Origin of the sequence: Rosettibacter firmus (assembly GCF_036860695.1) — a bacterium.
GTDB classification, from domain to species: domain Bacteria; phylum Bacteroidota; class Ignavibacteria; order Ignavibacteriales; family Melioribacteraceae; genus Rosettibacter; species Rosettibacter firmus.
The window spans coordinates 1,211,100-1,326,442 of the sequence record NZ_JAYKGJ010000001.1 but is presented as its reverse complement, the minus strand read 5'-3'; the positions used below and the strand labels follow the sequence as shown (position 1 = coordinate 1,326,442).

Genomic DNA, 115,343 nt, shown 5'->3' with positions numbered 1-115,343 from the left:
AATGACATTTTGCGTTTGAAAGAACATACATTATCACAACGAGAAGAAGAAATACTTGCAAGTGCTGGATTAATTACTTCTACACCAAGCGAAGTTTATGGAATCTTTGATAATGCAGAAAAACCAAATCCAAAAGTTAAATTATCTACAGGAGAAGAAGTTGAATTAACTTCTGCAGCTTATACAAAATATCGAACAGTTCAAAATCGTGCTGATAGAGAACTTGTAATGAAATCTACTTTTGAAAACTATAAAAGATTTCAAAATACAATTGGTGCAAATTTAGTTGGTAAATTAAGAGCAGATTATTTCTATGCAAAGAATAGAAAATATAAAACCGTTCTCGAAAGTGCATTAAATGTAAATAATATTCCTGTTACAGTTTACGAGAATTTAATAGAACAGATTAATAAAAACCTTTCAACATTACACCGATTTCTGAAACTTAAAACAAAAATGCTTGGAGTAGATCAACTTCATTACTACGATCTTTATACTCCATTAGTAAAATCAGTTGAATTTAAGTTCACAATTGAAGAAGGTCAAAAATTTTTACTTGAAGCATTTAAGCCTATGGGCGAAGAATATGTAAACACAGTCAAAAAAGCTTTTGAAGAACGATGGATTGATTATATTCCAACTGCAGGAAAAAGAAGTGGTGCATATTCTTCTGGAGCTGCTTATGATTATCATCCATTTATTTTGATGAACTGGACAGATGATTATGAATCTGTTTCAACACTTGCTCACGAACTTGGTCACACAATGCATAGCTATTTTTCAAATAAACATCAACCTTTTGTTAATTCACAATATTCTATATTTGTTGCAGAAATTGCTTCTACAATTAACGAAAATTTACTTAATAATTATATGGTTAATAATGTAAAATCAGACGAAGAAAAATTGTATTTACTGGGATCATATCTCGATTTACTCAGAACAACAATTTTCAGACAAACTTCTTTTGCAGAATTCGAATGGGAAATTCATAAACGGATTGAAAACGGCGAACCACTCACGGGAGAAGACCTGAGTAAAATTTATTATGACATTGTAAAAAAATATTATGGTCACGATAATGGAATTTGTGTCGTCGATGATTATATTGCTTATGAGTGGGCTTACATACCACATTTTGTAAATTATACTTATTATGTTTATCAGTATGCTACTTCACTAATTTATGCCACTGCTTTTGCAGAAAAAATCTTAAAAGAAGGACAACCAGCAGTTGATAAATTTTATTACATATTAAAAGGTGGTAGTTCAGAATATCCAATTGACCTGATTAAAAAAGCTGGTATCGATCCACTTTCTTCTGAAGCATTTGATTTAACGATGTCGAAAATGAATAAAGTTATGGATATGATTGAAGAAATCTTGAATAAAAAATAAAAGTTATTGCTCGATTAAATTTATTTATAATTATTGGAAGATTATGTGCGATAATCTGAAAGTATAAAATTGTGGCTCGGGATTAGCAAATCCTATAATAAAAGTTCTTAATTCAATTTTAATTTTCTTAGTGCTAATCCTATTGCTGTTTCTATGGAGTATTTTTCGTCGAGATATTCAATTACAAGTCGATAAAATTCTTTAATGTACTTCTTGGGAACCAATATTCCATAGAAAGCTAATGCTATTTCTAAAATCTTATTCATTAGAAAAGGCTCCTTTTCTATTTTTATTATCGAACTTTTCAGAAATTAATTTAGGTTTATTATGACACTCGAAGAAGTCCGAAATCTATTTCCCCATTTAAGAATGAATAAAATATATTTTAATCATGCTTCAATTGGTCCCTGGTGTGAATATGCTTTGAAAAGGATCGATGAATATACAAAACAGAGAAGTGGCGAAGTTATAGAAAACTACAACTATTTTCTTAAATGGAGTGCAAGTGCCAAGAAAAAACTTGCATTACTATTGAGAACTACTCCAGAAAGAATAGCCTGGATCGATAATGTATCGAATGGATTGAATATTTTGGCTCAGGGACTTAACTGGAAAGATGGCGATAGAATAATTCTTAATGATTTAGAATTTCCTTCGAATGTGTATCCATTTCTGAATCTTAAAAAATATGGTGTGGAAATAGATTTTGTAAAAAGTAAAAATGGAATAATTGATATAAATGATATCGAAAAAGCGATTACATCAAAAACAAAATTATTATCAATCAGTCATGTTCAATTTTTAACTGGATATCGTGCAGATATTGATGCGATAGGTGAATTATGTAAAAAACATAATATAATTTTTTGTGTGGATGCAATTCAATCTGCTGGAGTAATTGAAATAGATGTTAATAAATCTCAGATCGATTTTCTTGCAGGTGGAACACAAAAATGGTTTATGTCTTCCGAAGGTCTGGCGTATATTTATTTAAATGAGAGTCTTCAGGAAAGAATAGAACAAAAGTTTGTGGGATGGACTTCTGTAAAAAATGCATGGAATCTTCTTGATTACAAATTGGTACTTAAAAACTCAGCTGATCGATTTCAAAATGGCACTTTGAATTCACTTGGTATAGCTATCTTCGATTCTGTATTAGATCTTTTTGTTGATTTTGGCATGAGTAATATTGAAAGGAATATTATAAATAATACAAATTATTTTATAGAAAAATTATTGGAAATTGGTTTAAATCCAGTTTTAGCAAATGTACCTTCGGGAAATCGTGCGGGAATTGTTACAATTAAATTAAGTGAAGCAGAACAGATTTTTGATAAACTTGAAGCTAATAATATTCATTGTGCAGTTCGAGAAGGGATGCTTCGATTTTCACCCCATTTTTATAATACTAAAAATGAAATTGATAGAGTTATTGAGATTTTAAAGAACATAATTGAATAAGCAATTTCGATATTTTTATACTAAAACTTGTTTATTAACTTGCTGAATTTATTTCGAGTACAAATTTTCTTTTAGATTAACATACAGAATATCATTAGCAGATTATTCATTGGGATTATATGTTAATTCTATTTTTACATGAAAATCTGCACCACTGAATAATGTATATTTGACTTCACTTATAGTACATTTATAATCTTCACCAACAAGTTCACTTACAACTTTAGCAATTGCATTTTCGAGTGTGTTGATACTAACATTTTTTAATTTATTTTTTAAGAGTTTATCAACATCAAAAGTTTTTTCCTGCTCAGACATTTTTAATCTCCTTATATTTGCTTGTTTAGACGTTTATAAGAATTTATAGTTGTTAACTGCGTATAAAATTTAATAATTCTTCTGTTTTTTCTCGCATAAGTTTTTCATTACCTTTCGATTCAACATTCAATCTTAGAAGTGGTTCGGTATTACTCATACGAACATTGAATCTCCAATCAGGATATTCGACGCTTACACCATCTATTTCATCAATTTTACCATCTGAATATTTTTCTTTAATAGCAGCAAGTTTAGCAGCTGGATTTTCAATTGTTGAGTTTATTTCTCCCGAGCAGGGATATGCTTTTATCATTTCATCAACAAGTTCAGAAAGTTTTGCATCTTCTTCTGAAAGCAATTGTAATACAAGAAGAAATGGAATTAATCCACTATCTGAAAAAGAGTTATCTCTAAAATAATGGTGAGCAGACATTTCACCACCATAGATTGCATTTACTTCTCGCATTTTCTGTTTTATGAATGCGTGACCACTTTTTGAAATTACTGGAATTCCGCCAGCTTTAGTTACAACATCAATTGTATTCCATGTTAATCTTGGATCGTATACAATTTTTTCACCAGGATTATTTTTAAGTATTGATTTTGCGAGTAGTGCTACAATATAGTAACCTTCAATAAAGTTGCCATTTTCATCAAAGAAAAAACAACGATCATAATCACCATCCCAGGCAACACCAAGATCGGCTTTGTGTTCTTTAATTGCATCAATTGTTGATTTTCTATTTTCAGGAAGTAATGGATTCGGAACACCATTTGGAAAATCTGGATCTGGATCAAAGAAAACTTTTATCATTTTTATTGGCAAAAATTTTTCAAGTTCGTTTAATGCAGGTCCAGCACATCCATTGCCAGCATTAACAACAACTTTGAAAGGTTTTATTTTTTTAGGATCATAAAATTTACCAAGATGACTAATAAAGTCATTCATAATATTTTTTTGAATAACTTTTCCTTTTTCTTTTACTTGAATATCAAGTTCATCCTTCAATATCATTTTTTCAATTTCATTTAAGCCAGAATCGTAACCGAGAGGCACAGAATTTCTTTTGACAAACTTGAGTCCATTATATTGTGGAGGATTGTGACTTGCAGTAATCATTACACCCCCATCGGCATTTAAAAATGGTGTTGCAAAGTAGATCATTTCTGTTCCACATAATCCAATATCTATAACATCACAACCAGCATCACTAAGACCATTCGCTAAAGCATTTGACAATTCAGGTGAAGATTTTCTAATGTCTTTACCAATTACAATTGATTTTGCCCCGAGGTATTTTGCGAGAGCTTTTCCGATTTTATATACAAGATTTTGATTTAATTCGTCAGGTACTATTCCCCTTATATCATAAGCTTTGAAAGAAGTTATTCTTTCCATTCAACATCTCCATTTTTTATATGATAAAGATAGTAAATAAATTTTATTTGAACACTCATCAAAAATGTATTAATTAATTTTAGTTGTGACTTGATGGCATAAATAGAAAAAGCTCTGAAAAATTTTCCTGTTACTTTGGTCCTGCTTTGATTATTTCTTCTGATGCGTAACTTTCAAAATTCTTAAAGTTTTCTTTAAACATACCTACTAATTTTTTAGCTGTATCATCATATTTATTTTTATCAATCCAGGTATTGCGAGGATTAAGAATTTCGGATGGGATTCCATTTATTTGTTTAGGAACTCTTAATCCAAAAAAGTTTTCTTCATAAATTTCTGTATTGTCTAATTCGCCATTTAATGCTGCATTAAGCATAGCTCTTGTATATTCTATTTTCACTCTGTGTCCTTCACCATATGGACCACCAGTCCATCCAGTATTAATAAGCCAGCATTTAACATTATGCTGTTTAATTTTATCGCCAAGTAATTTAGCATAAACAGATGGATGCAGAGCCATGAATGGGGCACCAAAACATGTACTGAAAGTAGCTTTGGGTTCGGTTACACCTTTTTCTGTACCAGCAACTTTTGCTGTATATCCCGATAAAAAGTGATATACTGCTTGTTCTGTAGTTAGTTTTGCAATAGGAGGTAAAACTCCAAATGCATCGGCGGTTAACATAATGATATTATCTGGATGACCACCAACACCAGAAATTTCTATATTTGGAATATAATCGATAGGATAAGCAGCTCGTGTATTTTCAGTTAGAGAATCGTCATCGAGATCAAGTGTTCTTGTAAAAACATCCATTGCAACATTTTCTAATATAGTTCCAAAACGACGTGTTGTTTCATAAATATAAGGTTCTGATTCTTTAGAAAGACGTATTACTTTTGCATAACATCCACCTTCGTAATTAAAAATTCCTTCTGAACTCCAGCCGTGTTCATCATCTCCTATTAATTTTCTTTTTGGATCTGCCGATAGTGTTGTTTTACCTGTTCCAGAAAGACCAAACATAATAGCAACATCTCCCTTTTCTCCTATATTCGCAGAGCAATGCATTGACATTACACCTTTTAGAGGCATTAAATAATTCATCACTGTAAAAATTGATTTCTTTATTTCACCCGCATAACTTGTTCCACCAATTAAAATTAATTTTTTACCGAAGTTAATAATAATGAATACTCCTGAATTGGTTCCATTATTCTCTGGATCTGCTTGAAAATAAGGGAGATTAATTAGTGTATATTCAGGATTGTGATCTTTTAGTTCGTCTGAATTTGCTCTTATAAACATATTTCTTGCAAAAAGACTGTGCCATGCAGTTTCTGTAATTACTCGTATTGGTATTCGAAATTTGGGGTCGGCACCAACATAACAATCCTGCACATATAAATCTTTATTTTGCATGTACGATAACATATGATTATAAATAATTTCAAAATATTTTTCTTCTATTGGTTTATTTACTTTGCCCCACCAGATGTTTTTTTCACTTGTTGGTTCTTTAACAATAAACTTATCGTTAGGACTTCTTCCAGTATGTTGACCTGTTCTTACTACAAGTGGACCCATATGAGCTATCATAGCTTCTCTTCTTCTTACTGCTTGTTCATATAAAGCTGGAGTTGTAAGATTATAGAACAAGTTATTAATATTATGAATTCCCTGTTCATTTAATTGTTGCCATACTTCTAATTTTGATTTCATTATATCTCTCTTTTTATTGCCTGTATTACAAAGGTATTAAATGAAATAATTTTTATCAACTAAGGTTATATAAACAACAATCCTAAATAATAACGGCAATATTAGAGATGTGAATAAATTTCTTTTATTATGCTTTCTGTGGCTCCAATATTATTTTTTACATAATTAATACAAATTAAACCAATACTTTTACGGTAGGATTCATCTGAGAAGAGTTTGCGAAGTGTTTTATAAGCTTCTTTTTTATTCTGAATTACTATTCCACCACCAATTTCTTTTAATTTAATTGCTTCCTGACTGTTTTCGTATTTCGGTCCATAAATGACTGGTATGCCATAAACAGCTGGTTCCAGAACATTATGAATTTGTTTGAAACTTCCGCCAACATAAGCTACATCGGCATATTTGTAAAGTGTTAATAAAATTCCGATTGAATCAACTATGATTATATTTTCATCATTGTAATTATTCATCAGTGAAAATCGAATTGTTCTTTGCTTTTCAGAAAAATAATTTTCAATCTTTTCGAGATGAATCTCAGTAGGTTCGTGCGGTACAATTATTACTATAATATCTTTATTGTACTTTAATAATTTATTAATAGCAGGGAATAAAACTTCTTCATCACTTTCCCATGTGCTTCCCAGTATTAGTACTTTCTTGTTTTTAAATATTTCTTCTTTAAATAAATTTTTTTCTTTTGCTTGAAGACTTTTTTGATAAACTCTATCGTAGCGAGTATCACCTACAGCTTTTACTATGTTTTTATTTATTCCAAATGATAGAAAGTTTTTTGCATCATTTTCTGATACTGTAAGTATTTTTGCTGCAGATTGATATAATTGCTTGTGGAAATTCTTAATAATAGGCAAAGTTCTTTTGCTGTTGCTTCTCATTGTGGCATCTACAATGAAATATGGAATATTTTTTTGTTCGAGTTGCCAGATCATATTTGGCCAGATGTCATATCTCATAAATATTGCAATTGAAGGTTTCAATATATCAAGGAATTTTTTTGTTAAGCTAAGTTTATCGAATGGTAAATATGTAATGATATCTGCATGTGGATAGTTGAGTGAATTACGATAACCTGAAGGAGAAAAAAAACTTACAACAATGTTTACATCTTTTTCTGATTTTATTTTTTCGATAATTGGTTTTGCCTGTTCAAATTCTCCCATCGATGAAGAATGAAACCAGATAAGTTTCTTACTTCTATCTATTTTTGCTAATGATTGAATTAGTCTGGGAAATAAATATTTTCTATCTCTAATGCTGGATTTAATTTTTTCATTTAATAATGGTGATATTAAAATTATTAAGTATAATGCTGGATAAAAAATAATGTTATAAAGTAAGTGCCAGAATAATTTCATAATGAGTTCATTAGTTTTTTTAAAGTTTGATATACTAAATCTGGAGTTAAGTCTTTCATACATTTAAAATGTTTTTCAGGACATTTTTCTTTACCAATGTGACTGCATGGTCTGCAGGAAAGAGAATTATTTTCGAGTATGATATTTTTTACTTTGTATGGTGTAAATCCAAATTCCTTTACACTTGATCCGAATAGAACCAGAACGGGAAGACCAATTGCAGATGCAGTATGCATTAATCCAGAATCGTTTGTAACAATTGCTTTACATTTTTTCATATAAACAGCTGTTTTTAATATTTCATCATCATTTTGAAGATTTATACTATTCTGGATTTTTTTTGATATCTCAGCACAAATTTCTTTATCGTTTTTTCCACCCAGAATGAAAATTTGATAACCATCTTCTGCTAATTTATTTCCAAGTTCAACAAAGTATTCTGATGGCCATCTTTTTGTGAAATGTCTTGAACCTGGACAAAAGCCTATAACCTGTGCATTAGAAAAATTCGTGTCGATTTCATTTTCTATTTCTGAAGGAATAAATAGATCAAGACCATTCTCATCAAGCTTAATTTGTGGATATGTTTCAGCATATCGCTCTGGAATTGTTTTTGTTTTATTGAATAAATTTATTTTGAATTTTACCAGAAGAAATTTTTTTAATGATAGTTTTTTAAAATGATATGCAGGAGATTTAAGCTGAAATGTAATTAATCTACTTCTGAAATTATTTTGCAGGTCAATAATTAACTCGTACTCATTTTGTTTTAATTGTGTAATTAACACTTTTAAGTTGCTGGAATTGTATTCATAAATTTTATTTAAATATGGATTGTATTTAATTACATCTGAATATTGTGATTTAACAAGAAAATCAATACTGGATTCGGGATATTTCTTTTTTAATGCTCGAATTACAGGTGTAGTGAGTAATATATCTCCAAGTGAACTTAACCTGATTATAAGGATTTTTTTAAAGATATCTTTCATAAAGAAATTAAAGAAATTATAATTCAAAAATTAGATAATTAAAAATATCATTCAAAACGCAGGTTGGAACTAAATCTTTACTTATTTATTTTTCGAATGAAAAAATAAGAGATTGTAAGATGACAACTTTACCACCACCTGGAATAAAATATTTTCCAGAAGATTCAATTGAAAAAAAATGTTATAACATAGCAGAATCGTTGAAAGAATACATACCAATTATGAATGAAAGATACAGACTTGGATTTAATCTTTACAGGTATATGAAAGGGGAAGGAGATCCACCAGAAGTATTTATAAAGACAGCAAGAATCAGATACGAAAATATTAGCGAGAAAGAGTTAATCGAAAAAATTAATAGTGCAATCAATTCATTAAAAAATTCATAACGAATACTACTGCAACTCAAAAATTAGCTACAAAGTTATTTAATTTTCTGCACCCCGAAATTGAATTCGAGGTGCAGAGTTTTGAAGTGGGAATTACTTCATCAAAATCATTTTCTTACTGATGTTAACATTATTTCCAATTAATCTATAAATGTAAACTCCTGAACTTAAATTGCTTCCGTTAAACATTGTTTTTTGTATTCCTGCATTCATTTCATCGTCGAACAATGTAGCAACTTCCTGACCAAGTATATCATATACTTTAAGTGTGTATCTACCTTTTTCTGGCACTGCAAATTTAATTGTTGTTACTGGATTGAAAGGATTTGGATAATTCTGACTTAATTCGAATTTAGTTGGAATTTCTTCAGATTCAACAGAAGTTACACCAGCAACTCGTTTACTTAAATAAATCTTTCCTTCTTTAGTGCCGACATAAACATTATCATTATTTCTTGAAACAATCAGAGCACTTACACCAAATCCACCCATTCCAAGTGAATTCCAGGTATTACCATTATCTGTAGATTCAAATACTCCACTTGTCCACGATGCAACATAAATTTTACCACTTAAATTTACTGCTATTGAATAAATGAAAGGAGCATTCAGGTTAGATACTTTTGTCCATGTATTACCATTATCTGTTGAACGATATAATCCATCTCCATAAGTTCCAGCATATAAGCCATTTGAATTTGATGTGATTGTCCAGACGAAATCGTAGCCAACATTTAATTTTGTCCATAATGAATTTTCGTACTTGAATACTCCACCACCATAACTTGCAGCGTATAATGTATTTGAATGAATTGTAAGAGCATTTATAACTAAATTAAATCCAAGACCATTATTCATTTCGCTCCATGTTGAACCATTATCGTTCGAAACATAAACTCCAAGTCCCCAAGTACCAGCATACAATGAGTTACCATCTGAAGCAAGAGCATGAACATCGATATTTGATAACGAAGTTAAAGTCCAGTTAAATCCATCGAATTTGAATACACCCTGTTCAGTTGCGGCAAATATAAATCCATTATGAATATTTAATGACCAGATAAATCCAACATTCATATTGTTATTTATCTTTGACCATGATTGTCCGCCATTACTTGATTTATAGATATTACCGCCCCATGTACCTGCATAAATATTTCCAGATTCATCATAAGCCATTGCATAAACAATTTCGCCATTAGAAAATCCATTTAAATATTGCCAGTTATTTTGATTATCTGAGTTATCACCATTATTGGTTTCATCTAAAGTTGAAACTGTAATTGTTGCACTTGAAGAATTATTATCTGGATTCGGATCGGTTGTTAACACAGCAGTTATTGATGCAATATTTGTTATTTCTTTTTCAAATGGAATATTGCCAATGAATGGTGCTAAATTCATCTGACCCATTCCAGTTAATGATTTACAAATCATCTGACCATTAATTACACCACTTGCGAAATTGATATCTGCAGTTGGAGCCAGTAAAGAACCACGTATGTCAATTCCTTGAATTGTTAATTGTGAAGCTTCGTAAAAGTTATATAAAACATTTGTAATGCTTGTACCATTGACTGTTAAACCACCTGTCCAAGATACATTTGTTCCATTTATATTAACCAGAACTACCGAGCCATTAGGTGCATTAATTGTAACATTATTAGCAATTGAAAGATCCGAACCATTTACTTTGAATACATTCAGGAATGGATCGGTTCCAGTCAATGTTAATCCACCATATTGAAAATCTACTGTACCATTTACAGTATAATTAGAAAGATTAGTTGATAGATTTTCGAGATAAGTTTTTGCTGCTGCAAAATTAATTGGACTATCCTGACGTAAAGTACCATTAATGCTTACAGAAGGTTGAGGCAGATTTGTTGAATTTCCATAAACTACATTTCCATTAACATGACCACTTGTGAAGATAAGATCTCGTCCTACAATTAAAACATCTCCACTATTTTGTGGGAGTTGATCACCTATACTATAATTAGCAAAATGTGCATCTCTACCAACAGCAACTTTTCCCTGTGTATCAGAAGATGGTTGGTCAACATCATAGATTACAAATAAATTATAATCTTTAGCTGGTCCTAAATCGAATATTGAATTATATAACTGATCGCAATCTACAACTGCATTGATTGTTAGAGTTGCAAAAGTTTGGGAATTCAGATCACCAACAATCCAAATTCCCGTATTTGAATCATATACCCCCTGTGAAGTGGAACTGGAATTATAATTCAAACCCTGGGGTAATAAATCAGTTACTTGAATGCCTTTAGCTTTGTTTGGGCCATCATTTGTAACTTTTATTGTATATGTAATTTGTTCGCCACAATTTGGATTTTGATTGTCAACAGACTTTTCAATTCTTACTTCTGCAGGTTCTTCCTGTGGAGGTGGGCATACCCATGGATACCAGTACAAATCTCTGCCTATTCCATTTTTAATTGGATTTCCATTGCAGTCAAGTACATTTACTCCATAATGAATTTCAACGATTTGATCTTCTGGACGAATTCCTGGCCATTGTGCTGTAATAGAAAATGTGGTATCCTTAGTAATTAAAATTGTTTGGTAATGAGTTGAATTATCAACACTACCATCATTTGGATAAACTATTCTCCAGGATAATTGCAAATATGCTTTGCCTGGATTTGGTGTTATATGAACAGTTCCATTAATTGTAATTGGTTTTGCATCATATTCGCATATTGCTGAATCTGGACCCAACACTGCAGTCCAATCAGTTACACAGGATAATTCACAATCAATTTGTACAGTTGTGAAAGCTTCATCTTCAACTATAGCAGAACCATCAACTGGATGACCAACTGCTTTAACTGTATTGATTAATTCACCACAATCATTCTGTGTAACTGTATAAGTTTTTGTAAATGATTTAGTTTCTCCTGGTAAAACTGGAGTGATATTTTTGATTTTATGATCTCCATCTGGATTGATTAATGCATCATAAAAATCAACTCCACCACTTAATGTAATATCACCACAGTTCTCTACAGTAAATGTATATGTAATTACATCACCAGGCTTAGCTGTTTGTTTATCTGCAGTCTTGTATACACTAACGCAGGTTTTATAAAATCCGAAATCTATACTAATGTCATCCGAGCAATTTATATTTACTGTTACAGATTCATTAATGTTTGCATCGCTATCTTTACTATCGTTATTACCCTGATCTTTCTTTGTAGAATACCATTTTGTTTTTGCATTGCTTTCAAGAACACCACCACTTGCAAAATTTGATGCAGCTAATTTTATCTGATAAGTTCCATTTAAGAGATTGTCAAATTCATACTTGCCATTAGAATTTGTTGTTGCAGTGGCAATTAGTTGATTATTCTGCCATAATTCAATTACAACACCTTCAATACCTGGTTCACCTGAATCTTGTATTCCATTTACATTTTTATCGTGCCATACAAAATCACCAATTTTATTCTGGCAAACAGTTTCTTCATAAAGACCTGCATCCCACGATAAATCATTCTCACCAGAAGTTAGTGTAGTGCATATTGTTTTTCCTGTATTAATATTAGCATCAGAATCTTTATTATCATCGTTTCCCGAATCCTGATTTGTGAATACATAACCCTGTGGATTAATGAATTGTACATAATAGCTACCAGGAGTAAGATTTGAGAATAAGTAATAACCCTGTGAATTTGTAGTAGTTGTAGAAATTAAATTATCGTTACAATCAAATAATTTGACAGTTACATTTTCTAAACCTGGTTCACCATCATCCTGGATACCATTTTTGTTAAGGTCTTTCCAGACTCTATCTCCCAACGAAGCCTTTTGCAAACAAATTAAATAACCTCTGTCAACTGTTCCGTTATCAAAATTTTCATTGATGGCTGTTGCAGCATCATTAATTTGAGAAAGAGTAAAACCATTGGTATCTCCTCCGCCTAAAACCTGTTCAGCAAAGGATAGAAATTGATTTACTGTATATCCTGCAAAAGGTCCATTGTTAATTACAAGATTTCCTAATGGGATTGGATTTGTACCCAGATAACCCGCTGCACTATAATATACATTTAATTTTAATGCTGTAATCTGTCCAGCTAATACACTAATATCAGTGGTAGGATTTAAATAATTTTGTGTAAGTACAGCAGGAGTTCCACCATCTGGCAAATAATTTTTAATTGCACTCGCAGAAGTAAATGTAATCTTATAGTTCCCGCCAACAGTCATTCCATTCGGGAAAACAGTATTAAAATATAGATCTCTAATTTTTCCAGGTGTGCTATTAGAAGAGCTACCCCAACCACCCTGTGTAAATGTTACATATCCTCTTAAATCGCACTCAGATGGGGAATACCATTCTATACTGGCATTCTCTTCTTTTTCATCGAACGAAGGGGTTGCTAAAACTAATTTTTGTTTATCATTTGGTTTTGTCTTATGAACATATTTTGTTCCCTGCGGAATATCAACTTTTGCTTTTACTTTAATTACTGCTGTGCCTACTCCATTATAAGTAATAGTTACAGGTCCAAAATGACCATTATTATCAGTAGTTCCAGAGCTTGAACTTAATGTTCCAATAGATGAAGAAATTTGTAGTGAAACTCCTTCGACAGGATTACCATTAATATCATATGCATAAATATCAAATTGAGCAGGTGTATTCTGCAAAAGAGATTGATTGGCTGGAAGAATTAATAAAGTTTGTAATGGTGCATAATTGTTATGGTTTGCATTTGCATCGGATATTATAGCAAGTGTTCTGGATTTAATAGTATTATTCGTAATTGTATTGGGGTTTACTCCATCACTAAAATGCCAGATAGCCATCTGAATGGCTGCAGCTTCTTTGTTGATGTCACTTAATTGTCCAGAGTAATTGTTTTTGTAAGGATAATAGTTGTTTAGAATGTAAGTAATTTCGGATGAAGTATAATCTTCGTCCCAATAATCTTGATTGTAAACTAATCCATGTTGTAAGTCTATGCAATAAAACTTAACAGAATTAGAATTAAGAGTACCTTTAAAAGTACCTGCAAAATTACTTACACTTTGATTTGTATATGGGTTTATATAAGAAACTGACACCCCCTCAGCAGTTCCACTAATTTTTGCTATGCTGGTATAGTTTGTTGTTTGCTTAATTCCTTTTAATTGAGCAAACAAGTTATTGGTAAAACCAACTAAGATGAAGAATAAAATCAGTAATCTTAAGTATGGTTTTAATTGATATGTAGACACTTTTTCTCCTAAAATTATATTAATGCTTGTATTTGTTATGTCAATAGAAATGCCACAAAAAAATTGCGATTTCAACGCAAAATCGAAGAAAAATTAATTATTAATAATTACAGGTTGTTTCAGAATGAGAAAGCATTTTAGTATGATTCAGTGTGGGATGTTATAATTTTTATAGAATTGCCTGATGTAAAGAATTTATTGTTTCATGATTTTGTCTGTCAAATAAGAATCTAACTTCTACGTAATAATCCTATAATTGATACTCCAGACCGATATTTTTACAATAAAATTATTTGCATAATTATGCATATTTGTGTATAATTATAACCATTAATTTGAAAGTTACTATGATAAATGTAGGAATAATTGGAGCTACAGGATATTCTGGCTATGAATTGGTTAGACTTTTATTAAACCATCCTGAAGTGAATATAAAGAGATTGTTTGGTCAATCTACTGCTGGATTACGTATAGATGAGATTCATACTTCGTTAAGAAAATTAATTTCATTAACAGTAGATAGTTTTTCAGAAGAGTTATTGAATGGATTGGATTTATTGTTTGTTGCACTTCCTTCTGGTCAGGCTTTTGAATTTGTAAAAGCTGCTTACAATAAAAATATTAAAGTGATTGATATAGGTGGCGACTTCAGACTGAAAAACATTGATGACTATAAAAAATATTATAAGCATGAACATTTAGCTATTGAGCTTCTTGATAAAGCTGTTTATGGACTCAGTGAATGGAACGAAGATGCAATTTCAAAAGCAGAAATTATATCGAATCCTGGATGTTATCCAACAAGTATTTTACTGGCAATTTTACCTTTACTGAAGAATAATGTTATTGAAAATTCTGATGTGAATATAGTATCATACAGCGGTACTTCAGGAGCTGGAAAATCTGCTGTTCAAAACATGATTTTTAGCGAAGTAAATGAAAATGTTCGAGCTTATAAAGTTGGAGTTCATCAACATATTCCTGAAATAAAATATTATCTGGAATTTTTTGGAGAACGTTCAATAAAATTTTCTTTTGTTCCACATCTTTTACCAGCAACAAGAGGAATTTATACAACAATCAATGCTAAATTAAAAGATGGTATTAATGAAAATAATGTTAGAGATATTTTTTTCAGTACTTATGAAACAAAACCATTTATTCGAGTATTAAACGATAGTGTTCCCGAAATGAAAGATGTTACATATACAAATTTTTGTGATATTGGTTTTAAAGTAATTGAAGATAATTCAATAATAATTTTTTCAACTATAGATAATTTAATTAAAGGTGCTGCAGGACAGGCAATTCAAAACATGAATATATTATTTGGTTTTCCACAAGAAACAGGATTAATAAAATGGAACAAACTTGCGAAATAGCAATCGATATGAAAACTGGTGTAATAGCCCCAAAAGGGTTTAAAGCTGCTGGAATTCATTGCGGAATTAAGCGTTTTAAAAAAGATTTAGCTTTAATAGTTTCTGATGTACCTGCAACCGCTGCAGGTGTTTTTACTCAGAACAAAGTTCAAGCAGCTCCTGTATTATTATGCAAAAAGTATCTTCAGGAAAATGAAAAATTTAGAGCAATAATAATAAACAGTGGAAATGCTAATGCATGTACAGGAGAACAGGGCTATAAAGATGCTGTTATGATGTCTGTATTAACAGCAGAAGAATTGAATATCAAACCAGAAGAAGTTTTTGTTTCTTCTACAGGTGTTATTGGTGAACTGCTACCGATGGATAAAATTTCTGCTGGAATAAAAAAAATTGTACATCATTTGAATAATGATGATTATAAATCTCCTGCAGAAGCTATTTTAACTACAGATACATTTATAAAAACTGCTTCGGTTAGCTTTCAAATTGATGGTAAAGAAGTAACTATTGGAGGTATAGCTAAAGGTTCTGGAATGATTCATCCAAATATGGCAACTATGCTGGCTTTTGTTACAACCGATGCAGCAATTGAAAAAAATACTTTTCAAACAATGCTGAAAGAAATTACTGATAAAACTTTTAATAGAATTGTTGTTGATGGTGATACAAGCACAAACGATATGGTAATTGCACTGGCTAATGGTATGTCAGGTATAGAAACAATTTTTGCTGATACCGAGGCTTATAGAATTTTTTATGAAAATCTTTATGAAATTCTTAAAAAACTTTCAATTGATATAGTGAAAGATGGCGAAGGTGCAACTAAATTGGTGGAAATAAATGTTGAAGGGGCTTTAAATGACGAACAAGCCTTAAAAGCTGCAAAAACAGTTGCATTGTCTCCACTTGTTAAAACAGCCATTCACGGAGAAGATGCAAATTGGGGAAGAATTATTGCAGCTGTTGGATATTCAGGTGTTGAATTCGATCCAGCTAAGTTTGAAATTATAATCAATGGACAACCAGTATTAATGCAAAATTATAAAGTTGCTCTTACGGCAAAAGAAGCTAATAAATTGCTAAAACCAGATGAGATAAATCTTTTATTGAAATTAAATCTTGGAAATGGAACGGCTACATGCTGGACGTGTGATTTTTCTGAAGAATATGTAAAAATTAATGGGAGTTATAGAACTTGACACAACCAAACTACAGAAAAGAAGATGTTCTGGTAGAAGCTCTGCCATATATTCAACAATTTGAAAATGCAATTTTTGTGATTAAGTATGGTGGAGCAGTAATGCATGATGAATCATTAAAACAAATGGTTGCTCAGGATGTTACTTTGCTCAGAAAAATTGGTATTAATGTCATTGTTGTACACGGAGGTGGAAAAGAAATTACAGCACTATCAGAAAAATTAAATTTAAAAACTACTTTCGTTAATGGTCAACGCTATACAGATGAACAAACTCGAGATGTTGTTCAGATGGTTCTTGCAGGTTTAATAAATAAAGATATTGTTAGAAGAATTAATATTTACGGTGGTCGAGCAGTAGGAATAAGCGGAATAGATGCTGGTCTGGTTAATGTTAAGAAATATAACAAAGAAGATCTTGGACTTGTTGGTGAAATTACAAGCATTAATGAATCATTCATAAAAAACTTATTGAGAGATGGATATCTACCTGTAATAGCTCCTATTGGTGTTGATGCAGATGGAACTATTTATAATGTGAATGCAGACATAGCTGCCAGTAGCATTGCTGGAGCTTTACATGCAACAAAGCTGGTTTATATGACAGATATTGAAGGTGTTAAAGCTGGTAATAATTTAATTTCGCACCTTACAAAAAGTGATGCAGAAAAGTATATTTCTGATGGAACAATTAGTGGTGGAATGATTCCTAAAGTAACTTCTGCTATTTCAGCACTTAATTCGGGCGTTCAAAAAGTTCATATAATTGATGGAAGAATTCAACATGCTCTTTTACTGGAAATATTTACAACCGAAGGTGTAGGAACTGAAATAGTATCAGAATAAATTAAAAAATATTAATGGTGATTTATGAGTAGAAAATTAGAAGATATTCAAAAACGTCATGCTTTAATTAAAACACTTATTTCTTCACAAAATATTTATAATCAAACACAACTTGTAAAAATACTTAAACAGAAAGGTATTAAAGTTACTCAGGCAACATTATCAAGAGATTTATCTGAACTTGGAGTGGTGCGTGTTCCTACTTCTGAAGGACTTGTTTATAAATTAGGTTCAGAAGGTGGTGATGGAGCAATTCGTACACATATAGCAGAAGAAATTATTTCTATTGAATCTAATGAATGTGTTGTTCTTGTTAAAACTTTTCTTGGAAGAGCTTCTGGTGTTGCTGTTTATATTGATAAACAAAACGATCCTGAAATTCTTGGTACAATTGCTGGCGATGATACTATTATCGTTGTTCCTAAAACAATTAAAAATATAAAAAAAGTAACTGAGCAATTAAAAACAATATTAGGGATTAAGTAATATGAGCAAGCAAAAAATAGTTGTTGCATACTCAGGTGGACTCGATACTTCGGTTATGGTTCACTGGCTTAAAAAGAATTATGATGCCGAGATAATTACTTTTACTGGCAATCTTGGCCAATCAAAAGAATTAGAAGGCCTTGAAGAAAAAGCACTTAAATCTGGTGCTTCGAAAGTATATATTGAAGATTTAACCAGAGAATTTCTTGAAGAATATGCTTTCCCTGCTCTTAAAGCTGGTGCACTATATGAAGGTGCTTATCCAATGGCAACTTCGTTAGGCAGACCATTACTTGCAAAAGCTCTTGTTGAAATTGCAAGAAAAGAAAATGCTACTATGGTAGCTCATGGTTGTACAGGAAAAGGAAACGATCAGGTTCGCTTTGAAGTTTCTGTAGGTGCTTTAGCTCCAGATATAAAATGTATTGCTCCTTTAAGAACATGGGAATTTAAATCAAGAGAAGAAGAAATTGACTACGCAATCGCAAATAATATTCCTGTTGCTGCCACAAAAAGTAATCCTTATTCTATTGACGATAATATATGGGGAACAGCAATTGAATGTGGTGTGCTGGAAGATCCAATGGTAGAACCACCAGAAGATGCTTTCATTCATACAGTATCGCCAGAAAATGCACCAGATCAACCAGAACTTGTTACTATTGAATTTGAATCTGGAATACCAAAAAGTGTAAATGGTAAAGAAATGGATTCGATTTCTCTTGTTCAATTATTAAATGAAATTGGTGGAAGAAATGCTATCGGAAGAATCGATATGATTGAAAATAGATTGGTTGGAATTAAATCAAGAGAAGTTTATGAAGCTCCTGCTGCAACAATTCTTCATTTTGCACATAAGGAATTAGAAAGAATTACACTTGAAAAATCTGTTATGCATTTTAAAACATTAATATCGCAGGAATATGCTAACTTAGTTTATAATGGATTATGGTTTACTCCACTACGAGAAGCACTTCAGGCATTTGTTGATAAAACACAGGAAAAAGTAACTGGTCTGGTAAAACTTAAACTTTATAAAGGAACAATAAAAATTTCTGGTAGAACTTCTCCATATTCATTATACGATCCAGCATTAGCAACTTATACTGCAGAAGATCAATTCGATCATTCTGCTTCGGAAGGATTTATCAAAATTTATGGTCTACCTTATAAAACAATAAATAGAGTAATGCAAAAAGTAGAAGTAGAAAGTAAGCTTTCGGTCTAAAATGGCACTGTGGAATAGTAGATTTAAAAAACAACTTGCAGAATCGGCATTAAAATTTTCTTCTTCAATCGATATTGATCAAAAATTATTTAATGAAGATATTGATGGAAGTATTGCTCATGTTAGAATGCTTTCAAAACAAAAAATAATTAGTCCTGCTGAAGAAAAGAAAATTATCGATTCACTTGAAGAAATAAGAAATGAAATTCTAAATAATAAATTAAAGCTTGACTGGAAAAAAGAAGATATTCATTCTGTAATCGAAGAAAGACTTGTAGAAAAAATTGGTGAGACTGGTAAAAAACTTCATACTGCCAGAAGTCGAAATGATCAAATTGCATTAGATGAAAGATTATATATCAAAAAAGAAATTGGAGTTCTGGAGAAATTAATATCATCATTTCAAAAGGTATTACTAAAAATAGCTGATAAGCATAAAGATACAATTATACCAGGCTATACACATCTTCAAAGAGCACAACCAATTTTATTTGCACATCATTTACTGGCATATATCGAGATGTTGCAAAGAGACAAAGAAAGATTAAGTGATTTATTAAAAAGAGTAAATCTATCTCCACTTGGTGCTGCTGCTTTTGCAGGCACTTCAATTTTAATTGATAGATATTATTCTGCTAAATTATTAAAGATGAATGGAATAATTGAAAACAGTATCGATGCTGTAAGTGATCGTGATGTTTTAATAGAATTAATTTCTGCCTGTTCAATAATTATGATGCATCTCAGTCGTTTAAGCGAAGAACTTATTTTATGGAGTTCACAGGAATTTTCTTTTGCTTCTTTTGATGATGAATATGCTACAGGTAGCAGTTTAATGCCACAGAAAAAAAATCCAGACTTTGCAGAATTAATTAGGGCTAAAACGGGAAGAGTATATGGTTCACTTATTGGATTGCTTACTGTTATGAAAGCACTTCCTCTGGCTTACAATCGTGATATGCAAGAAGATAAATATCACCTTTTTAATGCAGTAGATACAACGAAAGATTGTTTGAATATAATTACAGAATTGTTAATGCATACTAACTTTAATAAAAATAGATTTGTTGATGAATTAAAAGGCGATTTATCTCTTGCAACCGATCTGGTTGATTATCTGGTTAGAAAAAATGTTCCATTCAGGAAAGCTCATAATTTAGTTGGGAAAGTTGTTTCGAAATGTGTAGAAGAAAATTTGAAACTTCATCAGCTTTCCATCAGTGATTATAAAAAAATATCAACAAAGTTTGATGATGATATTTATGAGCTTTTTAATCCTGGTGTAAGTATTAAAAACAAAAAATCTGAAGGAAGCACATCATATAAAGAAGTTGAAAAGCAAATTCAGAAGTGGAAGAAAATATTGAAATAAGTTATTTCTAATTTTTTGGTTTATTAAAAAAATGAAATGCCCGCAATTAGCAGCGGGCATTAAAATTAAATGATGATTACGCTGAATATTTTACTTACTGTTACCATTGTCAAGAAGATTTTCAAGATAAAGTTCATAAGCTCCCAGATCTAAAAATCCGTGACCGGATAAATTGAACAAAATAGTTTTTGCTTCACCGGTTTCTTTACATCTTAAAGCCTGTTCAATAACTTCTTTTACAGCATGAGAGCTTTCTGGAGCTGGCACAATTCCTTCACATTGAGCAAAAAGTTGTGCTGCTTTGAATACTTCGAGCTGACCATATGCTTTTGCATTAATTGCTCCTATATTATAAAGCAATGAAATTGTAGGAGCCATTCCATGATAACGTAAACCACCTGCATGAATTTTAGGTGGAATAAAATCATGGCCAAGTGTATACATTTTAATTAAAGGAGTTAATCCTGCTTCGTCTCCAAAATCATAATCAAATTTTCCTTTTGTGAGAGATGGACACGAAGAAGGTTCAACAGCAATTACTTCAAGATTTTTCTTTGTGCCATTTAGTTTATCACGCAGAAATGGAAAAGCAATACCAGCAAAATTACTTCCACCGCCCACACAACCAATTACAACATCTGGATATTCATCGAGCATTTCCATTTGAAGACGTGCTTCTTCGCCAATTATTGTTTGATGTAATAATACATGATTTAATACACTTCCAAGACTATAATTTGTATCATCTCTTTGAACTGCAACTTCAATTGCTTCGCTAATTGCAATACCCAGTGATCCCGGTGAATCTGGATCTTTTTCTAAAACTTTTCTTCCTGCATTTGTTAAATTTGTTGGACTTGCATGAACTGTAGCACCAAATAATCTCATAAATGTTTTTCGATAAGGTTTTTGATTATAACTTACTTTTACCATAAATATTTCACATTCTAATCCAAAATGTTTACAGGCCATTGCTAGTGCACTTCCCCATTGACCAGCTCCTGTTTCTGTTACAAGTTTTTTTATTCCAGCTTTTTTATTGTAATATGCCTGTGCATAAGAAGTATTTGTCTTGTGACTTCCTGTTGGATTGGCTCCCTCGTACTTAAAATAAATTTTTGCTGGAGTTTGTAATTCGGCTTCTAAATTTGCTGCTCGAATTAATGGTGTTGGTCTACTTAACCTGTATAAATCTCTTACTTCATCTGGAATTTCAATAAATCTTTCCTGCGTTACTTCTTGCATAATTAAATCCATTGGAAATATTGCAGCAAGTTCCTGGGGTGTTGCTGGTTGTTTTGTTGCTGGATTTAATGGTGGATCAAGTGGTTTGGGCAAGTCTGCTAAAATGTTGTAATAATGAGTGGGCATTTTCGTTTGCTCAAGAAAAACGATTTTGTTTTCTGACATTTTAACCTCCTGTGTTTGTATGTCTTCTCAATTTCAAATTACTTTAAAACAAAAAAGCCGTGAATGGTTCTACCATCCACGGCTCTTTCATAAAATATATAGACCTAGGACGGTAGAGAAATTATTCTCCACCACCAGTTATTTACAATATTAATTGATTTTAAATTCATGGTTCAAAGGTAAATTTTGAAGTTAGATTTGTCAAGAAATTTTTATTAATTAAATTATTTTTTTCAATTCTCTAATAGCATCGCGAGCTATCCATTTAGCACTAGAATCCATTTTCAAAATTTCTTCTGATAATTGTAAAGCTTTGTTTTTTAGATACTCGTTTCTCTTACCAATCTGCCTTAATGCCCAGTTAACTGCTTTTTTTACATAGTTACGTTCATCAAGAGCTTGCTTTTTTATTAATGTGAAAAATTTAATAAACTCTTTGTTATTCATATTCTTATCATGTGCAAGACAGGCAATCAATGTAAAAGCTGCTCTCTTTACAAATTCTTTTTTGCTATTTGACCACTTAAATATTTTTTCTTTAGCAAAAGGACTTTTACTAAAAAGATTCATACATACCTGGTCACATAAATCCCATGAATTAAATTCTTTTGCCCATTTATCCATTTGCAATTTTGAAACTAATTCTGGTTCATCAATCATCGAAGCTAAAATTCTTGCTTCGTGATATTTTGTTTCCCAGAGTTGTAGTGCGAGATTATGATTTTTACCAATTTTCTTTGCAAGTGCTCTCAGAAAAGGAATTGATATTCCAAAAGCTTTTTCAACATTAATTCCGAAACGAGCCATCCCTGCAAGATTATTTTTGTTTTTATGTTTCTTAAGTTCTTTTATTATTTCTTCTACTGTCATTGCAGTGCTCATAAATAATTTCAATACAATAAAATTTTATTCTTTATTAGAATCTATAAATTATTTATGAAACTTCATCGTAAACAAAAAAGATCTTGTTTTATTATAGTATGTGAAAGGAAGGTTAGTAGAGAGATTATTATTTAATTAGAATAAATTTTTTTGTAATTGAAGATGTAGCTGATTGTAATCTATAAAAGTAAACTCCTTCCGATAAATTTAATTTATCTGCCGAAAAAGTTATTTGATAATCACCAGCTTTTTGAAATTCATTTAAAAGGGTTGCAACTTCTTTTCCAAGTAAATCATAAATTTTTATTACAACTGGTGTAGACTCAGAAAGATGATATTTTATTATGGTTTCAGAATTAAATGGATTGGGATAATTTTGGAATAAAATAGTTATGTTGTTTTGAGTTTTGTTTTCTTCAATATCTGTTAAGGTTGAAGTAAAAATAAATTTTGGTGAAATGGTAACAACCTGATTTTTTTTCCAGCCCAGACCATAAACAGTAAATTCTCCATAATCAAATAAGGTAATATTTACAATATCATTTTCTAAGGAGATTTTTAGATTAGAATTATTTGTTACAAAAGTAATAGAATCAATGTTGTGTGTAGAATTAATAAAATAATTTTTATCGAAGATATATTTTGTAGTAGTTCCGTTAAATTTAATTTCAATATTATCATTTATCTCATTCCAGTCAACATAAGAAAATTCAGAAGGAATATTTTTATTAAGCCATTCTAATCTTTGTTTAATCCAATTTTTAAGATAATTAATTTCTTCTTCGTAAGAAGTAAATTTATTTTTATTAGGCCAGATGTAGGTAATTCCATCAAAACATTGTTTCCATTTTGTAAAGTTTCTTTCTTTTGCTTCCGAAATTTTTGTTACACATTCATCAATGAAATTAGAAATGTATTCGTAACTTAAAATATTATCTTTAAGTTCATTCCATCTTTTTGCAAATTTGTTTTTGAAAATAGGATCGTCATAAAGTTTAGAAACCCAGAAAGGATTTTGCCAGAAGTCATTTCCAAGATATACTTTATATTGCCATCCTTCGGGTTTGTATCCTTCGTAGTAATCTGCAAGACCAAAAGATAAATCAAAATCCCAGAGTGGGCCTGCGCATAGTTTTTTATTTCTGTCTTTATGAAAGTATGTGCTTAGACGATAAGCATCAACACTTTTTGAAAATTCAAACATCAAGAACACATCTACGAAAGAATCAACATCTATATAATTTTGATAACCATAAAAAGGATCGTTATAATTAGAAACACTCATTACCTTTTCAAAATCTGTAACATAGTTTTTTATATATTCGGCTTGAGCCGAGTCAATTTCATCGGACTTTGGATAATAATAAATATATTCTATTCTTTGGTAAGCACCAGGGAAAGGTGGATATGGCGATTTCCATGTTTTATCACCTGCATCTGCTTTATCAATTTTAATGATATATCCACCCGTAATAGCTTCTCCTTCAATATCTGTAGGTTCTAATTTAGTTATGTTAACTCTTTTTTTATCTCTTTTGATTTTTTCCTGAAGTATATAAACTCCACGATATTCATTATTAATTATTAGTTCACAAAATTTTGTACGCGAAGAATATCTGCCCATATCATTAAAAAGTTTGAATGCAAGAACATTTCTCAATAGTGATTTATCGATATAAGAAGCATTTAATACCCAGTCACTTTCTTTTGGTAATCCAAGCAGAGAAACATCAAGGTCGTTTCCAAGTGAATCGATGGTTTCAAATCCATGCTGTTTTTTATCAAATTGTTGTGAACTATGACCTCGTATTTCAATAGCTATTTTTCCATTGTATGCATTAAATGGGTCTGTAATATGATTAATATTTCCTTCTCCATTATCAATTATGCCCATGTGAGCTTCAATTTTAGATTTGTCTAAAATTGTTTTGCCTTGCGTATCAATTACAATAATTGGAAGGTTTGATGAAGTAAAGTTGATCTGTGATAAAGAAATTTGTACAACGATAAAGAAAATTATGAGCGAGTATTTGATATTTATAAAATTCATTCGATCTTTTTGTAAACTCTTACATATTCAATTTCCATTTTTTGTGGAAATATAGAATTATCAATTCCTTGAGCACCGCCCCAATCACCACCAATTGCAATGTTTAATATTAAGTGGAAATCTTTAAAGAATGGCCAGTATTCCCAGCCTTTATTTTCATTTTTGAATGTGAAATAGTGTTTATCATCGACAAAAATTTTTATTTCGTCTTTGTTCCATTCTAAAATGTAATTATGAAAATTATCAGTACAATCAGGAATTTTTATTGTAGCTGTTTTTTGTGTTCCAATTCTCCAGTAATATTTATTACAATGAATTGATCCATGAATTACACCGGGATCGTAACCTACGTGTTCCATTATATCAATTTCACCATTGTCTGGCCAGCTTCCATTTCCCAGATTCCACACTGTAGGAAGCATCCATATTGCAGGCCATGTACCTCTTCCTTTTGGAAGTTTGGCTCTAATTTCAAAACGGCCATATGTCCAATCTCCTTTTCCTCGTGTAACAAGACGAGCAGATGTATATTCTTTTCCATTCCAGAAATCTCTTCGTGCTTCAATGATTAATTTGCCATTTTCTACGCGTGCATTTTCAAGTCGTGCTGAGTAATATTGTTTTTCGTTATTTCCCCATCCACTATCTCCAATATCGTAACCCCATTTTTGTGGATTGGGATAACCTTCGTAATTAAATTCATCTGACCAAACAAGTTCCCATCCAGGTATTGCTGTTGTATCTTTATCATCTGGCTCTGTAGTACTTGATTTACAACTACAAAATGTAAGTGTTAGAATTAGTGATAACTGAAGAATGATTATTGCTTTCATTGTAAACCCGAGCATTAATTAATTCTTTTATTATAACTTATCATTATTTTTTGAAATAATCAGCAGAAATTAAAGTAAAGTTTGCTGGATAAGTAGAAATTAATTTTTAAGCTGGAAAGTCATTCCTATTTCATCGAGAGCAATTTTTAGTGGATATTTAGGGGCTGAACTTCTCAACCACTCAATTGGTTCATTAATTGGCTCGATACCAAGTTTAAATGTTTTTGTGTGAATGGGGATGAAATATTTTGCTTTTAATTCTGTTGCCATTTTTAATGCTTCTTCTGGATTGCAATGATTTCTTTTCCATGGATTGTATGCACCAATTGGCATAATGGCAATATCAATATTTTCTTCTTTTGATTTTTTTAATTTATCTGTAAATGCAGTATCTCCTCCAAATAAAATTTTTTTACCATTCAATTCGATAATGTAAGCATTAAAACTTCTTCCATCTTTGAAAAATCCTCTCGACCTATCTTTTTCCCATGGAAATCGCCATCCAAAATGTTTTACTTCGAGTGCTTTGAAGCGAATTCCATGAAGAATTTTTTCTTCGTTCCAGTCTAACACATTGATTGAATGCCAGTCTAAATTTTTAATTACATCTTTTGTATTGTATGCAGTTATGACATCAATTTTATGAGGAAATTTTTTTGAGAGATATTTTAATGTTGGATAATCCATATGATCCATGTGTGCATGTGAAAGTAAAATAATATCGGGTTGTGGAATTTCATCGATGTCTAATGCTGGGGGAGAAATTCTTGTGGGTCCATAACTTGTTCCAAGTAAATAAATTCCCACTCGTTCAAACAAAACCGGGTCGGTTAAAATCCATTTGCCAAATAAATTTATTAATATAGTCGAATGTCCAATCCATGAAAGTGTAATTGAATCATTCTGCCATTGCTGTGGTTGAGGCTTATATTTTAGTTTTAATTCTGGTTTAGCATTAATTTTAGAATTGAAAAAGAAAGGGAAAAGTAATGAGCCACTGAATGACATCAATAAATTTCTTAAAAATTTTTTTCTTGTGATTTTCATAAAGTGGGTAATAATTTTTACTGAAATAATAACATCTCTTTCAGTAAAAAAATTCAATTGGTTTAATCGAGGACAATTTTATTTGAAAGTTCATTTGTGTCATCTGGCTTAATTGGAAAATATTTGCTCAAAATCTCACCTGCTTTTTCTATACAATGTAAAATTCCCTCCGAAAATTTTCCTTCCATAAAAATTAATTGAATTTCGTCTCTAAGTTTATCCCATGTATCCTGCTCAACTTTTGAATTGATTCCTTCATCTGCCAGGATATAAAATTTTCTCTCGCCAAGAAGAAGATAAAATAGGATTCCTGTTTTATCTCTTGTATTGTGCATATTTAGTTTATAAAATTCTTTTTCTGCTAATGCACGAAGATCTTTTTTTCTTTCATTAAATTTTCGGAACTCTTTTATGCAGATACGAATTTCACCCGATGTGTATTTTTCCACCTCTTTAATTTTTCTTGAAAATCTTAGAAAATCATCATCGGTAAAAAAATTATAGATAATACTTTTGGATTTCATTTAAAATATTCCTAAAATTCTATATAAAGATAAGTTAAGAAGAGATTAAAATAAACAGAATGCAATAGAATTTTATATATTTGCTATTGATTTTTTAAAAATCTATGGAGATAAAATGCACAAATTAGTTTTATTAAGACATGGCGAAAGTGAATGGAACAAATTAAATCTTTTTACTGGATGGACAGATGTTGACCTTTCTGAAAAAGGAATTGAAGAAGCACATCAAGCTGGTAAAGTTCTAAAAGAAGAAGGTTATACGTTTGATATTGCTTTTACTTCAGTTCTAAAAAGAGCAATTAAAACTCTTTACATTGCTCTCGAAGAGATGGATTTAATGTGGATTCCAGTTATTAAATCGTGGAGATTAAATGAAAGACATTATGGTGCACTGCAGGGATTAAATAAAGCAGAGACAGCTGAAAAATATGGAATGGAGAAAGTTAAACTATGGCGAAGAAGTTATGATGTTCCACCACCACCACTCGATGAAAATGATGATAGATATCCAGGAAAAGATCCCCGCTATAAAGATCTTGATAAAAAAGATATTCCTCTTACAGAAAGTTTGAAGCTAACAGTTGAAAGATTTTTACCTTACTGGCACGAAACAATTGCACCAACAATTAAAAGTGGTAAAAAAGTAATAATAGCTGCTCATGGAAATAGTTTAAGAGCTCTTGTGAAATATCTTGATAATATTTCAGATGAAGATATTGTTGAATTAAATATTCCAACAGGAATTCCACTTGTTTATGAACTTGATGATGATTTAAAACCAATTAAACATTATTATCTTGGTGATCAGGAAGCAATCAATGCAGCAATTAATGCTGTAGCCAAACAAACCGAGAAAAAGTAATTAATGTGATTTATTTTCAAAGCAAATAAAAAGGAGAAAGAACAGAATTATTTCTACATTGTCTAAAAGGGGACTAAGTTATGAGAAAAATTATTTTTATATTGTTCTTTCTCCTCCCTGCATTAATTTATTCCCAGACGGTAATAGGTAAGTATGCTGGAGAATTTTTATCCATTGGTGTTGGTGGTAGAGCTCTTGCAATGGGAGGTTCGCAGGTTGCTATTGTTAATGATATAACCAGTGGATACTGGAATCCTGCAGGATTGGCTTACTTAGATTATCCTCAAATTAGTTTAATGCACGAAGAACATTTTGGAAATCTTGTAAATTATAACTACGGCGCAATTGCAATTCCATACGAAAATGATATGAGTTTTGGTTTGAGTATTATAAGATTAAGTATTGATGGTATACCCGATACGCGTAATGCAATTTATGATGCCAATGGAGATGGAATTCTTGATATTCACGATGATATGCCAGATTATTCAAAAATTACTGAATTTAATAATTCTGATTGGGCTTTTATATTATCCTTTGCTAAACGATATAACGAAAATTTTTTCTGGGGTGCAAATGTAAAAATTATTAGAAGAGAAATAGCTGAATTTAGTGCAACAGGAATTGGTTTTGATATTGGAGCATTGTATACACCAGTTGATAATCTATTTTTAGGTCTAAACTTTCAGGATGTAACTACAACATTAATAAGCTGGAACACTGGAAGAAACGAACTTATTACCCCAACTTTAAAATTAGGAACAGCCTATTCCTTAAATATTTTAGGGGGAAATTTTTTACCCGCATTGGATTTTGATATTAGATTTGAAAACAGAAAATATGCTTCTAATTTTAATATCGGTCCAGTTAGTTTTGATTTACATACAGGAATAGAATATAATTATAAAAATATTCTTTCAATAAGAGCTGGATATAGTGATTTAAAACAGATAACATTGGGGGCAGGTATAAAACTTCCCAAACTTACAATTGACTATTCATTTGCACGAGTTTCAGAATCGGAAATAGAAAGATTGCCAGACACACATCGAATTTCATTAATACTTAGACTTGAAGAACCTGAATTTATGAGGGAGAAAAAATAATTTTTGTAAACACATTATTAATTTGAGTTCTTTATTGATTTATATTGAATGAATAAAAAAACCATGCTGCACAGTTGAAACTTAATACAGCATGGTTATAAGGAGGTACACCATGAAGAGGATCTTATTTTTTTATTTTCAATTTTTTCATGACTTCTAAATTTTTTTTGATTAATTCAACTCTTTGCTGAACACAAACTGCACTTCTTAATCCATCTTCGGGAGTATTAAGAACATAATCTAATAATTTATCAATAGTAGAAACAGCAACGTGCATTCTTGTATCGGATGAGCCATAATAAATCAGAACCTCACCATTTTTTCTTGCAACCCAGCCATTGCTGAATACAACATTAGAAACATCTCCAATTCTTTCTTCACCTTCCGGGGCAAGGAAATATCCACCCGGTTTTGCAATTACTTTGTAAGGTTCATTAAGATCTGTCAAAAACATATAAAGAACATAACGTAAACCAGCTGCTGTATTTCTTACTCCGTGAGCTAATTGTAACCATCCTTTTTCGGTTTTAATTGGTGCTGGTCCCAGACCATTTTTTACTTCTTTAATTGTATGATAAATTTTTTCATCAATAATAATTTCATCTTCGATAACTGGATTTTCAATCGAATCAACTAATCCCCATCCAATTCCACCGCCACTTCCTGTTTCAATAAATCCATCCTGGGGACGTGTATAAAAAGCATATTTGCCGTTGACAAATTCAGGGTGAAGAACAACATTTCTTTGTTGTGGAGATTTAGTTTTTAGATCTGGTAATCTTTCCCAGTTAATTAAATCTTTTGTTCTTACAATACCTGCCTGAGCAATTGCTGAAGATGTATCCGTAGAAGGAGCAGCTGGATCTTTTCTTTCTGTGCAGAAGATTCCATAAATCCAGCCGTCTTCATGTTTAACCAGTCTCATATCATAAACATTTGTATCTGGATTATCTGTTTCTGGAATAATTATAGGATAATCCCAGAATTTAAAATTATCAATTCCATTTGGCGATTCTGCAATTGCAAAAAAAGATTTTCTATCAACACCTTCAACTCGTACAGCTAAAACAATTTTGCCATTAAATTCCATTGCACCCGAGTTAAATGTTGCATTTATTCCCATTCTTTCCATTAGATAAGGATTGGTTTCATAATTTAAATCGTAACGCCAGAAAATTGGTGTGTGTTCTGCAGTTAACACAGGATATTTGTAACGATAAAAGATCCCATTGCTTTTTGGTAGTTTTACATTTTTACGTTTTATTAATTTATTGTGTTCTTCAAGTAAAGCTTTCAAACGTTCATTAAATTGTTTTTTAGTCATTTATAAAAACTCCCTTTAATGTTTTATCATATTATCATATAAATTAAATTTTATCTGCAAGCTCTTGATAGAATTTCTCTGTTTTTTCACCTGCAATTTCTTCTAATTTATTCCACCATGTAAATTTTAGAATTATTGATGTAATCAAAGTGATGGAAAGTGTTATAACCAAGCAAGTATATTCTTTGATTACAAGATACATTGGTGCAGCAAGGAGTGTTGTTTGCCATATTATTCCAATAACTACATTAAAAAGATCTCTTTTCGGATTGGCATCACATTTAAATTCAGGGAATCGCTGTTCAACTTTCTTTTTAATTGGATTCCATAAACCCCAGGGACGAACTCTCACATAAAATTTCATTAATACTTCGTCTGGTTCGGGTTCTGTTAAATAACTTCCTAATACACAACCGAGAATTGAGACTGCAAGAACGTACGGGAAAGCATTTAGTGCAGGTAAACTTGGGAATAATACAGGCATCAATAAAGCACATGCAATTCCAATTACCATACCCCAGAAATATCCATAACCATTTAATCTCCACCAGTACCACTTAAGTACATTTGCTGCAGTATAACCACCCCATAAACCATTAACAATCCATAATGTTACCTGATTAACAGATTGTGCGAGTATTCCAAAAATGAATCCCAGAAGAACAAAGAAAGCAGAAACAATTATACTTAATCTTACATATTTCTTTGCTGGAGCATTTGGGTTTATAAATTTTTTATAAATATCATTAACAACATATGCTGGTGCAGCATTAATTGTTGCAGCATAAGTTGACATAAAAGCTGCAAGGAGTCCAGCCAGTAATACACCAATAAGTCCTACAGGAATTAATTTTCTTAATGCTAATGGTAATACCATTTCAAAGTCGATATTTGTACCCATAGCTTTTAGATCTGGCATAAGAAATACTAAAGCAAGAATAGTTAATCCTGAAATCATCATATATCTTGGGAAAAAGAGAACAACAGATACAAACCAGCTCATTTTAGCAGCTTCTTTGGGATTTTTAGTAGCAAGTATTCTTTGCATATCGTAATTTGGAGCTGGACCTGCGGCACTAACCAGTATGCCTTTAAATAATACCATCATCATAAAAATTGTAAAAAGTTCGTAACCATCCTGTGCAATTTTTTGATTGACAGAATCCATTATTCCAGACCAATCAAGATTTAAATGCCATCCGAAGAAAATATTTTTCCAGCCATGTGGAATAACAGCATTTAATGCTTCTGGCGATACCATATTCATTGCAACAATACCAACAGTAATCGATGCAACTGTCATTACCAGAAATTGAAGAACTTCTGTTGCAACTACACTGACCATGCCCCCTTTTACTGCATAAATTGCTGTTATGCTCATTAATATTACTGCATATGTATCTGGCGATAAATCCCATGGGAGGAAAATTTTTGCGAACTTTCCAATCCCCTTAAAATCGTATGCTATAAAACCTACAAGACTTACCAATGCAAAACATACTACAATGTAATGAGCAAGATGAGCTCCTTTTCCATTACCGAATCTGGTCTCAATCCATTGAGCTCCAGTCATTACATTTGAACGCCTTAACCAGATTGATAAATAAGCCATTAGAAAAATTTGATTAAATATTGGCCATAACCATGGAATCCATACACTCTTTAGTCCATAAACAAATAATAAATATACAAGCCACATCGTTCCAGTTATATCAAACATTCCCGATGCATTTGATATTCCAAGTATCCACCATGGAAGAGTATTACTACCAAGAAAATATGAACCTATGTCTTTAATAGCCCTTTTAGAGACTAATATTCCTATTATTAATATTATAACAAAGTAAATTATAATAATTGCTAAATCAATTGTGTGTATTGGCATAAATTACAACCTTGGATTGTTAACATAACATTCTTATATCTCAGAAATAATGCCATAATAAAAAAATGATTTTTAACGAAAATCTGTTACTTTTTATAATTCCTGGACTGTAAGGTTTTATTATAATAATAAAAATTATGAAATTGATAATTGTTTTATTGATAATATTTGGCTTAATTAGAAAAATATAGAATCTAAAATTAAGCTTAGATTAATTTATCGAAACAGAATTATTGATTACTTATTGAAAAAAGAGAAAAATTTTTACACCAGCCAAAAGATTTATTGTCAGATGGCGATAATATCAGTAGGATTTTTCAATAACTAATGTACCAATTATTTTGTTTGTAATAGAAAGAAAAGAAAATATAGCTGAAGCATCAATTTCTTCTCTCGTAAAAAGAGATCTTGATTTAGATAAACTCTTTTCGGATAAGAAACTTGGTTCGTTTGTAGAAAATGGTAACACTATCTTTAGAATTTTTGTTCCTTCTGCAAGTCAAGTAAGATTGTGCCTTTTCAATAATCCAGAAGATCAAATTCCCAAAGAATATTTTATGACTAAAGATAATGATGGCGTCTGGGAAATTGAAATAAACTCAGATCTTAATAAAAAATATTATGGTTATAAAGTTTATCATCCTGAAGAAGATTTAGCTAATTCATATAAACCAATTTGTATTGATCCTTATTCTAAAGCTATAACAACTTTCACTTCTTATTTTAATCCGAGATTATCAATTGTTTTGAAAGATGAATATTATGATTGGGAAGAAACTTCATGGCAGAAAATTGATTGGCGTGATTTAATTATTTATGAAATGCATATACGTGACATGACAGCTCATAAATCTTCTGGAGCAAAGAAGAGAGGAACTTATGCAGGTTTAATAGAAAAAGGAATTAAAGGAGGAATTGAGTATATCAAATCACTTGGCGTAAATGCAGTTGAATTTATGCCAGTTCACGAATTTGGTTATTGCGAAGCTCCGTATCGTGTTTTAAAAAGAGGTTTTTATAATGCATGGAATCCTTATGAAAGAAATCATTGGGGCTATATGACGGCATCGTTCTTTGCACCTGCATCATATTATACTGAAACTAATTTTAGATGGAATAAATGGATAGGAAAAGATGGAAAGCAAATAAATGAATTTAAAAATGTTGTCAAAGCTTTTCATAAAGAAGGAATAGCTGTAATTATGGATGTTGTTTTCAATCATCTTTCTCAATACGAACTCGGGAATCTAAAGCAAATTGATAAGGATTATTACTTCCGTCTGGATGAAAATGGTGGATTTATTTCTCAAAGTGGATGTGGTAACGATTTGAAAACCGAAAGACCAATGGTAAGAAGATTAATTATTGATAGTCTTCTATACTGGATGAAAGAATATCATATCGATGGTTTTCGGTTCGATTTAGGTTCTTTAATTGATTGGGAAACTATAGAAACAATAAGTAAAGAAACCAGAAAATTAAATCCAGATGTAATTTTAATTGCAGAAGCATGGGGTGGAAATAAATATAATCTAAAAGAATTTTCTGAAAAAAATTTTGCAGCGTGGAATGATCAAATAAGAAATGGTATTAAAGGTGAAAATCCTTTTACAGGGTTAGGATGGATTTTTGGTAAATGGTATGAGAACAATTCCAGAGAAAAAATAAAAAGTTATGTCAAAGGAACATTGAAAAATGAAGGATCTGGAATTTTTTATAAACAGGAACACTCTGTTAATTATCTTGAATCTCATGACGGTTATACACTCGGTGATTTTATAAGAATTGCAACAAATAAATTGGCATTCGGAGGAAAAATTAAAAACATCAATAAATTCATAAAACTTTCTCCAGAACAATTGAAGCTGAGTAAACTGGCAGCCCTTTTTCTTTTTACTTCTCAGGGAATTGTTATGATTCATGAAGGACAGGAATTTGCACGCAGTAAAATTATATCTTTTAGAAGTCGAGCACACGATAAACACAAAAATGAAATCGATTTTAATTCCTACAATAAAGATAATTCAACTAATTATATAAATTACTTTCATAAAGAACTTAATGAAGAATTGTTTGATTATTATAAAGGATTAATTCAATTGAGAAAAACCTGCAGTGCATTTAGAAAAACAGAAGATGTTGAAATTTCATTTTATGACCATTATGAAAGCGAATTTGCTTTTTCTTATTTAATAAAAGATAGAAATGAGTATTCCATAGTTCTTTTTAATCCAGAACAAAATAAAAATCTTGAATTCCCACTTCCTGATGGTAACTGGGATGTGCTGGTAGACGGAAACTTTGCAGGTATAAAGCCCTTATATAAAGTCTCAAAAAAAATTGAACTAAAACCTGTTACAGGAGCAGTATTAAAACAGGCTCATTAATTTAAGAGCCTGATATTATTCTCCTTTTGGCTACTCATTTATTTTTTCAATTCATTTGTGTTTATTAATTTAGCTTTTATTTTTTTTAAAAAAATTCCCAATAAATCAAGATTTTCTTATAATTGCCATTTAAAAAAATCTTGTTTTGCAAATATTAATAAGACAAAAATATTCTATGCTCTGTAATAAATAATTCAAGGTAGAACAATGAGAATATTTGATGACGTATTAGTAGAAAAAAAGCACTCTGAAAAAATATTATCATTAAAATCTGAATTTGAAAAAGTATTTGAAAATTCAAATGGGACTGTCTTTGCAATTACACCTGTAAGCCTAATGCTCTTAGGAGATCACACTCATTATAACGATGGTATTTTATTATCTGTAGCCCTTAATAAATACACGATTTTAATATTAAGAAAAAGAAAAGACAATTACGTAAAAATTGTCAATGCAGAGAATAATAATAAAATTGAATTTACATTAAGCGATATTCCTGAAGTAAAAGAGATTGATTTCAAGTATCATGTTGGTCTTATAAAAATTCTTAAGAAAAATAATTTAATCAATTCTGGTTTTGAGTGTATCTATTATTCAGAAGTACCTGATTGTATCGGGATCGGAAAATATTCTTCAATGGAAACTGGTTTTATTATGGCATTAAAAAAATCATTTAGATTAAAAATTGAAGCTGAAAAGCTCTTTGAACTAATACATCAAAATGAATTGAATCTGATCGGGAAAATATCTAATCCAACTCATTATTATACTGTAATGTTTTCCAAAAAGAATAAACTCTTTTTTCATGACCTGCGGAAGAAAGAATTTAATACTATTCCAGTAAAAAAGAATTTTGAAATTGTAATTGTTGATACTCACGAGAAAATATTAAATCCATTAAATATATGTAACGAAAGAATAGAAGAATGTGAAGTTGGAGTAAAAGGTTTAAGACTTTATATCTGGGGGATTAAAAATCTACGTGATGTAGGACTTGAATTTTTATTAAAACATTATCATATGATTCCAAGAAGAATTTTTAATAGAGTTTTATATAATGTTAAAGAAAGAGAGCGAGTGGAAAAAGCAATTAATAGCATTAAAAACAATTCACTTACTGAGTTTGGTAAATTTATATTTGAATCTCATTGGAGTATGGCAGAAGATTATGAATTGAGCAATGATAACCTGAATTATATTATTTCAAAATCTGCTGAAAATGATTGTGTTATAGGTTCGAAAATGATTAGTTGCACATCAATAAGAAGTTCGTATCATATAGTTAGAAAAGAATGTTCTGAAAAATTTATTGATTATATTAAAAATGTTTATCGAGAAAAATTTAATAAAGAAGTAACAACTTATACTCTTGAGTTTTCAGATGGAGTGCTTCTGTTCTCTCAAAAAAAACTGGAAACTATAATTTAATACCTGCCAGCTTGTTATTAAAATTGAAATAGCATAATTTTTCTCTAAAAATTAACTTTTTGAGTTTAATTCTTTATACTAAATTTTATTCTACAAAATCAACTTGATTTTAATATAGCTTAATAATACATTTTCCATTGAATTTATAAGGAGTCTAAATGAATTTTTCTGAAGATTATTTTGATGATAGTGATTCATACATAAGCGAAGAAGAAATTGAATCTAAGATTGAATTATGCAGAAATTATGTTGAAGATGGGCAGGTATTATCCAATCTGGATTTGATTGAAGAGACAATTCAGCTTTGTCTTGAGTACGATTACATTGAAGACGGTCTATATTTGACAAATGCAGTTTTAGAAATTGCCCCTTACAATGCAGATATGTGGCAATTTAAAGGAATTTTCTTAAATAATTCTTTTGAATTTGAAGAAGCATATAAATGTTTTCAAAAAGCTTTGTCTCTTAATCCAAACGATGTTGAATCGTATGTAAATTTATCAATTACAGAAGATAATCTTGGTATGTTCGAAGAAGCCATAGAATCTCTTAATAAAGCTCTTTCTATAGAACCTAATAACGAAGAGACTTTATATAGTCTTGGACTTTTGTATGAAAGGAAAGAAAAGTTTGAAGAAGCAATCAATTATTTCAAAAAAGCACTGGATATTGATCCTTCGTTTATTGAAGCCTGGTACGAATTGGGCTATTGCTACGAAAATTCTGATAAGCTAACAGAAGCTCTTAATGCTTATGATACTTACCTTAATTTTGAACCAGATAGTTATACTGCATGGTACAATAAAGGAATAGTACTCTTAAGATTGGAACAATGGGAAAAAGCTATAGATGCTTTTGAGTTTTCAATTGCTTTAAAAGAAGATTTTTCCAGCTCCTGGTTTAATTGTGGTTATGCATATTTCAAATTGGGTAAATATAACGATGCTTTGCATGCTTATAAAAGAGCTTATGACTTAGATCCCAATGATGAAACAATTCTGTACAATCTGGGACAAACCTACGAAGAGATGGGTTCATTTCATAATGCTATTAAATGTTATAACGAAGCAATTAAAATCGATCCAGAATATTACGAAGCATATCTTTCACGTGGATATTGTTATGATTCTATAGGTAAATATCAACTGGCACTTAAAGATTTCAATACAGCTATTTCATTAACTTCTGATGCAGAAGATGCATGGTATGCTAAAGCAGATCTTGAATATTCACTTGGTAAGTTACAGGATTCTGTAGAAAGTTATAAAAAGGCAATAGAAATTAATCCAGATAACTTTAATGCATGGTATAAACTTGCAGAAACATTTTTTGAAATGGGTAGATGGATTGAATCTTTAGCAGCATATGATGAGTGCTTGAGATTAAAACCAGCCTATGCAGGAATTTATTATAGCAAGGCTAAAATTTATTTTCTTCTAAATCAAACACAACAGGCAATCGAATCTCTTAAAAAAGCTTTTGAAATTGATCCTGAAATTAAAAATGAATTTTCAAGAGATTATCCCGATGTTAAATCTTCAAAGCTGTTTATAAAATTACTTGAAGAAAACAAATCTTGAAGAATGCCATGCAAATTCAAAATAAATTTAATCATAATACCAAAATTGTAGGTGTTATAGGTCATCCAATTAAGCATTCATTTTCTCCTTTGATGCATAATATTGCATTTGAACTCTCGGGACTCAATTATATTTATTTGCCTTTTGATGTGCCCCCATCAGCTCTTAAAGATTCATTAAGGGGTATGATTGCTCTCGGTATTAAAGGATTTAATGTTACAATTCCATTAAAAGAAAAAGTATTACCTCATCTAAAAGATATTTCTGAAGAAGCAAGTATTATTGGTGCTGTAAATACAATTGTAAACGATGATGGAATTTTAAGAGGCTATAATACAGATGTTCTTGGTGTTATAGAATCATTACTTCCTTATAAAGATGATTTGCAGGGTGCAACTGTAACTGTTATAGGAGCTGGTGGTGCTTCGAGAAGTGTTATTTATTCTTTAATTCGAAACTTCAAAGTAGAAAGAATTAATATTGTTAATCGTACTGAACAATTAGCAGAATCTTTGAAAGATTATTTTTCAACTAAAATGCTTTTCTCTAATATAAAATCTTATCCCTTAGTGCCCCCCGATCTGGTTGATGTATTCAGAAATTCTAAATTGATTGTTAATACAACATCAATTGGAATGTATCCAGATGTTGATGATGCAGCAACTACAATTCCAGAATCTTTTACTAAAGATCAAATAGTTTTTGATGTAGTTTATACTCCAGTAAAAACTAAGTTACTAAAAATTGCTGAATCTCAAGGTGCAAGTATTATTACTGGACTGAAAATGTTTGTTGAACAGGGAGCTAAGTCATACGAGATCTGGACTGGTGAACAAATGCCAAAAGAAAAAGTTTTTAAAGCTTTAGAATCTTATCTATTAAGTTGATGCACAAATTATATTCCTATTTTATTAAATGCATAAAAATATTTTCGAGTGATGGAGTTGTTATTCTTTTATCTATAATTTCAATTCCATTTTGAGTTAGAAAATCAATAATTTTTTCGTAATCAAAAGATTTATCTGATATAATATTTATTCTATCCCCAAAAAGTTGAACTTCCAGACTGAATTTTTCTTTTAAGAGTTTATATGCATTTCTTATCGGATTACAAACAATCTCAATTACTTGTTTATTAATTTTTTCTTTTAATTTGATTGGAGAATCAAGTGCAATGATGTTTCCTTTATTCATCAACGCAATTCTGTTACATCTTTCAGCTTCGTCTAAATATGGAGTTGTCATAAGAATTGTTATTCCTTCTTTAAGAAGTTGAGACAAGATTTTCCAGAAATCACGTCTTGAAACTGGATCGACTCCTGTTGTTGGTTCATCAAGAAATAAAATTTGGGGTTTATGTATAAGACTGCAAGCCAGTGCGAGTTTTTGTTTCATTCCACCAGATAATTGATCTGCAAGTCGTTTTCGAAATGGCTTTAATCTTGTGAATTCTAAAAGTTCATCTCTTCTTTGATTATAATCTTTTACATCGTGTATTTCTGCAAAAAATTCAATATTCTCATCTACTGTTAGATCTCCATAAAGACTGAATTTTTGTGATAAGTAACCAATATTATTTTGAATTTCTTTTTTTTCTTTAAGTATATCTTTTCCCATTAATAAAACAACACCTTCATCTTGCTTAATTAATCCACATAAAATTCTAATTGTAGTTGTTTTACCTGCTCCATCAGGTCCAACAAGACCAAACATTTCTCCTTTTTCAATTGAAAAAGAGATGCCGTTTACAGCTTTAAGTGTTTCATATGATTTGTGTAAATTGGTTACCTGAATAATGCTCATATTAATATGATTATTTTTGCCAAAAGTTTTTTAGTTCAAAGTTAGTGTTTAAATGTAGAGCTTTTTGTTTAATAATTTTATTGTAAAGTCGAATAATCTTTTGTATTAATATTAAAAGTAAATTTTTGCATCTGCGGGCATTCCTGCTTTGAGTTCAAAATCTGGATTTTGAATTTTTATTTTTACTTCGAAAACTAATTTTGTACGCTCCTCTTTTGTTTGAATGTTTTTTGGAGTGAATTCTGCTTCTGGTGAAATGTAGATCACAGTTCCATTAAAAACTTTATCAAAAGAATCGACTCTAATTTCCGCTTTTTGACCAAGTTTAACTTTTCCAAGATCTGTTTCAGAAACATAAATTGATAATTTTACTTCGGACAAATCAGATATCTTTACAAGAGAAGACATCATTGAAACATTTTCTCCAACTTCTACAAACTTTTTTACAATGAATCCATTTATAGGAGAAATCACATAACAATCACGAATATTTTTTTCTATCATTTCCACCGAAGCAGAAGCTCTTTCGTAGTTTGCTTTTGCCTGAGCAATTTCTTCTGGTCGTGCATAGTTTTTAATTTTATTATATAATTCTTTAGCAGAATTCAATTGGGCAAGAGCAATTTCATATCGTGTTATAGCTTCTTCATATTGTCTTTTATTAATTGAATTGGTTTGATACAAACTTTCCATTCTATCTCTATCATTTTTAGCAAGAATGAAATTTGCTTCTGCTTGTTTTAATGATTCTTCTGCCTGTTTTATATCTTCTTTGCGTGCCCCTTTTAATAACAATTCATATTGTGCTTTTGCAATATCTCTATTTGCAATTGCCTGTTTTAATTGTAGCAATAATGATTCTTGATCAATTATTAAAATTGTATCTCCAGCAAAAATTTTATCTCCTTCGTCTTTGAGTATTTTAATTACTTTTCCAGCCACCTGCGAGCTAAGAGTTACTTCAGTTGCCTCGATTGTGCCAGATTCTTCAATGTAATTTTCATTTTTATTATTACAATTGTAAATAAATAAAAGTGAAAATATGTAAAGTGATATTAAACTTTTTCTCAAAAGTTGTCTTAAAGAATTATTCTTCATCGGAATCATTTTGAACCTGCATTTTATTCTTGATTAATTTATTATAAACCTTTTTCCCTTTTTCTGTGAGTATTCCATTAATTAGTATCTTTAGTGTTGAGTCGATTGCTTCGCTTATAGAAAAGTTGTTGTTCATTATAAAGTCTGGATTTACAATTGATTGAACTGAACTCATAAAGATATTTATTATTATTTGATGAGGCACGTCAATGATATAACCTTCTTTTACGCCTTGATGAAATATTATTGATATGTTTTTGTTTATCATCTTTGTTCTGAAAGAATTGATTTCTTTCCACAAAGATGGTTGATGATGTCGTAAATCTTCTAACCATTTTTCACTCATTTTATGTAAGCCAATGTTTTTTATGATATTAACTATAGCAACAATTTTTTCTATTGAGTGATGTTTACTGTTAACTACACTTTCTATTTCACTTTTAATTTTTTGCATAAATGAATGAGCTGTTGCTTTTACCAGATCTTCTTTTGAAGGGAAATATTTATAAATTGTTTTTTTACTCATCTTAAGTGAAGATGCAAATTCATCCATTGTTATTTTGTGAAATCCATTCAGAAAAAAGATTTCTTCGGCGTGGTTTAATATTTTTTCTTTTACATTCATCTAAGTGAATGAATAATTATTGTTGTGAGAAATATATAAATAAAGAAACTAAAGTATCAAATATTAGTTTCCAGAGTTTCTTCTATATGTGGATATCTGGGAATAATGGTTTGATGCCAACAAATCTAATTACAACTGCTTCTCCCTGATGAGCAGAGCCCTCGTTTAAGGATATTTTTTCTTTGGCGAATATTTCAAAATCAAGTTCTATAAAGTCTTCTGTTATATCTTCGAGGGAATAAAGGAGAGATTCGTCTTTAGGGCCACCAGAATTATATTTAATTTGCTCTTTCTCAAAAACTTCGAGAATGACTTTTCCATTTGGTTTTAATGCTTCGATAATTTTTTTATTAACAGATTTTCTTAAGTCTTCATTTAAGTGTAAATAAAAAATACCAGCAGCATCGTAGTAATTTGTTTTTGGCGTAAAATCGGCAAGATCTTTAGTTGTGTAATTAATTATTACATTATTTTCTTTTGCAAGTTGAAGTGCTTTGTTTTTAGCTTCTTCACTGAAATCAACTGCGTCTACTTCCCAGCCAAGTTTAGCAGCATATACAGCATTTCTTCCTTCCCCTTCTCCAATGAATAGAATTTTTCCGGGCTTGACTTTTTGTAATTCAATTTTTAAAAATTCATTTGGTTCTTTACCATAAATATATTCAGTTTGTGAATATCTGCTATTCCAAAAATCTTTCATTAGATTACTCATTTGATGAGATAAATGAACTTTTATATTTTTGTATACGAAATATAAAAGAAGTTTACATTGATTAACACAGATAAAATAATAATAGTTGGAGATCGGGTTCTAATTAAACCAGAGGAAAATCTGGAACGAACCAATAGCGGTCTTTATTTACCTCCAGGTGTTCATGAAAAAGAAAAAGTACAGGGGGGTTATGTTATTAAAGTTGGGCCCGGGTATCCTATTGGTATTCCTGTTGATGATGATGAGCCCTGGAAAGAGCGAAAATCAATAAAGTATTTCCCGCTTCAAGCTAAAGAAGGCGATTTTGCATTATTCCTTCGCAAAGATGCAATTGAAGTTGAAATTGAAAAACAAAAATTCGTAATCGTAAACCAATCTGCCATTCTCCTTCTTTATAGAGACGAAGAATTACTTACTTGAATTAATACAATCTTTTAGTCTATTGATAAAATAAATTTATTTCATTATTTACACTTCAAATCAAAATAACTATTCCTTTTGCAATCATCTTTTTATAATTTTAATCAGATAAAAATTCAATGCGGGGTATTTATGAAAGTTTCCATTAGAATTATGTTTTTGGTTTTAATGTTAGTTAATATATCATTTGCTCAGCAAAAAAGAGCAATGATTCCAGAAGACCTGTGGGCAATGAAAAGAATAGGAAGTTTTGATTTATCTCCCGATGGAAAGATAATTGCATTTACAGTTACAACTTATGACATCGAAAAAAATAAAGGGAATTCTGATATATGGTTAATAGATAGCGATGGAAAAAATTTAAGACCACTTAAAACATCTGATGAAAATGAAAGCAATCCAAAATTTTCACCGGATGGAAAATCAATTGCTTATGAGTATAAAAACAATATCTGGTTATGCGACTTAAATGGTAAAAATGATGTTCAACTTACAAACTTTTATACAGGTGCATCTGGATTAATCTGGTCAAAAGATGGAAAGAAAATCCTTTTTGTATCAGAAGTTTATCCAGATTGCATTGATCAGGAGTGCAATGAACAGAAAGATAAAGAAAAAGAAGCAAGTAAAATAAAAGCAAAAATAATTGATGAATTGATGTTTCGTGCCTGGAATAGATGGAGAGACGAGAAAAGAAGTCATCTCTTTCTTTATGATATTGAAAAGAATGAATATTACGATTTAATATTAAATACAAAATTTGATATTCCTCCGATTGATTTAGGAAGTAATCAGGATTATACTTTTTCGCCTGATGGTAAAGAAATTGCATTTGTGATGAATATGGATAAAGTTATTGCAACAAGTACAAACAATGATGTTTTTATTATTAATGTCTCTGATATAAAAAAAGGAAAACCAGCCCCTTATAAAAAAATATCTGTAAGTAAAGGAAATGATAATCAACCTGTTTATTCTCCCGATGGTAAATATATTGCTTTTCGTTCGATGAGTCGTGCCGGTTTTGAAGCTGATAAACAAAATATTATTCTTTATGATAGAGCTACTGGCAAGTTGAGAAATTTAACAGAAAAAATAGATCTATCAGTTGGTCAAATTTTATGGTCACCTGATGGTAAATACATTTACTTTGATGCTGCAAATCAAATTTATAATTCCATATATAGATTAAATGTTGAAACTGGAGATTTATTAACTTTTGTGAAAGATGGTGTTAACGAAGATATGATAATGTCTCCAAATGGAGAATTGATATTTTTCAAACGTCAGAAAACAACAATGCCTTCTGAAATATTTGCACTTAAAACAAATGGTGGTGGAATTGAACAAATAACAAAATTAAATTCAGAATTACTTTCACAAATTCAATTTAATGAACCAGAAACTTTCTGGTCTGAAGGTGCTCAAGGTGCAAAAGTTCAATCAATTTTAATTAAACCTCCATTCTTCGATTCAAAAAAGAAATATCCCATGATATTTTTGATACATGGCGGTCCTCAGGGACACTGGTCAGATGATTTTCATTATAGATGGAATCTACAATTATTTGCTGCTAAAGGTTATGTTGTGGTTGCACCAAATCCACGTGGTAGTACAGGATATGGACAAAAGTTTGTTGATGAAATTTCTGGTGATTGGGGCGGAAAAGTTTATATCGATTTGATGAATGCTTGCGATTTTGCAATTGATAATTTCAAATTTATTGATTCAAAAAATATCTTTGCAGCTGGTGCATCTTATGGTGGTTACATGATTAACTGGATTCTTGGTCATACAGATAGGTTTAATGCTCTTGTTTCTCATGCAGGTGTTTATAATTTAGAAAGTATGTATGGCACTACAGAAGAACTCTGGTTTCCTGAATGGGAATTTAATGGTACACCCTGGACAAATAGAAGATTATATGAGTTGTGGTCGCCACATCGTTATGCAGAAAATTTTAAAACTCCAACTTTAGTAATTCATGGAGCAAATGATTTTAGAGTACCAGAAGGACAGGCTTTTGAACTGTTTACAACATTGCAGAGAAAAGGTGTTCCAAGTAAATTATTATACTTCCCTGATGAATATCATTTTGTAACTAAACCACAAAATTCACTTTTGTGGTGGAAAACTGTTTTTGATTGGTTTGAAAATTATAAGGAGAAATAAATATGGCATACGAATTTTATGATAGGGATTTAAAAGAATTAAGCACAGTTAATTCAGAAAAAGAATTTCAAGAAAAAGAAAGTTTCATTGAAGAAAGTTTATGGACAAAGTTAGAAAAAGTTGGCAACAAAATTCGATTTGCCAAAGATGTAAGAGCATTATACCGATACATGAAAGATAAAAGTGTTCCATGGTATCGTAAATCAATTGTCATTGGTGCGTTGATTTATTTTATCAGTCCTATTGATACAATTCCAGATTTAGCACCACTAATTGGTTATCTTGATGATCTTGGAGTTATAACAGCAGTAATAAAATTTCTTGGACATGAATTGATGCAATATTATGAGTGAATGCTTTTAAAGAATTGGGGAATAGATTAAAATATTTTGCAAATGAGTATAAAAGCATTTTACATTTTCTTGTAAAGATGTATAACATGAATTGTATGTATTAACAAACTTAATACAAATTAGAAAAAATATTATTTAGAAAATTTTTTTTGATATATCTTCATGATATCGTAAATTTTCAGTAGAAGAAAAGTTGTTATATAAGAGGTTTAAATGACTTTTCTTGAGGGCTTAAAGATCATAAAATATCCATTGGTAAGACAATGTGAAAAAACGGATTGTGATTCTCCCTTTTTATTAACAATTCTCAAATACTATGGTTGTAATATATCCTTTCCCGTAATTTGCGAGATGATGAACACAATAATTTATAATTATATGTTATATTAATTTTTAGGGAGAATGAAATGAGTTCTAAGAAAAACTTATTTCATATTTTATTCTGGCTTTTTATAGCAACATCAATATCTACTTTGATGATATTATATTTTGCACGGAGAGAAATGGGAATTATTCCAGGGATTATTCCATTGTTAAGTGCGATCATTTCAATTTATGTTGGAGAAAAGTATAATGTTAATAATAAATATTTCCCCACAAGTATTCCTGGATATTTAGCATTAAACACAGTTTATTTTCTTGCTTTTATGTTTGTATTATTTTTTGTCAAAGATGCAGAACTATTTATCAAAATGGGAGCTTTTATAGTAATGAGCCTTGTTGGAATTTATACTTCATATTTCCTGCTAAAAGATAGGAAGAAATTATCGAATTAATGGAGGGATGAAAGAACTAAATGTAGAAGAAATTCAGGAAATAAATGGGGCGAGCGATTAGCTTGGGGGGCTATGGTTTTAGTAACTGCAGTTGGCATTGCTGGTGGCTTAGGAGCCTTTGCAATCGGTCTTTAGTAGGTTCCTTTTTTCCAAAGAATAGTCCATTTTAAAGAAGGTTCATATGAAAGAAATAACAAATATCGAAGTATTAGCTAATATTAATGTTGGTAATCTTCTGGATACCGATTGCGCAATCTGGAGTGATATTGTTGTCGTCCATTAAAGATGTTGTTGTTGCTAACTCAGCAGGTATTTTTTTCACTGCATTTTGTGCTGGATATGCAATTGCACGGTTAATAAAAAATATAGCACCGATGCATAATAGGAGTTATTGAATTTATTTAATAAAAATAAATAAACTTATGATTTTAGAATTATTTAAGGTAGATAAATATTTAAATAATACACTTATATTGAAAAATATTAATTTCACTTTATCCGAAGGTGAAATAGTAGGGCTGATTGGACCAAATGGTGCAGGAAAAACTACATTACTAAGATTACTTGCAACCCTTTACAAACCTGATAGTGGTACTATCACTTTTGAAGGGAATGATGTCTTTGTAAATCCAGAAAATTTTAGAAGAATTATTGGATATATGCCTGAAGAATCCGGCTTTTATAATAAATTAAATGCATTTGAAAACCTAAGTTTTTATGCTGGTTTTTTTAATAATATAACCCGAACAGATATTTTGAATAAACTGAATGAATATAATCTAAACCTGAATAAAAAAGTCGGAGCTTTTTCAAAGGGACAGAAGCAATTATTATTGTTCATTAAATCTATAATACACAATCCAGATATTTTGATTTTAGACGAACCATTCAATGCTCTTGATCCAGGAGTTAGAATTACTATTAGAGAAACCATAAAGAATTTTAGTAATAATAACAAAATAATAATTTTTAGCAGTCATATATTAAGCGATTTAGAGCAACTATGTAACAGATATATTTTTTTGAAGAAAGGAGAAATAGTTTCGGACATTCGAAAAACTCAAGAAAATAATTCTCAAGGAATAAATATCGAAGAATTATATAAAAAGATAATAACATGAAGATAAATAATATTAAAATAATTTTTATGCACCAGATAAAAGTTAATAAGCTAAGATTACTTTTCTTATTACCAGGTTTTATGATAATTATTTTAATGTTTATATTGCCAACCATTGTCGATTATCAAAGTATCCAAGTAAATAATTATTCTGAATTACTTAGTTTATATCGTCAGCAAAATCCTTTACTCGATAATAATAATCTCATAATTATCATGCTTACAGATATAAAACTTTTAAATTATCTTTTAGTGATGTCATTTATTATTCCTATGTTTTTAACTATTGATTTTATAGTTAAGGAAAAAGAGGAAAGAACCATAGAGAATTTATTTTCACTACCAATTACGGATTTTGAAATTCTTTTGGGAAAAATCTTAGTTAGTTTAATTACAACAATTATTATAATCTGGTTTTTTTATTTCTCTACTCTCATAGTTTCATACTATTATAATTATAGGTTTTTATTGTCTCACTTATTTAGCCTGAAATGGCTTTTTTCTATTTTTATTTTAATTCCAGTTATATCTTATTTTATTAATATTGTAGCCATTACTATTTCGTGTTTGGTAAATAAGTATCAAACATCTCAGTTCGTAGCGACTCTCGTATTATCCCCTTTTATGGTTTTCTTTGTGTTAATAAGTAATGGCACACTCATTTTTTACAATAGGTATTTGATATTTCTTTTTGTTTTTACTTTAATTACAAGTATTGTATTCTCAAAAATTTCAATAAAATTATTTAATCGGGAAAGAATGTTAGTCAGGTTTTAGCAATTTTAATTAAACATGAATAAATAAATTAATAGCTATAAAATGAAAAGAATTAAAAATAAGTCTTCTTTCTACAATATCAGAAGTCTAATAAGTAAATCTAAATTTGAATTCATACATTAATGAAGTGAAATTGTGTATGGTAAAATTATAAATCCCTTTCTAATTCCATGTAAATCACACTAATATTTAAAAAAAATTTAGTTTATCTTTGTATTGTTATTTCCCTAAAAAACAGAGGTAAAAATTGAATTATTTAGCATCCGATAAAAGATATGAATCAATGAAATATAACCGTTGTGGAAAAAGTGGTTTAAAACTTCCGGCAATTTCACTTGGTCTATGGCATAATTTCGGTGGTGTGGATGTATTTGAAAATGGGAGAGCAATTATTCGTCGTGCTTTTGATTCAGGTATTACTCATTTTGATTTAGCAAATAATTACGGTCCTCCCTATGGTTCTGCTGAAGAAAATTTTGGTATTATACTAAAAAAAGATTTTAAAAGTTATCGCGACGAAATGGTGATTTCTACAAAAGCAGGATGGGATATGTGGCCTGGTCCTTACGGTAACTGGGGTTCTCGTAAATATTTAATTGCTTCATTAGATCAGAGTTTAAAAAGAATGGGACTGGATTACGTGGATATTTTTTATCATCATAGACCGGATCCAGAAACTCCTCTTGAAGAAACAATGGGTGCACTCGATCAAATTATTCGAAGTGGAAAAGCATTGTATGTTGGTATTTCTCAATATAATCCTGAACAAACCAAAAAAGCTGCAGAGATACTTAAGCAAATGGGTCATCATCTTCTTATTCATCAACCTCGTTATCATATGTTCGATAGATGGATTGAAAATGGATTAACAGATGTTCTCGAAACAGAAGGTATTGGATGTATCGTATTTTCTCCATTAGCACAGGGTTTACTTACTGATAAATATCTAAATGGTATACCTCAGGGCTCACGTGCTTCAAAACCGTGGGGTTTCTTAAAACCAGAATTTATTACAAAGGATAAACTTGAAAAAGTGAAGAAACTAAATGAACTCGCTAAAAAAAGAAATCAAACATTAGCACAAATGTCATTAGCCTGGGTTTTAAGAAAACCGGTCGTTACTTCTGCATTGATTGGTGCAAGCAAAATTGAACAAATTGATGATGCAGTAGGTACTCTAAACAATTTGGATTTTTCCGAAGAAGAATTAAAGCTAATCGAAAATATTTTATCTCAATAAATTTAGGAGAAAAAAATGAAAGGCAACGAAAAATTGATCAATGTTCTAAATGATTTATTAGCTGATGAATTAACAGCCATCAGTCAGTATATGGTTCACTCGGAAATGTGTAACAATTGGGGCTACAACAAATTGCACGAAGCAATTGAAAAACAGGCTATTGATGAAATGCATCATGCCGAATGGTTAATTCAAAGAATTCTGTTTCTTGAAGGTACTCCAATTGTAAACAAATTAAAAGAAATGAAAATTGGAAAATCGGTGCCAGATTTTATTTATAATGATCAGGCTGCAGAGCAGGATGCTATTAAAGCTTATAATAAAGGGATTGCACTTGCAAGAGAAGTTGGTGATGAATCTACTGCAGAATTATTAACCAAAATTTTGAAAATGGAAGAAGATCACGTTGATTGGGCAGAAACTCAAAGAGCTCAAATTGAACAGATGGGACTGGAAGGTTATCTTTCAAATCAAGTGTAATGATAGTATAAATATAGAGACGTTGTGCTCAACGTCTCTATTGCTAAAATAAATCTTACTTCTCATTGTTCCATTTTTACTTTTGTCATTTCACAAAATATTATTTCGTAGAATAATGTGTTTATTTTGTAATTATGTAATTTTATAATTGATAATAAGTAGAGGAATTAATGAATTTCAAAATGATTAAAAGCAATATAGTATTCGAAGGAAAAGTATTCAGTGTTAAAGTCGACGATATTCAGTATAATGGCTCTGGAAATTTAGCAACAAGGCAGGTTGCTGTTCATCCAGGAGGGGCAGTGATTGTTCCACTTTTAAACAATGGCAAAATAATTTTTGTAAAGCAATATCGTTATCCTCATAACGAAACTATAATTGAACTTCCTGCAGGTAAATTAGATAAAGATGAAGATCCACTGAATTGTGCCATAAGAGAATTAAAGGAAGAAACAGGATACACTTCTAAAAATATTATTAAGCTTGGTAAAATTTACACAACACCAGGATTCTGCAACGAAGTTCTACATATTTTTCTTGCAGAGAATTTAGAAGAAGGAGATCATCAACGAGAAGAAGGGGAAGAAGGTATGGAATTGTTAGAACTAACTCTTGAAGAAGCTGAAGATAAAATTAAAAAAGGTGAAATTGTTGATGCAAAAACAATATGCGGAATTACAATGCTTAAATTACATAAAGGTATTTAATTAAAGAGAAGATTCTTGTTATTGAGTAAAGCAAAATATGTCTACTTAGTTTCGTAAAAAGACTCTTCATTTCATTCAGAGTGACTTAAGAGTATTTTTTCTGAAGTATCGAATAGTTATTCAATTAACTTTTAATCTGAGGTTCAACAGAAATTAATCATTGGTTAATTCATCTAATTCAACTTTGTAAAGATGTTTAATTTTTGTTCCTAAAAATCTTTCTGCTATTTCATTAAATTTATTCGGGACATCACTTACATAAAATTCTCTTTTGCCAAGCTGATTCGATGTATTTCTTAAACCTCTACCATTCAGATATTCTTCAATTATTTTTGCGGCAGGTTCACCTGAGTGAACAAGTTTAACATTTTTACCAATAACTTTTTGAATTACATCAGAAAGGATTGGATAATGAGTGCAGGCTAAAACAAGAGTATCAATTTTTTTTTCTTTTAATTCTTTTAAATATTCTCTGGCTATTAATTCTGTTGCTTTATGATTTATCCAGCCTTCTTCTGCTAAGGGAACAAAAAGTGGACAGGCTTTTTCAAACACTTTAACTTTGGGATTTAATTTTTTTATTTGATTGGAGTATGCTTTGTTATTAATGGTTGAGATTGTTCCTATTACTCCAATATTTCCATTTTTTGTTTCTTGAAGAGCCATTTTCGAACCAGGTTCTATCATACCAATTACAGGAATTGTAAGAAATCTTCTCAGTTCTTTAAGTGCAACCGAAGATGCAGTATTACACGCAACCACAAGAAGTTTGATATTTTTTCTTAAAAGAAAATTTGCTGCCTGAAGTGAATATTCAATTACAGTTTCATTTGATTTATTACCATAAGGTACACGAGCAGTATCACCGAAATAAACAATATTTTCATTTGGTAGAAGTTCAATTACAGATTTAACAACTGTAAGACCTCCAATTCCCGAATCGAAAAAACCAATTGGATTTGTTCTATTCATGAAGTTCATAATTAACCTATAACATTTCTTCGATTGATTGAGTTAATTCGTGTTTTATTAATTCATAATTATTAACAGAGACTTTTTTCTTGTTTTTATCGAGCACATAGAATGAGTCAACAATATCATCAGCTTTTGTATTGATTTTTGCAAAGTAAATTGAAAGACCAAGTTCGTGCATCTTTTTTGTAATTTGATAAAGAAGTCCAAGTCGATCTGGAGAAAAGACATCGATGATTGTAAACTTATCGTGTTTTTCAAAAGCTATTTTTATAGTACCTTTTCGTTTAAAGAATTTATTTTCAAGACGCCACCATTTTGATTTTATTCTGTTGAACTCATTAATAATTTGAAGTTCGTTTGTTACTGCAAGTTCAATATCTTTTGATATTTTAGGATATCTTTCTGGATTTACAACCTGATTGGTTCTGAAATCGGTAACATTAAAATTATCTATTACAATTCCATCTTTTCTTGTAAAGATTTTTGCATCGTGAATATTAAGATCGTTAATTGAAAGAGCACCACAAAGACGGGAAAGCAATGCATCAGAGTCTTTTGTTATTACTGTAATTGAAGTGTATTCTCCTTCTTCTTTGAAAAAGACAGAAACAGGTGAACCTTTATCAATTTCTTCAATATGCTGATTGATTTCTTCTGCTGTAAAATATTGTAGATATCCAAGATCATCGATCGAATCAATATGATTTTTAACTGCTTCATCTTCGAATATATCTGAAGTTTTCATAATTTCTTCCATACTTAATGCAAGAAGTTCTTCACCTGTTATTCTTTCATCAATCATTCTCTTGGTTTTATAGTAGAGTTCATAAAGAAGTTCACTTTTCCATTGAGTCCACACAGCTGGTGAAACAGCAGATAAGTCTGCATAAGTGAGTAAATATAAAAAGTCAACCATTTCGGAAGATGGGAAAATATCAGCAAAGTTATTTAGAGTTGTAGCGTCATTCAAATTTCTTCTAAATGCAACCTGTTCCATTGTTAAATGATGACGAACAAGAAATTTAACTTTTTGAATTTCATTTTGATCATATCCTAATCGTTCCATTACGGAGTTTGCAATTTCAGCACCAACAATTTCATGACCTGATACGGTTATTGGTTTTGCAATATCGTGAAAAATAACTGATAGGTAGAGAATATCCTTTTCTTTTATACTTTGAAAAAGTCTACCAAGAAAATTGTTTTCGTAATTCAAGTTTTCAAGGTTACTCAAAGCAACAAGTGTATGTTCGTCAGCAGTATAACAATGATAAACACCTGGCTGGAAGAAATTTATAATCTCCTTAAACTCGGGAAGAAATGCTCCAAGTACACCAAGCTCATTCATTGCTATTAAAGTTTTGCTGACATTCTTTGGTAGTTTTAGTATTTCTCTAAAAAACACAGAAGATTGTTTTTCAAGATTTTGTGCCTCTTCGTGATCAACAACTGCTTCAATTATCTGGGATCGTAAGTTATCATCAAAACGAGCATCATGTAGACCTCGATAATAAAAAGCTCTTAAGATTACAGACATTGTAAGTTCAGTATTGCTTATAAGATAAATTATATCTCCTTTTAAACTAAAGTCATCGTCAAGTGGAATGGAAAGGTAATCTGAAATTGGTTTTGAAAGTTCGTCCATAAATCTTTTGGACATGGTTGTTGCAAAACGTTTTATAACATTTGCAGATTCAAAATATTTTTTCATATAATTCTGCCAGGTCGATTCGTTGTAACCATGTCGATAAGCAATTTTTTCCTGGTCAGAAAACTCAAGACGATCGTTTCGATGGCCAGAAATTAGATGAAGATGATTGCGTGTGTTAAGTATAAATTTATAACTATCTAATAATCTTGCAGCAGCACGGGGCACAAGTATTTTTTTCTCTTTCAGTATATTTATAAATGTTTCTGTTTGTGTAATTTCATTTTGTGTATTTAAGATTATATTATTTTTAAGAGAATAAATCCATTCAATCATCTGAAGATCTCGTAATCCACCAGCTGTGTATTTAACATTTGGTTCTAAAACTTTTGCAGAAGCACCATATTTCTGATACCTGAGATTTGTATCTTCAAAGTATTCATTTATCAGTAATTTTTTATTATTGTTTTTTAATGAACTCAATACTTTTTTATTCCATTCATTGTAAACATCTTTATTTCCACATATAAATCTTGTCTCAAAAAATTGAGTAAATGCATGAAGATCTTCTCTCAGGAATTTTTTAATATCAGAAAATTCTCTAACAGTATGAGAGACTTCGATTCCAGTATCCCATAAAATTGTAATACATTTTTTAATTAGTTCGTCACTACCTTCAACTTTTTCAAAGATAAACATTATATCTATATCGGAATAAGGAGAAAGTTCTCTTCTTGCAAAACTTCCTACCGATGCAATTGCACAATTAAGTTTAATTCCTTTTAGAGCTTTTAAAATATATTCTTCTACAAGTACACTCCATTCTTTGCAGAAATTGAGTGGATCTTTGAGAAGTTCGTTGTTATTGAAGAGAGAGTTTCTGCTTTCTATGAATAATTCTTTTAGTTTCAGAGCTTCATACATATTTTCATTTCATAAAAAATTTTCAAATAATAATTATAATTTAGTGAATTTTGCCTGAAAGAATCTTAGATATTTAGGTTCATAAACCATTTTTAAGCCTTTTATTTTTTTTCTATCCTGATAAACCTGAGCAATTGATTCTACTGTTACATCGATATGAGATTGAGTATAAACTCTTCTTGGAAAAGTTAATCTAACCAATTCAAGTTTAGGATAACGATTTAATCCAGTTTTGGGATCTCTACCTGCAGAAACAATACCACGTTCCATACCTCGCACACCACTATCGACATATATTTCTGCTGCTAAAGTTTGTGCAGGAAAATTATCTTGTTTTATATGTGGTAAAAATCTTTTTGCATCAAGAAAAATTGCATGACCGCCAAATGGATATACAAGCGGCACACCATATTTTTCAAGTTGTTTGCCACAATATTCAATTTGTCCAATTCTTGAACTAATGTTTTCATATTTTACCATCTCTTCAATTCCACGAGCCATAGCTTCCATATCTCTTCCAGCTAAACCACCGTATGTATGTAAACCTTCATAAACAACTACAAGGTTGCGAGCTTCTTCAAAAACTTTTTTATTTCTTGTTGCAAGAAATCCACCTATGTTAACCATTAAATCTTTTTTTGCACTAACCCATAATCCATCAAAGTAAGAACACATTTCTTTAAGTATTTGTGCAATAGTTTTATTCTCATAACCTTTTTCTCTGATTTTAATGAAGTAAGCATTTTCTGTAGCACGAGTTGCATCGAACCAGAGTTTTATTCCATATTTTTTAGATAGTTGATAAACCTGTTTCAAATTTTCCATTGATATTGGTTGACCACCAGCCATATTAACAGGTCCAGCAATACTTACATAAGGAATTTTTTGGGGACCGACTTTTTTAATTAAATCTTCGAGTTTATTTAAATCAACGTTTCCTTTGAATGGATGTCTATTTTGTGGATCGTGTGCTTCGTCTATTATTACATCTACAAAAGTTCCACCAGCTAATTCTTGATGAAGTCTTGTTGTAGTAAAATACATATTACCTGGGATATAATCTCCAGGTTTGATTAATATTTTTGAAATTATATGTTCAGCAGCTCTTCCTTGATGAGTAGGAACGAAATAAGGCATACCATAATATTTTTTAACATTATCCCACAGATAGTAAAAGTTTCTACTTCCTGCGTAAGCTTCGTCGCCCATCATTAAACCAGCCCACTGATAATCGCTCATTGCATTTGTGCCACTATCAGTAAGCAAATCAATATATACATCTTCTGAACGTAGAAGAAAGGTATTATAACCAGCTTCTTTAATACATTTTTCTCGATATTCTCTTGTGGTTATTTTAACTGGTTCAACCATCTTTATTTTAAATGGTTCTGCCCAGCTTTTTTTAATTACCTTTTTAGCCATTGTGTGACCTCATTTGATTTATTTATGAATAGCTTTTGGCTATTTTTCTTTTCTATATTCAGCAATAATATCAGAATGGATACCTCCGCGAGTATTAAACTTTGCAGTAATTTTCATATAGCGAGGTTGTAGAACTTCAACAAGATCGTTTAAGATTTTATTTGTAACAGCTTCGAAGTAGATACCATCATTACGATATGACTGGAGATAAAATTTATAGGATTTTAATTCAACGCATAATTTATCTGGAATATATTCGAGAATTATGGTAGCAAAATCAGGTTGACCGGTTTTAGGGCAGAGAGAAGTAAATTCTGGTGCTGTATGAATTATAGTGTAATCTCTTTCTGGATTGGGATTGGGAAATGTTTCGAGTATTTTTTGTTTTTCATTCATATCTTCATTCTAATTTGTTATACATACTTGGGTTTAGTTTTGTAAGGGATTGGATCTTCAACGCCTGCAAGTTGAAATCCACGTAAACGAAATGCACAACTATCACATTCTCCACATGCTTCGTCTTCATTTTGATAGCATGACCATGTAAGATGTAGAGGTGCCCCTAATTCAATTCCTTTTTTAACAATTTCTGATTTTGAAAAGTGAATTATTGGTGTAACAATTTTAATTTTAGTTTCTGGTTTAGTTCCTAAGTCGACCATTTTCTCAAATGCTTCAAAAAATTCCGGTCGACAATCTGGATATCCACTTGCATCTTCATAAACAGCTCCAATGAAAACCGCACTGGCTCCAAGAACTTCTGCCCAGCTAACACACACAGAAAGTATATTTGCATTTCTGAATGGTACATATGAGGTAGGAATTTCTCTGCTTTGTAAATTTGCTTTTGTAACTTCAATGCCATAATCAGTTAAAGAAGAACCACCAATTTTTGAAAAATGAGTAAAGTCAATTATTAATCTTTTTTCAACATTGTAAAAATCAGCAATGTCGTTGAATGCTTTTAGTTCTCGTTTTTCTGTTCTTTGACCGTAATTTATATGTGCAAAAGCAAGTTCATACTCTTGATTTGCAATAGCAGCTGTTACACAACTATCCATTCCGCCACTTAAGGCAACAACAGCAATTTTTTTATCATTCATAGCAAATTTTGTTTTGTTACAAATGAAAAATAGTAAATTAGAATTTGATAAAGAAAATTTAGTATTATATCGATTTTGTCACAGTTGAATTATCTAAACTTCTTTCCATATTAAAATTATTAAAGCAATTATAAAACTTATAATTGATGAAATTATGAAAGGAACCAATGCACCAAAGTAATCCCATAATATACCGGTGATTACTGAACCAAGCATAACTCCAAAACTCATCAAGGTAGTTAAAAGACCGATGGCAGAACCACGTAGATTTATATCAATCATATCACTAATCCATGCTTTTGCAACTCCTTCTGTAGACGAAGCATAAATTCCATAAAATGCAAAACATAACCATACAATTAATGGTTCTTTATTTATTGCAAATACAAAATAGACCAGTGAAAAAATTAACAAACCTGATGCAAATACTTTTTTCTTGCCAAGTTTATCTGATAGAGTTCCAATTGGATATGATGAAAAAGCATAAATAAAATTGTAAAAGACATAACCAAGTATTGCGGTTATATCCGAATGAGAAATATTTTGTGATCTTAATATTAAAAAAACATCGCTACTGTTAACCAGTGAAAAAATAGTAAGAAGCATAAGTATTACTTTGTAATTTTTTGGTGCAGATTTCCAGAAATTCTTAATTAAGAATTTTTCTTCTTTTCTTTTTTGAATTGCAACATCTTTAACGAAAAGTGTAAATATAATTGCAATTACTGAAGGAATAAAAGCTAAAAGGAAAATTAAAATATAATTACCAGGAAAAATATGAAGAAGTAAGATTGCACTCAGAGGTCCAATGACTGCACCAAGTGTATCCATTCCTCTATGAAAACCAAAAATAGCACCTGAGTTATTATTTGAATAACTGCTTAATAAAGCATCTCGAGGAGCTGTTCTAATTCCTTTTCCTATTCGATCTGTTATTCTTGAAAAAATTACGGTAAAAATAGAAGGGAATAATCCGGGCAATGGTTTTACAATACCAGAAATTCCATAACCAATTTTAACAAAGATAGAACGTTTACCTATTTTGTCTGATAAAGCGCCAAATATTCCTTTCAAAAAGCCTGCTGTAACCTCTGCAACACCTTCAATAATTCCAACAATTGTCATTGAAGAGCCAAGTATTGTTGTTAGAAATATTGGGGTTACAGGATATAACATTTCACTTGCAAAATCTGTAAAAAGGCTTATTAAGCCTAAAACAAGAACAGCACGAGGAATTTTGCTTTTCATAATAAAATATTATTAATTGTAAAAACAAACCTAAGAAAAAATTTTTTGAGTTGATTATTTGTAAATAACTTTTAACATTTATATTGTCAATTCAATCCTTACTTATGGAATTCAACGGAGGGATAACATAATAAATTAATTCTCCAATTTTTTTAGGAGGTTCTATGGAATTTTATGAATTACATCCAGTTACTCCTCAATTACGTTACATATATAAAGCTGTAGAAGTATTAAGAAATGGTGGTGTTATAATTTATCCAACAGATACAGTGTATGGACTTGGATGTGATATATACAACCACGAAGCATTAGAAAGAATTTATGAAATAAAACACGAAACCGGGACAAAATTATACAGCTTTATATGTCCAGATTTTAAAGATATTTCTAAATATGCCAAAGTTTCTGATTATGCATATAGAATCATGAAAAAATTATTACCGGGTCCATATACTTTTGTTCTTCCCGCAGCAAGAGAAGTACCTAAAAAATTATGGACTAAAAGAAAAACTGTTGGTATAAGAATACCTGACCATAAAGTTGCTCTAATGCTTGCCAAAGAACTTGGAAATCCAATTGTAAGCACAAGTGTAACAAACAGGAAAGGCGAAGTACTTTATGATCCTGAGGAAATAAGAATAATTTTTAATACGAAAGTAGACTTAATGTTATCTGCTGGTGCGCTTGAAGGGGAACCTTCGAGCATAATTGATTTAAGTCAAGAAGAGCCCGAAATACTTAGAGTTGGAGCTGGTGATATCAGTATGTTTGTATGATTTATACCTTCCTAAAAGTATTTCATAAAATTCTAAAACTTTTAGGAAGGTATTTTTTATTCTTTTCTATAAACAATTGTAGCAGATGCCTGCTGTGATGCTAGAAGTGTTATTTGAGCAATATTGACGTGAGGAGGACGAGTTGCACAAAAAATTACCGCATCTGCAACATCTTCTCCTGTCAATGGGATTAATCCTTTATAAACTGCTTTTGCTTTTTCTTCATCGCCATCAAATCTAATTTTGCTAAAATTGGTTTCAACCAGTCCCGGATCGATTGTACTGACCAAAATATTTTTATCAATTGTATCCATTCTTAATGATTTTGTAATTGCATCGACTGCATGCTTTGTTGCACAATAAACAGCACCTTTTGGATATGCTTCGTGTCCAGCTATAGAACCAATATTTATTATATGACCAAAACCTCTTTCGATCATTCCTGGTAAAATTGCATATGTTACATATAATAAACCTTTGATATTTGTATCGATCATCTCTTCCCAGTTATCTGGATTATCTTCATAAAATTTATTTAAGCCACGAGCCAGTCCCGCATTGTTAATTAGAATATCAATTTTCTTCCATTCATCTGTAAGTGAGTTTATAGTATCAAAAACTTCTTTTCTGTTTCTAACATCTAACATTAAAGGCAATACATTAACATTATGATTTGTTCTAATGTCATCAGCAATTTCATTTAATAATTCTTTTCTTCTTGCACTAATTATAACATTTGCTCCTTCTTTTGCGAAGGCATATGCACAGGCTTTACCAATACCAGAGGTTGCCCCTGTTATAAAGATAATTTTGTTTTTTAATGAGATCATAATAAACACCATATAAAATTCTTAAACAAAATTAATTATTTTGTTGTTAATATAAACTTTGATTCAAATCATAAAAGTATAGTTGTGTGTTTCTAAAAAATTATTATTTTGAGTAAGCAATTTATTAAATATAATTTATGGATTATGAATTAATAGAAAAAGTTAAAGAATATGTATTGAATCTTCTTCAAACAAAGATCTCAAGTAATAATGTTTACCATGATGTTGACCACACAAGAAATGTAGCAGAAACAGCCGAAATTATTGGAAGAGCTTCAAACATAAGTGATGAGGATTTAGAAATTGTAATACTGGCTGCCTGGTTTCACGATCTTGGTTATATTGAAGAAGTTGAAGGACATGAAGAATTGAGTGCAAAGTATGCAGAAGAATTTCTTAAAAAAGAAAATTATCCACAATCTAAGATTGATAAAGTAAAAAGTTGTATTCTTGCTACAAAAGTTCCACAAAATCCTAAAAGTCTTTTAGAAGAAATTTTATGTGATGCCGATTTATCCCATCTTGGCAAAAAAACTTTTAAGCATAGAAACGATTTGTTTCGAGAAGAATTTGAATATTACTTTGGTAGACAATTATCCGAAGCCGAGTGGTTAAAAAAGAGTATTGAATTCTTAAACTCACATAAATTCTTTACTGAATTTGCAAGAAGAGAATATGATGAACAGAAAAAAAGAAACATTTCTAAACTGAAAGAAGAGTTATCTAAAATATCTTCTTAGATTTCTAACTAAAATGAAAAAATTATTTCTTTTAAGACACGCAAAATCCAGCTGGGAAGATTCATCACTTACTGATCTTGAAAGACCATTAAATAAAAGAGGTAAACGCGATGCTCCATTTATGGGTAAACTTTTAAAGGAGAAAGAAATTAATATTGATACAATTTATACAAGTCATGCTCTTCGTGCTTTAATGACTGCAGAAATAATCTCAAAAGAAATTCATCTGGGAAAAGAACATATTATTGTAGAAAAAAAAATTTATGAAGCTGGCATAAAAGAATTATCTGATGTAGTAAGCAATCTTCCCGAAAAATTTTCTTCGGTAATGATAATTGGTCATAATCCCGGTTTAACTTCGTTTGCAAATTTTCTTGGTAATAAATATATAGATAATATTCCTACCTGTGGTATTGTTGGTCTTAAATTTAATTTGGAAAGCTGGAATGAAATAGAAAGAGGGAGAGGAGAAATTTTTTTATTTGAGTATCCCAAAAAATATTTAAAGTGATTTTAATATATTGGTGTCATTCCATATTTACCACAGGAATACATCATCAGAATAGAAGCCACATCAATTGTTGCTCTTTTTTCTTCGTCTTCTGGGATTACAAGATCATAGACTTCTGCAACAAATTTCATATTCATAAGAATTTTTTTTAATTCGGAATAAGTTGGTTCGCCATGCCAGTTAGCAACTCTTTTAACAAGGTTTAATTCATTTCGTCTTAAAAATTCAGTAAATGTAATAACATTGTAGCTTAATTTTGTTCGAGGTTTACAAATTGTAATTAAGTCGTTTGTATATTGATCCCATTTGCGTGCAAGGTCTTCATTTTTATCATACATTAATTGAATAGCTTTTTCTGGAGTAAATTTAGCACGTGTATGAACTTTAAATTTAGGAATGAGTGCATAACCATCATAACTAACAATACCAGTTTCTTTTTCTATATATTTCCAGTTTTTTATTAATTGTGAAGAAGTAACAACACTTACAACTTTATCGAGTTCGCTATCGATAACAACAAATTTTCCTTTTTGATAGCTTACTACAGTATTCCAGTGTTCCCAGTTTTTTACACTCAAAATACAGGGATAACCTTTTTTTAAATTTTGTATCAAGAGTCTTCTTGCATCATCTGGATTGCTTGATTGGAAATGTTTCATTTTACAATTAAATCTTCTTGCAGCACGTGAAAGTCCAAACTCGTCTGTTCCAGCCCACCATGTGCTACCGGCAATGATTCCAATTTGATCTTCGTCTTTAAAAATTCCTAACATGACGAGAGCATATTTGAGAGCAAAAGGACCACATTGGTATTTATTGGGTTGTGGATAAAAGCTCAATTTTTTACTCTTAATTTGAGTTCTGTCAAAAATAATAAAAGTTTTGTAATCACCAACTTTTTTATTTTCTTTGTAAAAAAAATTTAATTAAAAATGAAAGTTGCAGTTGTTTTTAACGATACTGGAATAGAATCTCGCAAGAAAAACGAAAAAAAAGGCAATTTAGGATTTACTCCGTATTTCGAAATTGAAGAAGTTAATCCTTTACAGGAATATGAAAAAATTGTTAATTCTCTTAAAAAATCCGGTTATGATGCATATTTATTAAATATAAAGGATAATTTAGATTTATTCTTTAAAGATTTAGATAAGAATAAACCTGATGTAATTTTTAATCTTGTTGAACTCTTTAATGATCAACCTCGACTTGAAATGAATTTTACAGGAATACTTGAATTGCTAAACTTAGCCTATACTGGAGCTCCTCCTTTAACTCTTGGAACCTGTCAAAATAAAATTTTAACTAAAAGAATTCTGGATTCTCTAAAGATAAAAACTCCTCGATATAAAATTGTTAAGTCATTAAATGAACCTTTAAAGTTAGGTTTACATTATCCGTTAATTGTGAAACCAGCTTATGAAGATGCCAGTGTAGGTATTGATAATGATTCGGTAGTTTACAATTCTGAAAAATTGAAAAAAAGAATTGAGTTTATATTTGGTTATTTAAATCAACCTGTTCTTGTAGAAGAGTTTATAAATGGTAGAGAACTTAATGTTGCAATTTTTGGCGATAAGGATCCTGTTGTTTTACCAATAAGTGAAATTGATTTTTCTGAATTACCGGAGAATCTTCATCCAATTGTAAGTTTTCATGCCAAGTGGGATCCATATCATATTTCATATCACAAGACAATACCAATTTGTCCTGCTCCACTTGAAGATAATATTAGAATTGAAGCTGAACAAATAGCATTGAAATGTTTTAAAGCAGTAGCTTGTAGAGATTATGCAAGAGTGGATATGAGACTTTCAAAAGATAATAAATTATATGTGCTTGAAATTAATCCCAATCCAGATTTGCAGGAAGATGCTGGATTTATGCGTTCTGCTGCTCATGCAGGTTATTCATATGATACTGTTTTAAAAATGATTGTAGATTTTGCATATCAGAGAAAACTAAATGCGATGAAAAAATAATTTAATAAAATATGAAAGTACTAAAATTTGGTGGAACTTCGGTTGGTAACTCAGATTGTATAAACTCTGTAATTAATATTATTTCAGACTACCTCCAAAAGAGAGAACAGATAATTGTTGTCTGCTCTGCAATGGCTGGAATTACCGATGAATTAATTAATGCTGCAAGAAGAGCTGCACAGGGAGATGCTTTATATAAAAAATCATTTTTGAAAATAAAAGAAAAACACTTAAGTACTTTAAGCGACTTAATTAAAAAATCAAAACTAAATAAACCCAGAAAAGTTGTAGAAGAAAAATTAAATGAATTATTGCAAATACTGGAAAGTATTCATTTATTAAAAGAATTAACACCACGCACATTAGATAGAGTAATGAGTTTTGGAGAATACCTTTCCTGTTATATAATTTCCCAAACATTAATTTCAAGAAAAATTGATTGTGATTTACTCGATGCAAGAAATATTATTAAAACTGATGAACAATTTGGTAATGCTAAAGTTGATTTTGAAAAGACAAATCAATTAATAAAGGAATATTTTTCAAATAATAAAAAGCTTCAAATAGTAACAGGATTCATTGCTTCGACAAATAATGGGGAAACAACAACTCTTGGAAGAGGCGGCTCTGATTATACAGCTTCGATTATTGGAGCAGCACTTGATGTTGATGAAATAGAAATATGGACAGATGTAAATGGAATTATGACTGCTGATCCTCGAAAGGTTCAGAGTGCATTTCCACTTAAAGCTGTAACATACGAAGAAGCAATGGAAATGTCGCACTTTGGAGCCAAAGTAATTTATTCTCCAACAATGTTACCTGCTCTTCAAAAGAATATAAAAATAAGAATTAGAAATACTTTTAATCCATCATTTAGAGGCACTCTAATTTTACCAAGAGAACCCAATATAAAATTCAATATGAAAGGAATTTCTTCAATTGATAATGTTCATATGTTACAGGTAGAAGGGAGTGGTTTGATTGGTATTGAAGGAATTTCCGCAAGAATTTTTAATGCTCTTGCTAAAGAAAAAGTTAAAGTACTTTTAATTACACAGGGATCTTCGGGACATACAATTTGCTTTGCTGTTTTTCCTTCTGATAGTTTGAAAGCAAAAAGAGCGATTGAAAATGAGCTAAAATTAGAAATATTAGAAAAACAACTAAAGCGAGTAGAAATTATTGAAGATCTTTCTATGCTTGCAGTAGTTGGCGAAGATTTATTAAATACACCAGGTGTTCCTGGAATGGTTTTATCTGCACTTGGTCAAAATGGAATTAATACAATAGCAATTGCTCAGGGATCATCTCAACTAAATTTAACAATAGTAATTAAGAAAGAAGAATTAAAAAAAGCACTAAATGTTTTACATGATGCATTATTTGTTACATAAAACACAAAGTATTGGTTAGTTGTTTTTAATATCTTCTTATGCTTATAGTTATATAATTTTTTCAGTTTTTTATTCAAGCATAGTTATGCACTCAAAATATAAAAAACTATCTGCTCTCAATTTCAGAAGGTTAATAAACTACAGCTTCAAGCATAATTGAGTCGTCTGAATTTTTTATTATAAAAAATAAAAAAATTTAATAAATTAGATCACAACGGTATAGATTTTTTAAACATGAGTTGTTCTTTAATTAATACAAACATAAATAGGCTTTTTTATAAGTAAATTTAATAATGAAACGAATTTTATCGTAGGAATATAAAGTTCAATAAAATATATTATGATTGAATAAATAAATTCCAATTTTCGATAAATTTAAGAATTCCAGAAATGTAATTAAACATTAAAGAAGTTAGGGGGCAAAAAAAAATAAAATTATATTATCATACCGGGGGTAAAAAAATCATGAAAAACATTTACAAAAATTTAAAACATCTACACATCGTTTATTTATTTTCCATAACGATCTTTATGATAACAATTAGTTGTAACAATAATGTTTCTTCGGTAGACGATAAAGAACAATTAGAAAAGAAATTTTATTCTGTTAAAGGATTTGTTAGTTATATATTTCTTGATCTAAATGATAGTACACAAAGACAGGATACTATGAGAACGTTTGATAATCAGAAAATTAAAATTTACTTATATAATATTGTGAATTTTGATTCTGTTTTAATTAGATCAAACGGGGAATTTGTTTTCGATAAAGTTAAAGAAGGTAGTTATATAATACTTATAAATGACAAATCGTATAATACCTTTACAAGACAAATAAATGTACCGCCAGATACTAATTTAAACATTCTACTTGAGCCAAATAAGGATATATATTGCAAGGAAACTTTTACAGTAAGAGGATATGTTTGGGATCAACCAATTGAAGATGTGAGTGGAAATTACCTAAGAGGTGTTAAGGTCTATCTTGATAAAGGATTACTTTATAGTGATTCTACTATTACTGATGGAGGAGGAGGGTTTCAATTTAATAATGTGTGTAAAGGTTTTCATTCCATAACTGTAGATTCATTTGGAAATTTCTACCAATATTATCATCGAAAAATATATGTAAATGAAAATTTTTATTTTCTTTTATATATACAAGGTAAAAAAGCTGATTATTTCCCTTTTGATGAGAATACAAGGTATAAATTCAAATATGATTTTTGGTCATTTAGTACTAATGGAGAAGTTTCTCATAATGAAGGGACATCTTCTTGGAATGTTGATTCAGTAAAATATGAACCTAATTTAAAAACTTATTTTGTTACGGATACTTTTAAGACTGCAAGTAATACTACTTATAGAAAAATAATAATTTCAATAAATCAATATAATAGAGTGAAAATTAAAGGGCTACCTATGGTAGATACTGTTTCATTTAATAGGTTTCAAGATATTAGAAGACCGGAAATTATATCAGTTCCAACACATAGCTTCGAATATGGGGTTAGTATTAAAAGAAATGTTGGCTTATATAAAATTACACGGTATTTGAATCGTCTAAGTGAAGTATATCAGCGTATAGAATAATGTAAATTTATTAAAAAAGGATAAAACATAAGTATATCAATGGAAGTTATGTATTCTAAAATTTGGCATAAAATTTTAGAAAAGTCTATAGATAGAAAAAAAGAAAGGTGCATTAAAATGTTAGATAAATTTAATTCATTTACATGAAAGAAAGTTTAACTTTATACAATGATCATATAGGAAAAAATATTTATACTTTTTATAATTATTAAATTTTATGTTATATAATAGTATAATGGTTTAAAGAAAGTATTTTGTGAAAATTTTGCATTCTTGACAAGGCTTAAATAATATTATATTTTTGTTAAAAATTAAAAATTGTTCTTTACAAAAGTTTCATCAAGAAAGGTCGAGGGAACAGGCCCGATGACACCTTGGCAACCTTCCTTAAATCAGGAAAGGTGCCAAATCCTGCCCCAACTAAATGTTGCGGGAAAGATGAAAAAGAGAATTTTTCATAAACCTCTTCTGGATTCTTCCCGAAGGGGTTTTTTTTTACATTAAAATAAAACGAGGTTATAAATGAAAAAATACAGATTCGAAACCTTACAATTACATGCAGGACAAAAACCTGATCGAGAAACCAATGCTCGTGCTGTACCTATTTATCAAACAACTTCTTATGTTTTTAATAATGCAGACCATGCAGCCAATCTTTTTGCATTAAAACAATTCGGTAATATTTATACAAGAATAATGAATCCTACTACAGATGTATTTGAGCAAAGAATTGCTGCATTAGAAGAAGGTATAGCAGCTCTTGCTACATCATCTGGTCAGGCTGCTGAAACTTTAACCATAACAACTATTGCTCAAACAGGAGATAATATAGTATCGACCAGTTTTCTTTACGGTGGAACTTATAATTTATTTAAAGTTACGCTGCCCAGACTTGGTATCGAAGTTAAATTTGTTAACTCAGATGAACCAGAAGAATTTGAAAAAGCAATCGATAAAAAAACAAAGGCTCTGTATATTGAAACAATAGGAAATCCAAGATTAAACGTACCCGACATAAAAGCACTGGCAGATTTAGCTCATTCATACAACATTCCTTTAATTGTGGATAATACATTTGGAGCTGCTGGATATCTTGCTACACCAATAAGACATGGGGCTGATATAGTTGTTGCTTCGGCTACTAAATGGATAGGTGGACATGGAACATCAATCGGAGGAGTAATTGTTGATTCAGGAAAATTCGATTGGGGAAACGGAAATTTTCCACTTTTTACTGAACCCAGTCCGGGTTATCATGGATTGAATTTCTGGGAAACTTTTGGCAAAGATTCTCCATTTGGAAATATAGCTTTTATTATTCGTGCTCGAGTTGAAGGCTTAAGAGATTTAGGTCCATGTATAAGTCCTTTTAATTCATTCCTTTTACTTCAGGGACTGGAAACACTTTCACTTCGTGTTGAAAGACATTCTCAAAATGCACTTAAACTCGCTGAATGGCTTAAGAACGATAAAAGAGTAAACTGGGTCTGGTATCCTGGTCTTAAAGAACATCCTTATCACGAACAGGCTAAAAAATATTTTAATCATAATTTGTTTGGTTCAATGCTGGCATTTGGAATTAAAGGTGGTCTGGAAGCAGGGAAAAAATTTGTCGACTCTGTTGAACTGGCAAGTTTGCTTGCAAATGTTGGTGATGCAAAAACTCTTGTAATTCATCCTGCTTCAACTACTCATCAACAACTTTCTAAAGAAGAACAAAAAGCTGCAGGTGTAACTGATGATATGATTCGTGTTTCAGTTGGTCTTGAACATATTGACGATATTATTGAAGATTTTGATCAAGCATTAAGTAAAGCATGTGGATGAATTATTTTGATAATCATTCAAAATTTTTATCTGGTAATTAACTATGGATGTAATTTAAAAGTTGACTTAAAATTATTCTTCTTTATGTAAAAGTAAAAATACTTTTTGAAATAAAAATTAAATGGTGAGAGTTTAATAATAAGATGCTAAAACCTATCACAAAATTTGTTGATTTGTTCAATAACAAATCATTAACCCTTATGAATGGAAAGCAATTAAAAAATATTCGAGTTGCATTCCAGACATATGGAGAATTAAACAAGTCTGGAGATAATGTAATCTGGATATTTCATGCATTAACTGGCAATTCGCATGTTGCAGGAATTGTAACAGAAGAAGAACTTGAAAATTCTTCTCCATATGAATTTTTAAATAAATACAACAAAATGTTTTTAGGTAAGCCAGGCTGGTGGGATCCATTAATTGGTCCAGGAAAAATTTTTGATACAAATAAGTTTTATGTTGTATGCAGTAATTTTCTTGGAGGATGTTATGGAACAACAGGACCAACTGATATTGATCCATCAACCAATCAAAAATATGGAATGAATTTTCCACTTATAACTGTAAGAGATATGGTTCGGGTACAGAAAGAGCTGGCTGATTATTTAGGTATTAAAAAAATTAAAGTTGCTGCAGGTGGTTCTCTTGGTGGTATGCAAACACTCGAATTGGCTATTATGTATCCAGACTTTGTTGAAAAAATTATTCCAATTGGTGCTTCTGCTGCTCACTCAGCCTGGGCTATTGCTTTGAATGATATTGCTCGCTCTTCAATTATAAACGATCCACAATGGAATAATGGAAATTATACTGTTCAACCAAAAATTGGACTTTCTAACGCCAGAAAAATTGCAATGATTAGTTATAGAACAATGATTTCATTTCAAAGAAGATTTAATAGAGATAGACTTAATGATAATGATGAATTAAATCCTTTAAATAAATTTCAGGTGCAAAGCTATCTTGATTATCAGGGAGAAAAACTTGTAAATAGATTTGACGCTAATACTTATCTTTATATTACATGGGCAATGGATTTACATGATGTTGGTTATTTGCGTGGCGGAATAAAAAAGGCACTCTCATCAATAACTGCAAAAACTTTGTGTATTGGAATTAGCAGCGATATTTTATATCCACCAGAAGAACAAAAAGAAATTGTCTCTCAAATTCCTGATGCTGAATATGCAGAAATTAATTCTGATGTGGGTCACGATGCTTTTCTTATTGAGTTTGAACAGCTTGAAGAAATATTTTCAAAATTTATTAGATAGAACACGGATAATTTAGAACGAATATAATTTTATTTTATTCGGATTATCCGTGTTCTATGCTTTAGACCTCTGAATAATTGATAATTGTCATATCGAGCAAATCAAAATATCTCAAAAATTATTTTTGAAAATCTACTTTCACTTTGTTCAGAACAATTAAAATAACAAAAGTCTCTCTTTATTACTTCTTCATTTTGCCTTCTTTAAGTTCATAAACTATTCGATCTGCTTTATAAATTTTTTCTGCAGCATGAACAATGGCTCTAACATCAACTGCTACGCATCTATTATTATGAGGCATGTAAATGAAATTACCAACAATGCTCTCCATATTTCCATCGAAAGCAAGTCCTACAACTTCTGCGTTTTTATTAATAATTGCACTTCCAGAGTTACCACCAACTATGTCGTTTGTAGAAATAAAATTAAATGGAGTAGATAAATCAAAATCTGCTGGAATATTCTGCCATCTTTCATGTAAATCCCATGGATATTCTTTGTTGAAAGAATGCCATCTATCATACAATCCATAGAAAGTTGTAAAGAGTGGAGCTTTGGTGCCGTTATAATCAAAACTTGCAAGCTTACCATCACTTAATCTCAATGTAAAATTAGCATCTGGTGGAATTGATGTTCCATAAACTTTAAATATTACCTGTCCAAGCATATCATCATAAACCTGAGTTGTATTAGTAATTTCTCTTAGAAGTTTTTGAAGTTCAGGCAATTTTTCCTGTGTTTCTTTAACAAATACAATTAATGGATCATTGGAATTCAGAATTGCATCGGCACCTTCTTTTGCAAGATTAATTACTTTATCTCTTATACTGATTATTGAATTTGAAAGAAGAAAATCGGCAGCAGCTTTTCCTTTATTATTTCCAAAAAGTTTTTGAATGTAATTATCATCATCACCAAGATTCATTCTCATAAAATCTGCCCAGATCCATAATTTGGTATTCTCAAGCAGTTCATCAACTTTTTCAGGATAAATTGAATTTATTATTGAATCGAGTTTTTCTGTTTTATAATCAGGATTTCTTTCACTTTCGGGTTTGCTAATTTCTTTTGCAAAATCAATAAGCTTTTTTGCAATTGAAAAATAAACAGGTGTAAATCTTGGATTAATTGAATAAGCTGCTAACTTTGGTCCGTATTTTCTCATTTCCATCTGGGTCTTCTCTATATTTTCCCAGACTGTTCCATATTTTTCTTTTAATTCAGGATTATTCCATACAGCTTCCTGAAGTTTTCTCTGGAAATCTTTTTTGCGTGCCATTAAGTATGGATCTGTTAAGCCTTTGTATATAGTTGTAATTACTTTCTGGCTATTGCCAATATTAACACGAATTTTTTCAAACTCATCAGCACGTTCAGGTGCAACTTTTTTTAGTTCTTCAAGTGCATTGTAATAAGTATCGAGAAGGAAAGAATTATTTCTATAAACAACATCTCTCATATATTCGAGTTGTGCAACTGTTTTTAATCTTTGTGTTGTTCCTGGATTTCCTACTGTAAAAATAGGTTCGTTAGGATCAATACCTTTTAATGAGAATTTAAAAAAGTTTTTTGGATTTACTGGCTTGTCGTTTTCATATGCACGATAGAATGTAAAATCGAGATTGTAACGAGGATAAGTAAAATTATCGAAGTCGCCACCAAAATATGCTATTTGCATATCGGGTGCAAAAACAAGTCTTATATCATTGTATCTTTTATAGCCATATAAAGAATATTTTGCTCCATTAAATAGAGAAACAACCTGAGCTATTAAGCCTGTTTCTTTATTGAGTTTATCAGTAAGTTCTTTAATTTTTTCTTCTTTATTTTTTGCTTTTTCTTCTGGAGTTGAACCTGTTTCAGCAGCTTTTTGAACTTCTTCTGTTACATCTTTAATAAAAACCAGCTGGTCTGCATAGTAATTTGGAATTTTTCTTTCTTCTTCAAGTGTTTTAGCATAAAATCCATCTTTAACCAGATCTTCTCCTTCTTGAGATAATCTTTCAAGAATTCCCCGTGCACAATGATGGTTGGTCATAATTAATCCATCTTCGGAGACAAAAGAAGCTGTACAATTTGTGAGTCGTAATGCAGATAAACGAACATCTTCAAACCAATCTTCGTCTACATCAATTCCATATGTTGATTTAAGATATTCAATTGGTGGGTAATCGAAAGACCACATCTTACCAGTGTCGAAACGCTGGGCTTTAACTGTGTCTAATTTTAATTGTGCATTAGTTGTAAATAGAAAAGCAAATAAGAAAAGAATTATTGAAGAATTGACTAATAATTTTTTCATAAATCACCTGCAATTTTTAAATAAAGATTTTGTATTCAAAAAATAAAATAGTTATTTGTGATAAACAAAACTGGATTTAATGAATTAAGATAAAGAATTACTTGTTTGTTCAAGATATTTTGTGAATTAATAATTTAATTAAATTCTTAACTTAATGAGTGTTTATTAAATATCATGATTTTCTTGCTTCTATTTTATAAATTGTAATTAAGTTTAAGGATAAATACATGTTAGCTCAATGATTCCATCGACTGAATTTAACGCAAAAAGTAATATTACTTTTAGAAATGCATTCGAATTTGCTCCAGTTGGTGTACTGATTTTTTCCAGAGATTTTAGAGTAGAATTTGTAAACAATAATTTCTTCAGGTTTCCTGGTGTTATTAATGGCACTCCAGATTCTTTGGTGGGAAAAAGTATCTATGAATATAGAATTTTTGAAAACATCGATTTGAGAAAAGATTTAATTGAACTTAAAAACTTCACTGCTTTCGAAAAAGAGATTGCAGAACTAAAGACAATTACTGGTAATAAAATCTCTGTTTTGCTCAAATGTGTACCAATAATAATTGATAATAATTTTGAAGGCGGCGTTTTAATTCTTGAGGATATAAAATATGATGCAGCTAAAAAAGAAAGTTCTTTAATAGACTCACAAAATTTTATAAACTTTCTCTCTCAAATAAGTGAATCATTTGTAATAGTTAATAAATCCTGTGAAATAAAATTTGTTCAAGAAAATATTTATGAAAAATATAATTTTCTCTTTGAGGCTGATTCAATTTATCCTGGAAAAAAGCCAAAAAAATTATCTGGCTTACTATTTAAAAAATTAATTGAACAATCTGCAACAGCAGAAAAAATAATTTCAACAGAAATTCCTTTCCTGAAAGATTCAAAAGAACAGAGATTAAATGTTTCTATTATACCATTAATAACAGAAGATAATAAGCAGGAATTATTCATAATATTAATTTCGAAGAAGATACGTGAAGATAAATATCTGGAAGAATTAATTAATGAACTTAAAAAGTATGAATATATTTCAACAAATTTTTTTGATGGATTAATAGGCATTAAAGAAAATGGTGAAATATTTTTATGGAACGAAGGTGCAGCAAATTTGTTTGGTCTTACCAAAAGTGAGGTCTATGGAAAATCAATCTGGAAAATATTTCCAGAATTAAACAAAGAATTTTTAAGTGAACTCAGTAAAAAATTAGAATCAAAAAGTTACGAAGAAATTGTTCTTAAGATTGGTGAAGATGAAAGTTTATCTGAATATTTTACAATAAGAATTGGTTTATTGAAAGATGAAGAAGAACGGAAATTTATTCTTCTTTGCACCAATACTACTCAAAAGACAAAACTCGAAAGAGAACTTAAAGCTTCGGAAGAAAGATTTAAGAATATTGTAATTAATTCACACGAATTTATTTGCATTCTTGATTTGACAGGTAAAATAATTTATGCCAATCCTTATCTTCTTGAATCATTTAATTATACAGAAGAAGAAATTAAAAAATTATTTTTTAGCGATTTGATTGATCCTTACTATTTAATGAATGTGGGATTCAATCTAAATGATATTAAAAACAATAAAATTCAATCAATAGAAATACCTTTAATTACAAAGAGTCGCCAGACAATTTATACACTTGCAAGTTTTTCTATAGTAAAAGATTCTTCCAATCTTCCCCTTTATTATAATGTTATTCTAACAGATATAACTCAAAAGAAAGAATTTGAAAAAGATCTTTTACTCATTCGTTCAATATTCGAAGCCTCTCTTGATGGGATAGCACTTATTAACAAAAGAAAAATATTTCTCGTCAATGATTCATTTGTGAAGATGTTTGGTTATAAAAGTGCAAGTGAAATAATAGGTCAAGATCCCTTAAACTTTGTGGAAAATAATAGTATAGTAAAAGTTGCAAGATTAATTGAAGATCTTGAAGAAGGTAAAATTTCAACTTCGAAGTTGACATTTACTGGCATTACAAAAAATAATTCAACAATTGAACTGGAAAATTCTGTTTCTTCCTACGAAGTTGATAACGAAAAGTTTATTGTCTGGATATTAAGAGATATTACAGAAGAAAAAAAATCAAAAGAAATTTTAAGATTATCCGAAGAAAGATATAGAAGTATTACAGAAAATATTAATGAGTGCATATGGACTGCAGAAAGAATAGATGGTAAACTGAAGGAAGTATTTTATACTCCCACAATTAAAAAGATTACAGGTTATTCTCACGATTCATTTTTGAAAGATTCAAAATTGTGGAAAAAGATTATTCATCCCGATGATGTCAAAGAAACAGTAGAAAAATTAAGAAGGTTTTATAAAGATCCTGCAAGAAATTTTGAAGTTCTTGAATATCGAATAATTGATTCGCTTGGAAATGTTATCTGGATTGAAAACAAAATTACCGTTAACAGAGATTCAAGTGGTGAAGTACAGAAAGTATTTGGAATTGTAAATGATATAACTCTTTCTAAAAAAGCAGAAGAAGATTTAAAAAAATCTGCAAGAGAATTAAAAGAACTTAACGAAGCAAAAGATCGATTTATATCTATTATATCACACGATTTAAGAACTCCATTCAGTTCAATTCTTGGATTTACAGATTTTCTACTCAACGAAAAAGATATTTCGGAAGATAAAAGAAAACAGTATATAGAATTTATTCAGGAATCTGCTAAAAGTATGTTGAGTTTGGTTAATTCATTACTTGATTGGACAAGACTTCAAACTGGCAGAATAAAGTTCGAACCACAAAAAATAAATGCAAAAATATTAATTGATAAGTCGTTACAAATTTTATCTGGGGCTGCATTACAGAAAAATATAAAGTTAATTTCAGAAGTTGAAAATGATCTTCATATACACGCAGATGAAAATTTACTATTACAGGCATTTAATAATTTAATATCAAACTCAATAAAATTTACCAATCCAGGAGGTAAAATTACAGTATCTGCAAATATTAATATTGAAAAGAGAAATGTTCAATTTGTAATTGAAGATACTGGTATTGGAATTAAAAAAGATGATTTACCAAAACTTTTTAAAATAGATTCAAAGTTTACAACAACAGGAACTGCAGGCGAAAAAGGAAGTGGGTTAGGACTTTCGCTTGTTCATGAAATAATAAGTAAACATGGTGGCGATATCTGGGTTGAAAGTGAATATGGAAAGGGAACAAAATTTATTTTCACTATTCCAATTTCTTCAACAACAATTTTACTTGTTGATGATATTAAATATGATCGGATACTTTATACCAAACTCTTAAGGAATTTAATTCCTGGATATACAATTCTTGAAGCAGAAAATGGGAAACAGGCACTTGAAATTATTAAACAACAAACACCTGCACTTGTAATTACAGATCACAAAATGCCAGTAATGAGTGGTTATGAACTGGTAAAACAACTTTTAATTTCGGATTTGAAAGTTCGTCCCCCGGTTATAATTCTCAGTAGTGATATTAATAAAGCAATCGAAAATGAATATAAAAATCTTGGTGTAGAATATATATTTCAAAAACCTGTTAATCTTAGCAACTTTAAGAATGCTATTGAAAAATCTTTACGTAAGATTATCTTGTCGTAAAAATCTTCATTATATTTTTAGGGGGAACAATTGAAAAAGATTACAAAAAAGATTAAGGAATCTTCGATCTGGTTAATATCAATTTTGATTTCTCTGGTTGCTATTTTCTTTTTTATTTACCTGCCATTTCAAATAAATCTCTTTCCTAAAGGGAAAGCTCAAAAAATTTATTATGTAGATAATATTTCACCAGCTCATTTAAAGATTATTAAGAAGTTTAATGAACTTCATAAAGGTGAAATAGAAGTTGTTCCAGTAAACTTACCTTTTTATCATTTTACTACGAATGATAGAAAAGCAATTCTTACACGTTCTTTAAGAAATAGAAGTGATGGAATTGACATTTTTGCTGTTGATTTAATCTGGGTACCACGATTTGCAAAATGGGGATATCCACTCGATAGATTCTTTAGCAAAGAAGAATTTAGAAATGTAAATAAAATGGCATTGAAAGCCTGCTATCAGAACGATACGCTTGTTGCATTTCCATTATTTCTTGATATTGGAGTTTTGTATTACAGAAAAGACCTGATTCAAAAGCTACCAGATGGCCGTTCGATAGAAGAGAAAATTCAAAAATCACTTAGCTGGGATGAATTTATTGCACTCGGGAAAAGATTTAGTTATTCAAATCCATTTTATGTTTTTCAGGGAGGCGATTTTGAGGGACTTGTATGCAGTTTTCATGAATTGCTTTCTGAAAAAGAAAGTGAGAATATTTTTTATAAAGAGCCAATTATATTGAACAAAGAGCCAGCAAGAAAAGCTTTACAACAATTAGTTGATTTTATCCATAAGTATAACTTTTCTCCAATTGAAGTAACAAGATTTGATGAGTTTGCAAGTTATATTTATGCAAACGAAAATAATGCTGTTTTTTTAAGAGGATGGGTAGGATTTCATAAACAGTATAAAAAATTCTTAAAAGATAGCTCACACATAATAGACATGGCAATTGCACCACTTCCACATTTCGAAGGGAATAAATCTTCTGGTGTATTTGGTGGCTGGAGTTTGATGATTTCTAAATTTTCTGATAGAAAAGAAGAAGCAATTAAGTTTATCAAATTTATGTTTGAAAAAGAAAATCAGAAAATACTTTATGAAGAAGGAGGTGTAATTCCGGTTAACGAAGAAGTATTTCGAGATGCTAATTATTTAAAAGATCACAAAGAATTACTTCAAATACAGAAATTATTGCAATGGGGAAAACACAGACCATTTTTAGAAAATTATACTCGTATTTCAGAAATAATGTCAAGACAATTTCATAAAGCTTTAAAGAAAGAAATCTCGGTTTCGGATGCTCTTAACTTTGCATCACAGCAAATAAATAATGAAAAGATCATTGTCAAAAAGTGAGGGATAGGTTTGTATGAAAGCATTGAAAAAATTTAAAGATATTCATTTTGGCTGGAAACATATACTTATAATTTTTTTAATACTCATAATGTTTCATGTGTTTGTTGCACATCTGCAGCAAAATACACTCAGAGATCTGCTCTCAGATACAATGGATTGGTATAAACAAAACTCTGCAGAACAAATTGGAAATCTTACTACTTCTGCTCTTGAATTAATACTCGAAACAGATCCAATTGAAAGTGAAACAGACAAAATAAATCGAGTAAAAAATTTAATTCATGCATTAAATAGTATTTTGAAACAACCACTTATGCGTAGAAATGTAGAGGCAATGTGTGTTATTCTTCCATATAATAATCATTTTATTGCACTTGATTTAGGACAGGAATTATATAATTATTTTTATAATCATCAGGTTCTCGATACAACAGTAAGTGATAAATATAAAGAAGCCATCATTAAATATTCTTCCCTTCATAATAAAATGGTGAAATCAGAATTAATAACAAGCTTTCAAGAAGAACAGAATTTATTTCATGTTTTTATTCCGCTGGTACCTTATGGCGAATATAGTGGAGCAGTCTATCTAAGAGTACGACCAGATGTGAATTTTATTAGTCAGCAAATTTTGTCGAGCTTTAATAAGACAGTCTTAATATTTTCTTCTTTGATATTAATTGGTTTACTCGGAATGTTTTACATTTCTACATACACAATTATAGAAAGAGACGAAGCACGTGAAATGCTGTATAGAGAAAGAGAAGAACATCTTCAAAAATTAATAGCACAACAAAAAGAACATTTGTTTACAAAAAGAATTTATCATACTCATCATAAAGCCGAAAAAGTTATGGGATTTATAATCGAGGATATAGAAAGTGCCGATGAAAAAAATATCAAAGAAATTAAATATCGAATTTCTAAATATGCTAATTTTATTTCTCGTGTAATTTATGATATGAAATGGTATAGTCCACCAATTCAGACAATCAGGAATTCCATTTATAAAACTAATTTAAATGAATTGATAAGATTTGTTGTAAATAATATTTTTTTACGAATTTCAAATCCAGTTAAAACAATAAACATAAATCTAAACCTTGATGAAAATCTTCCAACAATATATGTAAATGAATTTGTGGTCTGGGAAATTATTGAACCATTGATTCAGAATTCTATAGATCACTCTGGTACGGATATTATTAATGTTTTAATAAGCACAAAATATGATTCAGAAAATAATCTTACAATTTTAAATATTGAAGATACTGGCAAAGGAATAAACGAAAGCTTGCTCGAAAAGAATGAACAGGGGATTAAAAAAATATTTCTTGAAAATGTATCAACAAAAGAAGAGGGAAGAAATTGTGGATATGGTTGTTATATTGCTTATGAAATGGCTAAAAGATGTGGTTGGGAACTGGATGTAGAAAATAAACCAGAGGGAGGATGTAAATTTATTTTAATGATTAGACATACATAAAAATTTTTGCACACTTATTGATATATGATAAGTAAAAAAAGGAGTGAATGATGCAATTAAATAAACAAATTAATCTATTATTAATCGAAGATGAAACTTATGATGTTAATCGAATTAAAAAGACTTTAGCCCCTTTCAGTCAATGGGTAATTATAAAAAATGTAGTTGCAGATGGACAGACTGCAATCGAATTAATTAGCAATCATGAAAATGAGTATGATGTTATAATAATGGATTATCAAATTGTTGGTCCACTCTCAGGTGAAAAGCTAATTCGAAAGATAAAATCAATAGATCCTTTTATTCAGATAATAGTTATTACAAAAATGACCATTAATGTTACAGATTTTGAATTTGCAAATCGACTTATAGAAGCAGGAGCAATGTGGTTCTGTACTAAATATCCATCTGACATTCAGGATTATGTTTATCAACCTACAGATTTATTATTATCGATTTTAAATGCTTATGAGAAAAAAAGATTGAGTCTGGAAAAAGCAAAATCGAATACACAATTAAATCAATCAATTAATAATATATTGAATGACAAAAAGATTATTGGTGAATCTAATGCAGTTAAAAATTTAATTAAACAAATAGAAAGAGCAGCTGCAAAAGATGCAACAGTTTTAATTTATGGAGCTTCTGGAACGGGAAAAGAACTTGTAGCTACCCATATTCATTATTTAAGTAAAAGAAAGTATGAAAATTTTGTTACAGTAAATGCTGGAAGTATTCCTTCAGAATTAATTGAAAGCGAATTATTTGGTTTTGAAAAAGGGTCATTTACAGGAGCGATGAATTCGAAAAAAGGTTTGTTCGAAATAGCAAATAATGGAACTATTTTTTTAGATGAAATTGCAGAATTGTCAATGTCGTCTCAGGTTAAATTACTCAGAGTATTACAGGATGGCGAAATTGATAAAATAGGGAGAACTGGCACACTTAAAGTAGATGTTCGAATAATTGCTGCTACAAATGTAGATTTAGAAAAAGCTGTAAATGAAAAAAGATTTAGAGAAGACCTATTTTATCGTCTAAATGTAATAAACATTTATACTCCAACCCTGAAAGAAAGAATTGAAGATATTCCTTTATTAACTAAATATTTTATTGAGAAATACTCCATTCAAATGGATATGCAGGTTCCAGAGATTGAAAATGATGCAATAGAAATTTTACAGTCATATGAATGGCCAGGAAATATTAGACAACTTCAAAATGTAATACAGAGACTATTAATTTCGTGTGAGAATATTATTAGAAAGGAAGATGTATTAAATATTTTAGATACAAACAAGGTAAGAAATATCTCCGAACCTGAATTCTGGTTTGGTAATAAGATATTAAAATGGCGAGATATGGAACGACTTTTTAGATGCAAATATTTTACTTTTGTACGTGAAAAAACAAAATCTGAATCAGAAGCAGCAAGATTACTTGGAATGGCACCATCAAATTTTTATCGTATGTGTAATAAACTTGGAATTAAAGGGACTTCAAAAGATACCTGAGTTATTATCAAATTGATAATGATTGAGTCATAAAATTTTATCATTTCGATATATTATTTTATGATATTTTTTATTGATTCTGATTTTTATGATAATTTAACCTGCCTATTAACTGGTATAAACCTTGCCATAAAAATTTTTCAATTGACAAATTTAATTTTAAAATGAAAATATACCTCCTGTTCAAAGTAAAGATAAAAATAAAAGATTAAATACATAAAAGTCAGGAGTTGTATATGCGAAGAGTTATTTACATTTTTTTGTTAATGCTTTTGCAAACGATTGCAACTACGGGTGTTTTGTTTGCTGGAATTACAGGAAAAATCGCCGGGAAAATTACCGATAAATCTACCGGCGAGCCTTTGATTGGTGCTAATGTTATAATAATTGGTACATCTTTAGGTTCATCCACTGATGCACTCGGGCAATATACCATTCTTGATGTCCCTCCAGGTATTTATAGTGTCCAAATTTCTTATATCGGCTATCGTAAACTTATTATTAACGATGTTCGTGTATTTATAGATCAGACTACCAGAATTGATGCAGCTTTAGAATCGGAAGCTATTGAACTTGGAGCTATGGTTATTGTAGCAGAACGAAAAATAATTAAACCCGACGTTGCTACCAGTGTAGTTGCAATTACAGGAAATGAAGTTCAAGAATTACCTATTAATTCAGTAAGTGGTGCAATCGGTTTGCAAGCTGGCGTTCAGGGTTTGAGTGTACGTGGTGGTGGAAGCGATAGACTTTTATTTCTGCTTGATGGAGTTACATTGCGAGATCCAAGAAATAATCAGCCAACAGCTAATATTCCATTAAGTTCTATTAAAGAAATTTCCCTTGAAAGAGGTGGCTTTAGTGCTGAATATGGCCAGGTTCGTTCTGGTATTGTTAATGTTGTAACTAAAGAAGGTAGCAGACATTCTTATAGTGGAAGTATTCAAGTGCGATATAGACCACCTGGTCCTAAATACTGGAAAGGTGAAGGCATTCTTGATGTTCACGATCCTTATTCTTATATCTTTAGACCGTTTTATGATCCAGAAGTATGCTGGACTGGAACTGGTGCATGGGACGAATATACAAGAAAACAATATCCAGAATTTATGGGATGGAACGAAGTATCCAGAAAACTTAATAGTGATAATGATCCTACAAACGACCTTACACCTCTTGGTGCTCAGCGTGTTTTTATGTACGAAACAAGAAAAAAACAACCTAATGATCAACCAGATTATGAAATTGATGCAGGGTTTGGTGGTCCTGTTCCTTTCATAAGTAAAGCTCTTGGAGATTTAAGATTTTTTACTTCTTACAGAAGTAATCGAGAAATGTTATTGTTCCCTCTTACAAGACCCGATTATAGAGACTATGACTGGACATTCCAGTTGAATTCTGATATAACCAGCTCTTTGAAACTAAGGCTTTCAGCTTTAGTGGGTAAACAATTTACAATCAGACATAACTGGGATGCTACAGGAATATATTTCTATCCCAGATATCCAAATGAAATTGCAAGCGTTGCAAGTGGTATTTATGCACCTTCAGATTTAATAACTTTATTTTCAGATTTTAATTTTTCACTTGCAGATATTGGTCATCAATCTTTTGCAGCCAAACTTACTCACTCACTGGGTTCAAATACTTTTTACGAAGTTCTACTTGAACACTTTAGAAGTGATTATAATGTAAGACCAACTCGATGGCGAGATACTTCCAAACTATATGAAATTATTCCTGGATTTTTTGAAGATGAAAATCCGTTCGGTTATTGGCCATTTGATGCAAAAGGTGTTATTGTAACTGGTGGTCAGCACGTTGCTAAAGCAAGAGATTTTAGTGTTGTTAGTTCTACTACAATCAAAGCAGATTTAACAAGTCAAATTAATTTTAATAATTTATTAAAAACTGGAATTGAATTTGTTTATAATGATTTGAACCTGGATTATGGTACCATTGCTTCTGCTACTGCTGGTAAAACTTATGCTGTAAGAGTGCAACAAAGAGTCAATCCAATTCGTGCAGCTTTTTATGCTCAGGATAAACTTGAATTCGAAGGTTTAACAGTTAATTTAGGATTACGTGTTGATTATAGTAATTCAAATACAGAATGGTGGAAAACAGATCCATTCGACATTTATTTTTATTCATCAAAGTATAACGAAACAAGATCATTCCCTAAAGAAAAATCGAAACCACAATGGCAATTAAGTCCTCGTCTTGGAATTGCTCATCCCATAACAGAAAATGCTAAACTATTTTTTAATTATGGTCACTTCAAACAATTACCACAATATGAAAGTATTTTTAGAATTCAGAGAACATCACTAAAATCAATGTCGAGTATTGGTGATCCAAATATAATTTTAGCAAAAACAATTTCTTATGAATTGGGATTCGATTATTTAATCACTGAAAATATATTTTTACAGATAGCAGCTTTTTATAATGATATTTACGACCAGCAGGATCTTACACAATATAATTCAAGTGTTGCAGGTTTTTCATATTCAAAAACCACAAATAATAGTTACGAAGATACAAGAGGCTTTGAAATTACACTTCGAAAAACCAGTGGAAAATGGTGGTCGGGATTTGCTAATTATACTTATCTCGTAAGAACAAGTGGTCACTTTGGTAGCTCTCAAATTTTTGATGATCCATCATTACAAAAACAATGGGATGAACAAACAGTTAATCTGTATCAGGATCGACCTATTCCTCAACCATTTGCTCGCATTAATTTGAACTTCTTTACACCCGAAGATTTTGGTCCTTCAGTATTTGGCTATAAAATTTTTTCTGGCTGGATGTTGAATGTTATTGTTGACTGGCAAGCTGGAGGATATGTAACCTGGAATCCAAAAGGTTTGCCCGCTGTCTCATATAATGTTAAAGCGGTTGATAATTTTAATACCTCTTTAAGACTGGATAAATCATTCGATATTGGAAAACTCAGAATTAACATTTTTATGGATGTTTATAATGTCTTTAATACACTTAGACTCTGGAATACAGGTGATCAGGATTATTTAAGGTCGTTACATCTTCCTAAGAACGAAGCATATGATAACATTCCAGGCAATGATAAAGTTGGAGATTATAGAAAACCTGGCGTTGAATTCCAGCCAATGGAATATCAGGCTGTAATTGATCCTAACAAACCAGGAAAAGAAAAAGTAATTTATTTTGAAGGAACTACTTCAAAATATTATGAATATGTTAATAATCAATGGTCTGAAGTTGATAAAGATAGAATAAATAAAATACTCGAAGATAAAGCATATATCGATATGCCCAATCAATCCACATTCTGGTTCTTAAATCCAAGAAGCTTTTATTTTGGAATGAGACTTTCTTTCAACTTATAAAAGTTTAGTAGAAGAGGTAATAGATGAAAAACAATACAATTAAAATAACAGTATTATTCTTCATTTTATTCGTTGTCAATCCTTTACTATCACAGGATATAAGATGGTTAAGGATTGGTCAGCTCCAGACACCAATTAATGAAATTGGAGCTGAATATGAAAATGAATTTCCACAGGGAAATACTAACTATTTATCATGGCCAGCTTTATATGGTATTGATCAAAATACATGTAGAATGAGAGGGTTGTGGATTGGTTGTAAAGATTTTTATGATCCTGTAGAGAAAAAACAAAAAAGTGTAAAAGTAATAGGTTCTGGACCACGTGATGCAAGTGATAGAGTAAATCAAATTTTTGAAAAAGAAATAAAATTAGTTGGAAAAAACCTGCATCCCACTGTTATAGTTGATGATCAAAAAGCTGGTTCACTTGATAATTATGATGTGCTCGATAGTCTTGATGAAAATCTTCCATGCGATAGAATGGTAATTGTAAAATTTAATACCTCAATTGGTATTTCTGTAACTAAAAAAGTTTATGCATTTTCTCAGCAAAATCATGATGACTATTTGATTCATGAATATATTTTCAAAAATACAGGAATTTATAATCGACAGGGAGATGTTTATAAACAAACACTTAAAGATGTCTGGTTTTACTTTGTTTATAGATATGCCTTTGCAGGAGTAACTTCTTCTGGTTATGGTTCTACTTGGGGTGCATTTTCTTCAACCTGGGGAAATAGTACAATCAATCATGCATTTGGTTTTAATCCAACAGCACCTGAATTTACAGATCCTAATTCTCCAATTTATAATATGAGAGGATTTTATTCGTGGTATGGTCCAAATAGAGATAGACCTGTGTCTTATGATGAAGATTGGGGTTGTCCAAATGAATCTGAAGATGGTGTTTTAGGTTCAGCAAAGTATGCAGGTGTTGTTACTCTTCATGCAGATTTAAGTGCAAAAGATAAAACTGATGATATTTATCAACCAAAAACCACATGGTTTATTAGTTCTGATATAACAGCTATGCAGGCTAATGTAAGTCAATATGATGAACTTTTTATGGGAGATAGATATCAAATTATGAGCGAAGGACATGCACCACGTCAACATGATGAAGTAGTTGGAAATGATTATCCAATAAATTATACCGATCCCAGAAGACAAACAGGCGGAGGTACAAGTCAGGGACAGGGTTTTGGTCCTTATACTCTTGAATATGGAGATAGTATTCGAATTGTATTTGCAGAAGCAGTAAATGGACTTTCATGGGAAATGGCTCGAATAATTGGTAATAACTGGCTTCAATGGCGAAATAATTCACCTACCAAACCACCTTTAATTTTACCTGATGGTTCACAAACTCAGAATCATAATCTTTATAAAAAATTATGGGTCTTTACAGGTAAAGATTCTATACTTAAAAGCTATAGAAGTGCTATGAAAAATTATGGTTCAAATTATAATATTCCTCAGCCACCACCACCTCCAAAAACTTTTACTGTTACATCAGGAGGTGATCGTATTAAACTTGAATGGGCAGACAATGCAACTTCTTGGCCTCACTTTAATGGATATGTGATTTATCGTGCTGAAGGAAGAGTTCTTGATTATAGAACTACATACGAAAAAATATTTGAATGCGATAAGTCTAATGTAGTTCATAGTTTTGACGATAAAACTGCAAAGCGTGGCTTCGATTATTATTATTATATTCAAACTAAAGATGATGGTACTCAAAATGATGTTGAACCAGGAAAACCACTCTATAGCAGTCCATTCTGGACAATAACAACAAGACCAGCAACATTGCAAAGACCACCTGTTACATCAACTCTTGACTCGGTTAGAGTTGTTCCAAATCCGTATGATATACGTGCAAGAATATTCCAGTTTGGTGACCAATCTCAATATGACAGAATTGCTTTTTATGGATTACCCCCCATTTGTAAGTTGAAAATTTTTACAGAACGAGGTGATTTGATATGGGAAAAAGATCATACAAGAGGAACAGGTGACGAACTGTGGGATTCTCTGACAAAGTATGGTCAAATTATCTCCAGTGGTATTTACATTTTATATGTTGAAACTCCTGATGGCCGTTCGGTTATACGTAAATTTGTTGTAATTAGATAAGGAGATTATAAATGAAAACTATAAAGCTCCTGTTGATTTTAGTTTACGTGCTTGCAGGAATTTTACAAGCTCAACAAAAACAAAAATTAGCTCAAAGTGGTTTTCAATTCTTGAGTGTAGTTTCAGATGCAAAAGCTTCTGCAATGGGCGAAGCAATGACCAGTTTACAATTTGGATCAAGTGCATTATTCTTTAATCCAGCTGGTATGTCGGATATGCAAACATTTGTTGATGTATCTGTAAGTTCAAATAAATGGATTGCAGATATCAATCATTATACTTTGAGTCTTGCAATAAATCCTTATAATGGAAATTATGGTGTAATTGGTTTTACTATTCAGAGTGTTGATTATGGTGAATTTTATGGAACAAGAGTTAATAAAGCATCTCCTTTAGGTTATGATGATATTGGTATATTTAAGCTGAGTGCACTTGCAATTGGCATAGGTTATGCAAAACAACTTAGTGATAAATTTAGCGTTGGTGGTCAAATACGATGGGTTCATCAAGATCTTGGAGAAAGTATAATTCCAGTAATTAACACTGGCGTTGATACATCACAGGAAAAAATATCAAATAAACTATCACCACTTGTTTTTGATTTTGGTACACAATATAGAACAGGATTTAAAAGTTTGGTATTTGGAATGTCTGTAAGAAATTTCTCGAGTGAAGTTAAATATGCAAAAGAAGGATTTCAGGCACCATTAGTTTTTACACTCGGAATATCAATGAACTTATTAGATTTGATAAACGAACTTCCATATAATCAATCACTTTATTTAAGTGTTGATGCTTCTCATCATCGTGATCATCCAGAACAGATTAAAGTTGGAATAGATTATAAAATTTTTAATGCATTTTCTATTAGAGTTGGTTACATGTCAAATAACTTTGAAAGTGCATTTACATATGGATTAGGTATTTCTAAATATGGATTTACATTTGATTATTCATATACACCATTTGGTGTGTTTGATAAAGTTCAAAGATTTACTGCAAGATTTTCATTGTAGAATTAAAAAATTTATGAGTTAATCTCTTAGAGTTAAGGGAGAATAAAATGAAGAAAACATTTACAATATTTTTATCAATCATTGTAATTATAAAATTTTTAACAGCATGTAAATATGACGTTGCAGAACCGATGTGGGATAAAGAATTTAATGATGCTCCAATTCCTAAGATAACTCAAGTAATTCCCACACAGGCTTCACCAGGTGTAAATACAATTACAATTCAGGGTGAAAATCTTGATGTTAACGGTACCACTGTATATTTTGATAATATTACAGCTGAAATGGTATCTGTAACACCAGATAAAATTGTTGTAAGAAGACCAAATCTTGTTACTGAAGGTTGCTATATCAAAGTAGTTCCTAATCAAGCTCTTGTTGTTGCTAAATATGGTCCATATAAAATAGATAAGGTTCTGGATAAATATGGTTCGTTTCTGGAAAATCTTCAATTAAGTGCAATTGCAGTTGATAAAAACGAAAATGTTTTTGTTATTGAAACAGCTTCAAGAAATATTATAAAGGTTTCACCAGATGGTCAAAAATCTACTGTTGGAGTTGCATCTCGTGCACCAACAGATGCTAAGTTTGGTCCAGATGGAAAACTTTATATGTGTGGCAATAATCGTTCAATAGATATGACTGATGTTAATACAGGAGTAACAAAAGACTGGTTGAGATTACCTGCTGGAAAAGTTGTAAAGTTTGGCGATTTCGATCAAAATGGATATTTCTATACAGGTGGTACAAGAACTGATCTTGTTATCATTGCACCAGATTTATCATTGAGTTATGCAGGACTTTATTCTGGTGATGAGATATTAGCAATTCGTGTGTTTAATAATTATGTTTATTTAGCATCACGAAAATCAGGAACTCAAGAACCAGCAAAAATATGGCGACATCCAATTCTAAATCCAGGAAGTCTGGGTCAAAGAGAATTAGTATTTGATTTCAGCACAAGCTCTGAATTTTCATCTAGAGCAGTTAGAAATATTGCATTCTCATCTGATGGCAAAATGTTTATTGCTACAGATTCTCCAAATCCATTACTGATTTTAGATTTATCTACAAATCAAATTGATTATTTTTATAAAGGAATTATTCCCCCTTACTGTAAACAATTTCACTGGGGTAATGGAAATTATCTTTATTTAATAATCGGTGATACAGCAGCAGGTCAGGAATGGACAGTTTATCGTGTAGATATGGGAATGGTTAGTGCACCTTATTATTAAGATTTATTATATTGAAAAATAAATTTAGGTGAAATAAAGTGAATAAAATTATCTGCCTGTTTTTTACCTTTTTGTTAATTCAATCCATCTTCCCTTATGAAAAACAAAAAGATGGATTAATATTTCAATTCAAAAAAACAAATGAAACTGATCTACACCTGCTAAAGGTTCAATTGATAGCTGATAATATAGTTAGAATTGTTTCTACTCCATTAAATTCTTTTTCGAATCAGAAGAGTTTAATAATTGAAAAGAGTGATTGGAATTTTTCTAAATGGGAAGAAAAAGAGAATGATAATTTTGTTGAAATACTTACATCGAAGCTTACTATAAAAATTAATAAAGAAAATGGAAAGGTTTCGTTTTTTGATAAAACTGGAAATTTACTTTTAAATGAGCATGCAAACGTTAGCAAAATATTTACTCCCGCCGAAGTAATGGGAGAAAAAACATTTCATATTCAACAAATTTTTGATTCACCAGAAGATGAAGCATTTTATGGTCTGGGAGCTCATCAAAATGGAGTAATGAATTATAAAGGTCATGATGTTGATTTATGGCAATATAACATTGTTGATGTTATTCCTTTTCTTGTATCAAGTAAAAACTATGGAATTCTCTGGGATAACTATTCAAGAACAAAATTTGGTGATATAAGAGATTATCAATCAATTAATAAAGTCTTTACACTTTATGATGCTGGTAATCCGGGTGGCTTAAAAGCAGAATATTTCACCGATGAGAATTTTAAAAATCTATATACAACTCAGATAGAATCAAAAATAGAACATGAACATATTGATGTGAACGATCCTTACCCTACAGGCTTCAATGAAAATGTAAAAGCTGTGAGATGGAGTGGTGAATTAGAAACAAATGATTCAGGAGTGTACAAACTCAGATTATATTGTTCTGGTTATACAAAAATGTGGATTGATGATTCATTAATTGTAGATTCATGGCGTCAAAACTGGTTACCGTGGACACATTTTTATAATATTGAAACAAAACCAGGTCAAAGACACAAAATTAAAATTGAGTGGATTCATTCAGGTGGTTACATTGGTTTAAGAGCATTAAGTCCATCAGAACTTGATTATAAAAAATTATTGTCGTTATACTCAGATGTAGGCGAGCAAATTGATTATTATTTTATTTATGGTCAAAACTTAGATGAAGTTATAAGTGGTTATAGAAAATTAACAGGTAAAGTGCCCATGATGCCTAAGTGGGCAATGGGTCTATGGCAGTGCCGTGAAAGATATAAAACTCAAGATGAATTAATATCTATTGTAAAAGAATTTCGTAAAAGAAAGATTCCTTTAGATAATATTGTTCAGGATTGGTTTTACTGGAAAGAAGATCAATGGGGTAGCCACGAATTTGATAAAGATCGTTATCCAGATCCAGAAAGAATGGTTAAAGAACTTCATGAGAAATATCATACAAGAATAATGATTTCTGTATGGCCTAAGTTTTATGTTGGTACAAAGCATTTTGATGAATTTAAAAAGAATGGATGGCTTTATATGCGTAATGTTGAAGTTGGACAAAAAGATTGGGTTGGACCAGGATATGTTTCTACTTTTTATGATCCCTATAGTGAAGGAGCTCGTAAACTTTACTGGAATCAAATTAACAAAAAACTTTTCTCTCTTGGATTCGATGCATGGTGGCTCGATTCTACAGAACCAGATCTTCAATCGAATCTTTCTTTTAATGAATGGTTACTAAGAATAGGACCAACTGCTCTCGGGACTTCTGCAAGATACTTAAATACATATTCTTTAATGAATTCAAAAGCAGTATATGAAGGTCAAAGAAAAACAAAACCAAATCAACGTGTATTTATTTTAACACGATCAGCATTTGCTGGACAACAAAAATATTCTGCTGCAACATGGAGTGGTGATGTTGCTGCACGTTGGTTTGACCTTAAAAATCAAATTCCTGCTGGACTAAATTTTTCTCTTTCGGGAATTCCTTACTGGACTACAGATATTGGCGGCTTTGCAGTTGAACCAAGATTTGAAAATCCAACCGAAAAAGATCTCGATGAATGGCGTGAATTAAATACAAGATGGTTTCAGTTTGGTGCTTTTTGTCCATTGTTCAGAGTTCATGGTCAATATCCTTATCGTGAAATGTTTAATATAGCTCCAGAAAATCATCCAGCTTATCAATCCATGCTTAAGTACGATAAACTTCGTTATAGATTAATGCCATACATCTATTCTCTTACAGGAATGGTTACACATAAAGACTATACAATAATGCGTGCATTGATTATGGATTTTGGTTACGATAAAAATGTTCTAAATATTTCTGACCAATTTATGTTTGGTCCATCGCTTTTAATTAATCCTGTTACAGAATATAAAGCTCGTCAAAGAAAAGTTTATCTTCCTGCTGGATATGGCTGGTATGATTTTCACACAGGAAAATTTTTTGATGGTGGACAAACTATTATTGCAAATGCACCTTATGAAGATTTGCCAATCTTTGTTAAAGAAGGCTCTATAATTCCATTTGGTCCCGAAATTCAATACTCAGATGAAAAACCAGCAAATCCAATCAGACTTTATATTTACACAGGAAAAGATGCTTCTTTTACTCTTTATGAAGATGAAAATATAAACTACAATTATGAAAAAGGTCTATACTCAACAATTGAATTTATTTATAAAGAAAGTGATAAAACATTAACTATAGAAAAAAGAAGTGGCAGTTTCCCCGGCATGTTGAAGAATAGAATATTTGAAATCGTGTATGTTAGCAAAGAAAAACCAGAGATTATCGATTTTCAAAAAGATCCGGATTTCAAAGTTAATTACAATGGAAAAAAAGTTATCATCAAATTAAACAATAATTAAGAAGGCACTATGAAAAAATTTTTTATTGTAATTTTTTTATTACTATTTGTATTTACAATCAATGCACAAACTAAAATTAGAATAGTCGAAAATTTCTGTAAAGACTGGAAATTTCATCTTGGTGATATTGCAAATGGTAACGATCCTTCCCTAAATGATAATAATTGGCGATTGCTAAACTTACCTCATGATTGGAGCATTGAAGGAGAATTTAGTAAAGATCATCCTGCAACTCCTGGTGGTGGAGCTCTTCCTGGTGGAATTGGCTGGTATAGAAAATCTTTTTTTGTATCCAGCGACGATAAAGAAAAATTATTTTTTATTGATTTTGATGGTGTCTATCGTAATAGCGAAGTCTGGATTAATGGAAATTATCTTGGTAAACGTCCCTATGGTTATAGCTCTTTCAGATATGAACTTACACCATATCTAAAATTTGGTGAGAAAAATATTATTGCTGTAAAAGTAGATAATTCACTTCAACCAAATTCACGATGGTATTCTGGCTCAGGTATATATAGAAATGTTTGGCTTGTAAAAACAAATAAAGTCTTTGTTGATCACTGGGGCACATATATTACAACACCTGTTGTTAATAAAAATTATGCAAAAGTATCAATTCAAATTAAAGTGAGAAATCGTTATGATAAAATTATTCCTGTTGGTGTTAAGACAAGAATAATTAATAGCAAAGATAAAATTGTAGCAGAATCAGAAACTCTTAAAGAAATCAAATCAGATTCTGTAGCAGTGATAAATCAAGAAATAGAAATTGCAAATCCAGAATTATGGTCAATCGAAAATCCAGAACTTTATAAAGCTCTAACTATCATCGAAGTAGAAGGAAAAATATTTGATGATTATGAAACAACTTTTGGTATCAGAACTTTTGAATTTCATCCTCAAAAAGGATTTTTCTTAAATGGAAAACATGTTAAGATAAAAGGAGTGTGCAATCATCATGATTTAGGTTGTCTTGGTGCTGCAATTAACGAAAGAGCAATTGAAAGACAATTAGAAATAATGAAGGCGATGGGAGTAAATGCAATAAGAACATCACATAATCCTCCTGCACCAGAACTCTTAAATCTTTGTGATAAAATGGGTTTTATTGTAATGGACGAAGCTTTTGATATGTGGAAAACTAAAAAAACAGAATACGACTATGCAATGGATTGGGATAAATGGTATAAGCGAGATCTGGAAGATATGATATTGCGTGATAGAAATCATCCTTCGATTTTTATATGGAGTATTGGTAACGAAGTTATGGAACAATGGATTAGAGATGATAGCATTGGTATAGTTCTAACAAAAGAATTAACAAAAATTGTAAAAAATCTTGATCCTACTCGTCCAGTTACAGCAGCATGTAATGGACCTGAACCAGAAAATCCATTAATAAAAGCTGATGTGCTTGACTTAATTGGTTTTAATTATCATCATCATTTATTTGAAGAATTTCCCAAAACTTATCCAGGTAAAAAATTTATTGCAACAGAAACTACATCTGCACTTGCTACTCGTGGACATTATGATATGCCATCAGATAGTATAAGACGCTGGCCAAAGAGATGGGATTTACCACTCGAAGATGGAAATCCAGATAATACTTGTTCTGCATATGATAATTGTAGTGCCCCCTGGGGTTCAACTCACGAAGAAACCTGGAAAATAATTAAGAAACATGATTTTCTTTCTGGAATGTTTATATGGACTGGCTTTGATTATCTCGGCGAACCAACACCATATTCATGGCCATCAAGAAGTTCTTATTTTGGAATTGTTGATTTAGCTGGTTTTCCAAAAGATGTTTATTACATGTACCAGAGTGAATGGACAGATAAACCTGTCCTTCATGTTTTCCCTCACTGGAACTGGAAAGAAGGTCAAATTATTGATGTATGGGCTTATACAAATTGTGATGAAGTTGAATTATTTCTTAATGGAAATTCACTTGGTACTAAAAGAAAAACGGGAGATGACTTACATTTAATGTGGCGAATTAAATTTAGTCCAGGTGTGCTTAAAGCAATCGGAAGAAAAAATGGGAAAGAGATTCTTGTAAGAGAAATTAAAACAGCAAAAGAACCTTATAAAATTGCACTTGAAGCCGATCGTAAAATTATTAAAGCCGATGGAAAAGATTTATCTTTTGTAACAGTAAAAATACTTGACGAAAATAATACACTTGTTCCATATGCAGATAACCTTGTGAATTTTGAAATTGAAGGTGAAGGAAAAATTATTGGTGTGGATAACGGAAGCCAGACAAGTCACGAACCATTTAAAGCAAATTACAGAAGAGCTTTTAATGGATTGTGTTTGGTTGTTATTCAATCAAATGAGAAACCAGGTAAAATTAAGTTAACAGCAAAATCAGAAAATTTATTACCTTCAACAATTGAACTGGAAACCAGGTAGATTCAAATTCTGGAGAAAATTAAGAATGATTAAAAAATTATCAATCATTTTCTTCTTTGGTTTATTACTGAATACAACTGCTCAGCAAATATCAAATTGCTTTCTCGAAAATTCTGAATTAAAATATGCAGAAATTCCTCCTTTTATATCAAAAGAAAAACCAGAAGGAAATCCCTCTGTTACAATAACAGTAAATGTTGCAGATACACTCGGGAGAATATCAAAATATATATTCGGTAATGCACTTGCAGCATGGATAGGAAACGATCCTATAAACGATCCTGTATTCGTAAGACAGGTTCAAATGCTTTCGCCAACACTCATTCGTTATCCAGGTGGAAGCTGGTCAGATATTTTTTTCTGGGATGGAAAAGCTGAAAATATACCTCCTACTGTTTGGGATGGTAATCAAAATAAATGGATTAATTTTACACCACAATTTGGAAAAAATAGCTGGCCTACTACTGTAGATAATTATTATAGAATTTTAGATGAAGTTGCAACCGATGGATTGATTACTATCAATTATAGCTATGCTCGTTATGGAACTGGTGAAGATCCCGTAGCTCAGGCAGCTCACTATGCAGCTCAATGGGTTAGATATGATGATGGACGAACTAAATTCTGGGAAATTGGGAATGAAAATGGTGGCCCATGGGAAGCTGGGTGGAGAATAGATACATCGCTTAATAAGGATGGTCAACCAGAAATTATAACAGGTGAATTATACGGGAAACATTTTAAAGTATTTGCTGATTCGATGCGAAAAGCTGCTGCAGAAAGAGATAACAAAATTTATATAGGAGCACAAATTCTTCATTTCGATGGAACAAATAGCTGGAATGTTGCAGATAGAAAATGGAACGAAGGTGTATTTAAAGAAATTGGTGATGCTGCAGATTTTTATGTAATTCATAATTACTTTGGTAAAAACTCAAATGCTAAGTCGCTCCTCGATATTGCTTCTCAAGTTCCTAAACAGATGATGGATTTTATTAAACTTGATATCACTAAGAAAAATGCATATTTAAAACCAGTTGCAATAACTGAATGGAATATGGATCAATCAGGAAGTGATTTAGGAAAAACTTCTATTATCAATGGTATGCAAGCTGTAATTCTATTTAATGAGTTTATTAAATTAAATTATTCAATGAGTTGTCGATGGTTACTTGCAAATTGGGAAAGTGATGGTATGTTTTACAGGGGAAATAATACATCAATCCCCAAATGGAATCCGAGACCTGATTTCTATTACATTTATTATTTACAAAAATTTACTGGCGACCATTCTGTTAATGCTTCGGTAACCGGAAATAGTGATTTACTTGCTTATGCAACAATTTTTAGTTCAGGACATCTTGGTTTAACTGTTATTAATAAATCGAAAAGTGATTTGTTAGCAGAAATTAAACCATTAAATTTTGGTTTTGGAGATTATTACATTTATTCTCTAACTGGTGGTACAGACAATCCCGATTTTTCTCAATATGTTTTTATAAATCAGTTTGAACCTACTGGCAAAGCATGGGGACCCCTTGAGAATTTAGAAACCATTCCTGCTTTTGCTTATAATTCAAATGGTGGAATCAAATTTAATTCTCCTGCCCGTTCAGTTCAATTTATTTTGATTGAGCCAGGTATTAATGTTTCAATTAAAGAGACAGAAAAAAATTTATTGAATAGAGAAACTCAACTTTTTCAAAATTATCCCAATCCTTTTAATCCTCAAACAATAATAAGTTATCGATTGTCTACAATTAATTATGTTACAATAAAAGTTTATGATATACTTGGTAGAGAAATAAAAACATTAGTTAACGGTGTGAAACATCCCGGTAAGTATGATGTAATATTTGATGGTTCTAAATTATCCGCAGGAGTTTATTATTATAGAATCCAAGCCGGAAATTTTTCTGATACAAAAAAAATGTTGCTTATTGAATGAATTAAGGTTGTCTTAAAAGTAATTCTTTTCTTTCTATTCTAAATGCATTATAGAAAATAAGGATGTCATTTTTATTTAATTACTTTTAGGACAGCCTTTTAGTTTTTTCAATAATAAATGTAAAAAATTGGATATCTTTGTTAAGAACATATTCTTAATTATTGTTAATAATGAATTACTCGTCAAAAAAACTTCTACTTTATTTATTGATCCCATTAGGGATTATAATATTATTCCTCTCATTTTATGTGAAATTTAATTTCTCAATTGAATCAATTGGAGAAGTATTTCCAAAAGAAAAATGGATACTTGAAAGAGGTAATAATGGTCAAATTACTTCACGATTAATTGATTATGAAAGCGGGCATGTTATTCAATATAATCTTAATCAATTTGAAAGAGGTGAGTTTGTATCTCTAAAGTTATCTTTTGATGCAAAAAAGAAAAAATACTTTAATAAGGGAGATACTATACTTACAATTTTATCAAGTAATGTAGAAGAAAGATTATCTGAATTAGAAGGAGAATTTAAAATAGCAAAAGAAAATTTAGTTGCTCAATCAACAGGTCAAAAAGAATCTTTGATTAAAGAAGCAAGGAATAAATTAAATTATATTGAAGAAAAAATAAATCAGCAAAAAATACTTTTTCAGAGAGCAAATTCGTTGTACGAGAAAGATTTAATTTCAAAGCAGGAATTTGAAACGCAAAAATGGTTGCTTGATTTATATGAAATCGAAAAAAACATTTATAAAGCACAACTCGAAAACTTATCTACAGGTGTTAAGCCGCAAGAAATTAGTTTAATAAAAACACAAATTATTGCACTTGAAAACAGATTAAAAATTTTGAAAAACAGAAAAACTAATTTAATAATTACATCCCCTATCTCAGGTTATAAAGAAAATGTTTATTCCCCCGACACACTAATGACCTTAATTAATATTAATGAAGTAATTCTCCATGTTCCAATAAGAATTACAGATCTCGAAGCATTGAAGAACAATCAATCGGTAAATATATTTTTCCCGGATTTAAAGAAGAATTACACTGCTACAATAGTTGCAATAAGTAATGAAGTGAAGTTACTAAATAATCAACAGGTGATTTTTATTTCAATTAAATTAAATAATAAAGAAGGAATATTTTTGCCTGGAATGCTGGTTAACTCTGAAATTAATGTTCGAAAAATTTCACTTCTGGAATCAATTAAAAGATTACTAAACTCATAAATGCAGAGAATCGAATTAAAATATTTAGTTCCAGTAGAACTTAAAGAGAAATTAAAAGAAGATATAATTCCTTATTTTGATTATGATATACATTCTGCTTTAAGTACAAATAAAGTATATACAGTTAGAAGTATTTATCTTGACACACCAGACTTAACATCATATCATGAAAAATTATCTGGATTAAAAATAAGAAATAAGTTTCGTATACGTGGTTATAATGAATTCAATGAAGATGTAAATGTTTTCTTGGAAATAAAAAGAAAAAATGAAAATTATATTTCGAAGAATCGCTTTCCTATTCGGTTCAGTGATGTTAAGGAATTTTTGATTTCACAAGACTTATCAAAAATTGTTAATCATAGCATAGAATATGAAGATAGAATAAAAGCAGCAAAAAATTTTATTTTTTATTACATAGGAAATAATTTACAACCAGTAGTCAATGTTATTTATGAAAGGGAAGCGTTTGAATGTAAATTTGGATCAGGATTAAGAGTTACTTTTGATATGAATCTCAGATGTTTCTTAACAAATGATATCGAAAATCTTTTTAGTAACCAGAAGACAGAATTAATTTTTAATAACTACTTTATATTGGAAATTAAACTTTATAAAGCATTACCTTCCTGGCTTCGGGTAGTAATAAATAAATATAATTTAAAGAAAGAGGCAATATCAAAGTATACATTGAGCGTCGATAAAGTTTTATAAAATAAATAATAAAATTCTTGAGAGAGAGGAATGTTTGAAAATTTACAATCTATTAGTGTATTTCCGCCTACACTAATAGAAATTATTACAAATATATTGATAAGTCTTGTGTGTAGTTTTGTTGTATCTCTTATCTATCGATTTACATATAGAGGACCAGGTTATACGGAAAGTTTTGTCCATTCACTGATTTATTTATCTATTATCACTGCTTTTGTTATAATGGTTATCGGGAATAATCTTGCCCGTGCATTTGGACTTGTGGGTGCATTGTCAATCATTCGTTTTAGAACGGCAATTAAAGATACGGTTGATATAGTTTATATATTTTTCAGTCTCGCAATTGGAATGGCAGCAGGAGTTGGTTATCATAAACTTGCAATTGCTGGAACTATATTGATAGGATTTGTTCTAATTGCATTTTCTAAATTTAATTATAGATATTTCTTTACAAATCAATATATGCTAAGTTTTTCATATCTCAATGATAAACCTTTAACCGAAAGCTTATCGAGAATATTATTGAAATATTGTAAAAGCTATGAAACATTAAACATAAAATCTAATGCGGATGGTAGTATTGATTATAATATTTATTTACGAGTGCATAAAAGATTTGATAGTAAATTAATAATGGATGAACTTCAAAAAATAGAAGGTATTCAAAAGATTAATCTATATTTTGATAGATATAATTATTGATATTAATTCTCTGGAATTACAGAACTAAAGTTTTTAATAAGTTTGAATTATATGCTATACAAATAAACTTTTGGAGAATTAAAAATTCATCCTCTAAGTTTATCAAGTAAATCATTAATGGTTTTAGCTTCTTTTTTTGTTATGTTCTGAAAAATATTGTCAAATGTTTCGTTCAACTTATCGATTTCAGAAAGCAGTTTTAATCCCTTATCGGTAATTTTAACATCAACTTTTCTTCTGTTATTTGGACAAATATTCCTTTCAACAAGTTCTTTTGTAACAAGTCTATCAACCAATCGAGAGACATCACTCATTTTATCGAGCATTCTCTCTTTAATTAAGTTGATACTTGCTGGTTCAGGATATTGACCTCGTAAAATTCTCAGTATATTGAATTGAATTCCTGTAATATCAAACCTGTCGAAGATTTTTTTATGATAATATTGAAGCAAGCTGTGAGTATAAATAATATTCACAGCCAGCTTATGAAATTCATTTCTGAATTTTTTTTGCTTTATTTCTTTTTCAAGTTTCATTATGATTTTATTATTTCTGCGTCTATTATTATATCGACATTTTCTCCAGCAACAGCTCCACCTAATTCAAGTAATGCATTCCATTTGAGACCATAATCAAAACGATTTATTCTTCCTGTAACTTTGAAACCTGCTCGTGTATTGCCCCATGGATCTTTAACAGTACCATTATAGGTTACATCTAATTCTACTTGTTTTGTGAAATTTCGAATTGTTAAATCACCTGTTAATTTATATTTCTTGTCTCCTACTTTTTTAAATGACTTACTTACAAAAGTAATCTTGGGAAACTTCTCAGCATTGAAGAAGTCGTCAGATTTAAGGTGTTTATCTCTCTGTTCGTTATCTGTATCAATGCTATTAACATCAATTGTGAAATTTACTTTGGCATCAGTAAAATCGTCTTTTGTTGTTTCTACTGTACCATCATAACTTTTAAATTGACCTGTAACTTCTGAAATAACCATATGAGCAACTTTGAACTGTACTTTTGAATGTGCTTTATCAAAAGTCCATTTGGTTTGTGCCTGCAGTGATGTGATTGATAAAGCTAATAATATGAATAATAACTTTTTCATTTTACCTCCAATTATTTTTAAATATTATTACTAATTAATACAAATGTTATAACATATATTAAAATTTATTAGTTCAATTACTGTAAAAATATTTATTACTGGTGTGTTTGTATTTTTGTGAGAGAATGAAGAAGGTTTATGTTTTAGCCATAGTTATGTTAGTTATTGTTGTGCAATTTTTTTCATATTTCTATAATTTAATATGTGTTTAATCAAAAAAATCAAATTATGAGTATTATTAAAAAATCACTGGGCTTATATCTTGACTTTTATGAATTAACAATGGCACAGGGATACTTCCTTACTGGAAGAGGTAACTTAAAAGCTAATTTTGATTACTTTTTCAGAAATAATCCTTTTAAATCTGGCTATACAATTTTTGCTGGTTTAAATGATCTTTTTGAATTGCTCAACGATTTTAAGTTTGATGACGAATCAATTGATTATTTAAATCAACTTGGTTTTAAAGATGAATTTATTGATTATTTAAAAAGTTTTTCATTTAAAGGAACTATTTTTTCTGTAAACGAAGGCGAAATTGTTTTTCCGTATGAACCTGTAGTAAGAGTAGAAGGAAATATAATCGAAACTCAACTTATTGAATCACTTTTATTGAATGTAATTAACTTTGAATCACTCATTGCAACAAAAGCAAGAAGAATAAGATACTCGGCTGGTAATAGAAAAGTAGCCGACTTTGGTTTGAGAAGAGCACAGGGACTTTCTGCAATCTTTGCAAGTCGAGCTGCTGTGATAGGTGGAGTTGATAACACATCAAATGTTTTGAGTGCATTTATTTATGATATTAATCCTACAGGTACACAAGCTCATTCTTGGATACAAAGCTTTGAAGATGAATTGATTGCGTTTAGAAAATTTGCAGAACTTTATCCCCAAAATTGTGTTTTGTTAGTTGATACTTTTGATACATTGAAAAGTGGGATTCCAAATGCAATTAAAGTTGCAAAAGAATTAGAAGAAAAAGGTTATAAACTCAGTGCAATTAGACTTGATAGTGGTGATTTAGCTTATTTATCAAAAAAAGCAAGAAAAATGCTTGATGATGCAGGATTGAATTATGTTAAAATAATTGCTTCAAATCAACTTGATGAATATTTAATAAAAAGTCTAATTGAACAGGGAGCTCCTATTGATGCTTTTGGTGTCGGAACAAATTTAATTACAGGTAAAAATGATGCAGCACTTGATGGTGTTTATAAAATCAGTATGACAGATAATAAACCAGTAATAAAAGTATCTGATGATGTAAGTAAAGTTACACTTCCAGGTATTAAAACAATTTTCAGATATTACAATGGCGAAAATAAATTTTATGCAGATTGTATTGCATTAAATGATGAAGATGAAATTGATATCATGCATCATCCTTTTGATATTTATAAACAATGTAACTTAACAGGTTTGAAAAAAGAATTGTTAATTTCTAAAGTGTATGAAAGTGGAAAAGTTTTAATGAACATTAAATCGACAAAAGAAATTGCTGAATTTACTAATTATAGATTTTCGCTCCTTCCCGAAGAACATAAGCGATTTGAATATCCACATGTTTATAAAGTTGGTATAAGTACAAAATTGAAAAACTTGCGAGATGAATTTATTAGAAAAATGAAAGGAGGTGTGAAATGAGAGCTCTATTTATAGTTGATTTACAAAATGATTTCTGCCCTGGAGGCGCACTTCCAACACCAAAAGGTGATATTATAATTCCTGTAATTAATAAAATTATGGACAAATTTGACTTTGTACTTGCATCAAAAGATTGGCATCCTGAAAATTCTGTTCACTTTAATAAATGGCCTAAACATTGTATCCAGGGAACTTATGGTGCAGATTTTCCAGCAAGATTAAATACAGATAAAATTAACAAAATATTTCTTAAAGGAACTGGTGATAAAGATGATGGTTATTCAGCATTCGAAGCCACCAATGAAAATTTAGTTGACTATCTTAAGAAAAATAATATTGATGAATTTTATGTAACTGGTTTGACAGCAGAATATTGTGTAAAGCAAACAGTTCTCGATGCTATAAAATATGGATTCAAAACTTATGTAATAAAAGATGGAGTAGAAGGAATTTATCAACACGAAGATGATGTAGAAAATGCATTTAAAGATATGGAAAATGCAGGTGCAATAATTATAACATCTGACAATATTTCATAAAAATAATTATGATAAAAATTAAACGTGTTTACGATAAGCCATCTGATGATGATGGATTTAGAATTCTTGTTGATAGACTCTGGGCAAGAGGATTAAAAAAAGAAAAAGCAAAAGTCGATTTATGGCTAAAAGATATTGCACCAAGTAATGAATTAAGAAAATGGTATTCGCATGACCATAAAAAGTGGGAATTATTTAAAGAAAAATATAAGAAAGAACTTTCTGGAAAAGAGGATTTATTGAAGCAAATAAAAAAATTAGAAAAAGAACATAAAACTATAACACTTCTTTTTTCTTCAAAAGAACTAAAACTAAATAATGCTCGAGCACTTTCAGAAATAATAGAAGATATATATGATTAAGATTATGAAATAAATATTATAAATGAGGAAAAAATATTTTAATATGCATTTTATTCATCATGTTGAAAATTCTCTTAACCAGCATTTACATTAAAATTAGGTGAAACAATGACAGAAAATATTCAGAAGCAAAAATTGATTGAAGCCATTGCATTTCAAGAAGGTTCAATTGTCAGCAAACAAATAATTAAAAATCAATGTGGTAATCTTACACTATTTGCATTTGATAAAGACGAATCACTTTCTGAGCATACATCACCATATAATGCTTTTGTTTATTTAATAGAAGGAGAAATGGAAATTAAGATTGGAGACGAAATTTATAACATAACAACTGGAGAAATGATAGTTATGCCAGCAAATATTCCACATGGTTTAAAAGCATTACAAAAGTCGAAGATGCTTCTGGTGATGATTAAATAAATTACTTTTTAAACTTCTTGAAATGTTTATTTGAAAAATAAGTTCTTCTATTGACAAGTAATTTTAATAAAGAGATTAAATTGGCAAAGCTATTCAATTGACATAGATGTATTTATAATCCCAAGAATTCAATGGCTAATCCACAAATAAGTATTAAAAAGCCAGCAGCTATAAAAGAGTATTTTTCTAAACTTTCCAGTTTTATTAGTGACAAACCTGAGTATATTGTTATCACTATGATTAACATTGTTCCAATAGTTGTAATTGAGAATATTAACGTGATAATTATTATTGCAAACAAATTGTTTTGTATAGAAGGATAAAGTAAAAGAGGGATTAAACTTTCACAGGGACCAAATATGAAAATAATAAAGAGTATCCATGCTGTAACATTTTTCTTATCAAGTTTTTCTTCAAAATTATTTTTTGTTTTAATCACATCCAGGTTAGAATGATAATTATCAACCACTATTTTAGATTTTTTTCTCCAGCATTTTTTTATACCCAATAAAAAATAAATTAATCCAAAGCATATTAATAACCATGCTGCAATTTCTGCACGAATTGAGTCAATTATTTTTAGACTGTTCAGGGCAAACCCAAATATTATTCCAATGAAACTAATAATCACAGAGCTAAGAATATGACCTATACCACATAAAAAAGTTATAAAGATTGTCTTTTTTAATGACCAATTTCTTGATTTTGCAATTGCTATAAAAGGAAGATAATGATCTGGTCCTAAAACTGTGTGAGAAAAACCTACAAAGGCAGTTGTAATTGAGAGAAATAATAATGAATTATTCATAATAATTTAGATGATAAAAAGATAGATTATTCATTTAAATTATACACTGTTATCTTTTATTTAAAATTCATATATTAAATTTAGATTTGCAAGTTAAACTGAGCACAAAATGCATGAATTAAGCATTGCTCAGGAGATAATAGAAATTTCTGAACAATATCTCCCCCAAGAAAATACTGTTCCCGTAAAATCTGTTAAGCTAAAAATTGGAAAGCTGAGCAATGTTTGTGTTGATTCTTTGCAATTTTGTTTTAAACTGTTGACAGAAAACTCATCCTTGAGAAATGCTGAGCTGATAGTTCAGATTATACCTGTTAGAATAAAATGCTCTCAATGTAATAAAGAAGTTGAATTAGAAGAGAATATTATTTGCTGTCCCGATTGCGGTTCGTATGATGTAAGTATAATAAATGGCTTAGAACTTTATATTGATGAATTAGAATTAGATGATGAAATGGAGTTGAATAAATGAGTATAAAAGTTGTTGAAAGAAAAATTTTAGAAAAGAACGATATTGTAGCACAGTCAAACAGAAAAGCATTTGAAGAAAAAAATATTTTTGCAATTAATATGCTGAGTTCTCCAGGTTCAGGGAAAACAAGTTTAATAGAAAGAATGATAGAATTCCTTCGTAATAAAATCAGGATTGCAGTTATTGAGGGAGACCTTCAAACAAAACTGGATGCAGAAAGAATTGAAAAATATGGAGTACCAGTTACACAGATAATAACAAATGGTGCCTGTCATCTTGATGCAATTTTGGTTAAAGAAGCTTTCTTAAAATTATGCGATTATGATTTTGATATTTTGATTATAGAAAATGTTGGTAATCTTGTATGTCCAGCAGGTTTTGATCTTGGTGAAAATATTAAAGTTATTATACTGAGCACTACCGAAGGAGATGATAAACCACTAAAATATCCATTAGCCTTCTTGAAATCTTCCGCATTAGTTATAAATAAAATAGATTTATTGCCATATATAAATTCTTCAATTGAAGTAATAAAAAATAATGCATTATCCATAAACCCGAGATTAAAAATTTTTGAAACTTCCTGTACTGAGAACATTGGTGTTGAAAATTTGTGTGAGTGGATTTTAAATATAAAAAGTGAAAACAAGGTTCAAAATTGAAATAAGAGGCAAAGTACAGGGTGTTGGTTTTAGACCTTTTATTTATAGATTAGCCTCAATTTATGATTTGAAGGGATATGTATGTAATTCACTGCCTGGTGTTCTTATTGATGTAGAGGGAAATGAAGAATCACTGAAAAATTTCATTTCTTCAATTTATACTAATAAACCAGAAATTTCATTTATATCTGGACTTGAATACTCTGAATTAGATTTAATTGGTTACTCGGAGTTCAAGATAATTGAAAGTAAAACTGATGGCAAATTTAATATTATAATTCCCCCCGACATTGCTGTATGCAGTGAATGTTTGAATGAAATGTTTGATAAAAACAATCGACGATATTTATATCCCTTCATAAATTGTACAAACTGTGGTCCTCGCTATTCGATTATTGAATCAATGCCGTATGATAGAGAGAATACATCAATGAAAATTTTTAATATGTGCAACGAATGTCGTGCAAAGTATGAAAATCCTTTTGATCGAAGATTTCATGCCGAACCAATTGCCTGTCCAGTATGTGGACCAAAACTTCAACTCTGGGATAAAAATGGTTTTTGTTTGATTGAAGGGAATGAAGTAATTAGTTATGCAGCAGAATTAATTCTTAAAGGAAATATTGTTGCATTAAAAGGTATTGGTGGATTTCAATTAATTGTTGATGCTTCTAATTCAGATGCTATTAAGAGATTAAGAGTTCGTAAACAACGAAGTGAAAAACCATTTGCTCTCATGTTTCCGAATTATAATTATGTAGAAGAAATCTGTTATGTATCTACTTTAGAAAAAAGAGCTTTGCTTTCTAATGAAAGTCCAATAGTTTTATTAAAAAGAAAAAATATCGATCAAAAAATAATCTCAGATGAATGTGCACCACATAATCCATATCTCGGTATTATGTTACCTTATTCACCTTTGCATCATTTATTAATGAATAAATTAAATAAACCAGTTGTTGCAACAAGTGGAAACCTTTCTGAAGAACCAATTTGCATCGAAAATGAAGAAGCTTTAATAAGACTGAAAAATATTGCTGATTATTTCGTCGTTCATAATAGACCAATTGTAAGACATGTGGATGATTCGATTGTAAGAATTATAAATAACAAACAGGTAATTCTTAGAAGAGCAAGAGGCTTTGCACCTTTACCAATTTTAATCGATGAAAAAGTTTCATCAGAAAAAGAAATTTTGGCTTTAGGTTCACACATTAAAAATACAATAGCAATAAAAAAGAATAATGCAATTATTTTAAGTCAACATATTGGTGATTTATCAACTTCCGAAACATATAATGCATTTATTAAAACCATTAATAACTTGACAGAATTAAATAAACTTTCATCGAATCCTTTAATTTTATGTGATATTCATCCAGAATATTTATCTACTAAGTATGGAGAATCAATAAGTAAAAATATAATTCATATTCAGCATCATTATGCACATGTAGCTGCCTGTAAATTAGAAAATGAAGTTGAAGGATTAGCTCTCGGTATAAGCTGGGATGGTACTGGTTATGGACTTGATGGCAATATTTGGGGTGGAGAATTTTTTATTGTGGATGAAAACAAAGCAATCCATATAGGTCAATTCAAAACATTTCCATTGCCAGGTGGCGAAATTGCAATTCGAGAACCTCGAAGAACTCTTGCAGGAATTTTATTTGAGATTTTTAATTATTCATTGAACAATAACCAGTTAAGATTCTTATTGAATTCTTTTACAATTAACGAACTGGAAATAATTAAAAAAGCTGTTATTAATAAAATAAATACTCCACAAACTTCCAGTGTGGGAAGATTATTTGATGCTTTTTCTTCTTTGTTGAATATTTGTCATATCTCATCTTACGAAGGACAGGCCGCAATGATGCTCGAATTTGCAGCAGACGAAAAAATAAATGAAAGTTATGATTATGAAATAATATTTAAAGACAAAATTATAATCGATTGGCAAAAAATTTTTTTAGAAGCAATGAGTGATATAGATAATGGAGTAAGTAAATTTATAATTGCTGCAAAGTTTCATAATACATTGGCTAATATAATTTTGGAAGTTGCTAAGATTACTAACTCTAATAAAGTTCTATTAAGTGGTGGTTGTTTCCAGAATAAATTACTTACAGAAAAAACAATTGAGTTATTGAGTAATAATAATATAAAAGTTTATTGTCATCAAAAAATTCCACCAAATGATGGTGGTATTTCAGCTGGACAAATAGCTGCCTATTTACTTACCAAAGGTAAAATATCAAGTTGTTCAAATCATAGCATTATTAAAGAAAGGATTGAAAAACATGTGTCTTGCAATACCAGGTAGAGTAATTTCTATAAGTAACACGGATACCGAATCAAAAATAGCAAAAGTAGATTTTGGTGGTGTCATACGCGAAGTATGTGTTGATTGGATTCCAGATATTAAAATTGGAGACTATGTTTTGGTTCATGTTGGATTTGCCTTAAATAAATTGGATGAAAAAGAAGCAGAAGAGATTTTAAATACAATTAAAAACCTGGAAGAAAATTAAAAATGAAATTTATTGATGAATATAGAAATGCAGATGATTCAAAAAGAATTGTTGATAAAATTAAAAATATATTAAGGCATAACTGGTATATAATGGAAATTTGTGGTGGACAAACTCACACAATCTTGAAATATAGATTGGAAGAAATTCTACCAGAGAAGATTACTTTACTCCATGGTCCTGGTTGTCCTGTTTGTGTTACATCTGTAGAATTTATAGATAAAGCAATTCAACTTTCATTTCATAAAGATGTAATTTTAACTTCATATGGTGACATGCTTAGAGTTCCGGGTACTAAATATAGTCTTTTATATTCAAAATCAATTGGTGCAAATGTAAAAACTATTTATTCACCTATAGATGCATTAAAATTAGCAAAAGATTATCCCGATAAAAAAATTATATTTTTTGCAATAGGGTTCGAAACTACTGCACCAGCTACAGCAAGTTCAATTATTCAAGCAAGAAAAATGGGTCTAAAAAACTTTTTTGTTCTTTGTGCTCATGTTCTTGTGCCTCCTGCAATTGAAATTCTTCTTAAATCGCAGTTAACAAAAATAGATGGAATAATTGCCGCTGGACATGTGTGCACTGTAATGGGATTTAAGGAGTATATTCCTATTGCTAAAAAATATAAAGTACCAATTGTTGTAACAGGCTTTGAGCCAAATGATCTTCTTTTAGGAATATTTATGACAGTAAAGCAATTAGAAGAAGGTAGATATGATGTAGAAAACCAGTATAAAAGAGCTGTGCGAGAAGAGGGAAATATGAGTGCAAAAAAAATAATGTTTGATGTCTTTGAAGTTGTTGATAGAAAATGGAGAGGAATTGGATTTATTAATAATAGCGGCTTAAAAATAAAAAAAGAGTTTGAAGATATGGATGCAGAAAAAGTATTTTCATTAAATACACAGATAGACGAGATAGATACTGAATGCATTGCAGGATTAATTCTACAGGGAATTAAAAAGCCTGTTGATTGTTTGAACTTTGCAAGAAAATGTACACCAGAAAATCCATTGGGAGCTCCAATGGTTTCTTCTGAAGGATCGTGTAATGCATATTATAAATTTGGCTCAGTAAAAATTAACAATTAAAATGAACGAACAAATTAATATTAATAGTTGTCCAGTTCCCCAAACTGAATACGATAGAATATTAATGGCTCATGGTGGTGGAGGAAAATTCAGTAAAAATTTATTGGAACAATATATTTATCCGCTCTTTGATAATGAAATACTATCACAAAAACATGATAGTGCAATATTTGAAATTTCGAATACGAAATTTGCATTTACAACTGATTCATTTGTTGTTAATCCAATTTATTTCCCCGGAGGCGACATTGGCAAACTCGCTGTTTATGGCACAGTAAACGACCTATCTGTAGCTGGTGCAAAACCAGTATTTATTTCTTTATCATTTATTATCGAAGAAGGATTCCCAATTGAAGATTTCAAAAAAATTTTATTATCAATTAAACAGGCAACTGAAATTGCTGATGTTAAAATTATAACGGGCGATACAAAAGTAGTTGAAAAAGGTAGTTGCGATAAAATTTTCATTAATACAACCGGTATAGGTATTATAGAAAATCAAATCGAAATAAATCCTTCTAAATGTAAAGCAGGAGATAAAATTATTTTAAGTGGAAGTATTGGTGAACATGGAATTTCAATTTTAGTATCAAGAAACAATTTTGAATTGGAAACAAATATTGAGAGTGATACAGCTCCATTAAATTCCTTGGTTGAAAAAATTATTAATGTTAGTAAAAATATTCATATGATGCGTGATCCAACACGAGGAGGATTATCAAGTTGTTTGAATGAAATTGCTCAATCTGCAAAAGTGGGAATGCTTATTTATGAAGATAAAATTAGAATTAGAGAGGATGTAAAAAGCATTTGTGAATTGCTGGGACTCGATCCTTTGTATGTTGCTAACGAAGGAAAACTTGTTGTTATTGTTGATTCAAAGGATGCAGATTTAGTATTAAATACAATGCGGCAACACCCTTTAGGAAAAGACTCCCAAATTATTGGCGAATTAATTGAAGACCAATTTAATCTTGTTTATATGAAAACTATTATTGGAACAACAAGAATAGTAGACATGATTTCAGGTGAACAACTGCCAAGAATCTGTTAAAAGGTAAAGTTGAAATGGAAGTTGAAAGAAACATAATTATTGGTAAGAACAAAAAAATTTTAGAAATCATCGATAAAATCGATAAGATAGCTCAAAGTGATTGCTCTATACTATTGATTGGTGAAACAGGAGTTGGTAAAGAATTATTTGCCGAATATATTCATAAAAAAAGTAATCGCAGTCACTATCCTCTTGTTAAAGTATCTCTTTCTACATTACCTCCCAATCTAATTGAAAGTGAATTGTTTGGTTATGAAAAAGGTGCTTTTACTGGTTCACTCTACGAAAAAAAAGGACTATTTGAAATCGCAGACAAAGGAACAATTTATCTTGATGATATTGACGACTTCCCCCTCGAACTTCAACCAAAATTGTTAAGAGTAATTGAAAATAAAGAAATAAAAAGAATTGGTGCACAAAATTCTATACCATTAGATATAAGATTAATTACTTCATCTAAAATTGATTTAAGTAAACTTGTAACTCAAGAAAAATTTCGTATGGATTTATTCTTTAGAATAAATGTCTTCCCAATTGAAATACCACCATTAAGAGAAAGAAAAGACGATATCCCTTTGCTGGTTGATTATTTTTTGAAACTTTATGAACCAAATAAACCAATTGAAATTTCCGAAGCAGCACTCGAAGCTCTTCAGAATTATTCATGGCCTGGTAATGTGAGGGAATTGAAAAATATAATCCAGAGAATTGTATTATTTACCGATGGAAAAGTTACTCTCGATGTGCTACCAAACGAAATAAAACAAAAGCAACATTTTGATAATTTTATTAGAAGATGTATTTCATGTTTTGAAAATAAAAAGATGAATTTTGAAGAAGTGATTAAATGTGTTGAAACTCAACTATTACAGCAAGCACTTAAAATTTCGGAAGGCAATAGAACTCACGCAGCAAGACTTCTTGGATTGAGTCTTTCTACTTTGAGGGATAAATTAAAAAAGTATAATCTTGATTAATTAACCTGCGGAAATCTGCACTTTAATTGCGAAATCCCGCTACTTTCTTTTCTATTAAACTTTCTTTTTTCTGATTTTTTGAATGTTCAGATAACTGGCATATCGGTTGCATTTTATTTGAAAAAAACAAAACAATGAAATTACCACTAATAATTCTCGGTTTGGGCAATAATATTCTGGGAGATGATGCTGCTGGAATTTTAGTTGCAGAAAAACTTGGAAAGAAGCTAAAAGATTTTTCCCTAATTAAAGTGGAATCAACATCTTTAGGAGGATTGAGAATAATTGATTTTTTAAAAAATTATAATTCAGCAATCTTGATTGATTCTATAAGAACAGGTCTTAAACCTGCTGGCTATATTCATAAATTTTCTAATAAAGATTTTGTTAATTCGATTAAAATGGTTTCGTATCATAATCTTAATTTTTCAACTGCTATTGAGTTTGCTAAAAAAATTGGAATTCCGATGCCCGAAGAAATTTTTATTTATGCAATAGAATCAAAATCAATTAGTGAATTTACTTATAAGATATCTGTAGAAGTTAAGTATGCAATAAATAAATGTGCTGATGAAATTTATTCATTTGTGTTCAATGAATTAAAAAAAGAGAATTTACAATTAACAAGGGTATAACACATGATAGCCGAAGACCTTACAGCTCTTGAAGCTTTAGGAGTGGCAATACGAAGTGAAATTGATGCTCAGGAAATTTATCAGGATTTAGCCGATCTCTCTCAAAATGAATTGCTTAAAGAACGTTTCTTAAACCTTGTAAAAGAAGAGAAGCAACATCAATTAATTCTCGAAAAAAAATATAATGAAATGTTTCCAGATGTTCCTTTGAAACTTCCTGAAAGTCAAATGCCAAAACATATTAATTCATCTGCCGCCAGAAAAAAGATGAGTCTTAAAGATGTTTTAAAAATTGCAATTGATGAAGAAAAAAGAGCAAGAGATTTTTATCTCGATTGTGCTGAATATGTTACAGATTTATCAGGTAAAAGAATATTTAGATTTCTTGCCGATATGGAATTTTCACATCAAATGATAATTTCTGCCGAATATGAAATGGTCGAAAAATATCCACAGTATTTTGGTGAACTCAAAAGCTGGGAAGTTGAAAATAGTTTAAGAAAAGAAAGGGAATAGAATGACAGTAGAAAGTGAAATATTACCTGGAGTGCATCCAGAAAAAGAAGTTTTATTACGTAATTCATTTCTATATCGAACAAAAGTAATTCCACAGGGAGAACGAATTAAACTTTGTATTCAATGTGGCACGTGCACGGGTTCATGCCCTCTTTCATATGCTATGGATATTACTCCAAGAAAATTAATAGCATTGTTTAGAGCTGGTGATATGGAATCAATATTAAGAAGTAAATCTATCTGGATTTGTGCTTCTTGTTATACCTGTCAAACTCGATGTCCTTCGCTAATAAAAGTTACAGATATACTTTATGCACTTAAAAGAACTGCAATGGAAAAGAAACTATTCAATAAGAATATACCAACTTATGCATTATCATATTCTTTTATGAAATGTATTTATAAATACGGAAGATTGAATGAAGCGCAATTAATTCTAAGATTTTATTTAAGAACAGGATTATGGAAAATTATAAATCTAATTCCACTGGGAATAAAATTAATTACAAAAAGAAGAATAAAACTGACTTCTGAAAAAATAAAGGCAATAAATGATTTAAGAAAGATTATTAAAAAAGCCGAAACTTTTGAATTACCACCAGAAAAAGAAGAATTAGCTTACATCCCCGAAGCTGTTGGATACAAAGCTGTGAGTTAACATAAGTAAGAGGAAAAAATGAAATATGCATATTATCCGGGTTGTAGTCTTCACACAGTAAATAATAATTACGACAAATCGTGCAGAGCTGTATTTAATGCACTTAATTGTGAACTTGTAGAACTTGAGGACTGGAACTGCTGTGGTGCAACAATCTACATGTCAATCAAAGAAATAACGGCACTTGCAGTAGCTGCACGCAATCTTGCTCTGGCAGAAAGAATTGGATATGATATTGTTACTCCCTGTAGCTCTTGTTATACAATTCTGAATAAAGCTAATAAGTATTTAAAAAGTAATAATGAAGTTTTTGATAAAGTTAATCTTTGTCTTAAAGAAGCAGGATTATCGTATAATGGCACAGTTCGAGTTCGTCATCCACTTGATATTCTTGTAAATGATATAGGAATTGAAATAATCAAATTAAATGTCAAAATACCACTCATAGGATTAAGAATTGCAAATTACTATGGCTGTCAAATAGTTAGACCCGAAAAAGGATTTGATGATAGAGAAAATCCAATGTCTATGGAAAATCTTTTTGAAAACATAGGAGCAGAAGATGTTTATTTTCCTTATAAACTCCGTTGTTGCGGTGGTATGTTAATGACAACTTATCAAAGTTCTTCTCTTAATCTAACTAAAGAAATTCTTGAATGTGCTCAAGAAAATGGAGCTGATTGCATTGCTACCACCTGTCCTCTCTGTCAAATGAATCTTGAAGGATATCAGAATAAAATTAATAGAATATATTCTACTACATATAAAATACCCATTCTTTTTTTTACTCAGATACTTGGTGTTGCACTTGGTATTGATGTTGGCGAATTAGGTCTCGAACAAAATTTTTATAAGTGCGACAAATTAGAATCATTATATAAAGTATCATTAAACCATCAGAAATGAAAAGGTGAATGAAGCATGAATAATGATATTAAAATTGGTATTTATATTTGTCACTGTGGAGTTAATATCGCACAAACTGTTAGAGTTGAAGAAATTGCTGAAAAAATGAGAGACAAGCCATACGTAGAAGTTTCTACCTCATATAAATTTATGTGTTCCGATCCCGGACAACAAATGATCGAAAAAGATATAAGAGAAAAAGGATTAAATAGAATTATTGTAGCAGCATGTTCTCCACAGATGCACGAATTAACTTTTCGTAATACATGTGAAAGAGCTGGATTAAATCGATATCTATTCCAGATGGCAAATATAAGAGAACAATGTTCATGGGTTCATGATGATGTAGAAAAAGCAACAACAAAAGCACTTGCATTAATAAATGCTGCTTATAAAAGAGTAAAAAATCATACTCCCTTAGAAGTCAGTAAAAGTAAAATTAATCCCGATACTCTTATAATTGGTGGTGGAATTGCAGGAATACAGGCTGCACTGGAAATTGCAGAATCTGGTAATAAAGTTTATTTGGTTGAAAAAGAATCGACTATTGGTGGACAAATGGCAAAGTTCGATAAAACATTTCCTACACTTGACTGTGCTGCCTGTATTCTTACACCTAAAATGGTTTCCGTTAGTCATAGAAAAAATATTGAATTGATGACTCTATCCGAAGTGGAAAAAGTTAGTGGTTATATTGGTAATTTTTCTGTAAGAATAAGAAAAAAAGCAAGGTATGTTACATCAAAATGCACTTCGTGTGGAGAATGTACTAAAGTATGCCCTGTTAAAGTTCCTAACTGGTTTGATGAATTTAAACAAATGCGAACAGCCATTCACAAGGCTTTTCCTCAAGCAGTTCCTAATACTTATGTAATCGATCGTCAGGAAAGACCTCCATGTATAGAAGCATGCCCTATTCGTCAAGAAGCAGCTGGTTATATAGCTTTAATAAGAAATAGAAAATTTCATGAAGCAGCACAATTGATTCATAAAAGAAATCCACTTGCATTTATTTGTGGAAGAATTTGTTATCATCCATGCGAAAGTGAATGTAATCGTGGTCATGTTGATAAACCCATTGCAATTCAACATTTAAAACGCTTTGCTCTTGATTGGGAATTGAAAAACTATGGAAAATTTGTTCCACCCAAAATTGAAAATCAAAGGAATGAAAAAGTAGCAATTGTTGGTTCTGGACCTGCTGGTTTAGTTTGTGCTCACGATCTTGCAATGAAAGGTTTTCAAGTTACTGTGTTTGAACAATACTCCATTCCCGGTGGTATGCTTGCAATTGGAATTCCTGAATATCGATTACCAAAACAATTCTTGGCATTAGAAATTAATTACCTTAAAGATCTTGGTATTCAATTTAGAACCAATGTAAAAATTGGAACTGATATAACTATTGATGATTTATTTGCCGAAGGATATTCTGCAATTTTTCTGGCTATTGGTGCACATAAAAGTGTAAAATTGGATATTCCGGGAGAAGATGCTGAAGGGGTGCTGCACGGGATTGACTTTTTAAGAAAGGTTAATGTAGGTATTGGAGTGGATATTGGAAAGAATGTGGCGGTTATTGGCGGGGGTAATACTGCAATTGATGTTGCAAGAACTGCTCTTCGTTTAGGGGCTCGAAGAGTTACAATTCTTTATAGACGATCAAAATATGAAATGCCAGCCTCTGAAGAAGAAATTGCCGATGCCGAAGCCGAAGGAATTCATATTTCTTATTTAACTGCTCCAGTTGAAATTATTCACGAAAATGGAAATGTTAAAGCAGTTAAATGTATTAGAATGACTTTAGGTGAACCAGATTCTTCGGGTCGTAGAAGACCTATTCCAGTTCCTCAAAGTGAACATATTCTGGAATTTGATAAAGTAATTGTTGCAATAAGTCAGATGCCAGATTTATCGCCTATTAATACTGGAACTCGTTTTCTGACAACAAAATGGGGAACTCTTCAGGTAAATCTTGAAACACTTGAGACAAATATTAAAGGAATTTTTGCTGGCGGAGATGTTGTACTTGGACCATCGACAGTTATAGCTTCAATGGGACATGGAAGACGTGCAGCTGAATCAATTGAAAAATATCTTAATGGCGAACCTCTTGAAAATTATAAAACTCATATGGTAAAATTAGATGTTCTAAGAGGAGAAAGTTTTAGACCACACACATACGCACCTACATATAAAGAAACTCCCAAAATTGAAAGAGAAGTTATATCAAAACTTGATCCTGTTTATAGAAAAACAAATTTCGAAGAAGTTGAACTTGGATTTACAGAAGAACAGGCAGTTCGAGAAGCATCAAGATGCTTAAATTGTGGTGTTTGTGTTGAATGCCATGAATGTCAGAGAGTATGTCAACCAAATGCTATTGATTATACAATGAAAGATGAAATCGTTGAAATTAAAGTTGGTCAAATCATAGTTGCAACCGGATATGAAATAATTGATGCATCAAAACTTTTTCCGTATGGTTATGGAAGATTAGAAAATGTTTATTCATCACTTGAGTTTGAAAGAATACTTTCTTCAACTGGTCCAACTGGTGGAAAAGTAGTTTTAAGAAATGGAAAAAGTCCAAGAGCAGTTGCAATTATTCATTGTGTTGGTTCACGTGATTCTAATTTCAATAAATATTGTTCTCGTGTATGCTGTATGTATGCATTGAAATTTGCACATTTAGTAAAAGAAAGAACTAATGCAGAAGTTTATCAATTTTATATTGATATGAGAGCTTATGGAAAAGGTTATGAAGAATTTTATTCGAGAATATTGAACGAAGGAATAAATGTGATTCGTGGTAAAGTAGCAGAAGTTGTTGAAAGAAAATCTTTAGATGGCGAGAAATTCCTTGTGGTAAAATGCGAAGATACTCTAATTGGAAAGTTTAGAGAAATTCCAGTTGATATGGTTATACTTTGCAATGCACTTCAACCAAATAGGAGTGCAGAAAAAATTGCAAAAGTTTTAGGCTTATCAAGAAGTCCAGATGGATTCTTTCTCGAACGTCATCCAAAACTCGATCCTTTCTCGACAATGAGTGATGGAATTTATATCGTTGGATGTGCACAAGGACCTAAAGATATTCCAGATACTGTTGCTCAAGCAAGTGCTGCGGCTGGAAGAACCCTCTCATTAATTTCAAAAGGAGAAGTTGAGATTGAACCTATTCGTGCATACATAGATGAAAAATATTGTTCAGGATGCCGCATATGCAATAATTTATGTCCTTTTAATGCCATTGAGTTTAATGAAGATAAAAAAATATCATTTGTTAACGAAGCATTATGCAAAGGATGTGGAACCTGTGTAGCAGCCTGTCCTGCAGGTGCAATTACAGGCATGGGATTCTCTGATGATCAAATTTATGCAGAATTAGAAGGGATATTAGAAATATAAAACAATGAGCTAAAAAATATGAACGAAGTATTTGAACCTAAAATTGTTGGGTTCCTTTGTAATTGGTGTGCATATTCAGGAGCCGATTTAGCCGGTGTGTCGAGACTTAAATCTTCACCTAATATTAGAATAATAAGAACAATGTGTTCTGGTCGTGTTGATCCTTCTTTTGTGTTCGAAGCATTTAAACGAGGAGCTGATGGTGTTTTAATTGCAGGTTGTCACTTTGGTGATTGTCATTATCTCGAAGGAAATTTTAAAACTCTTAGAAGAGTAGAATTTCTTAAAATGATTTTAAAGCAATTTGGTATTGACGAAAAAAGATTACGACTTGAATGGATTTCGGCTTCTGAATCAGAAAAGTATGCTAAAGTTTCTTTTGAATTTACAGAAGAAATAAGAAAACTGGGTCCATTAAAATTAAATTTATGAGGGAATAACGATGAAACCCAAACTTGCATTATACTGGGCTGCAAGTTGTGGTGGTTGCGAAATTACAATTCTTGATATCGAAGAAAAAATTCTTGATGTGGCTGAATTTTTTGATATAGTCTTCTGGCCATGTGCAATGGATTTTAAATATAGCGATGTCGAAGCTATGGAAGATGGCACTATCGATTTAACACTTTTTAATGGTGCAATCCGTAACGATGAAAATGAACATATTGCAAAACTTTTGAGAAAAAAATCTAAACTTTTAGTAGCATTTGGTTCGTGTGCTATGGAAGGCTGTATTCCTGGTTTAGCAAATTTATTTGATAGAAATGAAATCTTTGATTTTGTGTTTAAAGATTCACCAAGTGTTGATGAACAGAGTAAGGGAATTTTCCCTCAACTAAAAACAGAACATCCAGAAGGAGAAACAGAATTACCTGAATTCTGGAATAATGTTAAAACATTAA

At 30.5% G+C, this 115,343-nt stretch carries 96 protein-coding genes and 1 riboswitch (2 of these 97 cut by a window edge); of the genes, 65 read left to right on the top strand and 31 right to left on the bottom strand.

Annotated elements, in window-relative coordinates; all coding sequences use genetic code 11:
• Window positions 1-1,398 carry the 3' portion of an oligoendopeptidase F gene (gene pepF / locus VJY38_RS05650; RefSeq protein ID WP_353679698.1) on the top strand. 477 nt of this gene lie to the left of the window's left edge, so only the last 1,398 of its 1,875 coding nucleotides appear in the window; the start codon falls outside the window, past its left edge; the stop codon is at window positions 1,396-1,398.
• Window positions 1,399-1,505: 107 nt separating this feature from the next.
• Here the strand turns inward: pepF and VJY38_RS05645 are convergent, their stop codons facing one another.
• Window positions 1,506-1,664 carry a hypothetical protein gene (locus tag VJY38_RS05645; RefSeq protein WP_353679697.1) on the bottom strand — a complete coding sequence of 53 codons (159 nt, stop codon included), beginning with the start codon at window positions 1,662-1,664 and terminating at the stop codon, window positions 1,506-1,508.
• 61 nt (window positions 1,665-1,725) lie between these two features.
• Between VJY38_RS05645 and VJY38_RS05640 the strand changes: the two genes are divergently transcribed.
• Window positions 1,726-2,859 carry an aminotransferase class V-fold PLP-dependent enzyme gene (locus VJY38_RS05640; protein WP_353679696.1) on the top strand — a complete coding sequence of 378 codons (1,134 nt, stop codon included), beginning with the start codon at window positions 1,726-1,728 and terminating at the stop codon, window positions 2,857-2,859.
• A 102-nt stretch (window positions 2,860-2,961) separates the two neighbouring features.
• Here the strand turns inward: VJY38_RS05640 and VJY38_RS05635 are convergent, their stop codons facing one another.
• From VJY38_RS05635 to waaF, 5 genes are all read right to left on the bottom strand, one after another.
• Complete coding sequence (locus VJY38_RS05635) at window positions 2,962-3,177, bottom strand: hypothetical protein (RefSeq protein ID WP_353679695.1); 216 nt, start codon at window positions 3,175-3,177, stop codon at window positions 2,962-2,964.
• A 52-nt stretch (window positions 3,178-3,229) separates the two neighbouring features.
• Window positions 3,230-4,576, bottom strand: coding sequence for a phosphomannomutase/phosphoglucomutase (locus VJY38_RS05630; protein WP_353679694.1), 1,347 nt, complete (start codon window positions 4,574-4,576; stop codon window positions 3,230-3,232).
• 130 nt (window positions 4,577-4,706) lie between these two features.
• The gene (locus VJY38_RS05625; protein ID WP_353679693.1) at window positions 4,707-6,299 is read right to left on the bottom strand and encodes a phosphoenolpyruvate carboxykinase; all 1,593 of its coding nucleotides are present in this window, start codon (window positions 6,297-6,299) and stop codon (window positions 4,707-4,709) included.
• 101 nt (window positions 6,300-6,400) lie between these two features.
• Window positions 6,401-7,675 (bottom strand): 3-deoxy-D-manno-octulosonic acid transferase, encoded by a 1,275-nt coding sequence (locus VJY38_RS05620; protein WP_353679692.1) that lies wholly within the window; start codon window positions 7,673-7,675, stop codon window positions 6,401-6,403.
• A complete protein-coding gene (waaF, locus tag VJY38_RS05615; RefSeq protein ID WP_353679691.1) occupies window positions 7,672-8,667 on the bottom strand; it encodes a lipopolysaccharide heptosyltransferase II in 996 nt (331 codons plus the stop codon). The genes VJY38_RS05620 and waaF overlap by 4 nt, the downstream gene beginning before the upstream one ends.
• 119 nt (window positions 8,668-8,786) lie before the next feature.
• On the opposite strand from waaF, the gene VJY38_RS05610 reads away from it, so the two are divergent.
• On the top strand, window positions 8,787-9,056 hold the full coding sequence (locus VJY38_RS05610) for a hypothetical protein (protein WP_353679690.1): 270 nt from the start codon (window positions 8,787-8,789) through the stop codon (window positions 9,054-9,056).
• Between the two features lie 93 nt (window positions 9,057-9,149).
• On the opposite strand, the gene VJY38_RS05605 is transcribed toward VJY38_RS05610, so the two are convergent.
• Entirely contained in the window at window positions 9,150-14,309 is a 5,160-nt protein-coding gene (locus VJY38_RS05605) for an SdrD B-like domain-containing protein (protein WP_353679689.1), read from the bottom strand.
• 347 nt (window positions 14,310-14,656) lie between these two features.
• On the opposite strand from VJY38_RS05605, the gene argC reads away from it, so the two are divergent.
• From argC to argH, 6 genes are read left to right on the top strand one after another with little or no spacing between them, the layout of a single operon-like run.
• Window positions 14,657-15,691: an N-acetyl-gamma-glutamyl-phosphate reductase gene (gene argC / locus VJY38_RS05600; protein WP_353679688.1), complete on the top strand. Its 1,035-nt coding sequence runs from the start codon at window positions 14,657-14,659 to the stop codon at window positions 15,689-15,691.
• Window positions 15,670-16,893 (top strand): bifunctional glutamate N-acetyltransferase/amino-acid acetyltransferase ArgJ, encoded by a 1,224-nt coding sequence (argJ, locus tag VJY38_RS05595; RefSeq protein ID WP_353679687.1) that lies wholly within the window; start codon window positions 15,670-15,672, stop codon window positions 16,891-16,893. The genes argC and argJ overlap by 22 nt, the downstream gene beginning before the upstream one ends.
• Window positions 16,890-17,738, top strand: coding sequence for an acetylglutamate kinase (gene argB, locus VJY38_RS05590; protein WP_353679686.1), 849 nt, complete (start codon window positions 16,890-16,892; stop codon window positions 17,736-17,738). Before argJ ends, argB begins: the two co-directional genes overlap by 4 nt.
• 24 nt (window positions 17,739-17,762) lie before the next feature.
• Window positions 17,763-18,224 (top strand): arginine repressor, encoded by a 462-nt coding sequence (argR, locus tag VJY38_RS05585; protein WP_353679685.1) that lies wholly within the window; start codon window positions 17,763-17,765, stop codon window positions 18,222-18,224.
• 1 nt (window position 18,225) lies between these two features.
• Window positions 18,226-19,452: an argininosuccinate synthase gene (locus tag VJY38_RS05580; RefSeq protein WP_353679684.1), complete on the top strand. Its 1,227-nt coding sequence runs from the start codon at window positions 18,226-18,228 to the stop codon at window positions 19,450-19,452.
• A 1-nt stretch (window position 19,453) separates the two neighbouring features.
• Entirely contained in the window at window positions 19,454-20,824 is a 1,371-nt protein-coding gene (gene argH, locus VJY38_RS05575) for an argininosuccinate lyase (protein ID WP_353679683.1), read from the top strand.
• A 90-nt stretch (window positions 20,825-20,914) separates the two neighbouring features.
• On the opposite strand, the gene VJY38_RS05570 is transcribed toward argH, so the two are convergent.
• The 6 genes from VJY38_RS05570 to VJY38_RS05545 form a co-directional block, all read right to left on the bottom strand.
• Window positions 20,915-22,234 carry a TrpB-like pyridoxal phosphate-dependent enzyme gene (locus tag VJY38_RS05570; protein ID WP_353679682.1) on the bottom strand — a complete coding sequence of 440 codons (1,320 nt, stop codon included), beginning with the start codon at window positions 22,232-22,234 and terminating at the stop codon, window positions 20,915-20,917.
• Window positions 22,235-22,453: 219 nt separating this feature from the next.
• Window positions 22,454-23,104 (bottom strand): DNA alkylation repair protein, encoded by a 651-nt coding sequence (locus VJY38_RS05565; RefSeq protein WP_353679681.1) that lies wholly within the window; start codon window positions 23,102-23,104, stop codon window positions 22,454-22,456.
• Between the two features lie 139 nt (window positions 23,105-23,243).
• Window positions 23,244-25,166, bottom strand: coding sequence for a CotH family protein (locus VJY38_RS05560; RefSeq protein WP_353679680.1), 1,923 nt, complete (start codon window positions 25,164-25,166; stop codon window positions 23,244-23,246).
• Complete coding sequence (locus VJY38_RS05555; RefSeq protein ID WP_353679679.1) at window positions 25,163-25,999, bottom strand: glycoside hydrolase family 16 protein; 837 nt, start codon at window positions 25,997-25,999, stop codon at window positions 25,163-25,165. Before VJY38_RS05555 ends, VJY38_RS05560 begins: the two co-directional genes overlap by 4 nt.
• Before the next feature lie 99 nt (window positions 26,000-26,098).
• Entirely contained in the window at window positions 26,099-27,046 is a 948-nt protein-coding gene (locus tag VJY38_RS05550) for an MBL fold metallo-hydrolase (RefSeq protein ID WP_353679678.1), read from the bottom strand.
• 62 nt (window positions 27,047-27,108) lie between these two features.
• Complete coding sequence (locus VJY38_RS05545) at window positions 27,109-27,570, bottom strand: TPM domain-containing protein (RefSeq protein ID WP_353679677.1); 462 nt, start codon at window positions 27,568-27,570, stop codon at window positions 27,109-27,111.
• Window positions 27,571-27,685: 115 nt separating this feature from the next.
• Between VJY38_RS05545 and gpmA the strand changes: the two genes are divergently transcribed.
• Together gpmA and VJY38_RS05535 are read left to right on the top strand one after the other, a co-directional pair.
• Window positions 27,686-28,432 (top strand): 2,3-diphosphoglycerate-dependent phosphoglycerate mutase, encoded by a 747-nt coding sequence (gene gpmA / locus VJY38_RS05540; protein WP_353679676.1) that lies wholly within the window; start codon window positions 27,686-27,688, stop codon window positions 28,430-28,432.
• 80 nt (window positions 28,433-28,512) lie between these two features.
• The gene (locus VJY38_RS05535) at window positions 28,513-29,538 is read left to right on the top strand and encodes a PorV/PorQ family protein (RefSeq protein WP_353679675.1); all 1,026 of its coding nucleotides are present in this window, start codon (window positions 28,513-28,515) and stop codon (window positions 29,536-29,538) included.
• Window positions 29,539-29,662: 124 nt separating this feature from the next.
• On the opposite strand, the gene VJY38_RS05530 is transcribed toward VJY38_RS05535, so the two are convergent.
• The gene (locus tag VJY38_RS05530; RefSeq protein WP_353679674.1) at window positions 29,663-30,862 is read right to left on the bottom strand and encodes a glycoside hydrolase family 130 protein; all 1,200 of its coding nucleotides are present in this window, start codon (window positions 30,860-30,862) and stop codon (window positions 29,663-29,665) included.
• A gap of 43 nt (window positions 30,863-30,905) precedes the next feature.
• On the bottom strand, window positions 30,906-32,747 hold the full coding sequence (locus VJY38_RS05525; protein WP_353679673.1) for a sodium:solute symporter family protein: 1,842 nt from the start codon (window positions 32,745-32,747) through the stop codon (window positions 30,906-30,908).
• 341 nt (window positions 32,748-33,088) lie between these two features.
• On the opposite strand from VJY38_RS05525, the gene VJY38_RS05520 reads away from it, so the two are divergent.
• The 4 genes from VJY38_RS05520 (at window position 33,089) to aroE (ending at window position 39,029) form a co-directional block, all read left to right on the top strand.
• Entirely contained in the window at window positions 33,089-35,134 is a 2,046-nt protein-coding gene (locus VJY38_RS05520; RefSeq protein ID WP_353679672.1) for an alpha-amylase family glycosyl hydrolase, read from the top strand.
• Window positions 35,135-35,341: 207 nt separating this feature from the next.
• Window positions 35,342-36,562: a galactokinase gene (locus tag VJY38_RS05515; RefSeq protein ID WP_353679671.1), complete on the top strand. Its 1,221-nt coding sequence runs from the start codon at window positions 35,342-35,344 to the stop codon at window positions 36,560-36,562.
• A gap of 158 nt (window positions 36,563-36,720) precedes the next feature.
• A complete protein-coding gene (locus VJY38_RS05510) occupies window positions 36,721-38,142 on the top strand; it encodes a tetratricopeptide repeat protein (protein ID WP_353679670.1) in 1,422 nt (473 codons plus the stop codon).
• 8 nt (window positions 38,143-38,150) lie between these two features.
• Complete coding sequence (gene aroE / locus VJY38_RS05505) at window positions 38,151-39,029, top strand: shikimate dehydrogenase (protein WP_353679669.1); 879 nt, start codon at window positions 38,151-38,153, stop codon at window positions 39,027-39,029.
• A gap of 16 nt (window positions 39,030-39,045) precedes the next feature.
• Here the strand turns inward: aroE and VJY38_RS05500 are convergent, their stop codons facing one another.
• From VJY38_RS05500 to VJY38_RS05485, 4 genes are all read right to left on the bottom strand, one after another.
• Window positions 39,046-39,945, bottom strand: coding sequence for an ABC transporter ATP-binding protein (locus tag VJY38_RS05500; RefSeq protein WP_353679668.1), 900 nt, complete (start codon window positions 39,943-39,945; stop codon window positions 39,046-39,048).
• Between the two features lie 111 nt (window positions 39,946-40,056).
• Entirely contained in the window at window positions 40,057-41,052 is a 996-nt protein-coding gene (locus tag VJY38_RS05495; protein ID WP_353679667.1) for an HlyD family secretion protein, read from the bottom strand.
• Window positions 41,033-41,668, bottom strand: a complete 636-nt coding sequence (locus tag VJY38_RS05490; RefSeq protein ID WP_353679666.1) for a TetR/AcrR family transcriptional regulator — start codon at window positions 41,666-41,668, stop codon at window positions 41,033-41,035. Before VJY38_RS05490 ends, VJY38_RS05495 begins: the two co-directional genes overlap by 20 nt.
• Before the next feature lie 82 nt (window positions 41,669-41,750).
• Complete coding sequence (locus VJY38_RS05485) at window positions 41,751-42,368, bottom strand: class I SAM-dependent methyltransferase (protein WP_353679665.1); 618 nt, start codon at window positions 42,366-42,368, stop codon at window positions 41,751-41,753.
• Between the two features lie 69 nt (window positions 42,369-42,437).
• Here VJY38_RS05485 and VJY38_RS05480 point away from each other — a divergent pair, with 69 nt between their 5' ends.
• The 10 genes from VJY38_RS05480 (at window position 42,438) to VJY38_RS05435 (ending at window position 50,425) form a co-directional block, all read left to right on the top strand.
• A complete protein-coding gene (locus VJY38_RS05480) occupies window positions 42,438-42,800 on the top strand; it encodes a co-chaperone GroES (protein ID WP_353679664.1) in 363 nt (120 codons plus the stop codon).
• 132 nt (window positions 42,801-42,932) lie between these two features.
• Window positions 42,933-44,972: a dipeptidyl-peptidase 5 gene (locus VJY38_RS05475; protein ID WP_353679663.1), complete on the top strand. Its 2,040-nt coding sequence runs from the start codon at window positions 42,933-42,935 to the stop codon at window positions 44,970-44,972.
• 2 nt (window positions 44,973-44,974) lie between these two features.
• Entirely contained in the window at window positions 44,975-45,325 is a 351-nt protein-coding gene (locus VJY38_RS05470; protein WP_353679662.1) for a YkvA family protein, read from the top strand.
• 407 nt (window positions 45,326-45,732) lie between these two features.
• Window positions 45,733-46,101 (top strand): hypothetical protein, encoded by a 369-nt coding sequence (locus VJY38_RS05465; RefSeq protein WP_353679661.1) that lies wholly within the window; start codon window positions 45,733-45,735, stop codon window positions 46,099-46,101.
• 269 nt (window positions 46,102-46,370) lie between these two features.
• On the top strand, window positions 46,371-46,496 hold the full coding sequence (locus VJY38_RS05460) for a hypothetical protein (RefSeq protein ID WP_353679660.1): 126 nt from the start codon (window positions 46,371-46,373) through the stop codon (window positions 46,494-46,496).
• Window positions 46,497-46,523: 27 nt separating this feature from the next.
• Window positions 46,524-47,222, top strand: a complete 699-nt coding sequence (locus tag VJY38_RS05455; protein WP_353679659.1) for an ABC transporter ATP-binding protein — start codon at window positions 46,524-46,526, stop codon at window positions 47,220-47,222.
• On the top strand, window positions 47,219-47,998 hold the full coding sequence (locus VJY38_RS05450; protein WP_353679658.1) for an ABC transporter permease subunit: 780 nt from the start codon (window positions 47,219-47,221) through the stop codon (window positions 47,996-47,998). Before VJY38_RS05455 ends, VJY38_RS05450 begins: the two co-directional genes overlap by 4 nt.
• Window positions 47,999-48,245: 247 nt before the next feature.
• Window positions 48,246-49,238 (top strand): L-glyceraldehyde 3-phosphate reductase, encoded by a 993-nt coding sequence (gene mgrA / locus VJY38_RS05445; RefSeq protein ID WP_353679657.1) that lies wholly within the window; start codon window positions 48,246-48,248, stop codon window positions 49,236-49,238.
• 15 nt (window positions 49,239-49,253) lie between these two features.
• Window positions 49,254-49,718 (top strand): bacterioferritin, encoded by a 465-nt coding sequence (bfr, locus tag VJY38_RS05440; RefSeq protein WP_353679656.1) that lies wholly within the window; start codon window positions 49,254-49,256, stop codon window positions 49,716-49,718.
• A 170-nt stretch (window positions 49,719-49,888) separates the two neighbouring features.
• Window positions 49,889-50,425, top strand: a complete 537-nt coding sequence (locus tag VJY38_RS05435) for an NUDIX hydrolase (RefSeq protein ID WP_353679655.1) — start codon at window positions 49,889-49,891, stop codon at window positions 50,423-50,425.
• Between the two features lie 153 nt (window positions 50,426-50,578).
• Here VJY38_RS05435 and murI read toward each other — a convergent pair whose 3' ends face one another.
• The 6 genes from murI to VJY38_RS05405 all read right to left on the bottom strand — a co-directional run bounded on the left by murI (window position 50,579) and on the right by VJY38_RS05405 (window position 57,745).
• Window positions 50,579-51,406: a glutamate racemase gene (gene murI / locus VJY38_RS05430; protein WP_353679654.1), complete on the bottom strand. Its 828-nt coding sequence runs from the start codon at window positions 51,404-51,406 to the stop codon at window positions 50,579-50,581.
• Between the two features lie 7 nt (window positions 51,407-51,413).
• Window positions 51,414-53,972, bottom strand: coding sequence for a [protein-PII] uridylyltransferase (gene glnD / locus VJY38_RS05425; protein WP_353679653.1), 2,559 nt, complete (start codon window positions 53,970-53,972; stop codon window positions 51,414-51,416).
• 33 nt (window positions 53,973-54,005) lie between these two features.
• Complete coding sequence (locus VJY38_RS05420; protein WP_353679652.1) at window positions 54,006-55,394, bottom strand: tyrosine phenol-lyase; 1,389 nt, start codon at window positions 55,392-55,394, stop codon at window positions 54,006-54,008.
• A gap of 39 nt (window positions 55,395-55,433) precedes the next feature.
• A complete protein-coding gene (gene queF / locus VJY38_RS05415; protein WP_353679651.1) occupies window positions 55,434-55,790 on the bottom strand; it encodes a preQ(1) synthase in 357 nt (118 codons plus the stop codon).
• A 17-nt stretch (window positions 55,791-55,807) separates the two neighbouring features.
• Window positions 55,808-56,497 (bottom strand): 7-cyano-7-deazaguanine synthase QueC, encoded by a 690-nt coding sequence (gene queC, locus VJY38_RS05410; RefSeq protein ID WP_353679650.1) that lies wholly within the window; start codon window positions 56,495-56,497, stop codon window positions 55,808-55,810.
• A gap of 93 nt (window positions 56,498-56,590) precedes the next feature.
• Window positions 56,591-57,745: an MFS transporter gene (locus tag VJY38_RS05405; protein WP_353679649.1), complete on the bottom strand. Its 1,155-nt coding sequence runs from the start codon at window positions 57,743-57,745 to the stop codon at window positions 56,591-56,593.
• A 164-nt stretch (window positions 57,746-57,909) separates the two neighbouring features.
• Here VJY38_RS05405 and VJY38_RS05400 point away from each other — a divergent pair, with 164 nt between their 5' ends.
• Complete coding sequence (locus VJY38_RS05400; protein WP_353679648.1) at window positions 57,910-58,521, top strand: L-threonylcarbamoyladenylate synthase; 612 nt, start codon at window positions 57,910-57,912, stop codon at window positions 58,519-58,521.
• A gap of 56 nt (window positions 58,522-58,577) precedes the next feature.
• On the opposite strand, the gene VJY38_RS05395 is transcribed toward VJY38_RS05400, so the two are convergent.
• Window positions 58,578-59,351 (bottom strand): SDR family NAD(P)-dependent oxidoreductase, encoded by a 774-nt coding sequence (locus VJY38_RS05395; protein WP_353679647.1) that lies wholly within the window; start codon window positions 59,349-59,351, stop codon window positions 58,578-58,580.
• 137 nt (window positions 59,352-59,488) lie between these two features.
• Here VJY38_RS05395 and VJY38_RS05390 point away from each other — a divergent pair, with 137 nt between their 5' ends.
• Both VJY38_RS05390 and VJY38_RS05385 read left to right on the top strand, forming a co-directional pair.
• On the top strand, window positions 59,489-60,091 hold the full coding sequence (locus tag VJY38_RS05390) for an HD domain-containing protein (RefSeq protein ID WP_353679646.1): 603 nt from the start codon (window positions 59,489-59,491) through the stop codon (window positions 60,089-60,091).
• A 13-nt stretch (window positions 60,092-60,104) separates the two neighbouring features.
• The gene (locus tag VJY38_RS05385; protein ID WP_353679645.1) at window positions 60,105-60,602 is read left to right on the top strand and encodes a SixA phosphatase family protein; all 498 of its coding nucleotides are present in this window, start codon (window positions 60,105-60,107) and stop codon (window positions 60,600-60,602) included.
• Window positions 60,603-60,604: 2 nt separating this feature from the next.
• Here the strand turns inward: VJY38_RS05385 and VJY38_RS05380 are convergent, their stop codons facing one another.
• Window positions 60,605-61,441 (bottom strand): cysteine peptidase family C39 domain-containing protein, encoded by an 837-nt coding sequence (locus VJY38_RS05380; RefSeq protein ID WP_353679644.1) that lies wholly within the window; start codon window positions 61,439-61,441, stop codon window positions 60,605-60,607.
• 93 nt (window positions 61,442-61,534) lie between these two features.
• Here VJY38_RS05380 and VJY38_RS05375 point away from each other — a divergent pair, with 93 nt between their 5' ends.
• The 5 genes from VJY38_RS05375 (at window position 61,535) to metX (ending at window position 68,675) form a co-directional block, all read left to right on the top strand.
• Window positions 61,535-62,581 (top strand): D-alanine--D-alanine ligase family protein, encoded by a 1,047-nt coding sequence (locus tag VJY38_RS05375; protein WP_353679643.1) that lies wholly within the window; start codon window positions 61,535-61,537, stop codon window positions 62,579-62,581.
• Between the two features lie 11 nt (window positions 62,582-62,592).
• The gene (locus VJY38_RS05370; protein ID WP_353679642.1) at window positions 62,593-63,978 is read left to right on the top strand and encodes an aspartate kinase; all 1,386 of its coding nucleotides are present in this window, start codon (window positions 62,593-62,595) and stop codon (window positions 63,976-63,978) included.
• Between the two features lie 465 nt (window positions 63,979-64,443).
• A complete protein-coding gene (locus VJY38_RS05365; protein WP_353679641.1) occupies window positions 64,444-65,571 on the top strand; it encodes a hypothetical protein in 1,128 nt (375 codons plus the stop codon).
• A gap of 333 nt (window positions 65,572-65,904) precedes the next feature.
• Window positions 65,905-66,016: riboswitch (SAM riboswitch) on the top strand.
• 77 nt (window positions 66,017-66,093) lie between these two features.
• On the top strand, window positions 66,094-67,398 hold the full coding sequence (locus VJY38_RS05360) for an O-acetylhomoserine aminocarboxypropyltransferase/cysteine synthase family protein (RefSeq protein ID WP_353679640.1): 1,305 nt from the start codon (window positions 66,094-66,096) through the stop codon (window positions 67,396-67,398).
• Window positions 67,399-67,541: 143 nt separating this feature from the next.
• On the top strand, window positions 67,542-68,675 hold the full coding sequence (gene metX, locus VJY38_RS05355) for a homoserine O-acetyltransferase MetX (RefSeq protein WP_353679639.1): 1,134 nt from the start codon (window positions 67,542-67,544) through the stop codon (window positions 68,673-68,675).
• A 181-nt stretch (window positions 68,676-68,856) separates the two neighbouring features.
• Here metX and VJY38_RS05350 read toward each other — a convergent pair whose 3' ends face one another.
• Window positions 68,857-70,977 carry a S46 family peptidase gene (locus VJY38_RS05350; RefSeq protein ID WP_353679638.1) on the bottom strand — a complete coding sequence of 707 codons (2,121 nt, stop codon included), beginning with the start codon at window positions 70,975-70,977 and terminating at the stop codon, window positions 68,857-68,859.
• Between the two features lie 238 nt (window positions 70,978-71,215).
• On the opposite strand from VJY38_RS05350, the gene VJY38_RS05345 reads away from it, so the two are divergent.
• The 14 genes from VJY38_RS05345 (at window position 71,216) to VJY38_RS05280 (ending at window position 96,623) form a co-directional block, all read left to right on the top strand.
• Window positions 71,216-74,596, top strand: coding sequence for a PAS domain S-box protein (locus tag VJY38_RS05345; protein ID WP_353679637.1), 3,381 nt, complete (start codon window positions 71,216-71,218; stop codon window positions 74,594-74,596).
• 30 nt (window positions 74,597-74,626) lie between these two features.
• Window positions 74,627-75,958 (top strand): extracellular solute-binding protein, encoded by a 1,332-nt coding sequence (locus VJY38_RS05340; RefSeq protein WP_353679636.1) that lies wholly within the window; start codon window positions 74,627-74,629, stop codon window positions 75,956-75,958.
• Between the two features lie 13 nt (window positions 75,959-75,971).
• The gene (locus tag VJY38_RS05335; protein WP_353679635.1) at window positions 75,972-77,444 is read left to right on the top strand and encodes a sensor histidine kinase; all 1,473 of its coding nucleotides are present in this window, start codon (window positions 75,972-75,974) and stop codon (window positions 77,442-77,444) included.
• A 47-nt stretch (window positions 77,445-77,491) separates the two neighbouring features.
• Window positions 77,492-78,958 carry a sigma-54-dependent transcriptional regulator gene (locus VJY38_RS05330; protein ID WP_353679634.1) on the top strand — a complete coding sequence of 489 codons (1,467 nt, stop codon included), beginning with the start codon at window positions 77,492-77,494 and terminating at the stop codon, window positions 78,956-78,958.
• Between the two features lie 236 nt (window positions 78,959-79,194).
• Window positions 79,195-82,332, top strand: a complete 3,138-nt coding sequence (locus tag VJY38_RS05325) for a TonB-dependent receptor (RefSeq protein WP_353679633.1) — start codon at window positions 79,195-79,197, stop codon at window positions 82,330-82,332.
• Window positions 82,333-82,355: 23 nt separating this feature from the next.
• Window positions 82,356-84,476: a hypothetical protein gene (locus VJY38_RS05320; protein ID WP_353679632.1), complete on the top strand. Its 2,121-nt coding sequence runs from the start codon at window positions 82,356-82,358 to the stop codon at window positions 84,474-84,476.
• Window positions 84,477-84,487: 11 nt separating this feature from the next.
• On the top strand, window positions 84,488-85,492 hold the full coding sequence (locus tag VJY38_RS05315) for a PorV/PorQ family protein (protein ID WP_353679631.1): 1,005 nt from the start codon (window positions 84,488-84,490) through the stop codon (window positions 85,490-85,492).
• A gap of 47 nt (window positions 85,493-85,539) precedes the next feature.
• Window positions 85,540-86,730 (top strand): IPT/TIG domain-containing protein, encoded by a 1,191-nt coding sequence (locus VJY38_RS05310; RefSeq protein ID WP_353679630.1) that lies wholly within the window; start codon window positions 85,540-85,542, stop codon window positions 86,728-86,730.
• A gap of 38 nt (window positions 86,731-86,768) precedes the next feature.
• Entirely contained in the window at window positions 86,769-89,603 is a 2,835-nt protein-coding gene (locus VJY38_RS05305) for a TIM-barrel domain-containing protein (protein ID WP_353679629.1), read from the top strand.
• 9 nt (window positions 89,604-89,612) lie between these two features.
• On the top strand, window positions 89,613-92,027 hold the full coding sequence (galB, locus tag VJY38_RS05300) for a beta-galactosidase GalB (protein ID WP_353679628.1): 2,415 nt from the start codon (window positions 89,613-89,615) through the stop codon (window positions 92,025-92,027).
• Between the two features lie 25 nt (window positions 92,028-92,052).
• Window positions 92,053-93,975 (top strand): T9SS type A sorting domain-containing protein, encoded by a 1,923-nt coding sequence (locus tag VJY38_RS05295; protein WP_353679627.1) that lies wholly within the window; start codon window positions 92,053-92,055, stop codon window positions 93,973-93,975.
• A gap of 248 nt (window positions 93,976-94,223) precedes the next feature.
• Complete coding sequence (locus tag VJY38_RS05290; protein WP_353679626.1) at window positions 94,224-95,207, top strand: HlyD family secretion protein; 984 nt, start codon at window positions 94,224-94,226, stop codon at window positions 95,205-95,207.
• The gene (locus tag VJY38_RS05285) at window positions 95,208-95,921 is read left to right on the top strand and encodes a VTC domain-containing protein (RefSeq protein ID WP_353679625.1); all 714 of its coding nucleotides are present in this window, start codon (window positions 95,208-95,210) and stop codon (window positions 95,919-95,921) included. It abuts the gene before it with no gap.
• Window positions 95,922-95,951: 30 nt separating this feature from the next.
• Entirely contained in the window at window positions 95,952-96,623 is a 672-nt protein-coding gene (locus VJY38_RS05280) for a DUF4956 domain-containing protein (protein WP_353679624.1), read from the top strand.
• Between the two features lie 86 nt (window positions 96,624-96,709).
• Here the strand turns inward: VJY38_RS05280 and VJY38_RS05275 are convergent, their stop codons facing one another.
• Together VJY38_RS05275 and VJY38_RS05270 are read right to left on the bottom strand one after the other, a co-directional pair.
• Window positions 96,710-97,159 carry a MarR family winged helix-turn-helix transcriptional regulator gene (locus VJY38_RS05275; protein ID WP_353679623.1) on the bottom strand — a complete coding sequence of 150 codons (450 nt, stop codon included), beginning with the start codon at window positions 97,157-97,159 and terminating at the stop codon, window positions 96,710-96,712.
• A complete protein-coding gene (locus tag VJY38_RS05270) occupies window positions 97,159-97,737 on the bottom strand; it encodes a YceI family protein (protein WP_353679622.1) in 579 nt (192 codons plus the stop codon). The genes VJY38_RS05275 and VJY38_RS05270 overlap by 1 nt, the downstream gene beginning before the upstream one ends.
• Before the next feature lie 228 nt (window positions 97,738-97,965).
• Here VJY38_RS05270 and VJY38_RS05265 point away from each other — a divergent pair, with 228 nt between their 5' ends.
• The 4 genes from VJY38_RS05265 to VJY38_RS05250 all read left to right on the top strand — a co-directional run bounded on the left by VJY38_RS05265 (window position 97,966) and on the right by VJY38_RS05250 (window position 100,708).
• Window positions 97,966-99,384 carry a nicotinate phosphoribosyltransferase gene (locus tag VJY38_RS05265; protein WP_353679621.1) on the top strand — a complete coding sequence of 473 codons (1,419 nt, stop codon included), beginning with the start codon at window positions 97,966-97,968 and terminating at the stop codon, window positions 99,382-99,384.
• Entirely contained in the window at window positions 99,381-99,923 is a 543-nt protein-coding gene (locus VJY38_RS05260; RefSeq protein ID WP_353679620.1) for an isochorismatase family protein, read from the top strand. The genes VJY38_RS05265 and VJY38_RS05260 overlap by 4 nt, the downstream gene beginning before the upstream one ends.
• Before the next feature lie 8 nt (window positions 99,924-99,931).
• Window positions 99,932-100,285, top strand: coding sequence for a DUF488 domain-containing protein (locus VJY38_RS05255; RefSeq protein WP_353679619.1), 354 nt, complete (start codon window positions 99,932-99,934; stop codon window positions 100,283-100,285).
• 108 nt (window positions 100,286-100,393) lie between these two features.
• Window positions 100,394-100,708 carry a cupin domain-containing protein gene (locus VJY38_RS05250; RefSeq protein ID WP_353679618.1) on the top strand — a complete coding sequence of 105 codons (315 nt, stop codon included), beginning with the start codon at window positions 100,394-100,396 and terminating at the stop codon, window positions 100,706-100,708.
• A 112-nt stretch (window positions 100,709-100,820) separates the two neighbouring features.
• On the opposite strand, the gene VJY38_RS05245 is transcribed toward VJY38_RS05250, so the two are convergent.
• A complete protein-coding gene (locus VJY38_RS05245) occupies window positions 100,821-101,516 on the bottom strand; it encodes an urease accessory protein UreH domain-containing protein (RefSeq protein ID WP_353679617.1) in 696 nt (231 codons plus the stop codon).
• Window positions 101,517-101,625: 109 nt separating this feature from the next.
• Between VJY38_RS05245 and hypA the strand changes: the two genes are divergently transcribed.
• The 14 genes from hypA to VJY38_RS05175 all read left to right on the top strand — a co-directional run.
• A complete protein-coding gene (gene hypA / locus VJY38_RS05240) occupies window positions 101,626-101,988 on the top strand; it encodes a hydrogenase maturation nickel metallochaperone HypA (RefSeq protein WP_353679616.1) in 363 nt (120 codons plus the stop codon).
• Window positions 101,985-102,650, top strand: coding sequence for a hydrogenase nickel incorporation protein HypB (gene hypB, locus VJY38_RS05235; protein ID WP_353679615.1), 666 nt, complete (start codon window positions 101,985-101,987; stop codon window positions 102,648-102,650). Before hypA ends, hypB begins: the two co-directional genes overlap by 4 nt.
• Window positions 102,628-104,976: a carbamoyltransferase HypF gene (hypF, locus tag VJY38_RS05230; protein ID WP_353679614.1), complete on the top strand. Its 2,349-nt coding sequence runs from the start codon at window positions 102,628-102,630 to the stop codon at window positions 104,974-104,976. The genes hypB and hypF overlap by 23 nt, the downstream gene beginning before the upstream one ends.
• Entirely contained in the window at window positions 104,954-105,184 is a 231-nt protein-coding gene (locus VJY38_RS05225; RefSeq protein ID WP_353679613.1) for a HypC/HybG/HupF family hydrogenase formation chaperone, read from the top strand. Before hypF ends, VJY38_RS05225 begins: the two co-directional genes overlap by 23 nt.
• 2 nt (window positions 105,185-105,186) lie before the next feature.
• Window positions 105,187-106,284, top strand: a complete 1,098-nt coding sequence (gene hypD / locus VJY38_RS05220) for a hydrogenase formation protein HypD (RefSeq protein WP_353679612.1) — start codon at window positions 105,187-105,189, stop codon at window positions 106,282-106,284.
• Window position 106,285: 1 nt separating this feature from the next.
• The gene (hypE, locus tag VJY38_RS05215) at window positions 106,286-107,338 is read left to right on the top strand and encodes a hydrogenase expression/formation protein HypE (RefSeq protein WP_353679611.1); all 1,053 of its coding nucleotides are present in this window, start codon (window positions 106,286-106,288) and stop codon (window positions 107,336-107,338) included.
• 14 nt (window positions 107,339-107,352) lie between these two features.
• Window positions 107,353-108,315: a sigma-54 interaction domain-containing protein gene (locus VJY38_RS05210; RefSeq protein WP_353679610.1), complete on the top strand. Its 963-nt coding sequence runs from the start codon at window positions 107,353-107,355 to the stop codon at window positions 108,313-108,315.
• Window positions 108,316-108,449: 134 nt separating this feature from the next.
• On the top strand, window positions 108,450-108,950 hold the full coding sequence (locus VJY38_RS05205) for a hydrogenase maturation protease (RefSeq protein ID WP_353679609.1): 501 nt from the start codon (window positions 108,450-108,452) through the stop codon (window positions 108,948-108,950).
• Window positions 108,951-108,953: 3 nt separating this feature from the next.
• Complete coding sequence (locus VJY38_RS05200; protein WP_353679608.1) at window positions 108,954-109,466, top strand: ferritin-like domain-containing protein; 513 nt, start codon at window positions 108,954-108,956, stop codon at window positions 109,464-109,466.
• Window position 109,467: 1 nt separating this feature from the next.
• Window positions 109,468-110,124: a 4Fe-4S dicluster domain-containing protein gene (locus VJY38_RS05195; protein WP_353679607.1), complete on the top strand. Its 657-nt coding sequence runs from the start codon at window positions 109,468-109,470 to the stop codon at window positions 110,122-110,124.
• Window positions 110,125-110,142: 18 nt separating this feature from the next.
• Window positions 110,143-111,030 carry a CoB--CoM heterodisulfide reductase iron-sulfur subunit B family protein gene (locus VJY38_RS05190; RefSeq protein WP_353679606.1) on the top strand — a complete coding sequence of 296 codons (888 nt, stop codon included), beginning with the start codon at window positions 110,143-110,145 and terminating at the stop codon, window positions 111,028-111,030.
• A gap of 15 nt (window positions 111,031-111,045) precedes the next feature.
• Window positions 111,046-114,441: an FAD-dependent oxidoreductase gene (locus VJY38_RS05185; protein WP_353679605.1), complete on the top strand. Its 3,396-nt coding sequence runs from the start codon at window positions 111,046-111,048 to the stop codon at window positions 114,439-114,441.
• Between the two features lie 18 nt (window positions 114,442-114,459).
• Window positions 114,460-114,873, top strand: coding sequence for a hydrogenase iron-sulfur subunit (locus tag VJY38_RS05180; RefSeq protein ID WP_353679604.1), 414 nt, complete (start codon window positions 114,460-114,462; stop codon window positions 114,871-114,873).
• A gap of 10 nt (window positions 114,874-114,883) precedes the next feature.
• Window positions 114,884-115,343 carry the start of an NADH-quinone oxidoreductase subunit B family protein gene (locus tag VJY38_RS05175; protein ID WP_353679603.1) on the top strand. The gene runs 524 nt beyond the window's last position, so the window shows 460 of its 984 coding nt (coding positions 1-460); its start codon is at window positions 114,884-114,886; the stop codon falls past the right edge of the window.

Bases quoted from the DNA above. Each gene is read 5' to 3' on its own strand.
- VJY38_RS05645 (WP_353679697.1), bottom strand. From the start codon at position 1,664: ATGAATAAGATTTTAGAAATAGCATTAGCTTTCTATGGAATATTGGTT.
- VJY38_RS05640 (WP_353679696.1), top strand. From the start codon at position 1,726: ATGACACTCGAAGAAGTCCGAAATCTATTTCCCCATTTAAGAATGAAT.
- VJY38_RS05635 (WP_353679695.1), bottom strand. From the start codon at position 3,177: ATGTCTGAGCAGGAAAAAACTTTTGATGTTGATAAACTCTTAAAAAAT.
- VJY38_RS05630 (WP_353679694.1), bottom strand. From the start codon at position 4,576: ATGGAAAGAATAACTTCTTTCAAAGCTTATGATATAAGGGGAATAGTA.
- VJY38_RS05625 (WP_353679693.1), bottom strand. From the start codon at position 6,299: ATGAAATCAAAATTAGAAGTATGGCAACAATTAAATGAACAGGGAATT.
- VJY38_RS05620 (WP_353679692.1), bottom strand. From the start codon at position 7,675: ATGAAATTATTCTGGCACTTACTTTATAACATTATTTTTTATCCAGCA.
- waaF (WP_353679691.1), bottom strand. From the start codon at position 8,667: ATGAAAGATATCTTTAAAAAAATCCTTATAATCAGGTTAAGTTCACTT.
- VJY38_RS05610 (WP_353679690.1), top strand. From the start codon at position 8,787: ATGACAACTTTACCACCACCTGGAATAAAATATTTTCCAGAAGATTCA.
- argC (WP_353679688.1), top strand. From the start codon at position 14,657: ATGATAAATGTAGGAATAATTGGAGCTACAGGATATTCTGGCTATGAA.
- argJ (WP_353679687.1), top strand. From the start codon at position 15,670: ATGGAACAAACTTGCGAAATAGCAATCGATATGAAAACTGGTGTAATA.
- argR (WP_353679685.1), top strand. From the start codon at position 17,763: ATGAGTAGAAAATTAGAAGATATTCAAAAACGTCATGCTTTAATTAAA.
- VJY38_RS05580 (WP_353679684.1), top strand. From the start codon at position 18,226: ATGAGCAAGCAAAAAATAGTTGTTGCATACTCAGGTGGACTCGATACT.
- argH (WP_353679683.1), top strand. From the start codon at position 19,454: ATGGCACTGTGGAATAGTAGATTTAAAAAACAACTTGCAGAATCGGCA.
- VJY38_RS05570 (WP_353679682.1), bottom strand. From the start codon at position 22,234: ATGTCAGAAAACAAAATCGTTTTTCTTGAGCAAACGAAAATGCCCACT.
- VJY38_RS05565 (WP_353679681.1), bottom strand. From the start codon at position 23,104: ATGACAGTAGAAGAAATAATAAAAGAACTTAAGAAACATAAAAACAAA.
- VJY38_RS05560 (WP_353679680.1), bottom strand. From the start codon at position 25,166: ATGAATTTTATAAATATCAAATACTCGCTCATAATTTTCTTTATCGTT.
- VJY38_RS05555 (WP_353679679.1), bottom strand. From the start codon at position 25,999: ATGAAAGCAATAATCATTCTTCAGTTATCACTAATTCTAACACTTACA.
- VJY38_RS05550 (WP_353679678.1), bottom strand. From the start codon at position 27,046: ATGAAAATCACAAGAAAAAAATTTTTAAGAAATTTATTGATGTCATTC.
- VJY38_RS05545 (WP_353679677.1), bottom strand. From the start codon at position 27,570: ATGAAATCCAAAAGTATTATCTATAATTTTTTTACCGATGATGATTTT.
- gpmA (WP_353679676.1), top strand. From the start codon at position 27,686: ATGCACAAATTAGTTTTATTAAGACATGGCGAAAGTGAATGGAACAAA.
- VJY38_RS05535 (WP_353679675.1), top strand. From the start codon at position 28,513: ATGAGAAAAATTATTTTTATATTGTTCTTTCTCCTCCCTGCATTAATT.
- VJY38_RS05530 (WP_353679674.1), bottom strand. From the start codon at position 30,862: ATGACTAAAAAACAATTTAATGAACGTTTGAAAGCTTTACTTGAAGAA.
- VJY38_RS05525 (WP_353679673.1), bottom strand. From the start codon at position 32,747: ATGCCAATACACACAATTGATTTAGCAATTATTATAATTTACTTTGTT.
- VJY38_RS05515 (WP_353679671.1), top strand. From the start codon at position 35,342: ATGAGAATATTTGATGACGTATTAGTAGAAAAAAAGCACTCTGAAAAA.
- VJY38_RS05510 (WP_353679670.1), top strand. From the start codon at position 36,721: ATGAATTTTTCTGAAGATTATTTTGATGATAGTGATTCATACATAAGC.
- aroE (WP_353679669.1), top strand. From the start codon at position 38,151: ATGCAAATTCAAAATAAATTTAATCATAATACCAAAATTGTAGGTGTT.
- VJY38_RS05500 (WP_353679668.1), bottom strand. From the start codon at position 39,945: ATGAGCATTATTCAGGTAACCAATTTACACAAATCATATGAAACACTT.
- VJY38_RS05495 (WP_353679667.1), bottom strand. From the start codon at position 41,052: ATGATTCCGATGAAGAATAATTCTTTAAGACAACTTTTGAGAAAAAGT.
- VJY38_RS05490 (WP_353679666.1), bottom strand. From the start codon at position 41,668: ATGAATGTAAAAGAAAAAATATTAAACCACGCCGAAGAAATCTTTTTT.
- VJY38_RS05485 (WP_353679665.1), bottom strand. From the start codon at position 42,368: ATGAAAGATTTTTGGAATAGCAGATATTCACAAACTGAATATATTTAT.
- VJY38_RS05475 (WP_353679663.1), top strand. From the start codon at position 42,933: ATGAAAGTTTCCATTAGAATTATGTTTTTGGTTTTAATGTTAGTTAAT.
- VJY38_RS05470 (WP_353679662.1), top strand. From the start codon at position 44,975: ATGGCATACGAATTTTATGATAGGGATTTAAAAGAATTAAGCACAGTT.
- VJY38_RS05465 (WP_353679661.1), top strand. From the start codon at position 45,733: ATGAGTTCTAAGAAAAACTTATTTCATATTTTATTCTGGCTTTTTATA.
- VJY38_RS05455 (WP_353679659.1), top strand. From the start codon at position 46,524: ATGATTTTAGAATTATTTAAGGTAGATAAATATTTAAATAATACACTT.
- VJY38_RS05450 (WP_353679658.1), top strand. From the start codon at position 47,219: ATGAAGATAAATAATATTAAAATAATTTTTATGCACCAGATAAAAGTT.
- bfr (WP_353679656.1), top strand. From the start codon at position 49,254: ATGAAAGGCAACGAAAAATTGATCAATGTTCTAAATGATTTATTAGCT.
- VJY38_RS05435 (WP_353679655.1), top strand. From the start codon at position 49,889: ATGAATTTCAAAATGATTAAAAGCAATATAGTATTCGAAGGAAAAGTA.
- murI (WP_353679654.1), bottom strand. From the start codon at position 51,406: ATGAACTTCATGAATAGAACAAATCCAATTGGTTTTTTCGATTCGGGA.
- glnD (WP_353679653.1), bottom strand. From the start codon at position 53,972: ATGTATGAAGCTCTGAAACTAAAAGAATTATTCATAGAAAGCAGAAAC.
- VJY38_RS05420 (WP_353679652.1), bottom strand. From the start codon at position 55,394: ATGGCTAAAAAGGTAATTAAAAAAAGCTGGGCAGAACCATTTAAAATA.
- queF (WP_353679651.1), bottom strand. From the start codon at position 55,790: ATGAATGAAAAACAAAAAATACTCGAAACATTTCCCAATCCCAATCCA.
- queC (WP_353679650.1), bottom strand. From the start codon at position 56,497: ATGAATGATAAAAAAATTGCTGTTGTTGCCTTAAGTGGCGGAATGGAT.
- VJY38_RS05405 (WP_353679649.1), bottom strand. From the start codon at position 57,745: ATGAAAAGCAAAATTCCTCGTGCTGTTCTTGTTTTAGGCTTAATAAGC.
- VJY38_RS05400 (WP_353679648.1), top strand. From the start codon at position 57,910: ATGGAATTTTATGAATTACATCCAGTTACTCCTCAATTACGTTACATA.
- VJY38_RS05395 (WP_353679647.1), bottom strand. From the start codon at position 59,351: ATGATCTCATTAAAAAACAAAATTATCTTTATAACAGGGGCAACCTCT.
- VJY38_RS05390 (WP_353679646.1), top strand. From the start codon at position 59,489: ATGGATTATGAATTAATAGAAAAAGTTAAAGAATATGTATTGAATCTT.
- VJY38_RS05385 (WP_353679645.1), top strand. From the start codon at position 60,105: ATGAAAAAATTATTTCTTTTAAGACACGCAAAATCCAGCTGGGAAGAT.
- VJY38_RS05375 (WP_353679643.1), top strand. From the start codon at position 61,535: ATGAAAGTTGCAGTTGTTTTTAACGATACTGGAATAGAATCTCGCAAG.
- VJY38_RS05370 (WP_353679642.1), top strand. From the start codon at position 62,593: ATGAAAGTACTAAAATTTGGTGGAACTTCGGTTGGTAACTCAGATTGT.
- VJY38_RS05365 (WP_353679641.1), top strand. From the start codon at position 64,444: ATGAAAAACATTTACAAAAATTTAAAACATCTACACATCGTTTATTTA.
- VJY38_RS05360 (WP_353679640.1), top strand. From the start codon at position 66,094: ATGAAAAAATACAGATTCGAAACCTTACAATTACATGCAGGACAAAAA.
- metX (WP_353679639.1), top strand. From the start codon at position 67,542: ATGCTAAAACCTATCACAAAATTTGTTGATTTGTTCAATAACAAATCA.
- VJY38_RS05350 (WP_353679638.1), bottom strand. From the start codon at position 70,977: ATGAAAAAATTATTAGTCAATTCTTCAATAATTCTTTTCTTATTTGCT.
- VJY38_RS05345 (WP_353679637.1), top strand. From the start codon at position 71,216: ATGATTCCATCGACTGAATTTAACGCAAAAAGTAATATTACTTTTAGA.
- VJY38_RS05335 (WP_353679635.1), top strand. From the start codon at position 75,972: ATGAAAGCATTGAAAAAATTTAAAGATATTCATTTTGGCTGGAAACAT.
- VJY38_RS05330 (WP_353679634.1), top strand. From the start codon at position 77,492: ATGATGCAATTAAATAAACAAATTAATCTATTATTAATCGAAGATGAA.
- VJY38_RS05325 (WP_353679633.1), top strand. From the start codon at position 79,195: ATGCGAAGAGTTATTTACATTTTTTTGTTAATGCTTTTGCAAACGATT.
- VJY38_RS05320 (WP_353679632.1), top strand. From the start codon at position 82,356: ATGAAAAACAATACAATTAAAATAACAGTATTATTCTTCATTTTATTC.
- VJY38_RS05315 (WP_353679631.1), top strand. From the start codon at position 84,488: ATGAAAACTATAAAGCTCCTGTTGATTTTAGTTTACGTGCTTGCAGGA.
- VJY38_RS05310 (WP_353679630.1), top strand. From the start codon at position 85,540: ATGAAGAAAACATTTACAATATTTTTATCAATCATTGTAATTATAAAA.
- galB (WP_353679628.1), top strand. From the start codon at position 89,613: ATGAAAAAATTTTTTATTGTAATTTTTTTATTACTATTTGTATTTACA.
- VJY38_RS05295 (WP_353679627.1), top strand. From the start codon at position 92,053: ATGATTAAAAAATTATCAATCATTTTCTTCTTTGGTTTATTACTGAAT.
- VJY38_RS05285 (WP_353679625.1), top strand. From the start codon at position 95,208: ATGCAGAGAATCGAATTAAAATATTTAGTTCCAGTAGAACTTAAAGAG.
- VJY38_RS05280 (WP_353679624.1), top strand. From the start codon at position 95,952: ATGTTTGAAAATTTACAATCTATTAGTGTATTTCCGCCTACACTAATA.
- VJY38_RS05275 (WP_353679623.1), bottom strand. From the start codon at position 97,159: ATGAAACTTGAAAAAGAAATAAAGCAAAAAAAATTCAGAAATGAATTT.
- VJY38_RS05270 (WP_353679622.1), bottom strand. From the start codon at position 97,737: ATGAAAAAGTTATTATTCATATTATTAGCTTTATCAATCACATCACTG.
- VJY38_RS05265 (WP_353679621.1), top strand. From the start codon at position 97,966: ATGAGTATTATTAAAAAATCACTGGGCTTATATCTTGACTTTTATGAA.
- VJY38_RS05260 (WP_353679620.1), top strand. From the start codon at position 99,381: ATGAGAGCTCTATTTATAGTTGATTTACAAAATGATTTCTGCCCTGGA.
- VJY38_RS05255 (WP_353679619.1), top strand. From the start codon at position 99,932: ATGATAAAAATTAAACGTGTTTACGATAAGCCATCTGATGATGATGGA.
- VJY38_RS05250 (WP_353679618.1), top strand. From the start codon at position 100,394: ATGACAGAAAATATTCAGAAGCAAAAATTGATTGAAGCCATTGCATTT.
- VJY38_RS05245 (WP_353679617.1), bottom strand. From the start codon at position 101,516: ATGAATAATTCATTATTATTTCTCTCAATTACAACTGCCTTTGTAGGT.
- hypA (WP_353679616.1), top strand. From the start codon at position 101,626: ATGCATGAATTAAGCATTGCTCAGGAGATAATAGAAATTTCTGAACAA.
- hypB (WP_353679615.1), top strand. From the start codon at position 101,985: ATGAGTATAAAAGTTGTTGAAAGAAAAATTTTAGAAAAGAACGATATT.
- VJY38_RS05225 (WP_353679613.1), top strand. From the start codon at position 104,954: ATGTGTCTTGCAATACCAGGTAGAGTAATTTCTATAAGTAACACGGAT.
- hypD (WP_353679612.1), top strand. From the start codon at position 105,187: ATGAAATTTATTGATGAATATAGAAATGCAGATGATTCAAAAAGAATT.
- hypE (WP_353679611.1), top strand. From the start codon at position 106,286: ATGAACGAACAAATTAATATTAATAGTTGTCCAGTTCCCCAAACTGAA.
- VJY38_RS05210 (WP_353679610.1), top strand. From the start codon at position 107,353: ATGGAAGTTGAAAGAAACATAATTATTGGTAAGAACAAAAAAATTTTA.
- VJY38_RS05205 (WP_353679609.1), top strand. From the start codon at position 108,450: ATGAAATTACCACTAATAATTCTCGGTTTGGGCAATAATATTCTGGGA.
- VJY38_RS05200 (WP_353679608.1), top strand. From the start codon at position 108,954: ATGATAGCCGAAGACCTTACAGCTCTTGAAGCTTTAGGAGTGGCAATA.
- VJY38_RS05195 (WP_353679607.1), top strand. From the start codon at position 109,468: ATGACAGTAGAAAGTGAAATATTACCTGGAGTGCATCCAGAAAAAGAA.
- VJY38_RS05190 (WP_353679606.1), top strand. From the start codon at position 110,143: ATGAAATATGCATATTATCCGGGTTGTAGTCTTCACACAGTAAATAAT.
- VJY38_RS05185 (WP_353679605.1), top strand. From the start codon at position 111,046: ATGAATAATGATATTAAAATTGGTATTTATATTTGTCACTGTGGAGTT.
- VJY38_RS05180 (WP_353679604.1), top strand. From the start codon at position 114,460: ATGAACGAAGTATTTGAACCTAAAATTGTTGGGTTCCTTTGTAATTGG.